The organism is Nonomuraea sp. NPDC048892, assembly GCF_040649735.1.
GTDB lineage: Bacteria > Actinomycetota > Actinomycetes > Streptosporangiales > Streptosporangiaceae > Nonomuraea > Nonomuraea maheshkhaliensis.
Map to the genome: position 1 here is coordinate 56,111 of NZ_JBEZFZ010000015.1, position 113,185 is coordinate 169,295.

Consider the following 113,185-nt stretch of genomic DNA (forward strand, 5'->3'; position numbering starts at 1 on the left):
TCGCCCGGCTGGAGAAGCTCTGTGAGGAGCAGAGCCACCGTCCCGCCTCGGGGCCGCTGATCGGCGCCGAGGGCGGGCTCACCGGCTTCCGCGCGGCCCACCAGCGCGAGCGGGTGCTGGGGGAGCTGGTCGCGCGCTACGCCTTCTGGCTGTGGCAGCCGCTGCGCTCCTGGGTGCTGTCGCTGCCGGGGCAGGGGCCCGCGGTCCAGCTTCGCGCCGCGGAGGGGGTGGCGCTGCTGGCCCGCCACTCGCCGAACGAGGTGCGGCAGGAGTTCCTGGAGGTGTGGGGGCAGGGGAGCGCGGCCGAGCGGGTGGCGGCGGCCAACGTGCTGTCGTACATGTGCGCCGACGACACCCTCGCTCCCGAGGCACTCGGGGTCGCGCTGCGCTGGGCGGCGGACCCCGCGGACATCAGGGCCACGACGGCGGCCCTGGCGCTGGGCGGCGGGCTGTCGGTCCGCTATCCGGCCGACTCCGACCTGCAGCTGCGGCGGCTGGAGTCGGCCGGTGGGCCCGCCGCGGCGGTGGCGCGCCAGACGCTGACCCGGTCACTCATGACCGCGTCGCACCGCTGACCCGGTAACCCGGCCTTCTCGTTCGCGGGCCTCGCGCCGTCGCAGGTCAGAGGCCCGACACGCCGGTGATGCGGTGGAGGGCGAAGCGGTGGACGGCGGCCCTGGTCTCGTCGTACGCGGTCAGGTAGCCGCCCTCCATCCTGGCCGGCTCCAGGATGCGCGAGGTGGCGTTGCCCTGCGAGTCGAGATAGCCGATCCACACCCGTACGCCCTGCTTGATCGCCTCCTGGAGGGCCGAGATCGTCGCGGTGGCGGGCCCGCGCGGCACCTGGCCGGCCGGCGCGTCCACGGGCTCACGCCGGGCCAGGTGGGCCGCGTCGCCGGCTCGCAGGGCGCGTACGGCCGCCGCCGCGACCTCAGGATCGAGGCCGTTCGGCGAGGCGACCGCGCGGACCGGGGCCAGCCCTTCGGTGCGCCGGCTCTCCAGCTGGGAGATGATCACGTCGCCGTCCAGCGACTCGGCCACCGGCGCGTACCCCATGGCCCGCAGCGAGTCGACCAGCGCCGCGCGCGGCGAGCGGGAGGCGATCACGGTCGGCGCGAGCCGGCGCAGGCGCAGCGCGGACGAGCGGCGGTCGGCGGTGATCTGGTCGAGCAGCGCGGGGTCGTCGCAGCGGATGTACGCGCTCGCGGTGCCCACCCTGATCCGCCCGTGCCGCCTGGCCACGTCGGTCACCAGGTAGGACAGCGCCTGTGGCACCGGCGTGGCCGAGTGTCTGGCCAGCATGGAGACCAGCTCCTCGCCGCCGTGTCCCGCGTCGAGGGCGCGCCTGATCGAGCTCTCGCTGAACCGGTAGACCGTGGCCCCGCCCTTCGACTCGATGTCGGCGGTGAGCGTCATCCAGCGGTTGAGCTCGCTCGTCAGCGGGCCTGGCGCGACGGCGGTCAGGTCGGCCTGGAGCAGCACGTGATCGACCGGCTCAGGCAGCAGCGGGGCGAGCACAGCGGCCGCGTCGCCGCCCTCGACGAGCACCCGCCCGTGCGTGGACAGCGCGCCCAGCCCGGTCACGCCCACCTGCTCGGCCTCCCGCAGCGCGAACTCGGTCAGCTGCTCGCGCAGCGGGCCCCTGCGGCGCGGCTGCTCCCACGCCAGCCGTTCGAGCACGGCGTCGCGCGCGGGCGCGAGGCCGGGAGCCGACGCGAGCACGCTCATTGTGGCCGCCCTGATGCCGGGCGCGGACGAGCGGCGCAGGTCGGCGTGCAGGGCGTTGAGCGGCCTGTCGCGCTCGTCGCGGTCGCCGACCAGGCCGGGCACGCGGTCCATGGCCAGCCAGGTGAGCGCCAGCGCCGTCCACCGGTCGGCCGTCCCCCTGACCCGCCACAGGTCGTAGCCGGAGGTCGGCAGCCACTCGCCGTCCACGCCACCGCCCGCGGCGATCAGCCCGGCCGCGTGCGCGACCTCGATCACCAGCGCGGTCACCCACTCGGGCAGGTCCAGCTCGCCCGCCGTGCGCTTCAGGTCGCGCACGCCCAGCCCTCCGGTACGCAGCACGCCCGGCGGCTCGACGCTCCACCGCTCGCACAGCTCCTCCACGGACCTGACGAACGAGAACGCCTGCCCGGCCGCCGTCCGGTCGGCCAGCTCGGCATCGCGCGCGGCCCCCTCCAGCGGCGGCGGCACGGCCAGCAGGTCGCGGTGCACCCGGCCGCCGCGCAGGTAGAGGCCCACCTCGCGGGGCAGCGCCACGATCTCCTCGCCCGTGGCCGCCAGCAGGCCGCGCGCCAGCAGTTCCTCGATGGGCGAACGGGCCGTGGCCACGCTCACCTCGCGCCTGGCGTTGGGCACGCGGCCGGTCGGCGGGCCCCAGACGAGCTGGTCGAGCGCGCCCCTGGCCTCCGGCGAGACCGACTCGATCAGCGCGGCGGGCCGGGCCAGCGCCGCCGCCAGCCGTTCCTTGCCCGAGCCGGTGGTGCCGGGGGCGACGTCGTCGGCCATCTCCTCAAGCTGCTCGGGCGCGTGGTGCCGGAACGCGTCCACGGCCCGCGGGCCCAGCCCCGCCGGGTCGTCGAGCAGCTTGCGTACGCCGGGTCCCAGGTCGAGCGCGTCGTCGGGGCCGTAGACGAGGGCCAGGTCGTACAGCCGGTCGAGGGCGGCCGACAGCGCCGGCTCAGGGTCGGCGCTGCCCGCCTCGCCGGTCGCCAGGGCGTTCTCCGGATCGGCGCCCGCCAGCGCCGCCCGGATGAGCTCGCGCAGCTCGTCCTTCGGCACCGGGCCGTCGCGTACGGCCAGCGTCTCCACGACCGCCAGCGTGAACCGGTCGAGCCGGTCGAGAACGCGGCCGATCGCCGACGGGCTGCCCGCTCGTGTGGCGAGGCCTTCCAGATGCGCGGGCACCGGAGTGATCAGCTCTGGCCGCGCGGAGACGAGCGCCCGCAGCTGTGCGTCGGTGCGTCCCCTGATCCACTCCGTGAACTCCATCGTTGCCATGGTATGTCCCCCCTGATTGGGGCAGCATTGCTAGGCGTGATAGAGCGCGCGGACCAATTGGTGCTGAACTACGTCTCTCAAGCCGCCGACGCGGCCCACGGCGTGCTCAGGGCCGATCAGCGGCTCGACTTCGCCAGACGGCTGCGGGCCAGGATCGAGGTCGAGCGGGGCGGCAGCCAGAACGCCCGCCAGGTGGCCAAGGTGCTGGCCAGGTTCGGCGATCCGGCCGCGCTCGTCGAGCGTGAGGCGCGCAGGCTGGCCGAGGCGGGCGTCGCCACCGCGCGGGATCCGGCGGGCGTGGGCGCCGGGGCCGTCGCGAGGCCGGTCAGTGGGCCGGCCAGTGGACCGGCCGGCGGGCCTTCCGGCGGGGGAGCCACGCGGCCCTTGCCGGCCGTGACCGACGAGGAGGCGCCGCCCGGCGTGCGGGCGTACCGCAGGATCGCCCAGGACAACCTCGGCCGGCGGCAGGGCATGGGGCTGCCGTTCGCCGGGCTGCGCAGGGCGGCCATGTCCAGCGCCAACCCGATGGCCACCGGCGGCAGGGACGCCAGGACCATCGTCAAGGAGCACCCGCGCGACACGGCCGCGCTCGCGATCCTGGTGGTGGCCGCGCTGCTGGTGCCGTTCGACCTGCCGGCGGTGGCCATCTTCCAGGTCCCCCTGGTGGTGTGGGCCGTGGGCGCGGCGATGGTGCTGTTCAGCGACGCCTGGAGCGTGCGCGACCGGTTCGTCGGCGCCGGCGCGCCGCTGCTCGGCTACGCCGTCGGCGGCGTGCTCATCGGCGGCCTGCGGGTGGGGATCGAGGCCGGGATGGCGGCGTTCGTCACGCAGTTCTTCGACGTCAGCGGCACCATGTTCATGATCGGTACGGGTGCGGGCGTCCTGTGGCTGGCCTACCGCCTGCTCGACGTCAGCTGACCGGCGCCGGGCTGGGCAGCAGGCCGACGGCCAGCCGTACCCAGGCGGCCACGAACTGGTCCTTCTCCGCGTGTCCCGGCAGTTCGCCCACGGTCTCCTGGAAGAGCCGGTAGTGCACCACGGCACCGCCGAGCACGGTCGAGATGCCCGACCAGTCGAGCTTGGCGTCGTGGTATTCGGGCTGGGCCTTGAACCAGGTGACGATGGCGTCGAACATGGGCTGGAGCAGCCCCTCGCGGACCACCGCGACCAGCTCGGGGAACTGGCTCAGGTCGCGGAAGAACACCCGGGTCAGCTCCGACTCCTCGCGCACCTTCGCCAGCCCGGCGCGGCACACGTGGGACAGGCGCACCTCCAGGTCGACCGAGGACTCCATGGCGCTCAGCTCGGCCAGGCTCTCGGCCACCTGGATCCGGGTGCGGCTGGCGTGCTCGTTGATGGCCGCGGCCAGCACCTCGTACTTGGACTTGAAATGCCGGTAGAGCCCTCCGGCGCCGGGCGAGAGCCCGGAGGCGGCTTCGATCTCGGCCACCGACGTGGCGGCGTAGCCCCGCTCGGCGAACAGCCGCAGGGACTCATCGATGATCCGCTCACGTGTCGATCTGGTCATGTCTGTGCTGATACCTCCGTAAGGAGAGTAGTCGTTATGGGGCGGCGCGCCGGACCAGGCTCGCCAGGGCGGAACCGATGATCAACCAGACCACCGCGGCCAGGCCGTAGTTGACCAGCGTGGTCAAGCGCGGATCGGCGAACTGGAACAGGTTGGCCAGCCCGAGGGAGAGCGTCGAGGCGAGGGTCTCGACGAACCGGTACCAGACGTTGGCCGGGTTGGCGCTGAACACCGTGAAGACCGCGTGGAGCACCAGGGCCAGCGCGGCGACCCTGCTGGCCAGCCGTACGAGGTAGACGAGGGCGCCCACGACGCGCTGCCACACCGTCAGCACGGGCCCGCCGGGGCGGGCCGGGCGATGCGGCCTGGGCTCAGGCCGCGTCAAGGGCGGCTGGGGTGGGGCCGAGGAGGCGACGAGCCGGTCTCCGCTGTGCGGCGGCTGGGGGGTGTCGGTCACGGCCACTCCTCTCCGATAAGTAATTCCTTTCTTCCCATTCCCATGCTCTCAGAACAAGGCCCGTTACGCGGGGTAGGGGGAGGTTTGGGATCCTGCTCTCTGTGATGACTTCGGTGGGATTCGACCTTGACATGACATTGGCGGACACGCGGTCGGGCATAGCGGCCGTTTTCGACGAGCTGGCCGTGCGTTTGGGCGTGCCATTCGACAGTGCGGCGATCGTACGGCGACTGGGGCCGCCGCTGGAGATGGAGCTGGCCAACTGGCTGCCCGCTGAGGAGGTCGAGGCAGCCGCCGACCTCTATCGAGAGATATATCCGGAAATGGGGGTGCCGAGCCATACCGCGATGGCGGGCGCGTACGAGGCGGTCGAAGCCGTGCGCGCCGCCGGCGGCCGGGTCATCGTGGTGACCGGCAAGAACGCCCGCGACGCCGTCGGCACCCTCAAGGTGCTGGGCCTGGACGTGGACGAAGTGGTCGGATCGGTTTTCGCGGCCGCCAAGGGATCGGCACTCGCGCGCTTCGGCGCGGCGGCTTATGTTGGTGACCATGTCGCCGACATCGAGGCCGCACGCGCCGGCGGCGCCGTGAGCGTGACAGTCGCGACCGGCCCTTACACGGTGGGAGAGCTGCGTGATCACGGAGCTGATGTGACGTTGGGCGACCTGACCGAATTCGCCGCCTGGTTCAGCACATGGCGCGAGCATCATGAAGTCCGGTAAATGCACCGCATTTACCCGGTCGCCCTGGCGCTTCGCGGGGCATAACCTACATCCATCCGTCCTCCTTTCGACTGTTTGAACGAGGTCCTCCTGTGCCGAGTGGCAAGGTCAAGTGGTACGACGCCGACAAGGGATTCGGCTTCCTCACCCGCGACGACGGCGGTGAGGTCTTCGTGCATTCATCCGCGCTGCCCACAGGTGCGGGCCCGCTGAAGCCCGGCCAGAAGGTCGAGTTCGGCGTGGCCGAGGGCCGTCGGGGCCAGCAGGCGCTCTCCGTCAGGATCCTGGAGCAGCCGCCGACGCTGGCCAAGACCAAGCCCAAGGGCAAGCGGAAGAAGCCGGACGAGATGGTGGTCATCGTCGAAGACCTCATCAAACTGCTCGACGATGTCTCCACCTCCTACCAGCGCGGCAAGCATCCCGACGCGGCGCACGCCAAGAAGATCGCGCAGGTGCTCAGGGCGGTCGCGGACGACCTCGACGCATGAGCCGCCGCCGTTCCCCGCTCAGCCGTGCGGGTTGGTGAGCGGCTTGGTGGGATCGACCCCACCACCCCGCTGCTCACCGGGACCGGGCTGGTGGCCGGGCTGCGGATCGGGCCGGACGTCCGGTCGGCGGTCGGGCCGGGGGCCGGGCTTGGCATCGGACTGAGGATCGGGCCAGGGATCGGGCCGGCCATCGGGCTGTGCGTCGGGCCGGAGGTCGGAGGCCACTTCGGCTTCGGCTTCCGCCCGTTGCCGGCGTAGTTTGCGTTCGGTCTCGCGTACGCGGCCTCTGCGCGAGACCAGCAACCAGCCGAGCGCCGCGATGAGCGCGACCGCCAGCGCCACCAGCCCGGCCGTGCTGCTCCGCGTGAGCGAGAGCACCAGGCCCACCAGCCCGCCGAACACCCAGGCGAGCTGCAGCACCGCCTCGACCACGCCGAACGTGGACGAGCGCACCTCCTCGCCGATCTCCCGCTGCACGATCGCGTCGAGCGCCAGCTTGCCCAGCTCCTGGGCGAACGCCGTGACCAGGGCGATGGCCAGCGCGGTCCACACCCCGAAGAAGACGGCCGTGACGCCGGCCGTCACCGCGGTCACCGCCAGCGTGACCAGCACGATGAGCTGCGGTGAGTTGTTGCGCGTCCAGTTCGCGACCGCGGCGCCCACCAGGCCGCCCAGCCCGGCCGCGCCCGCCAGCAGCGCGATCGTCTTGGGGATGTCGAAGAACGGGTCGCGCGCCCACGGCTCGGCGGCCGCCAGCCACGGCACCGCCTCGTCCTGCACCAGGAACAGCAGGAAGAACAGCAGGAAACCGGAGAAGACGCGCAACGCCAGGTTCGCCCAGACGGCCTCGGCCACCGCGGGGCCCACCTTGAGCAGGGTGCGCCAGCGCGGGGGCCCGCCCTCCTCCTCCAGGTCGGGCGAGTCGATATGGCGCGGCAGCCGTACGGCGGCGACGCCGAGCAGCAGGAAGGCCACCATCGCCACCCGCAGCACCACCGCGCTGCCGACGACGGCGGTCAGCCCCGCGCCGACCGGCACCGCCACCCCGGCCGCGACCAGCGTGAACAGCGCCACCCGCGCGTTCGCCGAGACGAGCCCGATGTCGGCGGGCAGCACGCTCGGCATGATCGCCGCCCGCGACACGTTGTACGACTTAGACAGAACCAGCACGCCCAGCGCCCCGATGAACAGCGTCGGCAGGTCGCCGGGCCCAACAGCCGCCGCCATGGCGAAGCACAGCAGCCCCCGACCGAACAGCGTGCCCGCCATCACGTAACGCCGCCCCGACCTGAACCGGTCGAGTATCGGCCCCACGAACGGCGCCAGCAGCGCGAACGGCAACATCGTGATGACCAGGTAGAGGGCCACGGAGCCGCGTGCCTCGCCGACGGGCACCCCGAAGAAGACCGTGCTGGCCAGCGCCACCGTGACGAGCGCGTCACTGGCGCTGTTGCCCGCCGACAGCTCGATCAGCCGGCCGAGCCCGGTGCGGCCGGCGCCGTTGGCGTAGGTGAGCCGGCGGGTGGCCTGGCCGACCTTCCTGGCGCCGCTCGCGGTGGCTTTGCCCGCCCGCGCGGTGCCGGTGGCCGTGGCCCTGCCCGCGCGCACGGTGGCGCGGCCCGCGTCGGCGGCGCCGCGCGCCATCCGCCGCGAGACCTCGCGTGCCCGGTCCCAGCCACCCTCCACGCCTACCAGTCTTACCCGATCCGCGGGCGATCTCTGAGCCGGATCCGCCGTTGTGGGCCCCCGCACGTCCCGGGATGGGTGAGAATGAAGAGTGTGAGCGAACAGCACCTTTCGGCGGAGCTGGCCCGATGAGCCGCACCCGGGCCCGCGTCTCCGCTCCCGACCAGGCCTGTGTCGCCGCGGTCGATCTGGCTCGCGCCGCGGCCGAGGAGCTGGCGCGGCCGGGCGAGCCCGGCGAGCACCTCGGCTACGAAAGCGAAGGCGACCGGATCGTCACCCACTATTTCGCCTGCCTCGACCGCGCTTATCGCGGCTGGCGCTGGGCGGTCACGGTGACCCGAGCCTCGCGGGCGAAGAAGGTCACCGTCAGCGAGGCCGTCCTGCTGCCCGGCACCGGCGCGCTGCTGGCGCCCGAGTGGCTGCCGTGGAGCGAGCGGCTGCGTCCCGGCGATCTCGGCGTGGGCGATCTGCTGCCGACCGCGGATGACGACGACCGGCTGGCGCCGGGCTTCACCGAAGTCGACGACGACACCGACAGACAGATGGTTTTCGAGTACGGCCTGGGCCGGGCCCGTGTGCTCTCGGCCATTGGCAGAGACCGGGCTGCCAGACGCTGGCACGCGGGCGAGCACGGGCCACACACACCGATCGCACACGCCGCTCCCGCGCAGTGCTCCACCTGCGGCTTTTACTGGTTGCTCTCGGGTGAGCTCCGGCTGTCGTTCGGGGTCTGCACCAACGAGTACGCGCCGGACGACGGCAAGGTCGTCGCCGCCGACCACGGCTGCGGTGCCCATTCCGAGGCCGCGGTGCTGCCGCCGCCGGTCGAGCAGGCCATCCCGATCCTCGACGACCTGGGCTACGACCTCATGGAGGAGGAGGCCGGCTCGGTCGACGAATCCGCATCGGAGGAGCTCGGGCATTCCTGAGCCTGAGTGTCGGTGCGGGCCGCTAACCTACGGTGGCCCCCTACCCTCGACCAGGATCGTGATCGATGAGCGACACCTACGGCACTGACCGGCTGCGCGCAGCCGTCCTGTCTGCGTGGACGGCCTCGCCCGCCCGGTTCCGCGAAGACGCCAACGCGGAGGAGGACTTCGCGCTCGGCGGCTACCGCGACCGGCTGATCGTCGAGCTGGCGCAGAATGCCGCCGACGCGGCGCTGCGGGCGGGCGTGCCGGGGGTGTTGCGGCTGACGTTGCGCGGTGACGTGCTGACGGCCGCCAACACCGGCGCCCCGCTCGACGCCACCGGCGTGGAGAGCCTGTCCACGCTGCGCGCCTCGGGCAAGCGTGACGAGGCCGGCGCGGCGGGCAGGTTCGGCGTCGGATTCGCGGCGGTCGTGTCGGTCTGCGACTCGCCCTCGATCGGCTCGCGCGGGGCTCCTGCCGTGCGCTGGTCCCGTACGGAGACCGCGGCCATCGTGGCCGAGCTGCCCGCGCTTTCGGGCGAGCTGGCCGACCGGGGCGGGCACGTGCCGCTGCTGCGGCTGCCCTTCGACGAGCCGCCCCTCATCGACATCCCCGACGGCTTCGACACCCTCGTCCGGCTGCCGCTGCGCGACCAGACGAGCGTGGAGGCGGTGCGGCGCATGCTGGCCGAGGCCGGTCCCGCGCTGCTGCTCGGCCTGCCCGCGCTGGAGAGCATCGAGATCGACGTCGACGGGTCCACCCGCGCGGTGGTCGCCGACGGCTGGCACGTGGTGTCCGACTCCGGGGTGTTCACCCCCGAGGAGGTCGCCAGGCTCTTCGCCGACCGGCCCACGGAAGAGCGCGCCCGCCCCTTCTGGTCGCTGCGCTGGGCCGTTCCCGTGACCGGCACCGGCGAGCCGGGCGCCCTGCCCGCCTCCGTGCCGCCCGTGGTGCACGCCCCGACGCCCAGCGACGAGCCCATCGACCTGCCCGCGCTGCTCATCGCCTCGTTCCCGATGGCCACCGACCGGCGCCACGTGGCCAAGGGGCCGCTGACCGACTTCCTGGTCGAGCGGGCCGCCGACGCCTACGTCCGCCTGCTGCGCGAGCTGCCCCGCACGTCCAAGCTGCTCGATCTGGTGCCCTCGCTGATGGGCAAGGGCGAGCTCGACGCCCGGGTGCGCAGGGCGGTGCTGCGGCGCCTGCCCGACACGCCGCTGCTGCCCGCCCTGTCCGCGCCCGCGCCCGTCGTGCAGACGCCTTCCTTCGCCGACGCGCGGGTCTACGAGCCCGACGCGGAGTGGCAGGTCGAGCAGCCCGCGCCCGAGCCCGAGGGCGACGGCTGGGTGGTGCCGGGCCGCGAGGCGGCCGTCGTGGCCTCCGCCTCGGCCGAGCTGCTCGACACGGTCGCCGGCTTCGTGCCGGGCCTGCTGCCCGCCGGCTGGCCCGCCCGCCATCCCGCCATGACCGCGCTCGGCGTGCGCAGGGTCGAGCTGGCCGACGTCGTCGACCTGCTGTCCGGCGAGGCCGCCGAGGCGCGCGAGCCGTCCTGGTGGCGCGCGCTCTACGAGGTCCTGCCCGCCGACGACCCCGAGTCGCTGGGCGCGCTGCCGGTGCCGCTGAGCGACGGCAGGCTCGTCCGCGGCCCGCGCGGCACGCTGATCCTGACCGACGGCGGGGCCGAGCTCGACCTGTCGCCGCTCGGGCTGCGCATCGTGCACCCCGAGGCGGCCCATCCCGCGCTGCTGCGGCTCGGCGCCGCCGAGGCCACGCCCAGGACCGTGCTCGACGACCCGCTGACCAAGGCCGCCGTCGCGCAGTCGCTCGACAGCCCCGATCCCGAGCCGGTGGCGCGGGCCGTGCTGTCGTTGGTGGAGGCGTCCGGGCTGGCGCCCGGCGAGGCGCCGTGGCTGGCCGAGCTGGCCCTGCGCGGCAGCGACGGCGAGCTCTACCCTGCCGGTGAGCTCATGCTGGCCGAGGGGGCGCTGGCCGGGCTGCTGGAGTCCGACACGCATCTCGGGGTGGCCGCGTCCGAGCTGGAGGAGACCTACGGCGCGCGGGTGCTGGCGGCGGCGGGGGTGCTCGACGGGTTCGCCGTCGTGCACGAGCCCGACGTGCTGCTCGACCCCGACGACTGCGACCACGACCTCGACGGTGAGGCCGACTGGCTCGACCACGTGCTCGACCTGCTGCCCGAGCTCGACGTGCCGCCGCTGGTGCCCGAGTTCCTGGCGGTGCGCGACCTGGAGCTGGTGGCCGACTGGCCGGCCGCGCTCCGGCTGCTCACCACGCCGCCGCTGCGGGCCGCGCTCCACCCGCTGCGCGTCGAGGGCGTGGAGGTGCCGTCCTACACGGCCTGGTGGCTGGCCAATCACGCCGTGCTGGACGGGCGCAAGCCGCTGGAGCTGCGCCTGCCCGGGGCCGACCCGCTGCTGCAGGGCCTCTACGCCGACGCGCCCACCGGGCTCGACGAGGCCGCGCTGTCGATGCTCGGGGTCCGTACGACGCTGGCCGAGCTGCTGGCCTCCCACGGCGGCCCGGAAGAGCTGCTCGACCTGATGGCCGACGAGTCCATCGAGGTCGACCGGGCCCAGTTGCGGGCCCTGTGGACCGCGCTGGCCGCCGTGGACCCGTCGCGGGTCGCGCCGCCGTCGCGGGTGCGGGCCGTGCTCGAAGGGGCCATCGTGGTCGCCTCGGCGGACGACGCCGTCGTGGTGGAGGCGCCCGACCTGCTGCAACTGGTCAGAGAGCGGCCGCTGGTGCTGGCCTCCTACGACCTGGCCGAGTCGCTGTCCGAGCTGCTCGACCTGCCGCTCGCCGGTGAGCTCACCTCGGGCGAGGTCACCTCCGAAGGGGTCAGGCGTGACGTGCCCGCCGAGGTCAGGTCCCTGCTGCCCACCACGCCGGCCACGTATGTGGAGCACGAGAAGCTGCTGGTCGACGGGGTGGAGTGCGCTTGGCGGTTCTTCGAGGGGGACGTGCACTGCACCGGGGTCGACGGGCTGGCCAGGGGGCTCGCCTGGGCCACCGGGCAGTGGAACGACCGGCTCGCGGTGGCGGCGCTGCTGCGCGACCCGGGCTCGGTGCCACTCCTGCTCGCGGAGGCCGACCTGTCCTGAGCGCCGACCTGAGCGCGAGGGTCCGGTGATTTGTGCTCTTTGACAGGCAAGAGCCGGGGAGGCGCCCCCATACGGCCTCCCCGGTGCGTCGTGCGGCGCCGGTCAGGCGGCGCAGGTGGTGCCGTTCGACGGGAGCTTGCCGTCCAGCAGATAGGCGTTCACCGTCTTCATGACACAGCCGTTGCCGGTCAGGTAGGCGCCGTGGCCCTCGCCCTCGTAGGTCACCAGGACGCCCGTCTTGAGCTGGTCCATCAGCTTGCCGGCCCACTGGTACGGCGTGGCGGGGTCGCCCTTGCCGCCGATGACCACGATGGGCGCCGAGCCGGTGGCATCGATGCGCTTGGCCGCGTCGTCCCCGAACACCTGCCAGTAGGCGCACGCTCCGGTGGCCCCGTCGAAGGAGAGGATCGGGAAGATCTTCTTCACCTTCTCGTTGACCCGGGCGGTCTCCGCGGCGTTCGGCCGCTCGGTGTTGTCCGCGCAGTTGATCGCCGCCAGACTCGCCATCATCGTCGAGTACGTCCCGTCCGCCCTGCGCCCGGTGTAGGAGTCGGCCAGGGCGAGCAGGATGGTGCCGTTGCCCTTGATCGCGGCGGCGGTCGCCTGCTCCAGCACCGGCCAGGTCTGCTGCGAGTACAGCGGCGTGATGATGGCCAGTTGGCCCAGGCCGTTGGTGAGCTCGCGGTCCCCGACCTTGAGCGGCTTGGTCTTGAGCCCCTCGACGAAGTCCGCGACCGTCTTCTCCACCGCCGCCGGATCGGCGCCCAGCTCGCAGCTCTTGGCCACGCAGTCCTTGGCGAACGCCGCGAACGCCTGGGCGAAGCCGGACGCCTGGATGACGGCCCGCTCCTCGAACGTCACGGTCGGGTCGAAGGCTCCGTCCAGGACGAAGCGGCCGACCTTCTTGGGGAACTGGGTGGCGTAGACGGCGCCGAGATGGGTGCCGTACGAGAAGCCGAAGTAGTTGAGCTGTTCGTCCCCGAGCGCGCCGCGCAGGAGGTCGAGGTCCTTGGCGGCGTTGACGGTGCCGACGTGCGGGAGGATCTTGCCGGATTCCTTCGCACAGGCGGCGGCGTACTCCTTCACCAGCGCGTCCTGGTCGGCGTCCGGGTTGGAGGTGAGCAGATCCTCGGTCTCGTCGCCGCACGTGACGCCCGAGCTGCGGTCCACGCCGCGCGGGTCGAAGCTGACCAGGTCGTAGCTCTTGCCCAGGCCGGCGAACGCCGTGGCGGCCATGGCCAGGGTGTCCACGCCCGAGCCGCCGGGGCCGCCGAAGTTGAAGACCAGCGAGCCGGCGCGGTCGCCGGTGGCCTTGATGCGGATGAGCGCGAGGTCGATCTTCTCGCCGTCCGGCTTGGCGTGGTCGAGGGGGACAGGGAGCTTGCCGCACTCGACGTTGGCGGCCGGGGTGGCCGGCTTGCCGTCGGGTCCGATGAGGTCGGTGCACGCGCCCCAGGCCACCGTGCCCGTGCCCGTGCCTGTGCTGGTGGCCGCCGGCTTGGTGCTGTCGCCCGCGGGTGCTGAAGTGCCGCCGGTGCCGCAGGCGGTGAGGACCGCGGCTCCCAGGAGAAGGGTCACTATGGGCTTCTTCATGCATCAAGGATGGGATGGCAGGCATACGCCGATGTAGTGGGTGGAAACACCACTTGCAGATGACTTCGGCGAACAGCCGGACATGACGAATGTCAGCTCCCGTAGGGAACGACCTGTCAGATCCGGGGCGCCGCGAGCTGGGCGGTCAGCCGTTTCTGGGGCGGCGGACGAACCAGAGGCCGAGCAGGCCGAAGGCGATGCCGGTCACGCAGGTCCAGATCCACCACGAGTTCTCCGGGGCGGGGCGGAAGATCAGCAGGGCGACCAGCGCGACGGCCCAGGCGGCCGTGCCGATGGCGACGGCGGCGGTGTCGTTGGTCTTGATGGGCTCCGGATCGGGATGCCACTGCTGCTTCACGTTGTCCAGCCTAGCTTCCAATCGGGTCTCGATCTCATCACTGGCTCTTTTCGCAGTTCACCACCTACTGTCACCCTTCGCGTCGTGAGCGACACACGTAATGCAATCGATCGTTTCTTCGCGATCTCCGCACGAGGTTCGACCGTCTCCCGTGAGGTACGGGGAGGCTTGGCCACGTTCTTCACGATGGCCTACATCGTGGTACTCAATCCCCTGATCCTGGCCAACGGCAAAGATGTGACCGGCGAGTTCATCGGTGACGGCACGACCCCGAACGTGCCGCTCGTCGCCGCGGGCACGGCCTTCGTGGCCGGTGTGCTGTCGATCCTCATGGGGGTCGTCGGCAAGGTGCCCTTCGCGATGGCGGCCGGGCTCGGCCTGAACGCCTTCGTCACCTTCAGCATCGCCTCCGTGATGACCTGGGAAGAGGCCATGGGCCTGGTCTTCCTCGAAGGCGTCCTCATCACGATCCTGGTGCTGACCGGGTTGCGGACGGCCGTGTTCCACGCCATCCCGGCCCAGCTCAAGACCGCCATCAGCGTGGGCATCGGGTTGTTCATCGCGTTGATCGGCTTCGTGGACGCCGGATTCGTCCGCAAGGGCGCCGGAACGCCGCTGGAGCTGGGCATCGGCGGCAACCTCACGTCGTGGCCGATCTTCGTGTTCATCGTCGGGTTGCTGGCCACGGCCGCGATGGTGGCGCGCAAGGTCAAGGGCGCCATCCTCATCGGCATCGTCGGCACCACGGTCCTGGCCGTCATCGTCGAACTGCTGGCCAAGGTGGGCCGCGCCTCGGCCGACAATCCGGGCGGCTTCCAGCTCAACCTGCCCGCCGTGCCCGACCAGATCCTCGGCTTCCACAACCCGCTCGTGCTCTTCACCGAGTTCGACCCGTTCGGCGGGTTCGTCCGTGTGGACGTGCTGCTCGCCGGGTTGTTTGTGTTCACGCTGTTGATCACGGACTTCTTCGACACCATGGGCACCATCGTGGGCGTCGGGCGGCAGGCGGACCTGGTGCAGGAGGACGGGACGCTGCCGCGTACCAAGCAGATCCTGCTCGTCGACTCGCTGGGCGCGGCGGTGGGCGGCGCGGGCTCGGTCTCCTCGAACACCACCTACATCGAGTCGGCCGCCGGCGTCGGCGAGGGCGCTCGCACTGGCCTCGCCAGCGTGGTCACGGGGCTGCTGTTCCTGGTGGCCATCTTCTTCGCGCCGCTGGTCCAGGTGGTGCCGTACGAGGCCGCCGCCCCCGCGCTGGTGCTGGTCGGGTTCATGATGATGACCGCGGTACGGGACATCGACTGGAACGACTTCGAGATCGCCATCCCGGCGTTCCTCACCGTGGTGCTCATGCCGTTCACGTACTCGATCTCCAACGGCATCGGCGCCGGCTTCATCACGTACGTGCTGATCAAGGTGGTGCGCGGCAAGGCGCGGGAGATCCACCCGCTGCTGTGGGGCGTGGCCTTCCTCTTCGCGCTCTACTTCGCGATCGGCCCGATCAGGGCGCTGCTCGGCATCTGACCACCCGCTCGATTCGGCCGGCACGTCGAGCACGTTGTGTACGTTGAGCACGTCACGGCGGGTCGAGCCGGGTCGAGCTGGCCGAAACCCCTAGAAACCCCTAGAAACCCCTCGAAACCGATCGAAGCCGCTCCGCGCAGGCGGGGCGGCTTCGAGGTATCAAGGGATCAGACGAACGTTCTGTACGGAAATATCCCACCATGCCGTATAGTTAGCAAAGGTAATGACTCATGCTAACCAAACCCCAGCCCAAGACGAACCTGCGCAGCGACGCGGGTCTCGCTTCAGCCCTGCGCGTTTCACTCGCAAGGCTGAACCGACGCCTACGACGACAGGCGGCAGTGCACACACTGACTCCCACCCAGTTCGCGACGCTCGCCGCGGTGGAACGGCATTCCGGGATAACCCCCGGCGAATTGGCCGAGCTCGAGAAGGTGCAGCCGCCCTCGATGACCCGCGTGATCGCCGCGCTAGAGGAGCGTGGCCTGGTCGCCCGCAGCCCGCATCCGACCGACCGGCGGCAGGTGACCGTCTCGGTGACCGAGGCCGCCGAGAAGCTGCTGAAGGAGGAACGACGCCGCAAGGAAGCGTGGCTGACGCAACGACTGAAGGAGCTGTCTCCGGAAGAGAGGGCGATCCTCAGGCAGGCGGCGCCGCTGCTGGAGAAGCTCAGCAGGATATAGAGCCTGAAGAACCCAAGACCGGGATGTTCCGGTCGCTCAGGATACGTAATTACCGCATGTTCAGCGCGGGCGGCGCGGTGTCCAACGTCGGCACCTGGCTGCAGCGCACCGCTCAGGACTGGCTGATCCTCGATCTCACCCACGGCAGCGCGAGCGCCCTCGGTACGGCGACCGCGCTGCAGTTCCTGCCGATGCTGCTCTTCGGGATGTTCGGCGGCGTGCTCGCCGACCGCTACCCCAAGCGCCCGATCCTCATCACCGCCCAGACGCTCATGGCCGGCCTCGCGCTCACCATCGGCGTGCTGACGATGACGGGCACCGCCCAGGTCTGGCACGTGTACGTCATGGCGTTCCTGCTCGGCATGATCTCCTGCGTGGAGGTGCCGACGCGGCAGGCGTTCGTGGTCGAGATGGTCGGCCGTGAGGACCTGCCCAACGCCATCGCCCTGAACAGCTCCATCTTCAACCTCGCCCGCGTGCTCGGCCCGGCGCTCGCCGGCGTGCTGATCTACGTGCTCGGCGGCACGGGGCCGCTGTTCCTGATCAACGCCCTGACCTTCGGCGGCGTGATCTCCAGCCTGGTCTTCATGCGCAAGGCCGAGCTGAACCTCTCCGAGCCGGTGCCCAGGGCCAAGGGACAACTGCGCGAAGGGCTCCGGTACGTGCTCCAGCACGAGGAGCTGCTGATGCCGGTGCTGCTGATCGCGTTCGTGTCGATGTTCTCGCAGTCGTTCTCGATGTCGATCGCGCTCATGGCCCGCGAGGTGTTCGCGGCCGGGGCATCCTCGTTCGGGCTGGCGTCCAGCATGTTCGCGGTGGGAGCGTTCGGCGGCGCGCTGCTCGCGGCGCGGCGGGCGCGGCTGTCGCGGAAGGTGCTCTTCGCGGGGGCGATCGGGTTCGGCCTGTTCCAGATCCTGACTGGGATCGCGCCGTTCTACCCCGTTTATCTGCTGCTGCTGGTCCCCACCGGGATCGCGCTGATCACCATCAACACGGCGGCCAACGCCAGCGTCCAGATCGCCACGTCCCCTGAGATGAGGGGCCGGGTCATGGGCATCTACATGCTGGTCTTCACCGGCGGAGCTCCTCTCGGGGCACCGCTGATCGGCTGGCTGTCCGAAATGGGCGGGCCACGCATGGGCGTGATCCTCTCCGGTGCGCTGGTGCTGGTGGGCACGGGTCTTGCCGTGGTGGTCACCCGGCTGATCAGCTCACGGGTTGGCCGGCCGGCGCTCGCGGTGGCATGAGTCATTCGTACGCCGCGAGCGAGAACCCTGGAAACTCGGCGACGCCTGTGAGCCTTTGACCGCAGGTCGGCGGCCCTGGGCCGGTGTGACGGGTGAGGCGAGGCCGGGGCAGAATCGCATGACATGAAGCTCTTCACGGCACTTCCCGCACCGCCGGCATGAGGCTGTTCGCGGCCCTGGTGCCGCCCGATGAGGTGCTGGACGAGATCTCCCGTGCCATCGCCCCGCACGTCGGTCAGGTGCCCGGCCTGCGCTGGCCTGATCGTGCCACCTGGCACATCACGCTGGGCTTCTTCGGCGAGGTGCCCGAGCGGGTGCTGCCCGAGCTGGAGACGCGCCTGGCCCGGGCCGTGGCTCGCCACCCCGTGCCGGAGCTTTCGTTCGACCGGTTCGGCGCCTTCTCCTCCGTACGCCGGGCGCGGGTCTTCTGGGCGGGCGTCACCGGCGACCCCATGACCAGGCTCGCCGACTCCGTCAAAGCGGGCGCCCGCCGGGCCGGGGCGTCCCAGACGGACGACAAGCGTTTCCACCCGCACCTCACCCTGGCCAGGGCCAAGACGGAGCTCGACCTCAGCGATCTGGTCGAGTCGCTGGCCGGCTTCAGCGGCACCGTGTGGCGGGCCGAGCGCGTCCACCTGGTCCAGAGCCATGGCGGAGCGCAGGTGAGGTACGAGTCACTCGCCGAATGGGCGCTGGCACCCGCCGAGCGGGGCTAGGCTCCAGGTCGTGGATCGTCCTCGCCCCTGGCTGCTGCCCATCGTGCTCGGCCTTCTTCTGCTGATCGTGATCATCGGCGCCTGGCTGAGCTGAGGCGCCCGGCTGACGTAAGGGTCCCCAGTCGTGGCCCCCCGGTTGCCGGTCCCAGTTGCGGGTCCCCGGTCCCGGCCGCCACCCGACCGCCCGCTCCACCTCTCCGCCTCACCGAACGGGCACGGCCGCGCCGTCACGCTCGCAGAACCGCACACACCGCTCCGCTACGGCCACGTCGCCCTTGTCGGGCCGCACGCGTCGCCCTGGCAAGCCGGAGCCCGGCGGAGCGTTGCGCCGCCGGGCCACGACCCATACGCGGTCCTACCAGGCGTAGTCCTCAGGCGCCGTGCGGTGCCCGGGGAAGATCTCGTCGATGCGGGCCAGGGCCGCCTCGTCGAGGTCGATCTCCAGGGCGCGCAGGCTGCCTTCGAGCTGTTCCATCGTGCGCGGCCCGATGATCGGCGCGGCGACGGCGCGCTGCTTGAGCAACCAGGCCAGAGCCACGTTGGCCGGGTCCTCGTTGAGCTCGTCGCAGAACTTCTCCCACTGCTCGATCTTGTCGCGGTGCCGTTCGAGCTGCTTGACCATGTTGTCGGCGGCCGAGCGGCCCTTGTCGATCTTGCGCAGCACGCCGCCGAGCAGGCCGCCGGCCAGCGGGCTCCACGGGATGACGCCGAGGCCGTAGTCCTCGCACGCGGGCAGCACTTCGAGCTCGGGGGCCCGGGTGAGCAGGTTGTAGTGGGACTGCTCGCTGATCAGGCCGGTGAAGTTGCGGCGGGCCGCCGTCTCCTGGGCCTTGGCGATGTGCCAGCCCGCGAAGTTGGACGAACCCACGTAAATGACCTTGCCCTGCTGGCGCAGGACCTCCATGGCCTCCCAGAACTCCTCGAACGGGGTGTCCCGGTCGACGTGATGTGCCTGGTAGATGTCGATGTAGTCGGTCTGCATCCGCTTCAGCGAAGCGTCGCAGGCCCGGCGGATGTTGAGGGCGGACAGCCGGCGTTCGTTGGGCCAGTCGCCCATGTCGCCGTACACCTTGGTCGCGAGGACCGTCTTCTCCCGGCGCCCGCCGCCCTGGGCGAACCACCGGCCGAGGATGTTCTCGGTGATCCCCGCGCCCTTCTGGCCCCCATAGACGTTCGCCGTGTCGAAGAAGTTCAGCCCCAGCTCGTGAGCCCGGTCCATGATCGCGAAGGAGTCTTCCTCCGTGGTACGCGGGCCGAAGTTCATGGTGCCGAGGCTGAGCGGGCTCACCAGGAGACCGCTGCGTCCGAGATTGACGTAGTCCATGACTTCACCCTAGATAGCTGGAGTGCACTCCAGGCCAGGGGGTGGATCCATGAACTCGGTCGACACGGGCGCCTGGCGGGCGCATCATCGTTCGCGATGATCGCCCTGCTTCGCGCCGCTGTGCCGCTCTTCCTCGCCATGATCACCGGTCAGCTCGGCTCGCTCGTGGTCACCTCGGTGCTCGGTAACCATGCCACGGTCACGCTGGCGGCCTTCGCGGTGGTGACCGCCGTGCTCAATCCTGCCAGCACGGCCGTGCAGGGCTCGCTGCGCGGTCTCGGGCCGTTCGTCGCGCCGTACCGGGACGATCCGGCGGCGGCGGTGCCCGTGATCAGGGACGCCCGCTGGCTGAGCATGACCACCGGGCTGGTCGGCGCCACGGCCGTCGCCTGCGTGCCGCTGCTCGCGGGGGCCACCGGGGTGCCCGGCGAGGTGGTGGCGGAGATGGGGGCGCTGCCGTATCTGCTGGCGGTGTATCTGCTCGTCTTCGCCTCCACCGGCGGCGCCACCACTATCCTGGTCGCGCTCGGGCGCAGCGGGAGCGTGATGTGGCCGACTCTGTCGTTCGCGGCGCTGCTGGGCGGGCTGAGCGCCGTGCTGGTGCCCGCGCTGGGGCTGACCGGGGTCGGGTGGCCTGGGTGATCGCGGGCGTGGTGTCGGCGGTGGTGGCCGACCTCAGCCTGCGCCGGGCGCTCGGCCGGGCGATCGGCCAGGCCAGGCCCAGGATCCGCGAGATCATCACCCTGGCGAAGGTCAGCATCCCGCTGGCCGGCACCGTGCTGATCAAGTTTGCCGTGCTGGGCGTGGTCACCCTCGCCGCGAGCACCACCGGCACCCGTGACACCGCCGCCCACGCGGTGCTGACCACGCTCACCGGCTTCATGATGGTGACCTCCCTGTCCATCGCCTCGGCCGCGTTGCCCGACGTGGCGCGCGCCACCGACGCCGCCGGAGCCCGGCGGGCCCATCGCGGCGCGGTTCTGCTCGCCATAGCAGGGACGCTTGTGGTGGCCGGTCTGCTGCTCGGGTTCGGGGAAAATCTGCTGGTGCTCTTCAGCGACGACGCCGCCGTCCGGGACCAGGTGCTCGGGCTGCTGCCGCTGATGCTGCTGGCGTCCGCGCTCGACGCGGCGCAGGCGGTGCAGGGCATGGGCCTCACCGCGCTCAAGCGCTCGTCGTTCAGCCTGATGTTCCTCGCGATCGGGTACGGCCTGCTGCTCCTGGCCGCCGTGCCCGTGGCCGGGACCTGGGGCATCACCGGCCTGTGGACGGCCATGGCGGTGGCCAACGGGCTCCTGGTCGTCATGCAGGGCACCGGTTTCCACCGCCACAGCGCCAAGCTGGGCGCGCCTGGAACCTCGGCAGAGACAGTTCACCCGCCCACGCCTGATACGTGTACGAAGCCACCTGCCGCACCCGGCCGCTCATGACGTTCACCGCGCACCCCGTCTCCAGCGAACGCCGACGGCCGCGGACGAACGCTCCGAAGCCCTCTTCGGTTACAGACGCGGGCGGGCGCCACGCCCTTGGAAGGCGGGCTCGCGGCGGTGCGTGGGGCATGATGGCGGCGTGGGGGACTTCGTGACCAGGGTGCTCGCCGCCGTCGCGGCTCTTCTTCTGCTGCCCGCCGCGCCCGCCTTCGCGGCGGACGACGACGGCACGGAGAAGCTGTTCGCGTTCAAGGATCCGCGGATCACGGAGTCGAGCGGGCTGGCGGTGTCGCCGACGTACGACGGCGTCTATTACACCCACAACGACAGCGCCGCCGCGCCCACCTTCTATGCCGTGGACGGCCGGGGGCGTACGCGGGCCACCTTCCAGGTACGCGGGGCCGAGGCGCGCGACTGGGAGGCGATGGCCGCCACCAAGGACGCGGAGACCGGCAGGGGCGTGCTCTGGTTCGCCGACATCGGCGACAATCTGGACGGCGCGTGGCCGAACGTCTCGGTCTACAAGGTGACGGAGCCGCGTACGCTCAGAGACGCCACGCTGCCCGCCGTCCGCTACCGCTTCAGGTACGCCGACGGCGCCCGCAACGCCGAAGGCATCATGATCAACCCGGTGACGGGGCGGCTCTACGTGGTCTCCAAGGAGTTCTCCGGCTCGGTCTATGCGGCGCCGAGGAAACTGCGCAGTGACAAGGTCAACGTGCTGCGCAAGATCAGCGGCGCGCCCATCATGGCCACGGACGCCGCCTACGCCCCCGACGGCTCGTCCTACGTCGTGCGCACCTACTTCTCCGCCACCCTGTTCAAGCCCACGGGCGAGACGATCACCAAGGTGACGATGCCGGAGCTGAAGCAGGCGGAGTCGATCGCGTACACGGCCGACGGGAAGGCGCTGCTCACCGGCACGGAGGGGCCCGGCAGCCCGGTCTACCGCGTGCCGCTCCCCGATACCGTGCGGCCCACCGCCACGCCCAGCCCGGCCAGGGCGGAGGAGCGCGACCCGCCGGTGACCGCGCAGGCGGACTCGTCCGGGGGCGGGCTGACCGCCACGGACGTCCTCATCTGGCTGGCCGCCGCCGCGGCCGCCATCGGAGTGATCACCTTCCTGGCCCGCAGGACCCGCTGACACCTGCACCGACGCGAGAGGGCACGCCGGTCAGGGGCGGCGCATGGTCGCGGTGAACAGGTCGCCTCTCAGCGCGCGCTCGACCACCTCGATCGACCGCGCCAGCCGCACCAGCCGCGGCCCCTCCTGCCGGTAGGTGTCGAGGACCGCCTCGATGGCGTGCGGCGGCAGGTGCCCCTTGAGGTCGACGGCCGCCGCCCGGTATCCGGCGCGCGCGGCCTCGACGGCGGAGTTGACGTGGTGGCGGGCCATCGCGGCCAGCGCCACGGGGTGCCGCCTGAGCACCTCGTACGCCCGGTAGTCGGGCGGGACCGCGTCGAGCAGCCACGCCACGGCCGTGCCCTCCCAGTCGGGCACGCTGGGCGGCCGAACCTCGGGCGGCCACTCCGGCGGCAGATACATGAGGCCATCGTACTCACGTTCGATTCCCGGCTGTGAGACTGCCGGGCCATGATGGAGTGATGCCGCGACCAAGGGTGATCGTCTTTGACGCGATGGGAGTTCTGTACCGGTACGGCGATGTGCAAGGCCGTGTCCTGATCCCGTACCTGCGTGCGCAGGGATGCGGGCGGAGCGAGGCCGAGATCCGTGCCGCCTACCGTTCCGTCACGCTCGGACGCATCACGACGGGCCGGTTCTGGGCGGTGGCCGGACTGCCTGAGGAAGGCCGTGACGCGGACTACTGCCAGGAGCATCGACTCGCCGAGGGTGCTCTGGAGGCGCTCGCCGAGCTGGCGGGCGACGGTCTGGAGCTCGCCTGCCTGAGCAACGACACGGCGGTCTGGTCCGCGCTCGTCCGCCGGCGTTTCGGCCTGGAAAGGCACATCCGGCGGTGGTTCATCAGCTCCGATCTGCGGGCCCGCAAGCCGGACGCGGCCGCCTACCGGGCGGCGCTCAGCGCGCTGGGCGCCGTTCCTGAGGAGGTGGTGTTCGTGGACGATCGGCCGGGCAATCTCGCTCCCGCGCGTTCACTGGGGATGCGGACGATCCTCTTCCACAGCGACGACACCGCCGCCCACCCCGAACCCGCCGCCGAACGAGACCCGTACCGCAGCGTCAGGACGATGCCGGAGCTGGTCGCCGCCATCCGTTCGGCGCCGATGGACGGGCGACGACTGTCCGGCGACGGCGGCTGAGTCCGCTTGTCCGGCTCGCCGGGATATGGCGGTCCTGCGTGGATGGTCGGAAAATCGGAGGTGTGAGGGAGAAGATCGGAGTCGTGGGCGCGGGCATCGTCGGCCTGGCCGTGGCGCGGGAGCTGGCCGCCGTCAGGGGTGCCGAGGTCACCGTGCTGGAGAAGGAGGGGCGCGTCGGCGCCCACCAGACCGGGCACAACAGCGGTGTCGTGCACGCGGGGATCTACTACCCGCCGGGCTCGCTGAAGGCCAGGTTGTGCCGGGAGGGTGTGGCGCTGCTGAAGGAGTACTGCGCCGCGCACAAGGTGGCCTACCAGGAGGTCGGCAAGCTGGTGATCGCGAGCACGCGGGCCGAGCGGCCCCGGTTGAGCGCGCTGGCCGAGCGGGCGCGGGCCAACGGCGTGCCGGGCATCGCCGAGCTGGACGCGCTGGCGTTGCGCGAGATCGAGCCGCACGCGGTCGGTGTCGGCGCCGTGCACTCGCCGTACACCGCGATCTGCGACTTTCCCGGCGTCGCGCGCCGGCTCGCGCTGGACGTGGCCGAGCTGGGCGGGTCGGTACGGCTGGGGCAGCCGGTCAGGGCGATCAGGGAGCGGGCGGGCCGGGTCGAGGTGCTGGCGGGCAGGCGCAGGCACGTCTTCGACCAGCTCGTGGTGTGTGGCGGGCTGGGTACCGACGCGGTGGCCAGGATGGCGGGGGCGCCGGGGGACGTGCGGATCGTCCCGTTCAGGGGGGAGTTCTACGCGCTCAAAGGGGCTGCGCGGGACCTCGTGCGGGGGCTGATCTATCCGGTGCCGGATCCGCGGTACCCGTTCCTCGGCGTGCATCTGACGCGGCAGGTCGACGGACGGGTGCTGGTGGGGCCGAACGCGGTGCTCGCGCTCGCGTACGAAGGCTACAGATGGCGAAATATCCGTAATTTCGGGCAAATTCTGAGCTGGCCGGGCACCCTGCGCATGGCCCGCGCCCACTGGCGCACGGGCCTGAGGGAGGTCCGCGGCTCGCTCCTCAAGAGCGCGTTCGTCGCCGACGCCCGCCGCTACGTCCCCGAGCTCACCGCGAATGACCTGGAACGGGCCCCGGGCGGCGTACGAGCGCAGGCCGTGGCCCGCGACGGCCGCCTGCTCGACGACTTCGTCGTGGACGTGCACGGCAGGGTCGTCCTCGTCCGCAACGCGCCCTCGCCCGCGGCGACCTCAAGCCTGGCTATTGCCCGGCATATCACCGGAATTGTCCCAGCACTCGTCCGATGAGGGCATCCTTGGAGGTGATGGAATCACGCCTGCTGATAGTCGAGGACGACCCGAACATCCTCGAACTCCTCGCCGCGAGCCTCAGGTTCGCGGGTTTCGACGTGTGCACGGCGAAGAGCGGCCTCGACGCCGTGGCCTCGGTGCAACGGCACCGCCCCGACCTCGTCGTGCTCGATGTCATGCTGCCCGACCTCGACGGTTTCGAGATCGTCAGACGGTTGCGCGGCGGCGGGGTGCACACCCCCGTGGTCTTCCTCACCGCCCGTGACGGGACCGAGGACAAGATCCGCGGGCTGACGCTCGGCGGCGACGACTACGTGACCAAGCCGTTCAGCCTGGAGGAGGTGGTCGCCAGGATCCACGCCGTGCTGCGCCGTACGAGCGGGGACTCACCGGCGGCGCCGCCCCGGCTCACGTTCGCCGACATCGAGCTGGACGAGGAGAGCCACGAGGTGTGGCGCGGCGGCAACGCCGTCGCGCTGTCGCCGACCGAGTTCAAGCTGCTGCGTTACTTCATGACGAACGCCGGCCGCGTCCTGTCCAAGCCGCAGATTCTCGACCACGTGTGGGACTACGACTTCCGCGGCGAGGTGGGCATCGTCGAGTCGTACGTGTCCGTGCTCCGCCGGAAGATCGACAACCGCAGCCCGCGGCTCATCCACACCCTGCGGGGTGTCGGCTACGTCCTGCGTCTGCCACCGAGTCCCTGATGCGCGGCCTGCCGCTGAGGATCAAGCTGATCGCGTCGATGCTGACCCTGCTCGGCTTCGGCATGTTCTTCATCGGTCTGGTGAGCGTGTCCGTACTGCACGGCTACCTGATCGACCGGGTGGACAGCCAGCTCCACCTGCTCAGCGCGCGCATGGAGAAGAAGGTCAGGAGCGACTGGAGGAAGGACAGGGAGACGGCCGAACGGCCGATCCTCATCGAGTCCGATGCCATCGCTCTGGTCAAGGAGCCGAACAGCGACTTCGTGCCGATGCTGACCGACCGGGACGTGGACGCCAAGCCCAAGCCCGTCCTGTCGGCGTCGCCCGGCCGCGAGCCCTACACCGCGCCCGCCCGGAACGGGCCCGGCGAGTGGCGGGTGCTGGAGACCGTGGACAGGTGGCGCACGCTGGTGGTCGCGGTGGACCTGGAGGAGGTCGACGCGATCACCCGGCGGCTGGTGCTCATCGAGCTGCTGGGCGGCGGCGGCATCCTGCTCATCCTGGCCGTGGCCGGCGTCACGATCGTCCGGCACAGCATGCGGCCGCTCGGCGAGATCGAGCGTACGGCCGAGGCCATCGCCGCCGGCGAGCTGGGCCGGCGGGTGCCGGACGGCGACCCGCGCACCGAGGTGGGCGGCCTGGCCAGGTCGCTGAACGGGATGCTGGCCCAGATCGAGGCCGCGTTCGTGGCCAGGTCGGACTCCGAGGAGGCGGCCCGGCGCTCCGAGGACCGCATGCGCCAGTTCGTCGGCGACGCCTCGCACGAGCTGCGCACCCCGCTGACCTCCATCCGCGGCTTCGCCGAGTACGCCAGGCAGAACCCGGGCGCCGACCCCGCCGAGCTGATGCAGCGCGTGGAGCAGGCCGCGGGCCGGATGAGCGTGCTGGTGGACGACCTGCTGCTGCTGGCCAGGGTGGACCAGCAGCGGCCGCTGCGGATGCAGCCGGTGGACATGCTGGCGCTGGCGGCGGACGCCGTACAGGATGCCCGGATCATCGCGCCCGACCGGGTGATCAAGCTGGACGTGGTCGGCGGCACGGCGCTGATCGTCTCCGGCGACGAGGTACGCCTGCGCCAGGTCGTCAGCAACCTCGTCACCAACGCCCTCGTGCACACCGACCCCGGCTCCCCGATCATCGTGCGTACGGGGACGAGCGGGGACAAACTGTTCATCGAGGTCGTCGACCAGGGCCCAGGACTCACTCCCGAGCAGATCGAGCACGTCTTCGAGCGCTTCTACCGGGCCGACTCCGCCCGCTCGCGCCGTCGCTCCGCCGAGGACCGGGGCAGCGGGCTCGGCCTGGCCATCGTGCAGGCCCTCGTCCAGGCCCACGACGGCACGGTCACCGTGGACAGCTCGCCGGAGGCCGGCTCGACCTTCCGGGTCGAACTCCCACTCGCCTTGGAGTGAGCTTTCAGCTAACCTTCAGGCTGCTGCGTCACTCTAAGTAGGTGACGAAACCCGAGGCGTTGATCATGGTGGTGGACGACGAGCCCAGCATCAGGGATCTGCTCTCCGCCAGCCTGCGCTTCTCCGGGTTCGAGGTCCTGACCGCCGCCGACGGCGAGGAGGCCGTCGAGGTGGCCGTGCGGGCCTCCCCCGACCTGGTGGTGCTCGACGTGATGCTGCCCGATCTGGACGGGTTCGAGGTGGCCAGGCGGATTGACGCGCCCGTGCTCTTCCTGACCGCCCGCGAGGCCACCGAGGACAAGATCACGGGGCTGCGGGTCGGGGACGACTACGTGACCAAGCCGTTCAGCCTGGAGGAGGTCCAGGCCAGGATCAGGGCGGTGCTGCGGCGTACGCGCGGTGAGTCCGCGCCCGCCAGCCGGCTCAAGGTGGCCGACCTGGAGCTGGACGAGGACGCCCGCGAGGTCTGGCGCGGCGGCCGTCAGGTGCGCCTGTCGCCGACCGAGTTCAAGCTGCTGCACTACTTCATGGTCAACGCCGGGCGCGTGCTGTCGAAGGCGCAGATCCTCGACCACGTGTGGAACTACGACTTCGGCGGCGACGCGGGCGTGGTCGAGTCGTACGTCTCCTACCTCAGACGCAAGGTGGACGACGTCGAGCCGCGGCTCATCCACACCCTGCGCAGCGTCGGTTACGTGCTTAGAGAGCCGCCGCCCGGTTAGTTTGACAGCATGGACCTGCTGGGCGCGCTGGAGTCGCTGCGGCGACCGCTGGATCGGGAGCTGTTCCCGCTGGCCGTCGGCGAGGCGGAGGCCGACAGGCGCGCGCTGCGCGAGCTGACCGGTCAGCTCGACGACTACCTGCTGCCCAGGCTGCGGGCGCTGGACGCGCCGCTGCTGGCCGTCGTCGGCGGTTCGACGGGGGCGGGCAAGTCCACCCTGGTCAACTCGCTGGTCGGGGCCGACGTGGCCGAGCCCGGCGTGCTGCGGCCCACCACGCTGGTGCCCACCCTCGTGGTCAGCCCCGCCGACCGCGCCTGGTTCCTGGGCCAGAACGTGCTGCCGGGCCTGTCCCGCGCCACCGGCGGCGGCCCCGGCGCGCTACGCGTGGTGGACTCACCGGCGCTGGGCGCGGGGCTCGCCCTGCTCGACGCGCCCGACATCGACTCCGTGGTGACCGCCAACCGGGAACTGGCCGCGCAACTGCTGGCCGCCGCCGATCTGTGGCTGTTCGTCACGACCGCCGCCCGTTACGCCGACGAGGTGCCATGGGGCTTCCTGCGCTCGGCCCGCGAACGCAGCACCGCGCTGGCCGTCGTCCTCGACCGTGCTCCGCCCGAGGCCGTCGAGCCCGTCTCGCGCGACCTGGCCAGGCTGCTCGCCGAGAACGGCCTCGAAGGCACCCGCCTGTTCACCGTGCCCGAGGCCGCACTGCCCGACGAGAAGGCCCGCCTGCCTGTTGCTTATGTCGAGCCCATCGCCACGTGGCTGACCGGGCTGGCCTCCGACGCCGCCGAGCGGTCGCGCGTCGTCCGCCAGACGCTCTCGGGGGCGCTCGACAGCCTGGCCGTCAGGGTGCCGTCGCTGGCCGGCGCCGTCGAACGCCAGCAGGCCGCGTTCGACGGGCTGCGCTCGATCGTGGCGGGCGCGTACGCGGGCGGGATGGCCGACTTCGACGAGGGCATGCGCGACGGCTCGCTGCTGCGCGGCGAGGTGCTGGCGCGCTGGCAGGACTTCATCGGCACCGGCGACCTCATGCGTTCCCTGGAGAGCCGCGTCGGATGGCTGCGTGACCGCATCGTCGGCTTCTTCACCGGGCGCGTGCCGGAGGTGCAGCTTCGGGACGCCTTGGAGAGCGGGGTCGAGGCGCTGATCAGGGGCGCCGCCGACGGGGCCGCCGAGCGTGCGCTGGAGGGCTGGTCGGCCGCGCCCGGCGGGCCCGGGCTGCTCGACCGGCTGGGCGCCGTCGAGTCCGCCCGCCTCGGCCGGGCCTCTGCCGACCTGGGCAAACGGGCCGAGGCGGCGGTGCGGGGGTGGCAGGAATACGTGCTCGACCTCGTACGTGAGGAGGGAGCCGAACGGCGCACCGCCGCCAGGGTGGCCTCCTTCGGGGTGAACGGGGCCGGGCTGCTGCTCATGCTGGCCGTCTTCGCGTCCACCGGCGGGCTGACCGGGATCGAGGTGGGGATCGCGGGCGGGACCAGCGTGCTGTCGCAGAAGCTCTTGGAGGCGGTCTTCGGTGACCAGGCCGTACGGACGCTGACGGCGCGGGCTCGGGAGGATCTGCGGGAACGGGTGCGGGGGTTGATGGAGGAGGAGTCCGGGCGGTTCCTGACCCAGTTGGAGAGTGTGGAGCCGCCCAGGGGGACGGCGGAGGGGCTGCGCGCGGCGGCCCAGCGCATCCGCGACCACCGCGCCGAACTGCCTGCTGCGGGTGCGGATCCGACGGCCGAACTGCCCGCACCGCACCCGGACGCTCTTGGAACGGACCCGTCCGGAACGGAGCCGCCCACCGTGCCCGGGTCGGACGTCCTGGGGCCTGATACGCGGGGGGAGAGGTCGTGAAGTTGCTGCGGCGGAAGGAGGGGCCGTCGCTCGATTCCCGGCTGGCCGCGTTGCGGGAGGCCGCCGCGCTGGCGGAGGGGCGGCTGCCCGAGCAGGTCGTGTCCGGCGCGCGAGCCGTCGCCGACCGGGCCGGCGTACGACGTGAGCTGTCCATCGACCACACCGTGGCCGCGCTGGCCGGTGCCACGGGCAGCGGCAAGTCCTCGCTCTACAACGCGCTGGCAGGACAGGACCTGGCCGACGTGGGCGTCACCAGACCCACGACCTCGACCGCCCAGGCAGCGCTGTGGGACGGCGACGGCGCGGGCCCACTGCTCGACTGGCTGGACGTACCGAAACGCCACGCGATCGGCACCGACGCCGGGGCCGATCTGGACGGGTTGGTGCTGCTCGATCTGCCCGACCACGACTCCATCCGCCTGTCGCACCGGCTGGAGGTGGATCGCCTGGTGGAGCAGGTCGATCTGCTGATCTGGGTGGTGGACCCGCAGAAGTATGCCGACGCCGCGCTGCACGAGCGCTACCTGCGCCCGCTGGCCGGGCATCGGGACGTGATGCTGGTCGTGCTCAACCAGGTGGATCGCCTGCCCGCCCAGGCCGTGGAGCGATGCCTGGCCGACCTGCGCCGCCTGCTGGACGAGGACGGGCTGGCGGGCGTCCCCGTCCTCGCCGTCTCGGCCCGTACGGGGCAGGGCTTGCGGGAGTTGCGCTCGCTGCTGCGGGAGCGGGTCGCGGAACGCGCGTCCTGGTCGGCCCGCCTGTCCGCCGACATCACCTCCGCTGCCGACCACCTCGCCTCGGCCGACGGGCAGGACGAGCCTGTCGTCTCCGCCAAACGGATGCAGGGCGCGGAACGGGCGCTCACCGGCGCACTCAGCACGGCGGCCGGGGTGCCGCTGGTGGTAGAGGCCGTCGCCAAGGGGCACCGGCACCGGGCCGTGGTCGCCACCGGATGGCCGCTCACCAGGTGGATCAGGAGACTGCGACCCGACCCACTGCGCAGACTGCGCATCGGCGGCATCCCGCGCGACCGGCTGGACAGAAAGTACGACGGGCAGGACAAGGGACGCGGGCGGCTGGACAGGGAGTCTGGGCGGCAGGGCAGGGAGATCGTCGGGCGTACCTCCGTACCGGCGGCTTCGGCCGTGCAGCGGGCGCAGGTCGAGACCGCGATCAGGGACGTCGGCGAGGTGGCCGCGGCCGGGCTGCCGGGGGCGTGGGCGGCGTCGGTGCGGGAGGCGGGCAGGTCGCGCTCCGGCGAGCTGACGGACGCGGTGGACCGGGCGGTGGCCACGACCTCGGCGGGAGCCACGAGGCGGCCCAGGTGGTGGCGGGCCGTGAACGTACTGCAATGGCTGGTGTTCGCGACCATGCTGGCCGGCGTTCTGTGGCTGGGCGGGCTGTTCGCGATGGACTACCTGCGCCTGCCCCAGCCGCCGCTGCCGACCTTGGGCGTGGTGCCGTGGCCGACGGCGCTGCTGGTGGGCGGGGCGCTGGCGGGCGTCGTGATCGCCCTGCTGTCGCGGCTGGCGGCCTGGGCGGGCGGTCGGCGCCGGGCCCGCCGTACTGCCAAGGCCCTACGCGCGGCCATCGGCCAGGTCGGGCGGGAGTACGTGCTGGAGCCTGTGGAGACGGAGCTGGCGGCGTACGACCGCTTCGTGGAGGCCGTGGACCTGGCCCGCGGAAAGACGTGAGGGCACTCAACGGCGTCTGAGGAGCTGGTCAGGGTCAGGGCCGCCCCGGTGAGGGCGTTCGTGGGCGTCTGAGGAGCGCCAGGGCCAGGGCGGCTCCGGCGAGGGCGAAGATGGCGGCGGTCAGGAAGGGGGCCGCGGGGCCGAACCGGTCACCTGCCACTCCGGCGACCGCCGCGCCGGCCGCGCCGCCCGTGCCGATGGCCGTCGAGACCCAGCCGAACGCCTCCGCCTGTGCGTGCGGCGCGTACTCGTCCACCAGCAGGGAGGACGTCGTCAGCGCCGGAGTCAGCGCCAGCCCGGCGAGAAACAGAGCCGCCCAGAACACCGCCATCCACCACAGCGACTCCGATGACGGCGGCTCAGGAGCGAGCGACGCCGATGCAAGCGGCCCAGGGATGGGCGGTCCGGAGGTGGATGGCGTTGATAAGGACGGGCCGGAGAAGGAGGGCAAGGCGTCGAAAAGGGCCAAGGGGGTCAGCGGGAGGCCGAGGGCGAGCATCAGGGCGGCGAGGCGCGCCGGGATCCCCGAGCGCCACCGACGGGAGCCGTAGGCGATGGCGCCCGCGATGCCGCCTACGGACAGCGCCGCCACCAGGGGTCCGGTCGCGGCGGGTACCTCGCGGGCGGTGGCCAGGGCGGGCACCCCCACCTGCACCGCTCCGATGAAGCCGCCCAGCAGCAGCACCACCGGTAGCAGGACGAACATCCGGCGGTCGGCGAACACCCGCCCCCGGCCTCGCGACCCGGCATAAGAGCCGGAGCGCAGTGCCAGGGAGAAGGCCAGCGTGCCCGCCCCGGCCGCCGCCGCGACCGTGCCCAGGGCCAGTGAGGCCGAGGCCACCGCGATCAGCAGGCCGAACAGCAGCGGCCCGGTCAGCATGGCCAGCTCCTGGACCAGGAAGACGAGGCTGTAGGCGGCGGTACGACCCTCGGCGGGCGTTCTGCGGCCCCATTCGAGCCGCATGCTGACGGAGATCGGCGGCAGCGCGACCCCGATGATCCAGGCCAGCGCCACCATCGGCCACTGCGGCCGGTCGGGCTGGGCGTAGCCGACCAGTGCGAGCAGCGCCGCCACGTGCAGGAGGGCCGTGGTGGCCAGCACCGGCCTGGGACCGTGGCGGTCCATGAGACGTCCGAGCACCGGCCGGCCCATGCCCGCCCCGAGGGAGAACGCCGCCGCCGTCAGGCCGGCGAGGGCGAGGGAGCCGGTCGCCCGCTGCGCGACGAGCACCAGGCCGACCGGCGCCACCTGCTGCGTGAGCTGCGCCAGGAACCCGAGCACGGCCTGCGCCGCCACCCCGGGCAGGCCGAGCAGCCTCCGATGGGGAAGACCGCCCGGCCCGTCGCTGGTCATGGCCGCAGGCTACCTCCGAAGATCGCAGGATCGGGCCCCCGGTAATGGCCGGAGGTTGCCTTCGAAGGTCACGCGTTCGGGTGGCGGGTCGTGGCCGGCGGCTGCCTTCGAAGGTCACGCGATCGGGCAGCTCCTTGGCCAGCGGCTTGCGGGTGCGGTGCGGGTCATCCAGGTGCGGGGGGAGTGTTTCAGCCCGTTCCGAGGGATCCGGCCACGTCGCGGAGGGCCGCGAGGAGCGGGCGCAGGAGGGGATGGGCGTCGGAGCCCCGTCGTACGGCGGCGAAGACGCGGCGTTCAGGACCCGGTGTGTGCCGCACCACGACCCCGGGCAGCGCCATGTCACGCAACGCCAGCCGTGGCACCAGCGCCACCCCGGCACCCGCCCCGACCAAGGCGACCACGGCGCGGAAGTCGTCGGAGCAGTGGACCAGGTCGGGCGTGAAACCGGCCTGCTGGCAGGCGAACGTGATCACGTCGTGCACCGGATTGCCCGGATAGGGGCCGATCCAGGTCTCGGTGGCCAGCGAGACGAGGGTCGCCGAGTCGGCCAGCGGATGCTCGCGGGGGAGCACCAGGTCGAACGGCTCGGCGTACAGGGGATGGCGGGACAGGCGGCGGTCGGCGGCATCGGGGGCGCCGCGGTATTCGACCGCGATGGTCAGATCGGCGCGCTCGTCCAGCAGCATGAGCAGACCGTGGTCGCCCTCCGCGTCGTGGACACGGACGCGCACGCCGGGCGCGGTGGTGCGCAGCGCGGCGATGGCGGGGGAGAGCACGGCGCTGATCGCGGTGGCGAAGCAGGCCACGGTCACCTCTCCCGCGGCGCCGGTCGTGTACGCGGCCACCTCGGCCTCGGCGCGTTCGAGCTGGGCCAGGACCTCGTTGGCGTGCGCCACCATGATCTTGCCCACCGCCGTGAGATGCACGCCGCGCCCGTCACGGGTGAGCAGCCGGTGGCCCACCTCGTGCTCCAGCGCGGCGAGCTGCTGGGACACGGCGGAGGGCGTCAGATGCAGCGCAGCGGCGGCGGCGGTGACCGTGCCGTGGTCGGCCACCGCGCGCAGCGTGCGCAGTCGCCGCGTGTCTATCACGCAGCGAGGATACTCAGCCCCGTGCTTGGACGAACGCCTGGAGCGCCCCCTCGACGTCCGCCTCGGAGTGTGCGGCCGACAGTTGCACCCTGATCCTGGCCTGGCCGTGCGGTACGACCGGATACGAGAAGCCGATCACGTAGATGCCCAGGTCGAGCAGGCGTTCGGCCATGGCCCCGGCCTCGGCGGCGTCGCCGATCATGACCGGCACGATCGGGTGGTCGCCGGGCAGGATGTCGAAGCCGGCCTCGGTCATCCCGGCGCGGAAGCGGGCGGTGTTGGCCCGCAGGCGCTCCCTGGCCTCGCTGGAGGTCTCCAGCAGGTCGAGGATGCGCAGCGACGCGGAGGCGATGACGGGGGCCAGCGAGTTGGAGAACAGGTAGGGGCGCGAGCGCTGGCGCAGCAGCTCGCAGATCTCCTTGCGGGCGGCGACGTAGCCGCCGCTGGCCCCGCCCAGCGCCTTGCCCAGCGTGCCGGTGATGATGTCGATCCGGTCGGTGACGCCGTGCAGCTCGGGCGTGCCGCGGCCGGTCGGGCCGACGAAGCCGACGGCGTGGGAGTCGTCGACCATGACCATGGCGTCGTACTGGTCGGCCAGGTCGCAGATCTCCCGCAACGGCGCCAGATATCCGTCCATGGAGAACACGCCGTCGGTCACGATCAGCCGCCGCCGCGCCTCCGACGCCTCCTTCAGCCTGGCCTCCAGCTCGGCCATGTCGCGGTTGGCGTACCGGAACCGCTGGGCCTTGGACAGGCGGATGCCGTCGATGATGCTGGCGTGGTTGAGCGCGTCGGAGATGACCGCGTCCTGGGAGTCGAGCAGGGTCTCGAACACGCCGCCGTTGGCGTCGAAGCAGGAGCTGTAGAGGACGGTGTCCTCCATGCCGAGGAAGTCCGACAGGCGCGACTCCAGCTCCTTGTGCACCTCCTGGGTGCCGCAGATGAAGCGGACGGAGGCCATGCCGAAGCCCCACCGGTCGAGCGCCTGCTTGGCCGCCTCGACCACCGTCGGGTCGTCGGCCAGGCCCAGGTAGTTGTTGGCGCAGAAGTTGAGCACCTCGCGGCCGGCCACGCTCACCTGGGAGCTCTGCGGGGTGGAGATGACGCGCTCGGGCTTGAGCAGCCCGGCCTCGGTGATCTCGTCGAGCGTCGTACGCAGCTGCTGGCGCACGTTCGTGAACATCAGGCGCTCCTGTTCGTGGTGGCTCCGGCCGGCTCGGCGCCGGTTTCCCCCGAGCTGGACGCGTCGCTCCAGTCGAGGATGACCTTGCCCGTCCTGCCGCCGGCCGCCGTGTCGAAGGCGGCGTCGAAGTCCTGGTACGAGAACCGGTCGGTGATCACGGGGGAGAGGTCGAGGCCCTTCTCCAGCAGGACGGACATGTTGTACCAGGTCTCGTACATCTCGCGGCCGTAGACCCCCTTGATGGTGAGCATGGAGGTGACCACGGTCGACCAGTCGACGGCGAACTCCTCGGCCGGCAGCCCCAGCATGGCGATCTTCCCGCCGTGGGTCATGCTGGCGATCATGTCGCGTACGGCCGTCGGGTTGCCGGACATCTCCAGCCCCACGTCGAAGCCCTCGCGCAGGTGGAGCCGGCGCATGCCGTCGGCGATCGAGGACCTGGAGACGTTGACGGCCAGGGAGACGCCGAGCTTGCCGGCCAGGTCGAGCCGTTCGTCGCTGACGTCGGTGATCATCACGTTGCGCGCGCCGACGTGGGTGGCCACGGCCGCCGCCATCAGGCCGATCGGGCCCGCGCCGGTGATCAGCACGTCCTCGCCGACCAGCGGGAACGACAGCGCGGTGTGCACGGCGTTGCCGAACGGGTCGAAGATGGCGGCGATGTCGGGGTGGACGGGCACGCGGTGCACCCAGACGTTGGAGGCGGGCAGCGTGACGTATTCGGCGAAGGCGCCGTTCCTGTTGACGCCGAGCCCGATCGTGTTGCGGCACAGGTGCCGGCGGCCGGCCATGCAGTTGCGGCACTTGCCGCACACGAGGTGGCCCTCGCCGCTGACGAGGTCGCCGACGGAGACGTCCTCGACGCCCGGTGCCACCTCGACCACGTGCCCGGAGAACTCGTGCCCGACGACGAGCGGCAGCTCCAGCGTGTGCCGGGCCCAGTCGTCGAACTTGCGGATGTGCAGGTCGGTGCCGCAGATGCCGGTGCGCAGCACCCGGATCTTCACCTCGCCGGGACCCAGCTCGGGCTCCGGCACGTCGACCAGCCACAACCCGGGTTCGGCCCGCTCCTTGACCAGCGCTTTCATGGCCTCACTTCCCCCTTAAGAACCTAACGCACCATGCCCGCAGGACCCGGGACGTGTCCATCGAGGAGTTCTTAAGTGCCCCCACAGCTCCGCTTCACGCGGCAGGCGACCGCGCCTCCGCGCGGCGGGAGAACCAGGCGGGAAGGCGGCGGGAAAACGTTCCGGCGGGTCCTGAGGGATCAGGACCCGCCGGAAACAGCCAGAGATGTCAGCGCTCGGCCTCCGTCGGCTCCCGGTCCAGGCCGGGGAACGGCGACGGCTCCTCGTTCTTCTGCGTGAGCTGCCGCGGCCCGTTAGGGCTCTCCGCCTCCTGGGCGTCGGCGACCGCCTCGGCCGCCGCCTCGGAGGCCCTGGCCACCTCCTCGTCCGCCGCGGACGTCTCGGGCATCTCGTCCCGCGTGGCCGCCGAGCGCGGCAGCGCCTCGGTGAACGCCTTCGAGACGCCCTGCAGCGCGGAGGTGACCTCGCTGGGGATCACCCAGAACGTGTTGCCGTCGCCCTGCGCGAGCTGCGGCAGCACCTGGAGGTACTGGTAGGCGAGCAGCTTCGGGTCGGGATCGTTGCGGTGGACCGCCTGGAAGACCTGGTCGATGGCCCGTGACTGGCCCTCGGCCTCCAGGATGGCGGCCGTGCGCTGGCCCTCGGCGCGCAGGATGCGGCTCTGCTTGTCACCTTCGGCGGTGAGGATCTGCGACTGCCGCTGGCCTTCGGCGTTCAGGATGGCCGCGCGCTTGTCACGCTCGGCCCTCATCTGCTTCTCCATGGCGTCTTTGATGGTCTTCGGGGGGTCGATGGCCTTGATCTCGACGCGGTTGACGCGCAGCCCCCACTTGCCGGTGGCCTCGTCGAGGACGCCGCGCAGCTGGCTGTTGATGGTGTCGCGGGAGGTCAGCGTCTTCTCCAGGTCCATGGAGCCCACCACGTTGCGCAGCGTGGTGACGGTCAGCTGCTCGACACCGGTGATGTAGTTGGCGATCTCGTACGCCGCCGCCCGCGGGTCGGTGACCTGGAAGTAGAGGACGGTGTCGATCTCGACGACCAGGTTGTCCTCGGTGATGACCGGCTGGGGACGGAAGGAGACGACCTGCTCACGCAGATCCATCATGGAGTGGACACGGTCGATGTAGGGGATGACGAAGTTGAGGCCCGGCTTGAGCGTGCGGTGGTAGCGGCCGAGGCGCTCGACGTTGCGGGCACGGGCCTGCGGCACGATCCGTACGGCCTTCAGCAGGGTCATGACGGCGAAAAGTATGACGAACAGTCCGACCAGCAACAGCGGATCCATGGGTCACTCCCGGGGATATACGAGGGCGGTAGCGCCCTCGATCTCGATGACGTCGACGGTCGCCCCTGTGGGGATCACGAGGGTCTCGTCGTAGGCGCGCGCCGACCATTCCTCTCCCCCGATGCGCACGCGGCCGTCGCGGCCCGTCACTTCCGCCACGACGTAAGCGGGTTTGCCCACAAGTGCTTCAACGCCGAACCGCTGCAGCTGCGGCTGTTTGATGTGGCGCATCGCGATCGGCCGCAACACCAGCAGCCCGGCCGCCGAGGAGGCGGCGAAGAAGATCAGTTGCAGGGGGACGGGCAATCCGATGGCCGCGGTCGCGGCGGTCAGCAGGGCCGCGGCCCCCAGGAGGCCGAGCGAGGCCGTCAGCGTGAATATCTCGGCCACGCCCAGGACGACTGCGAGGATTACCCAGATGATCCATTCATCCATATCCGGCCCTCCTATAAGGGATAACGGGCCTGAGCTCGCCAGAGGTTCCCCCCTCCTCTACCGTAATGCCGTTTTCAACGCTTCGGCACCCCGCCGGCCGCGGGCCTTGTTTGCGTCAGCGCGCTGCCCAGCCGCCATTTCTCCCACGGCAGTTGCCAGAAACCCCATCCGTTGTTCCATTCGAGCGGCCGGTCGGTGCCGGTGATGATGACGGGGTCGCCGCGCACTGACGAGGCGTAGAACCAGGCCGCCTGGTCGGGCCGGGAATTGATGCAGCCGTGGCTGACGTTGGCCCGCCCCTGGGCCCACACGTTGTCCTTGGCGTGCACGTATTCGCCGCTGTTGGAAATGCGCACCGCGTGGTCGATCATCATGTCGTAATAGCCGGGGTCGCCTTTCTCCCGGCCGGGGGAGACCATGCGGACCGGGTTTCCCTTGTCCATGGTCAGGTGGACGCCGCTGGTCGTGGTGTATTCGTGGGTGGTGGCCATGCCGGCGCTGATGGCCATGCGCTGCACGATCTGCCCGTCGCGGGTGACGGTCATCTGGTGGGACTTCGCGTCGATCAGGCTGGTCTGCCGGCGTCCGACGGTGAAGGTGAAGGTGGAGTCGGCGGCGCCGAAGAGCCCGTCGCCCGCGCGCACGCCGGCCAGGTGGGCGCTGACCGTGACCCGCTGCCTGGGCGGCCAGAACCGCCGGGTGCGGTAGACCACCTGCGTGTCGCTGATCCACCGCCAGGCGCCTTCGACCGGCGTCGGCGTGGTGACCTCCAGCGCGCGCTCGACGGCCGCGCGGTCCTCGACGGGCGTGTCGAAGTCGATCACGATCGGCATGCCGGCGCCGACGGTCTCGCCCGGCAGCGGCGCGGTCGCGGCCACCTGGAACGTCCTGACGGCGGCGCGGGTGCGGACCCGGCCCATGGCCACGGTGGCGGGCGCCCCTTCGCGCCCGGCGGTGGCGGTGATCGTGTATTCGGTGGCGGGCCTGAGCGTCCAGTCGGTACGCCACGTCGTACGCGACTCGTCGAGCCGCCCCGGCACCGGCTCGCCACCCTGGTAGACCAGGACCTGGCTGAGCGTGCCGCCCTCGGCCCTGACGAGCAGGCCCCGGTCGGGCCGCGCGTGCTTGCTGCCGAACGGCGGCCACACCCGCACGACGGGAGGCGCCGACGGGGTCGCGGCCGTGACAGAGCTACAACCGCTGCAAACCAGGACGAAGGCGACACAGAACATCACGGCGCGGCGCATGTGACTCCTGCTTTCCGAGGGAAGGGGAGGTCCCAGGGTAGCGGTGAGTCATCCAGCAAGCACGTCGAGTCACCTATCCGACGGTTCCCGACACCTCGCCCAATGTCAGGTCACCGGCGGTGGCGCGGATGACGACCGTGTCGCCGTCCTCCAGGAAGGCGCGGGTCTCGCCGCCCGCCAGCTTCACCGGCTCGGTCCCGTTCCAGGTCAGCTCCATGAGCGAGCCGCGCTCGCCCGGCTCGGAGCCGGAGATCGTGCCGCTCGCGAACAGGTCTCCCGTACGCAGCGAGGCCCCGTTCACCGTCAGGTGGGCGAGCATCTGGTCCGGCGTCCAGTACATGGCCGCGTACGGGGGCCGCGCCACCACCTCCCCGTTGAGCAGCACCTCCACCGAGATGTCCAGCCCCCAGTCCGCCCGCCTGCGCAGGTAGGCGGCCGGCGCGGGGTCCTGGGCCGGGCCGGGAACGCGCGGCAGCGCCTCCAGCGGCGTGATCCACGGCGAGATCGAGGTGGCGAACGACTTGCCGAGGAACGGCCCCAGCGGCACGTACTCGAACGCCTGGATGTCGCGCGCGCTCCAGTCGTTGAGCAGCGTCACCCCGAACACGTGGTCCTCGAACGCCCCCGCAGGCGACCCCATGGCGGACGGCACGCCCACCACGAACCCCAGCTCGGCCTCGATGTCGAGCTTCTGACTCGGCCCGAAGGAGCCAGGCCCGAGCTGCCCGTGCGGGCGCCTGACCGGCGTGCCCGACACCACGACCGTGCCCGCCCTGCCGTGGTAGCCGACGGGCAGGTGGCGCCAGTTCGGCTGCAGCGGCTCCGAGCCGGGGCGCAGGATCCGGCCGATGTTGCTCGCGTGATCGAGCGAGCAGTAGAAGTCGACGTAGTCGGCCACCTCGAACGGCAGGTGCAGGCTCACCTGGTCGAGCGGGATCAGGTGCCGCTCGGTGATCGGCAGGTCGCCGGTGAGCTTGTTCCTGATCAGGGTCCTGGTGTCGTGCCAGGCCGCCCGGCCCCGCGCCATGAACGGGTTGAGCGAGGGCGCGGCGAAGACCTCGTCGTGCAGCGCGGGTGCCAGGTCGAGCACCCTGTCGCCGTAGCGCACGCCGACCCTGGGGCGCTGCCCTGGGCGGGAGAAGACGCCGTAGGGCAGGTTGTCCACTCCCCAGCTCATGAGTCCTCCTCGACCAGTCCGAGCGCGCGCAGGTCGTCCAGGGGTGCGGTGGTGTTGCACGAGCCGTAGCTCACCAGCAGCCGCCTGGCCCGCCCGGCCGTCTCCTCCCGGACGGACGCGCACAGCCGGACGAGGTTGCCGACGTCGGTGGTGCGCAGGACGGGCGCGGGATCGCGGCCCTCGACGGCCTCGCAGACGGCCAGCAGCAGGTTGAGGAAGCCGTGCCGGTCCACGCCGAGCGAGGGGTCGAAGTGGCGTACGGCGTGGTGCAGCCCGGCCGAGGCCTTGAACGGGACGCCGTTCTCGGCGCAGGACCTGATGAACTGCCCGAGGTGTTCCACCGGCGGGAACTCCTCGCCCGTCGCGCCGCCGCAGCGCACCTTCAGCCCGGCGCCCTCGGGCACCTCCATGGACGTCTTGCGCGCGGGCACCTCGGCCCAGAGCCGCACGCCGTCCGGCAGGTCCAGCCGCGCGGCCAGTTCCTCGACCGACATGTCGGGTGGCAGCTTCGTCTCGACGTAGTCCACGGGCAGGTCGCTGAAGTCGGGCAGCTCGTCCATGTCGCAGATCAGCCCGATGCGCCGCGGCCGGTAGTCCATGCCGCGCAGCCGGTCGAGCCGGCTGGCCGGGCAGAGGAAGCGATGCGTGAGCACGTGGTGGCCCTGCTCCAGGTCGCGCTGGTTGCGGGTCAGGGCCTCGTCCATGTGCAGGGACGTCGGCGGGAACAGGCCCGCGTCGTCCACCAGAGCGGCGAAGAGCGTCATGACCGCGCCCACGTCCACGCGTAGCCGGCGTCCTCGCAGGCCAGCGCGCTGCTGCCGAGGTCGAGCGGGCGGAACGTGTCGACCATGACGGCCACCTCGCTCGTCGTCGTGACGCCGCGCGCGACCGCCTCGATCACCGCCTCCACCGCCCCCGGCTGCGGCCCGTGCGTGAACCCGGCCGGATGCAGCGAGATCGAGCCGACGCCGATGCCGGAGCCCTGGCGGGCCGAGTAGTCGCCGCCCACGTAGAACATGAACTCGTCGGAGTCGACGTTGTGATGGTTGTACGGGATCGGAACGGCCTCCGGATGGTAGTCGAGCGGCCGGGGGCAGAAGGAGCACACCACGAACCCGGGCCCCTCGAACGTCTGGTGCACCGGCGGCGGCGCGTGCGTGCGCTTCACGATCGGTTCGAAGTCGTCGATGTTGAACGCGAACGGATAGAGGTAGCCGTCCCAGCCCACCACGTCGAACGGATGGTGACGGTAGACGAGCCTGGTCAGGCCGCCGCGCGTGCGGACCAGGACCGGCACCTCCTCGCCCTCGGCCGTGAACGGCTCGGCCGGCGCCCGCAGGTCGCGCTCGCAGTAGGGGGCGTGCTCCAGGAACTGCCCGTGCTGCGACAGGTAGCGCTTGGGCGGCCTGATGTGCCCGGCCGCCTCGATGGCCAGCACGTTGACGGTCCCGTCGGGCACCCACCGGTGGATGGTGCCGGTCGGGACGACGACGTAGTCGCCCTCACCGGCCTCGATCACGCCGTAGGTGGACTCGAAGCGCACCCGCCCGCGCTGGACGTAGACGCATTCGTCGCCCATGGAGTTGCGGTAGAGCTCGCTCGGCCGATCGCTCGTGGCGTACGACAACCGGACGTCGGCGTTGCCCGCCAGCGGCATGCGGCCGGAGACCAGGTCGCCGGCGCTGGAGAGCTCCTGGGTGCGGAAGTGGCGGGGGGAGAGCGGCAGGTTGGGCTCCAGGCGGGTCTCCCCGGCAGGGGTCACCGCTTCGGCCTTGACGATCGCCGTGGGCAGGTGCCGGTGGTAGAGCAGCGAGGAGTCGGAGGAGAAGCCCTCCTCGCCCATCAGCTCCTCGGCGTAGAGACCGCCGTCCGGCCGTCTGAACTGCACGTGCCGCTTGCGCGGCACCTCTCCCACGACCCGGTAGTACGGCATCCGGCCCCTCCACATCTGTCCGGTTATCGGACGGAAGTGTCCTCTATATGTGAGCCACCGTCCGCCATCCGCCAGGAGATGTCAACCCAGCACGGCGGCCAGCTCGGCGGCGGCGGCCACCACCGCCGGGCCTGTGGACTCCTCCAGCGGCCCGAACGTCACCACCCCCACCGACGCCTCCAGCCACGGCAGCCCGGTGACCGGCGCGGCGACGCCACGCGCACCCTCCTGCAACTGCCCCTCCGTGGCGAAGTAATCGTGCCTGCCCTCGCGCAGGGCCAGGATCGCCCGCCCCGCCGCGCCTCTGGCCAGCGGATGGCGCGAGCCCTCCCGGTAGGCCACGTGCATGTCGGTCCACGACGGCTCCACCACCGCCACGGCCAGCCCGTCGTCGCCCTCGGCCACGGTCAGGTGCGCGGTCGCCCCCACCCGCTCGGCCAGCCGCCGCAGCGTCGGCACCGCCGCCGCCCGCAGCAGCGGCTGCACGGCCTGGGCCAGTGCCAGCACGCCGAAACCGAGGTGCACCCGGCCCTCGGCGTCCCTGCGTACGAAGCCGGCGGCGAGCAGCGTCGTCAGCAGCCGGTACACGACGGGCCGGCTCAGCGACAGCTCGGCGCTCAGCTCCGTCGGTGTGCGGCCGCCCTTGCCGTCGGCGAGCAGGCGGAGCAGGCGGAGCCCGCGTTCGAGGGTCTGAGCGGATTCGGCGGCCATGCGACCGATTATGGAGTGACGCCGCGCGGTTAGGGGGGTACGTATGGGCGTAGAACCGCCGGGGGGTGACGATGCGGCATTGGTGGGTACTCCTGCTGGCCGGAGTGGCAATATGTGCCTTTTCTCCGGCCATGTCGTCCATCACCACGCCCATGGCGTACCAGACGCCGCTCGCGCGGGCCGAGCGCAGCCTGGTCGAGGACACCTTCTACTTCACCCAGGGCATCGAGGTGCGGCAGCAGTTGCTGCCGATCGCCAAGGGCATCACCTTCCGCGCCGGCTACCTCGCGGTCGGGGTCAGGGTCGATGCCGGCGGCCGCCTCTCCGGCAGGCCGCAGCGTCCAGGCACGTTCGTCGCGCCGGTCCAGCTCTGCTCGGGCCGGTCGTGCCAGGCGCAGGAGCTGACGCTCGTGGTGCTGGCCAACGAGCCGTGGGAGCCGCGCGAGCTGACCTTCCCCGGCAAGGTGGGCACGCCGCTCGGCGGCGAGATCGGCATCGACGGCGGGCCGTCCGGCGTGGTGCCCACCTTCACGGTGACCGACGTCGAGAAGGTGCCGGGCGGCGTGAGCATCGGCCCCGACGGCCACGTGGGCGGCGTCCCGGTGGCGGCGGGCATCAGCGAGGTGCCGGTACGGATCTGCGTGGCGGGCAACTGCGCGGGCGTCGTCGTCCGCCTCATCATCGTGTGACCGCCGGTAGTGCCTGCCCCACCTGAACCGGGGGGACGGCGGGCATGATCCGGACCAGGTCCCCGGCGGAGACTTGTCCCATGAAGCACCCCATGACCACCGTCACCGAAGCCCCCGCAACCGACACTGCGCCCGAGACCAAGACCGCGCCGCCACCTGTCGTGTACGCCGCCGCCATACTCTGGCTCTCGGCGGTCGCGTTCGGCGCGTTCGAGGCCGCGCTGATGATCGGCGGGCGGCTGTACGAGGGCGCGGCGGTGGCGGAGCTGCTGCCGGAGGCCGGGTTCCGGCTGGCCGTGTTCGCCGGGGCGATCTTCCTGGCGCTGCGGCTGAAGGCGGGGGCGAACTGGGCCCGCTGGGCCCTGGCTGGCACGCTCGGCGTGTTCGGCACGCTCTCGCTGGTGATCGAGCCCGTGCAGTGGCTGCTGGACGGCGGCTCTATCGCCGCGGCTGTGGCTGGGGCCGACGCGATGGGCTGGATCTTCGCGACGAGCAGGATCCTGCACGTCCTGGCCGTGCTGGGGGCGCTGACCCTGATGTTCCAGCCCAGGGCCGGCGCCTACTTCAGGTCGGCCTGAGCGGGTGCTCCTGGCTGGGGCGCGCGCAGGTTCCGCACCCCAGGGGAGAGCAGCGCGGCCAGCGTGGACACCACGACGATGACGGCGCAGCCGAGCAGCGCCTCCTCGGTGCCGAACAGCGTCGCGGCCGGCCCGGCCAGCAGCAGCCCGATCGGGCCGAACATCATCGAGCCCAGCACGTCGTACGAGCTGACCCGCGACAGCGCCTCCGCCGGGATCTCCCGCTGCATCGTGGTCTGCCACAGCACGCCGAACACGTCGAAGCAGACACCGAGCACGAACGCCCCGCCGACGATCGCCCAGAGCGGCGCGTCCACCCCGAGCAGCACGTACGGGATCGCGGCCGGCAGGCAGAGCAGCACCGCCACCAGGATCGGCCGGCGCGGCCGCACCCGCAGCGACACCAGCACGCCGACGATCGTGCCGACGGCCTCGCCGGTCAGGAACGCCGACCAGGCCGCGGGGCCGCCCAGGCTCTCCTTCGCCATCAGCGGCCCGAGCACGCCGTGCCCGGCCTGGATGGCCATGACCATCACCGAGAACTGCGCGACCACCACCCAGATCCACTGCCGCGAGCTGAACTCGCGCCAGCCGTCACGCAGGTCGGCCAGCACGGAGTGGGACTCGGCGCGGGGCTGCTCGCCCGGCTGGAGCCGCAGCAGCGCGATCAGCACGCCCGCCACCGCGAACAACGCGCCGCTGATCATCAGCGCCCAGCCGCCGCCGAACAGCACCACCGTGGCGCCGCCCAGCACCGCGCCGGCCACCCGTGAGGCGTTCGCGCCCAGGCCGAGCAGCGCGTTGCCGGTCTGCAGCCGGTCGCGCGGGACGACCTCGGGGATGATCCCGGTCAGCGCGGGGAACGTGACCGCCGTGGCCACACCCGTGATCGCCGCCGCCGTGGCCAGCGCGGGCAGCGGGGTCCAGCCGGTGAGCAGCATCACGGCCAGCGCGAAGAAGCCCGCCGCCATGATGAACTCGCCGGCCGTCATCACCCGCTGGCGCGGCAGCCGGTCCGCGATCACACCGCCGACCAGCATGAACGCGATCATCGGCACCGCCTCGGCGGTGAGCACCACGGACAGGGTCGAGGCGGTGGCTCCGGGCAGGTCGAGGATGCCGAAGGCGAGCGCCACCGGGGCGAAGGCCGACCCGAGTACGGAGATCGTCCGCGCCGTCAGCAGCAGGGCGAACCGCCGGTCCCGGAGCAGTCCGAGATCGCCGATAATGTCATGCATCTGCGCAAACCCCCTGAAAGTGGCCAAACTCCGCCATCTTGCCGCATAGTCCGGCCCTTTGTCGTGCGCATATTTATTGTCACCCGGGCAACAAGACCGATCGCGGAATGTGCGCGGGGTTTCGCAAGAATCGAACCTGCATCTCCCGTAATTTGCTAGGTCCCTGCTGACGGCGAGGGGACCAGGCATGCGCGAGATGCTGATCGCTCAGGTGGCCCGGTGGGCCCGCGAGATCCCGCAGGCGCCCGCGTACACGTTCATCGACCACCTGGGACAGGAGGGCCGGCGCGAGACGCTCGGCTGGGGTCGGGTGGACCTGCGGGCGAGGGCGCTGGCGGTGCGCCTGCGTGAGCTGGCCGGGCCGGGCGACCGGGCGGCCGTGCTCGCGCCGCAGGGGCTGGACTACGTGGTCGCGATGCTGGGCACGATGTACGCCAGGCTCGTCGCGGTGCCGCTGTTCGCCCCCGGGCTGCCGGGGCACGCCGAACGGCTGGCCGGGGCGTACGCCGACGCCGATCCCGCCGTCGTGCTGACCACCACGGCCGCGCTGCGCGCCGTCACCGGCTTCCTGGCCACCGCCCAGACGCCCAAGCACGTGCTCGCCGTGGACACCGTCTCCGACCTGCTGGCCGACGAGTGGGACCAGGAGCCGCCCGGCCCCGACGATCTCGCCTACCTGCAGTACACCTCGGGCTCCACCCGCGCGCCGACCGGCGTCGAGATCACCCACGCCAACCTCACCGCCAACGCCGCCCAGCTCTGGGAGGTCTTCCGGGCCGAGCCCAGGACCTCGGTGGCGGCGCTGTGGCTGCCGCTCTTCCACGACATGGGGCTGGTCGCCACGGTCGCGATGCCGATGGTGGGCGGCAACCGGGCGGTGTTCATGGACCCGGTGGCGTTCGTCATGCGGCCGGTGCGCTGGCTGCGGCTGCTGTCGGAGTTCGGCGACGTGTTCACCGGCGGGCCCAACTTCGCCTACGAGTACACCGCCGCCCGCGTCACAGCCCGGGAGAAGGAAGGGCTGGACCTGTCCGGGGTGCGGGTCATGCTGAACGGGGCCGAGCCGGTGCGGCCCGGCGCGATCGAGGCGTTCGACGCCGCGTTCGGCGGCTGCGGGCTGCGGCCGGAGGCGCACACGCCCGCCTACGGGCTGGCCGAGGCGACCGTCTTCGTCACCGCGACCGGGCGGGACGAGCGGCCGGTCGTGACCGCCTTCGACCGCGACGCCCTACGGCACGGACACGCGAAGCCCCTGGCCGAGCGGGGTGCCGGCAGCCCGCTCGTCTCCTGTGGACGGCCGCACGGCCAGCAGGTGCGCGTGGTCGGCCCCGACCGGCGGGAACGTTCTGCCGGGGAGGTGGGCGAGGTCTGGGTGCAGGGCCCGAACGTGGCCCGCGCCTACTGGCGCGACCCCGGCCGCAGCGCGGAGGTGTTCGGCGCGGTGCTGGAGGGCGCGGACGGCACCTGGCTGCGCACCGGCGACCTCGGCGTGCTGCACGACGGCCGGCTCTACCTCACCGGCCGGGTCAAGGACCTGATCATCGTGGACGGGCGCAACCACTACCCGCAGGACATCGAGGCGACCACGCAGGAGGCGCACCCGGCGGTGCGCCGCGACCGGGTGGCCGCCTTCGCCCTGCCCGCCGAGGACCTGGGAGAGACCGCCGAGCGGCTGGTGGCGGGCGAGGGGCCGCTGCAGGCGGACGGGTGGCACGCGCCGGCGGGTGAGCGGCTCGTGGTGGTGGCCGAGCGGTCGCGGCACGCGCCGGCCGCCGACCCCGTGGAGGTGGCGCGGGCCGTACGTGCCGCCGTCCAGGAGCAGCACGGGCTGGCCGTGCACGACTTCGTGCTGACCGGGCCCGGCGGAGTGCCGCGGACGTCCAGCGGGAAGATCGCCCGCCGGTCGTGCCTGCGGGCCTACCTGGAGGGCGCGCTTGTTTGAGTCGGCGGGCCACTTCGTCTACCGGGGCCGCTGGACGCTGCTCGCGCTCACCCTGGCGCTGACCGTGCTCGTCGTGCCGCTGGGGCTGGAGCTGTTCGGGCGGATGGCGGACGGCGGGTTCGAGGACCCGCGCGCCGACTCCACCACCTCCGCCCGCTGGAACGACGACTGGTACGGCGGCCACGCCCCCGACGTGGTGGTCCTCTACCGGCACCCCACCGTCAAGGTGCGCGACCCCCGGTACAAGCGGGCGGTGCACGACTCGCTGCGGGCGCTGCCCGGCCGGCACGTGCGCGCGATGGTCACGTACTGGACGAGCCGGTCGAAGAAGATGGTCTCCGAGGACGGGCACGCCACGTACGCGGTGATCACCCTCAGAGGAGACGAGCAGCGCGCCTACGCCGCCGTCGCCGCCCGGCTCAGGGACGTCGACAACCTGCGCGTCTCCGTCGGCGGCGCGGTGCCGCTGCTGAAGGAGCTCAACGACCAGACCGCCGCCGACCTCGCCCGCGCCGAGGCCATCTCCATGCCGGTGCTGCTGGTGCTGCTCGTGGTCGTGTTCGGCAGCCTGGTGGCGGCCGGGCTGCCGCTGGTCGTGGGGCTGCTCGCGGTGCTCGGCGCCCTGGTGCTGCTCCGGCTGCTCACCGAGGTCACCGAGGTCTCCGTCTTCTCGCTGAACGTCGTCACCATGCTCGGGCTCGGCCTGGCCGTCGACTACTCGCTGTTCGTGCTCAAGGCGTTCAGGGAGGCCGTCGCGGACGGCGCGAGCACCGAGCAGGCCGTCGTGCGCACGATGGCCACGGCCGGGCGCACCGTCGCGTTCTCCGGGCTGACGGTGGCCACGGCGCTGCTCGGGCTGCTGGTGTTCCCGCAGATGTTCCTGCGTTCGATCGGGCTCGGGGCGGCGGCCGTGGTGCTGGTCGCCATGGCGGCGGCGCTGGTCGTGCTGCCGGCCCTGCTGGGCGTGCTCGGGCCACGGGTGAACGCGCTGCGCCTGACCCCCGACCTCGGCAGGCGCGAGGGCGGGCTGTGGCACGCCGTGGCGTCGAGCGTGTTGCGGCGGCCGGTGGTCTACCTGGTGGCGGTGAGCGTCGTGCTGGTCGCGCTGGCGCTGCCGTTCCTGCACGTCAGGTTCGGGAACGTGGACCATCGCGTGCTGCCCGCCGGCTCCGAGGGACGCCGGGTCGCCGAGACCCTCGACCGGGACTTCGCCAGGAACGCGATGGCGCCGATCGACGTGCACGTCCTGGTCGAACGCTCCTTCACCGGCGAGCCCGCCCTGCCGGGGCCGCTCGGGCAGGGGCACACGCCGATCAGCGCCGTCACGCCGGTCAGCCCCGTGGACGCGCGGCCCCTCGCCGCCCGGCTGAAGCGGCTGCCGCACGTCACGGCGGTCGAGGTGGCCGGGATGTCGCAGGCGAACGGCGCGGTGCGGCTGGCCGTACGGCACGACCTGGATCCCATGTCGGAGGAGGCCAGGGCCCTCGTCCGGACGATCAGGGCCTTGTCGCCTGAGCCGAACACCCGGCGGGTGGTGGTCGGCGGCGCCACGGCGGCGCAACTCGACCTCCAGGACAGCCTGCTGGCCCGGCTGCCGTGGATGGCGCTGGTGGTCGGGTCGGTCACGATGGTGCTGCTGTTCGCCGCGTTCGGGTCGCTGGTGCTGCCGGTCAAGGCGCTGCTGATGAACGTGCTGTCCATCGGGGCCTCGTTCGGGGTGATCGTGTGGGCCTTCCAGGACGGGAACCTGGCCTCGGCGCTCGGGTTCACCGCCACCGGGTCCATCGAGGCGACCGTGACCGTGCTCATCCTGGCCGTGGTGTTCGGGCTGTCGATGGACTACGAGCTGTTCCTGCTGTCCCGGGTGCGGGCCGAGTGGCTGCGTACCGGGGACAACACGGCGGCCGTGGCGGCCGGGCTGCAGCAGACCGGCGGCGTCATCACCAGCGCGGCGCTGCTGCTGCTCGTCGTGATCGGGGCCTTCTCCACCGCCGGGATCACGATCGTGAAGCTGCTCGGGGTGGGCATGTTCGTGGCCATCGTGGTGGACGCCACCCTGGTCAGGGCGCTGCTCGTGCCCGCGTCGATGCGGCTGCTCGGCGGGGCGAACTGGTGGTTGCCGCGGTCGTGGCGCCGCTTCCACCGGCGGGTCGAGCTCCGCGAGCCCACCCCGCCACCCGCACTCCCGAAACCCGCGCGCCCACCCGTGCGTCGGCCCGCACGTCCGCCGGCCCCGCCCGCGATCGAGTCCGCGCCCGCGTCCCGGCCCGCGCGTCCGCCGACTGTGCCGTCGGCCGGGGTGACGGTGAACGGGCGGCCGGCCGTGTTCGGGGCGGACACCGATCCCGTGCCGCTGCCCGCCGAGCCCGACCGTCCCGGATGGGTGCGGATCAGGGCGAGCCCGGCACGCGTGGTACGGGCCGATCCGCACGGCGGATGGACGTGGGCGGAGGTCGACGAGTGAGCCTGACCGCGACCCTGGCCCAGCGGCGCGCCTGGCCGCTGTTCCTCGTCACCGGCCTGGCCGGGTTCATGACCACGCTGGACAACACGGTCGTCACCGTCGCGCTCCCCAGCATTCAGCGCGACCTCGGCGCCCGCCTGAGCGCCCTGGAATGGGTGGCCACCGGCTACATCCTCACCTTCGCCGGCCTCATGCTCGCCGGCGGCCGGCTGGCCGACGTGCACGGGCACCGGCGGGTGCTGCTGGCGGGGCTGGGCGTCTTCACGGCCGCCTCGCTCGGGGCGGGGCTGGCCGGATCCGTGCCGGTCCTGGTCGCCGCCCGCCTGGTCCAGGGGGCGGGGGCCGCGCTGATCCTGCCCGCGACGCTGGCCGTACTGGCCGGGCGGGAGGAGCGGGAGCGGTCGATGGGGGTGGCCGTCTGGATGGCCTCGGGAGCGGCGGCGCTGGCGCTCGGGCCGGTCGCCGGCGGCTATCTCAGCCAGCACGCGCACTGGAGCTGGGTGTTCCTGGTCAACGTGCCGATGGGCGTGGCGATTATGGGGCTGGCCGCGATAGCTGTTCCCGCCGGTGGTCCCGCCGCTACTGCGAGTCGTGCGGGCGGGCGGGATCTGGATCTGCCTGGGGTGGCGGCGTCGGTGGCGTTCCTGGCGGCGGGGACGTTCGCGCTGACCCACGGCGGTGAGTACGGGTGGTCGTCGCCGGTCGTGGTGGCGGCGCTGGTCGTGTGCGCGATCGGGGGGATCGCGTTCGTGCTCGCCGAGCGGCGGGCCCGCGCGCCGATGGTGGATCAGGGCCTGTTCAAGGTGCGCAGTTTCGCGGGCGGGGTGGTCGCGCAGGTGCTCTGGGGGCTCGGCGTGAACGGCGTCTTCTTCTACACGGCGATCTTCCTGCAAGGGGTGCTCGGGTTCACCCCGACGGCGTCGGGGCTGGCGTTCGTGCCGCTGGCGCTGCTGGTGGTGCTGGTCACGCCGCTGGCGCCGGCGGTGGAGCGGCGGCTGGGCGCCGGACGGACGGTGGCCGCCGGGCTGGTGCTGGTGGCCGGGGGGATGGCTTTGGCGGCGATGCTGGAGGCGGGGGACGGGTGGGGGCGGCTGCTGCCCGCCGTGTGCGCGATCGGGGTGGGGTCGGCGCTGACCATGCCGCTGGGGTCGGCGGTGCTGGGGGCCGTGCCGGAGTCGAGGGCGGGCGTGGCCGGCGGCATCTTCTCGGTGAGTCGTGAAATTTCGGGGCTTTTCGGGATCGCTGTGGTCGGCCTCGTCGTGCACGCCGCCGGCGACTTCGCCCTCGGCTACGCGACCGGTCTCCTGGTCGCCGCCGCCCTGGTCCTGACCGGCGCCCTGGTCAGCCTGGCGACCATCCCGTGAGCCGGAGCGCCGGCCGGCCTGGCCGGGGGACTGGCGAGGAATGGGCGGGACCAGGGTGAGGTGGGCCGGGCGTGGCGGGGGACAGATGACGGTGCTCGGGATCGGGTCGAGGGGGGACGTGCAGCCCTGTGCGGCGCTGGCCGAGGGGCTGGCCGGGCGTGGGTACGGCGTCACGCTGGTGGCCGCCCGGCGGTACGCGGCGCTGGCCGGGCCGGGGGTGACGTTCGCGCCGCTGAGCGTGGACCCCCTCGCCGTGGCCGGGAGCGAGGAGGGGCAGCGCTGGCTGGCGAGCGGGCCGCTGGGGTTGGTCCGCGGGTTCAGGACCGTGGTGGAGCCCCTGGCCGCCACGCTGGTCGGCGAGGTGGACGCCGCCTGCGCCGGCGCGGACCTGGTGCTCGCCCCCGCCCTGGGCGCACTCGGCCGGCACCTGTACGACCGCTACGGCACCCCGTACCGGCTCCTGCACTTCCAGCCCGGCGAGCCGACCCGCGCCTTCCCCAACCCGCTGATCCCCATGACGACCCTGGGCCCACCGGCGAACCGGGCCAGCTACGCCCTGGTCGAGCGGCTCGGCTGGCTGGTGCTGGCACGCATGGTGAACCGGCTGCGGTCCCGGGTGCTGGGGCTGGGGCCGCTGCGCGGGAGCCCGTTCGCGGCCGATCGGCGGGCGCGGGTGCCGGTGTTGTGCGGGTTCAGCCCGCTGGTGGTGCCCAGGCCCGCGGACTGGCCGGCGCACGTGCACGTGACCGGCTACTGGCGCCTCCCCTCCGGCCGGAGCGCCGCCCGTCCAGAGCATGCGGAAGATCTCAGCGGGCTCAGGGACTTCCTGGCGGCGGGGCCGCGGCCCGTGTTCGTCGGGTTCGGCAGCATGGTGCCGTCCGAGCCCGAACGGGTGGCCGCCGAGGTGGTCGCCGCCCTGCGCCGGGCGCGGGTGCGCGGCGTCGTGCAGGGGCTGCCCGTGCCGCCGGACGACGACGTACGGGTGGTGGGCGAGGTGGCGCACGATCTGTTGTTCGCCGAAATGGCGGCAGTTGTTCATCATGGCGGCGCGGGAACCACAGGAACGGCGCTGACGGCGGGGATTCCGAATGTCGTGTGTTCCTATTTCTCCGACCAGCCGTTCTGGGGCCGCCGGGTGGCGGCGCTGGACGCGGGGCCGCCGCCGTTGCCGATCAGGGCGCTGAGCAGCGACGTTCTGGCCGCGCGGCTGCGTTCCGTACCGAAATATCAAGAAAAAGCAGCGCAACTGGGGCGGCTACTCCGCGTCGAGGACGGCGTGAAGAATGCGGTGGATCTCATTGAACGTTGTTGATCGTGCGGATAGTGTGCATATGCCCACGATCACCCCCTGGAAGTAAGGTGCCATGAGACGGCGGCTACGGCAGGTCTTCATCATCGGACTCACCCTCTCGCTCCTCGGCATCGGCGTTCCCGCGTGGTCGGAGGACGACGACAGGAGCTGCAACGACCTCATGGCGGCCGACACCCCGGCCTACGTCGTCTGCACCTGGATGGCCACTCCTGAAGAGGCCCTGGAGATCGCCCACTTCTGGCTCGACAACGACGGTGAGAACCTGAAGGGCGCCGGCCCGCAGGACCCGATCACGATCGACTGCAGCGCTCCGGGCAACGAGTGCCCGACCGAGGGTATGGAGGGCGACGGCGAGGCCCACGAGGTCGGCGACCCCGACGTGCCCGGCGCCGAGGACGGTGGCACGCCCGAGTGCCAGAACGGCGAGCAGTGCTTCGTCGACCCCAACGGCCTCAGCGCCGCCGAGAGGGAGTCGGCCCTGGAGACGCCGGCCGGCAAGGCCGCGAAGACCGCGAAGACGGTCGCGCCGGCGGGTATGCGGATCTGGATCGAGACCGAGCTGGCCGACGACTACAAGGCCGGCAAGCTCGACGAGGCCGCCAGGAAGGTCGCCGCGCTGGCCGTCGCGCAGCCGGGCGTCGTGGGGGTCAGGTTCACCTCCCAGCTCGGCTACAACCAGACGTTCGCCACCGCCGACGAGCTGGACACGTTCGTCGCCGAGGCCACGGCCGCGCTGCGCACGCTGCTGCCGGGCAAGAAGCTGAGCGCGCACACGGTGGTGCCGGTGCTCGGCTGCGGCTCGAACGACGCCTGCAAGGCCGAGCTGACCAAGAAGTACCCGCTGCTCGACCCCGAGCGCATCGGCGCCTGGCTGAGCAAGGGCTCCATCGACCAGCTCGCCCTGGACAACGGCCACCTGGCCACCGAGTACGCCACCTGGAAGATCGACGCCGCCGAGGCCCAGCGCAACCAGTGGATCCAGGTCCGGGCCCGCGCCTGGGACGCCTACGCTCAGATCGCCGCCGAGGACGCCGCCTTCACCGCCGGGCAGCTCACCGAGGAGCAGGCGACCAAGACCATCACCGAGCGGATCGCCGCCCCGCTGCAGGACGACGCGGCCGAGACGGTCACCCTGTGGAGCCGCTGGCAGAACGACCAGGGCCAGGTCAACCGGGTGTACGGCGAGAAGTGGGCCGCCACCCCCACCTGGGACCAGCTCAAGAAGCTCGGCTCGATCCGCGCCCGCCTGGCCACCGTCTACGACCCGGCCAACCCCGAGGTGGACCTGGCCACCGACCTGAAGAACCTCTCGGAGGTCTTCGGCCAGGTGTACCTGCACGCCGCCTGATCCGACCTACGGCAAGGGGCCGGGAACCGCTCGAAGAGCGGCGCCCGGCCCCTTTCGCATGAGACGAAGGTCAGCCGAACAGGCCGTTGACGGTTTCGTTGGCCTGGTCGAGAGCGTTGACGTCGCTCTTGAAGGAGAAGATCGCCTCCATGGTCTCGGTCATGGTGGCGGTGATGTCGGCCCAGTGCTCGGCGATCGGCGCCAGGTGGGTGGTTCCCTCGTCCACGTGCACGGTGAACGCCTTGACGTCGATGCCGGCGTCGGCGAAGGCCTGCTCCGCCTTGGCGGTCGCGGTCTTGATGGCCGGGAAGACGGTGGCCTGCTTGGCCACGATCTCCTCCTGGCAGGCGGGCGAGGCGAGGAACTTCACCCACGCCCAGGACGCCTCCGGGTTGTCGGTGCTCGCCGTGATGTTGTCGGCCAGGCCGTTGAACAGGCTGGCCCGCTTACCCGTCGGCCCGATCGGCGTGGGCGCGATGCCCGACTTGACGTCCTTGAGGGAGAAGAAGGTCTTGGTGTTCCAGCTGCCCTCGGTGACCATGGCGTACTTGCCGGCCCCGTACGAGTCGATCATCCCGACGCCCGAGTTCACGATGTCCAGGCTCGGCATGTAGCCCTTCTCGATGAGCCCGGTGAACCACTTGATGGTCTCCTTGAACTTCGGGTCGGCGTAGTTGAACTTGGTCGGCCACGGGTTCTGGTCCCCGTACTGCCAGCCGTTGCTCATCGTGTACATGCTCCACTCGGTCTGCCCGAAGCCGCCGCCGCTGCCGTTCGAGCCGATGCCGTAGGTGGCGACCTTCGTCTTGTCGAAGCCGGGCTCGTCGCCGCGCTTGCCGTTCTTGTCCACGGTGAGGCGGGCGATGACCTTCTCGTACGTGCCGCCGTCCTGCGGGTTCCAGGAGAGCTTGGACATCTCCTCCGGCTTGATGCCGGCGTCCTTGAGCATTTTCGTGTTGTAGATGACGGCCACGGTGTCGAAGTCCTTCGGCAGCCCGTAGCGCTTGCCCTCCTTGGTGACCCACAGGTCGGCCAGGCCGTCCTGGTAGATCGACAGGTCCACCTTGTCCTTGGCGACGAAGTCGTCGATGGGCATGAGCTGGCCCTGGGCGGCGAACTCCGGGTAGCGCGACAGGTGGCCGGTGAAGACGTCGGGGGCGGTGCCGGAGACGAACGCGGTGGTCAGCGTGCTCCAGTAGTCGTCCCAGCCGTACTGGGTGATCTTGACGTTGTACTGCGGGTTGGCCTTGTGGAAGGCGTCGGCGCAGGCCTGGTACTGGGGCTGCTGGGCGGTGTCCCAGAGCCAGTAGTCGATCGTTGCGGAGCCGCCGCCGGCGGCCTCCGGCTCCGACGATCCCGAGGTGCCGCAGCCGGCCAGCAGCAGCACCGCCGCTCCGGCGACGGCGAGAGAACGCTTCATCACAACAACAACCTTCCGTGGAGTGGGGGGACGGCGCTCACTTGACGCCGGTGTAGCCGATGGAGTCGATGACCCGGCGGCCGAGCAGGGCGAACATCACCATGATCGGCAGCGCGGCGAAGAGGGTGGCGGCCATGAGCCCGGCCCAGTCGGGGCTGCCCTGCGGCGTCTGGGAGCGGAAGATGCCCAGCGCGACGGTGAGCACCCGGACGTTGTCCGCCTTGCCCACCAGCAGCGGCCAGAAGTAGTCGTTCCAGCTGGTGATGTAGGTGAGGATGGCCAGCGTGGCGATGGGCCCCTGGCTCATGGGCAGCACGATGCGGAAGAACGTGCGCACGTGCCCGGCCCCGTCGATGCGGGCGGCCTCCTCGACGCTGGCGTTGATCCCGAGGAAGAACTGGCGCAGGAAGAACACCGCGAACGGCGTCATGAGCAGGTGCGGCAGGACGATGCCGAGATAGGTGTTGAGCAGCCCCAGCTCTTTGATCAGGATGAAGTTGGGCAGCGTGGTGAAGATCGGCGGCACCATGAGCGCGGTGACGAAGACGGAGAACAGGACGTTCCTGCCGGGCCAGCGCAGCCGGGCGAAGGCGTAGGCGGCCATCGAGCTGAAGAAGACCTGGCCGAACGTGGTCAGGGTGGAGACGACGAGCGAGTTGCGCAGGTAGAGCCAGAAGTTGACCGTGCCGCTCGACCCGCCCTCGGCGATGGCCTCGGCCGTGCTCGACAGGCCCAGCACCCGGCGGTAGGCGCCGAGCGTGAAGTCCACGGGCAGCAGGTCGGAGGCGCCGCCGGCCAGCGCGCGGGTGTTGGAGAAGGACGTACGCAACATCCAGTAGAACGGGAACAGCGTCACCAGCATGGTCACGACGAGCACGGCCCAACCGGCCACTCGCCCCCAGCGGATCGAGCCCATCACGACCCCCTCAGATCCGACTCGCCCGCCCGCGACAGACGCATCTGGAGATAGGCGATCCCGGCGAGCAGCACGAACAGCACGGACGACAGAGCGGCGGCGTAACCGAAGTTGAACCGGGTGAACGCCATGTCGTAGATGTAGAAGTAGATGACGCGGGTGGCGTTGATCGGCCCGCCCGCCGTGGTGACGGCGATGGTGTCGAAGACCTGGAACGAGCCGATGACGCTGAGCACCATGACCAGCGCCATGACCGGGCGCAGCAGCGGCAGCGTGACCCGCCAGAACGTCTTCCACTCCGAGGCCCCGTCGATGGCGGCGGCCTCGTACACGCTGGGCGGGATCGTCTGCAGGCCGGCGAAGATGAGCAGCGCCGTGTAGCCGGTGTGCCGCCAGGTGTTGATCCCGGCGATGGTCGGGATCGCCCAGTCGGAGCCGAAGAAGGCCACCCGGTCGAGCCCGAACCACTCGATCACGTTGTTGACCACGCCGATCTGGAAGTCGAGCATCCAGTACCAGACGAGGGCGACGACCACGTTGGCGACCAGGTACGGCAGCAGCACGACACCGCGGACGATCATCGACTTGGTCAGCCGGTACATCAGCACGGCCAGCACCATCGCGGCCACGGTCTGGCCGGCGATGTTGAGCACCACGTACTCGGCGGTGACCTTCAGCGCGTTCCAGAACAGGCGGTCGCCGAAGAGCCGCTCGTAGTTGTCCAGCCCGATGAAGGTCGGCGGGGTGAGGACGTTGAACTTGGTCAGGCTCAGGTACGCGCCGCGGAGCGCGGGCCAGAGGTAGAACAGGGCGAAACCGATGGTCGCGGGCAGGACGAACATGAGCGCGACGGGCAGATCGCCCAGGCGTTGTCGGAATGAGGAAGGCGGAGGGTGGAGCACTGTCCCGGGCGTGGTGCGGGGGGCGGCGCGGACGGTATCACTGGTCATCAGACCTCCAGGTGCCCGCCGGCGGTAGATCAGCGGTGCAGCAGCAGATGCTGGAGAGCGGTGACGGCCGCTCCCCTGGCCCATTCGTTGAAGGCGAAGGGCTTGACGGCCACCCGTACGGGGGTGGCCGTCCAGTGGGTGTGCTGGGCCAGCGCGGAGTGGAACGCGCCGGCGCAGACGTCGTACATGTGGACGGATTCGCCGGACAGGACGACCAGCTCGGGGCCCGTGAGGTTGGCGACGGTGGCGACGACCTGGCCCAGGGCGGCCCCGGCCTCGTCGAGCACGCGGCGTGCGACGGGGTGGCCGTCGGCGGCCAGGCTCAGGCAGTCGTCGAAGGTGAGCTCGGGCCGGTCGAGGGTGGTGGCGATCGAGCGGCGGATGGAGTGGGAGGTGGCGTACGCGCGGGCGCAGCCCCGGTGGCCGCGCTCGCACATGGGCCCGCGGTCGTCGATCTGGAGGTGGCCGACCAGCCCGGTGGCGCCGGACTGCCCGGTGACCAGCCGGTCGCCGACCACGAGCCCGCAGCCGATCCCGGCGCCGACCGTGACCAGCGCGAACGACGAGTGGCCCACGCCCTCGCCGAACCACTGCTGCACGGCCGTCAGCGCCCTGACATCGTTGTCGAGCACCGTGGGCACGGACACGGCCTCCTCCACCAGCGTGGCCAGCGGTAGCTTGCTCCAGCCGAGGAAGGGGGAGGTGTGCACGACGGGGTCGCTGGGGGCGGCGATACCGGCCAGGCTTATCCCGACGGCCGACAGGGGCCGGCCGGGCTCGGCCAGCTCCTCGACCACCTCGACGATCTGGCCGAGCACGTGGTCGCTCTCATGGTCCGCGAGCGGCCTCGACGTCTCCGCCTGGACGGTGGCGGCCAGATCGGTGCGTACGGCGAACAACTCGTCGGAGGTCAGCTTGACGCCGACGAACGACATGCGCGAGGCGTCCACCTGCAGCGGCTGGGAGGGCCGCCCGACGGTCGCCGGACCTTCGCCGGTCGCCTCCAGCAGGTAGCCCGCCTCGAGTAACGGCTTGGTCAGCTTGGTGAGCGCGGACGGCGACAGGGCGAGCCGCCGTGCCGCCTCCGCCCTCGACAGGGGGCCGTGCACGAGCAGCTCGACGAACACCGATCGCATGGCGTCGGTGAGCCGCACAGACTCGGTCTCGGTGTGTGAGAACACGGGCCCCATGGTTGGGCTTATATGTTCATGCTGTCAAGTAAATGGGTGGCACAGATCACTAACAAGAGGTATGGACCGGCGGCTCCTCCAGGCTTTCATTGACCTCGTGCACTAATGCGAGTTAGTCTCCAGCGGCCTGATCGATCCAGCAGTCCCGGGGGACGCCGATGCCTGTAATCCCGCTCGACGACCAACACTGGGCGCTCACCACGCCCGGCTCCACGTACGTCATAGGCGTGGTGATCGACCCGGAAACCGGTGAGGCCGCGCCGCGGCAGACCTATTGGGGGCCGCGGCTCGGACCTGAGGCCGCCCGCCAGGTGACCGACCTGCCGCGGCGGCACGTCTCCAGCTTCTCCACGCCGTCGGAGGTCGAGGAACTGCTGCCGGTGGACGGTGGCAAGCGCTGGGGGGCGCCGTCCCTCCAGGTCGCCTTCGGTCACGTGCGCTCGGTGGAGCTGCGCTTCGTCGGGTCCGAGGTGCGCGACGAGGGCGACGGGGCCGAGCGGCTGGACCTGGTGCTGGCCGACGCCCACCATCCGTTCGAGGTCGTGCTGTCCGTACGGGTGCGCAGCGACACCGACGTCATCGAACGCTGGACCACCGTGCGGACCGGCACCGACGCCGCCGTCACCCGGCTCGACTCGGGCAGCTGGTTCATCCCGGACGCCGACGCCTACCGTTACAGCGGCGTCTTCGGCGCGTGGGCCGAGGAGTCGCAGCTCCAGCGCGGCCCGCTGCCGGTCGGCGAGCTGGTCTTCACCAGCCGCCAGGGCATCACCAGCCACATCGCGAACCCGTGGATCATGATCGACGCGGGCGAGACGACCGAGGAGCACGGCGAGGTCTGGGGCCTGGCCCTGGCCTGGAGCGGAAGCTGGCGGCTGACCACCACGCACCGCCCCGAGGGCGGGGTGAGCGTCACGGGCGGCTTCGGCCACGACGGCGTGCGCTGGACGCTCGCGCCGGGCGAGGAGCTGGTCACGCCGCCCGTCCTGGGCCTCTACAGCGACGGCGGATTCGGCGCGGCCAGCAGGGCCTGGCACGAGTACGCCCGCCGGCACGTGCTGCCCACCCCCGCCGAGGAACGGCCGGTGCTCTACAACTCGTGGGAGGCGACCACGTTCGCCGTCACCGAGGCGCACCAGCTCGCGCTGGCCAAGACGGCCGCCTCGATCGGCGTCGAGCTGTTCGTGATGGACGACGGCTGGTTCGGCCGGCGCGACGACGACACCACCTCGCTGGGGGACTGGTTCCCGCACCGCGAGCGCTTCCCCGAGGGGCTGCGCTCCATGTTCGACGGCATCCGCGACCTGGGCATGAGCACCGGGCTGTGGGTCGAGCCCGAGGGGCTCAGCAAGGAGAGCGAGCTCTATCGCGCCCACCCCGACTGGGCCCTGCACCTGGAGCACCGCCGCCGGGACGAGAAGCGCCAGCAGCTCGTGCTCAACTTCGCCCGCGAGGACGTACGCGAGTGGGCGGTCGGCTGGCTCGACGGGCTCGTCACCGAACTCGATCTCGACTACCTCAAGTGGGACATGAACCGCCCGTTCACCCAGGCGGGCTGGCCGGAGAAGGAGCAGTCGCAGGACCGGATCTGGATCGAGCACACGCGCGGCGTCTACGAGGTCATGGCCCGGTTGCGCGAACGCCACCCCGGCCTGCGGATCGAGTCCTGCTCGGGTGGCGGCGGCCGGGTCGACCTCGGGATCCTGCGCTACACCGACGAGGTGTGGCCGTCCGACAACACCGACGCCCGCGACCGGCAGAACATCCAGCACGGCTTCTCCCAGCTCTACCCGGCCAGCGCCATGTCCGCCTGGGTCACCGACACGCCCAACCCGACCACCCGGCGCTCGATGCCGCTGCGCTACCGCTTCCACGTGGCCATGGCGGGCGTGCTCGGCATCGGCGGCAACCTGGACGAGTGGACCTCCGGCGAGCTGGAGGCGGCCGCCGAGCTGATCGCCCAGTACAAGCACGTGCGCGCGACCGTGCAGCACGGCCGGCAGTACCGCCTGGCCGGCACGCCGGGAGCGGAGCGCTCGGCCGTCCAGTACGTGCACGACGACCAGGTCGCGGTGCTCGTCTACAACCCGCTCGGCAACGCCAAGCGCGGCCCGCGCCGGCTGCGGCTGACCGGGCTCGACCCGGACGCCCAGTACGAGCTGGAGCGGGACGGCTCCCGCTGGTACGGCTCCACCCTCATGGCCTCCGGCATCAGGCCCGCCGCGTGGGAGCCGATCGGACCTGACTATCGCAGCGAACTGGTGGTGTTCAGGAGGGTGTAACCCACCCTGGCCTGGCCTTACGGTCAGGGTCCCGTAACCGTCCGGAGTGGTCGTTGCCCGCCCCCACGGTGCGTGAGAGTTTCGAACCCGCGAGGCCACGGACGGGAGCGGGGAGCTGCCGGCCGTGACCTTCGGGGGTACATGTCCATCTCACGAAGGGGGATCCACCATGACCGAGACCGAGAGCTTCATCGAGAACCCGCAGGCGGCGTCCGTGCGGCTGGTCGACTTCGAGGAGGCGAGGGTCGTGCCGGGCATCGTGCCCAGGACGTTCATCCTGATCGTCAGCGGCACCAAGCCCTACCTCAACATGAAGGTCTCGCTCTCTCCGCTGATCTACATCAAGCAGCCGGAGTACTGGGGGATCGAGGTCGTCGGCTCGCTGTCGGGCATCGGCCTGCCCGCTACGGCTCCCTACACGGTGTCGCTGCCGCTCGACGGCATCCTCGGCACCAAGGGGATCGAGGTCATCGGGGCGAACAACCGCAAGACGTTCGACGTCCCGTAGGAGACGTCTTCTTCGCTTTGCCGAACGGAATGACGCGGGCCGGGGTCGCTGTGCGGCGCCGGCCCGTCCGCTCATGCGCCGAGCGCCGTGCGGATCATCGGGTACGAGGTCTTGAACTCCCTGATCCAGTACGGCCAGGTGTGCGTGCCGTTGCCGTACAGGTGCAGGGTGTGCGGGATGCCGAGCCGCTTGAGCCGCTCGCTCAGAGCCTTGCCCGTGTACGCCGACACCGGCTCGCCCAGGTGCGCCGGATGCCAGGGTGAGCCCGGCTTGTCCAGCGGGCCGTTGAAGCTGTTGGTGCCGCTGGACAGGTAGAGGCGCACGCCTCTCAGGTTGCCGGCCAGGGCCATGGGGTCGTTCGCGGCCCAGACCCGCTTGTCGCGCCTCGGGTCGCCCCACAGGGCCAGCGGGTCCTGCTTCTCGCTGGCCTGGGCGTTCATGATGAGTGCGGGAATGCCTGGCAGGCGGGTGGCCAGGATGCCGCTGTAGGCGCCGGCGAAGCGGAACATGCCGGGGTGGCGGGCGGCGTACTTGACGGCTCCGTACGCGCCCATCGACAGACCCGCGACGGCGCGGCGGGTCCCGGCCCGGTAGCCGAGCTCCAGCAGCCGGCGCACCTCGTCGGTGTGGAACGTCTCCCACGCCGGCGCGCCGCCTCTGCCGCCGTTGTGCCAGTCGCTGTAGTTGCCGGCCCGGCCCGCCTCCGGCATGACGACGATGGCGTCCAGGGTGGCCGTGAGCTTGGCGACGTCGGTCATTCGCGTCCATGAGGTGTAGTCGTCGGCTCCGCCGTGCAGCAGGTAGAGGACGGGCCACGTCCGTTTCGCGCTCCTCGACCAGCCGCGGGGCAGGAGGAGGCGGACGGGGAGCATGCGGCCGACCGCTCGGGAGGAGATGAGGACGTCCAGGGTGCGGGGGTCGAGACGGCGCTCGCGGACGACGCGGGCGGGGCCTGGGAGTGCCGGCTGCCAGGGGAGGGGGCCTGCGGCCTTTGTCGGTTTCGCGGTGGGTCGCGGGTCTGCGGGGTGGTCGGGAACGAGCGACCAGTCGGGGTCGGCGTGTGCGGTTCCGGCGTGTGCCGCGGTGAGGGTGGGGCCGGCGTGGGCCGGGGTGAGAGCGGGTGCGGCGTGGGCCGGGGCGGTTCCGGATGCGAGGAGGAGCAGCGTCGTCGTCGCCAGAGCCAGCATGCCGCGCATGGTCGGAGCCCCTTCACCGGTGGGTGCAGGCGAGGCTAGGCGGTGGGCGGCGAGCGTTCTATGACCCCTGGTAACGAAATTACCGCCCTCGTTACGCCGTACCGGATAAATCATCACTCGCGTGATAAATCACGACCGAGGATTGTTCCGCGCGGACCTGACCCTCGCCCCGGACAGGTGGGTATCTTGGCCGATCCCCCCTGAGGCATGGGAGTGGTCCATGGACGTACCCGGCGAGGGCGAGCTCCGCCGCTTCCTCGTGTCGCGGCTCGGCGAGCACGTGGATCCCGATCGGCCGCTGGGCGAGTACGGGCTGTCGTCGCGCGAGGCGGTGGCGGTGACGGGGGAGTTGGGTGAGCTGGTGGGCCGGGACCTGAGCCCGACCCTCCTGTGGGACCACCCGACGATCAACCGCTTGATCCCCGCCCTCACCGCCACCAACCCTCCCACCCCCGGCACTGCCGCTGTCGCCGTACCGGTCTCCACCACTCCCGCCGAGCCGGTTGCCGTGATTGGGGTTGGCTGTCGCTTTCCCGGTGCGCACGGGCCGGCCGCGTACTGGGAACTGCTGATCGGCGGGCTGGACGCGGTCGGTGAGGTGCCGGACGGGCGATGGGAGGCGTTCGACGACGGTACGGCCCGTACCGGGGCGGCTCTGGACGGCGTCACCAGGCACGGCGGGTTTCTCGACGACGTGGCCGGGTTCGACGCCGAGTTCTTCGGCATCGCACCGGGTGAGGCGGCGGCCATGGACCCGCAGCAGCGGCTGCTCCTGGAGACCGCCTGGGAGGCCCTCCAGCACGCGGGCATCGCCCCCGGATCGCTGGCCGGCACGCGCACCGGGGTGTTCACCGGGATCTCCGGCAACGAGTACGCACACCTGACCGCCTCCGACCTGGCCTCCGTGGACGCCTGGACGGCCACGGGAGCCTCACCCGGCATCGCCCCCAACCGTCTGTCCTACCTCCTCGACCTGCGCGGGCCCTCCCTGGCCGTGGACACCGCCTGCTCCTCCTCCCTCGTCGCGACCCACCTGGCCGTGTCCGGACTGCGCTCGGGCGAATGCGACCTGGCGCTCGCGTCAGGCGTGAACCTGCTGCTGTCCCCCGTGATCACCGTCGCCTTCGACCGGGGCGGCGGCACCGCTCCGGACGGCCGGTGCAAGGCGTTCGACGCCTCGGCGGACGGGATGGTCAGGGCCGAGGGGTGCGGGGTGGTGGTGCTCAAACGGCTGGCGGACGCCGTACGGGACGGAGACCGCGTGCTGGCCCTCGTCGGGGCCACCGCCGTCAACCAGGACGGCCGCTCCAACGGCCTGGTCGCCCCCAACCCCGAGGCGCAGGAGACGCTGTTACGGCAGGTGTACGCGGACCGCGGCCCCGACTACATCGAGGCCCACGGCACCGGCACGTACCTCGGGGACCCGATCGAGGCCCGCGCCATCGCCGCCGCCGTCCGGACGCCGGTGCTGCTCGGCTCGGCGAAGACGAACCTCGGCCACCTGGAGGCCGCCGCCGGGATCGCCGGCCTCATCAAGACCGTCCTCGCCCTGCACCACGGCCTGATCCCGCCCAGCCTGCACTTCCACCGCCCCAACCCGCACATCCCCTGGGACACGCTCCGGGTGGTCACCGAGCCCACCCCCTGGCCCAGACGGGACGCCCGGGCGGGGGTGTCGGCGTTCGGCTTCGGCGGTACGAACGCCCACGTGGTCGTACACGCGTACGTCGAAAGGGAGCCGGAAACCGAGACTTCCACCACCGAGACTCCGGACACCGGGACGACCGCCACCGAGACAGCCGCCGCTTCACATGTCTTCCTGCTCACCGGCCCCACCGAGGACAGGGTCCGCGAGCACGCCCGCACCCTCGCCACCTGGCGGCCCTCAGCCCCCCTCGGGGACGTCGCCCACACCCTGGCCAGGCGGGCGGACCCGGGCCGATTCCGCGCGGCCGTGGTGGCCGCGAACACGGCAGAACTGGCCGAACGGCTGCGTGACGTGCACCCCGTCCCGACAGCGAGGGCCAAGGGACCGGTGTGGGTCTTCGGCGGCTACCACCCCCGCCCTCCCGCCCTCGACCTGTACGACACCGAGCCCGCCTACCGCCACACGATCGACACCCTCGCCCCGCTCCTCGCCGAAGCCGGGGTGGACGTATACGACCAAAACCCCCAAGGCGTCGCCACGATCCAGCCGATCACCTTCGCCGCCCAGATCGCCCTCGCGCGGCTGTGGCGGGCCTACGGGTTCGAGCCCGACGCCGTGATCGGTCACTCCATGGGCGAGGTGGCGGCGGCCGTGGTGGCCGGCGGGCTTCCGGTGCGGGACGCGGTCAGGGTCATCTGTACGCGGGCCCGCCTCCTCGGCGGCCTGGCCGGCGGCGGGGCCATGGCCGTCGTGGGCGTGAGCGCGGCCGAGGTGCCGGACGACCTGCACGTCGCCGTGTACACCGCGCCCGGCCAGAGCGTGGTGACAGGGGAACGGGACCGGGTGGCGGAGTTCGCGGCCGAGGTGGTGGCGCGGGGCGGGTTCGCCAGGACGCTCACGGCCGAGGGAGCCGGGCACTCGCCGCAGGTCAAGCCGCTGCTTCCGGTGCTCAGGGAGGAGCTGGCGGGCATCGCCGGGGGCAAACCGGTGCTTCCGTACTATTCGGTGGTCTTCGCCGATCCGAGGGAGACGCCCACGTTCGAGGCCGCGTACTGGGCTGCCGGGGTGCGCCGCCCCGTCCGCCTCATGCAGGCCGTACGCGCCGCGGCCGAGGACGGTCACACCCTCTTCACCGAGCTCAGCCCCCGCCCGTTGCTGACCGACGCGCTCCGCGACACCCTCCCGGCGGACGCGCTGATCACCACGGGCGACTTCCGGACCCAGGTGGCCCATGCCGCCACCGCCATCACCCCACGCACCCGCGGCCGCGTAGTGGACGTACCGCCCCCACCCTGGCACCACACCCGCCACTGGACCCCCGGCCGCCGCCAGCACCTCGAAACCCCCGACGGCCACGTGTGGACCCTCCACGCGGACGGCACCGGCGTACTCCGCGTCGAGGCCATGGCGGCCCTGCTCCACACCGCCGCCCTGGAGGCGTACGGGGAGGCGGAACTGCACGACGTCGTCCTGCACGCCGTGCTGCCCCTGCCCGCGCGGGTCACGATCACGCTGACGGGCGACGCGATCGAACTCTCCACCAAGAACGCCGCCGGCTCCTGGCACCTCCACGCCACCGCCCACCTCACCCCCGGTACGGCGGAGGACACCCCTGGTACGGCGGAGCGGACGCCCGGGTTGGCGAGGATCGCACATGTGGCGGCAAACGGCACCTTGTCGGGCATCGAGACCACAACCCCATCCCCTGCGCCCACCAAACTCGCCACCAAGCTGACCACGCGCACCTGGACCCCCGCACCCCTGAACCCGGTCGGTTCGGTTGGTCGCTCTGAGGTCGGCTCGGTCGGTGGGTGGATCGTCGCGGCCGATGAGGGGGACGCACGGGCGGACCGGCTCCGCTCGCTGCTCGGCGGCGAGTCCGGGGATCTCAGTCGGTCCGCTGACCCCCTCCAGGCGTTCGGCGGGGCTGAGGGGTTGCGTGGTCGGGCGGTGGTCGTGTTGACGTCGCGCGAACTGGACCCGGCAGGGGTGCGACGGGTCATGCTTCGGGTCGCCGCCCTGGTCGACGCGGGAGCCCGGGTGGTGATCGCGACCGAACGGGCGCAGGCGGTGCGGGAGGGCGAGCAGCCCGACCCGGGACCGGCGGCGCTGCGCGGCCTGATCAGAGTGCTCGCCCTGGAACGCCCTGAAGCCCGCGCCCGACTCGTGGACTTCGACGACCTCACCGACCTCGCCGCCGACCTTCGTGGCCGTGCGGTCGTCGAGCTGGGTACTGAGTCGGATGCCGAGCCGGTCCTGCGTGGGCCGGCGCTCCGGGCCGATGACGAAGTGGCATGGCGTGGTGGGGTTCGTTACGTGGCTCGGTTGTGCCGTGTTCCGTTGCCGGCCGGCCGGGTGACGCGCGTCGCCGGGCCGGGTGCGTACATCATCACCGGCGGCACCGGACGGCTCGGACGGCTCGTCGCTCGGTGGCTGGCCGGGCGCGGTGCCACCCGGATCGTGTTGAACGGCCGTTCCGAGGCGTTCTGCGAACACCTTGTGGTGACGGGCGACCTGGCCGCGCCGGGGACGGCGGAGCGGCTGGTGGCGGCGGCCACGGCAAATGGGGTACGGCTGCGCGGGGTGATCCACGCGGCCGGGGTCCTGGACGACCGCCTGGTGTCCGACCTCGACCCGGAGAGCCTGGAACGGGTATGGGCCGCCAAGGTCGACGGCGCCCTGCGGCTGCACGAGGCGACGGCGGCGCTGGACCTGGACTGGTGGGTGGCGTTCTCGTCGGCGGCCGGGCTGCTCGGGTCTCCTGGGCAGGCGGCGTACGCGACCGCGAACGCCTGGCTGGACGGGCTTTGCGAGCTGCGCAGGGCGCAGGGGTTGCCGGGGATCAGCATCGCGTGGGGGCCGTGGGCGGGCACGGCTGCCGGTGCGCTGCCCGCCGTGGACTCGCTGACGGCGGAGGAGGGCATCGAGGCGCTGGAGGCGTTGATCCAGCGGGGGTTGTCGGCCGGGGTGGTCAAGATCGATGTTGAACGGGCAACCGAGTTGTTCCCCGCCATAACCCACATGCCGTATTTCTCGCAGTTCTCCCAGTTCCCGCAGTTCTCGCACTCTTCGGCATCACGCGGGCCGGCCCTCATCGCCCAAGACCCAGCCCGCGAGCCCGCCCATCACTCTGCTCGGCACCTCACCCATGACTCTGCTCGGCACCTGGCCCAGCACCCCGCTCGGCTCCTCACCCAGCGTCCTGCTCTGGACCCCGCCGGGCTCACACCGGCCGAGGTTCTGGACGCGCTCGGGAAACGGGTGGCGACGGTGCTGGGAGTGGAGACGGGGCGGCTGGGCGCGGACGTGGTGCTGACCGACCTGGGCCTGGACTCGCTGTCGGCCACCCGGCTTCGCGGCATCATCGAGCACGACTTCGGCGTCACAGTCGCCACCGCCCCGCTGCTCACGGGCGCCACCCTCGGAACGCTGGCCCGCATGCTCACCACCGACCGGGAATCGGTACCAAAGGCAGCCGGTCACCCAGTGTCGTTCGGGGTCGGGAGTGGGGCGCGGGATGCGGCGGAGCGGCAGGTGGTGCGGGTGCTGGGTAGCCTGCTTGGGCGAGAGCCGGCTCTGGCGGAGGTCGTCACGTCCGGTGTCCTGCCTCAGGTGCTCGACGCTCTCGGTCGGGAGCTCGGCAGGCCGCTCCCTCTGCCGGCCGAGCGGCCCGCCACCGCGCCCACGCTGAGTGTGGAGGCGCTGGCCGACGTCGTACGGGAGATGGACGAGGCCGTGGCGGGCCGCGAGCTGATCCGCCCGCTGAACGGCCCCGCCCGCACGGGACGGCCGCTCTTTCTGGCTCACCCCGCCGGAGGCACCACCGGCGTGTACGCGTTGCTGGCCGACCGTCTCCCCGCCCCGGTCCTGGGTCTGGAACGCCTGGAACGCCCGGAGGGTCCAGAAGGGCTGGAACGAATGGACGGCGGCGGCGTCATGGGCATCCCCGAGCGCGCCGCCCACTACGCCCAAGCGATCAAGGACACCTGCCAGGGCCCGTACCGGCTGGGTGGATGGTCGTTCGGCGGGATCCTGGCGTTCGAGATCGCGCACCGGCTCGGCGGTGAGGCGGAGCTGGTGGTCATGATCGATTCGGGGCTGCCCGAGCCGGTGCCTGAGGCGGTGCGGCGGGAGGCGGAGGCGCGGCGGTACGTGGACTTCGCGGCCTACCTGCGACGGACCTACAACGTGCACGTCCGCCTCGAAGCGGCCGAGCTGCTGCGCCTGGCGACGGAGGAGGAGCGCATGGAGCTGGTCAGGACCAGGATGGCCGAGTCGGGGGCGCCGGCGGCGCTGCCCCCGTCGATCCTGCGTCACCAGCTCGCCTCGCACCAGGACACGAGGGCCATCGAGCGCTACCGCCCGGCCCCGTACCACGGCAGGGTCGTCCTCTATCGGTCCACGGAGCCCGCGCCCTGGGCGGTGCGTGACTTCCGGTACGCGCACGAGGCGGATCCGGCCAGGGGCTTCGGCCCGTACGCGACCGACCTGGAGATCGTCGAGATCCCCGGGTCGCACCACCTCAACCTGCTCGACCCGCCGCACGTCGAGATCGTGGCCAAGCACCTGGGAGGACTGCTGTGACGCGAGCACAAGCACAGGTAACAGGGCAAGAGCTGGCGCAGGCGGCGGTGGCCGGGGCGGAGAGCGCTGAGCTGGAGCGCCTGGAGGTGCCCACGGTCTACCGGGCCGCGCACCTGCGCAAGGACGACGTGGGCACGTTCGACCAGCACGACCAGGACAAGGACGTGCGCAGGACGCTGCACGTCGGCGAGGTGCCCATGCCGGAGCCGGCCGAGGACGAGGTCCTGATCGCGGTGATGGCCAGCGCGATCAACTACAACACCGTGTGGTCGGCGACGTTCGAGCCGGTCCCGACGTTCGCGTTCCTTGAGCGCTTCGGGCGTACGGATCCGAGGCACGACCTGCCGACCCACGTGCTCGGCTCGGACGCGGCGGGGGTGATCGTCAGGACCGGCCGGGCGGTACGCCGCTGGCGGGCCGGCGACCGCGTGGTCACCAGCCCCGCGTACGTGGACGGCGAGGACCCGGCCGGCCAGCAGGACGGCATGCTCGCGGCCGACCTGCGGGCCTGGGGCTTCGAGACGAACTTCGGCGGCCTGGCCGACTTCGCCGTGGTCAAGGCGACCCAGCTGCTCCCGAAGCCGCGCCACCTGACCTGGGAGGAGGCGGCCTGCAACATGTTGTGCGCCTCGACCGCGTACCGGATGCTGGTCGGCGAGCGCGGCGCGCGGATGAAGCAGGGGGACGTGGTGCTGCTGTGGGGCGCGACGGGCGGCCTCGGCGGGTACGGCGTGCAGCTCGTACGCAACGGCGGCGGCATCCCCGTCGGCGTTGTTAGCTCGCGGGAGAAGGCGGACCTGCTGCGCCGCATGGGCTGCCCGTACGTGATCGACCGCTCGCAGTTCGAGGACCTGTCGGACGAGAAGGGGTGGCGGCGGCTGGGCGCGGAGGTGCGGCGGCTGGTGGGGGAGGATCCGGCGATCGTGTTCGAGCACACGGGCAGGGAGACGTTCGGCGCCTCCGTGTACGTGGCCAGGCGCGGCGGCTCGGTGGTGACGTGCGGGTCGTCCAGTGGGTACGACCACACGTACGACAACCGGCACCTGTGGATGAAGCTCAAGCGGATCATCGGCTCCCACGGCGCGAACTACCAGGAATGCCACGAGGTCAACCGGCTGATCTCGCTCGGCCTGATCCATCCCACGCTCTCGGCCGTCTACCCGCTGGAGCGGACGGGCGAGGCGGCCCGCGCGGTGCAGCTCAACCGGCACGTGGGGAAGGTGGGCGTGCTCGCTCTGGCGCCCGGGGAGGGGCTCGGCGTGGAGGATCACGCACTGCGCGAGCGGATCGGCGAGGACCGCCTCCGCCTCTTCCGCACGGCGCCGTGAAGCGACTCGCACATTCGCCGCTCTTCCGTACGTCGCGAAGCGGCTCGCACGGTCTGCCGCTGTTCCGCACGTCGTGATTCGGAAGAACGGCAGGTAGGGCGATATTTCGGTATCTTGCGTAACTCGACAAGACCGAAACCGCGACAGAAGGGAACGGCACGTGTCGGACGATGCCGGCCTTCAGGCCCTCCGCGAGGCGGCGCGCCTTTCTCCGGACAACCTCCCCCTGCGCCAGCACCTCGCCGGGCAACTCCTGGCCAAGGGGTACCTCGCCGAGGCCGAGGCCGAATTCCGCGCCGCGCTCGTGCTCGCGCCCAAGAACCCTGACATCATCGCCGGCCTGGCCGAGGCGTTCGTCCGGCAGAGCGCGTACGGACCCGCGCTGGCCGCGCTCGAACCCCTGCTGGCCGAGCCCGGCTACCCGCCCAGGCTGGGCATCCTCGCGGCCAGGGCCCTCATGGGCGAGGGCGACATGGGCCGGGCCGCCTACCGGTACTTCGAGGCGATCAACAGGGACGCCTCCCTGGCCGATCCCGACCTGGCCGGCCGCCTGACCCCGGGCGGCCCCGGCAGCCCGTGGCCGCCCCCGGCCGCCGCGCCGCCCCCCATGCCGGCGACCCCGTCCGGCTCCCCGCCCCCTCCGCATGCATATCCGAGCGGCCCCGGACCCGCCACGCCGCATGTCGCACCCGCGAACAGCGCCACCGCCGAGGTCGAGCGCTCCGGCGTGACGTTCGCCGACGTCGCCGGCATGGAGACGGTCAAGGAGGCGCTGCGGATCAAGCTCCTGCTCCCGCTCCAGCAGCCCGAGCTCTACGCCGCGTACGGCAAGCGCGCCGGCGGCGGCGTCCTGCTCTACGGCCCGCCGGGAGCGGGAAAGACGCACCTGGCCAGAGCGGCCGCCGGTGAGCTGGGCGCGGCGTTCGTCAACGTCGGCCTGTCGGACATTCTCGACATGTACGTCGGCTCCAGCGAGCGCAACCTGCACGCCACATTCGACCTGGCCCGCCGCAACCGCCCCTGCGTGCTGTTCTTCGACGAGGTGGACGCGCTGGCCGGCCGCCGCTCCGACATGCGTCACGCGCAGACCAGGCAGCTGGTCAACCAGTTCCTGTCGGAGCTCGACGGCGTGGACCAGAGCGCCAACGAGGGCGTCCTGGTGCTGGCCGCCACGAACGTCCCCTGGTACGTGGACGCCGCCTTCCGCCGCCCCGGCCGCCTCGACCAGCCGGTGTTCGTGCCGCCACCGGACGCCGCCGCCCGCGCGGCCATCCTGCGCATCCTGTGCCGGGACAAGCCGCTGGCCGAGATGGACTTCGACGCCGTGGCGCGGGTGACCGAGCACTTCGTCGGCGCCGACCTCAAAGGCCTGGTGGACCGGGCGGTGGAGGCCAAGCTGCAGCAGTCGATCAGCGCGGGCCGGCCGATCCCGCTGTCCACGCAGGACCTGCTGGCCGCGGCCCAGACGCTGCGCCCGACGGCGGTGCGCGAGTGGATGGCGACCGCCCGCAACTACGTGCTGCACGCCAACGACTCGGGCGCCTGGGACGAGCTGATGCCCTGGGTGAAGGGCAAGTGGTGACGGTCGCCGGCCCGGTCGAGTGGAGCACGTGGTGAAGGCCGCCGATCCGGTCGAGCGGGCGCGTACGCTGATCCAGCTGCGCCGCCCCGCCGACGCCGAGCGCGAGCTGCGCGGCCTGCTCGCCCAGGAGCCCGAGCGCGTCTCCGGGCACGCCCTCCTGGGGCTCGCCCTGATCCTCCAGGGGCAGGAGGGCGAGGCCGTCGAGGAGGCCCAGGAGGCGGTACGGCTCGCGCCCGACCAGTGGTTCCCCCAGTACGCCGCCGCCCAGGTGTACTACCGCGCCCGGCGGCCCGAGCAGGCGATGACCGCCGTCCGCGAGGCCCTGCGGCTCGAACCCCAGCACGTCCCGAACTGGGAGGTGCTGGCCCGCGTGCACATGCTGCGGGGCGAGTGGGCGCTGATGGCCGGCGCGGCCAGGCAAGGGCTCGCCATCGATCCCGAGGACCGCGACCTGGTCAGCCTGCTCTCGCTGGCCTGCACGAACCTGGGCGACGGCGGTCAGGCGATGGCCGCCGCCGCGCACGCCGTACAGCTCGACCCGGAGAACCCCACCGCGCACTTCGTGCGGGGACGCGCGGCGCTCAGGTTCGGCGAGCCCCGGCGGGCGGCGGAGTCGTTCCGTGAGGTGCTCAGGCTCGACCCCGGCTTCGGGGCCGCCAGGGACTACCTGGTGGCGGCGCTGAAGCAGCGCAACCCGCTTTATCGGGTGCTCTCGCGGCTGCGCGGCCGGTTCACCGGCGGCTGGCGGCTGATCTTCCTGCTGCCCGCTGTCCCGCCCGTCATCGTGGTCTTCGTTCTCGTCGCCGTGCTGCACTGGGTGGCCTGGATAGCCGAGGCGTGGACCACGTTGCGGCTGGCCCGCGCCAAGGCGACCAGGCTGCTGTTCGAGGGCGCCGAGGCCCGGGTGGCGCTGGCGTGCTGGGGCCTGCTGGCGGCCGGTGGGCTGCTGCTCGGGCTGGGCATCGGGCTCGGCGCCGAGCCGGTCGGCACGGCGGGCGTGACGGTGATGGCCCTGGTCACGCCGCTGCAGGAGGCCGCGCACACCGGCTCGCCGCGCGGGCGGACGATCCTGTACGGCTGGACGGGCCTGCTCGCCCTGGCCGCCGCCGTGGCCGTGATCGTCACCCAGCCGGTGGTGGCCCTGCTCGCCGTGTACGCCGCCCTCGCCACGGTCTGGCTCGCCACCCTCGTCCGCGGCCGCCCGGCCGGCAGCCTCTGACCACGCACAACGGGTGTCAGAGCAGCGTCCCGCCGCTCACCTCGAACCCGTTCAGTGCCTTGTCGATCCTGGCGAGCGTGTCCGGGTGCAGGGTCAGGTCGGCGGCGGCCAGGTTCTCCTCGATGTGCGCGGGAGTGCGGCTGCCCGGGATGGCCACCACGTGCTCGTCCTGGTGCAGCAGCCAGGAAAGGGCGAGCTGGGCCGGGGTGAGCCCGAGATGCGTGGCCAGGGTCCGGATCGGGGCGTAACGGTCGTTGTTGCCCGCCAGGTTCTCGGCCGAGAAGCGGGGCGCGTTGTGCCGGAAGTCGCCCTCGCCGAGCGCCCGCACCGTACCGGTGAGGAAGCCGTTGCCGAGCGGGCTCCAGGCCACGATCCCGACACCCAGTTCGCGTGCCGTGGCCAGCAGGTCGGCGTCCACGGGCCGCCACATCGACCACTCGTTCTGCACGGCCGCCACGGGGTGCACGGCGTGCGCCGCCCGCAGTTGCGCGGCGGTGACGTTGGACAGGCCCAGGTGCCTGACCAGCCCGTCGCGGACCAGCTCCGCCATCGCACCGGCCGTCTCCTCGATGGGGACGCCGGGGTCGGGGTAGTGAGCGTAGTAGAGGTCGATCACGTCGGTGTCCAGGTTGCGCAGGCTGCGCTCGGCGTAGCGGCGGACCAGGCGGGGCTCGGCGTTCACCCGCAGCTCGCCGAAGGCGTAACCGACGGGATACGACCGGCTCGGCTCGCCCTCCGGGATCGCCAGGCCGAACTTGGTCGCCACGACCACCTCGTCCCTGCGGCCCTTGATCGCCCGGCCGACCAGGCGTTCGTTGTGACCGTCCGAGCCGTAGGCGTCGCTGGTGTCCACGAGGGTGGCGCCGGCGTCCAGCGCCGACTTGAGCGCGGCCTCGGCGCGGGTGTCGTCGATCTCGCCGTACACACCGGGCGAGAGCACCATCGCGCCGTAGCCGATGGCGGGGACCTGGAGGTTTCCGAGTACGCGGGTCTTCATGCGCTCGATCCTGCGGCCGGGACCGCCGGAGCGTCCAAGACCTTTTGCTATAACCGATGGCTATGGACGTGCACCTGCGGGAGTTGCGGTACTTCGTGGCGGTGGCCGACGAGCTGAACGTGACACGGGCCGCCGAGCGGCTGTTCGTCTCCCAGCCCGCGCTGTCCAAGCAGCTCAGGGTGCTGGAGCGGCAGCTGGGCTTCCGGCTGTTCGACCGGGTGCCGAGCGGGGTGGTGCTCACCAGGCAGGGTGCGGCCCTGCTGCCGGCCGCCCGCGACCTGCTGGAACGCTGGGGCGCTGGGGTGGAGCGGGCGCGGGCGGCGGCGCCGGCCGGCACGCTGGTGATCGGGATGCAGACCGCCGTGGGCAGAGGGCTGCAGCAGGAGGCGCTGCGGCGCTTCCGTACGGCGATGCCGGGGTGGGAGGTGTCGCTGCGGCTGGTCGGCTGGGACGACCCCAGTGGCGGGCTGGCCGACGGGTCCTCCGACGTGGCCTTCATCTGGCTGCCGGTGCCGGCGGGGCTGCGGACGTACGTGCTGGCCAGGGAGGAGCGAGGCGTGGCGATGCCGGCCGATCACCGGCTGGCCGGGCTGGCGGAGATCCCGTTCGCGGAGCTGCGGGACGAGCCGTTCATCGCGCTGCCCCCGGCCGCGGGGGCGCTGCGGGACTTCTGGCTCGGGCTCGACGTGCGGGAGGACGAACCGGTGATCGGGGTGACCGCCAACACGGCGGAGGAGGTCTTCGAGGCTGTGACCAGCGGACTCGGCGTCGTTCTGGTGGCGGAGGGGAACGCGAGGCTGTACGACCGGCCGGGAATGACGTACCGGCCCGTTAAGGGGCTGCCTCCTGGGGAACTCGCCATTGCCTGGCGCGAAGGGAATGCCACCCCACAAGTCCTGGCATTCATCGACGCGCTACGACAAGTCACGACTAAGGTCTGACGCGATATCGGACCAAGCGGGAAGGGTGACCATGAGCGACTACGCGACCACCTTCGAACTGATCGACGCCGACAAGGACGGCCGCATCTCGGCCGTCGAGCTCGTCCGGCTGATGGAGGTGATGGGCCAGCCCGTGACGCTGGAGGCGGCGCAGGCGGGTGTGCAGCGGCTCGACAAGGACGGTGACGGGCTGATCGACGTCGAGGAGTTCGGCGCCTTCCTCCAGAATTGACAATAAACAAGCACTTGCTTCACATTCTTCTGTTGCCTGGGTCACAATGGCGACAGGAGGGACGATGGCCATCAGGAGTGACGTCAGCGAAAGCCGCATCCCCGCGGAGATCGTCAGAACGCTCAGGTCGGGCATCGGCCGGGTCTCGGAAGAGGTGATCGAGGAGATCCAGACCCGCATCCCCGAATACGCCCGGCCCTCGGACGAGATCTACATCAAAGTCGTACGAATGGCGGTCGAGCAGGCCATCGAAGGTTTCCTCGACCGCGTCGAAGACCCCGGCGCCCCCTGGGACCCCGAGCCGTTCCGCATGATCGGCAAGGGGGAGGCGGCGGAAGGACGCAACCTGGAGCCGCTCCAGGCGGCGATGCGGCTCGGCGCCCGGGTCGGCTGGCGGCGGCTCACCGAGATCGCCGGCCCGCTCGGGCTGTCGCCGCAGTGCCTGTACGGCCTGGGCGACGCCATCTTCGTCTACCTCGACGAGCTGGCCGACGCCGCCGCCGAGGGCTTCGAGTACGCCAGGGCGCACGAGGCGGGCGAGATGGACCGCCGCCGTAACCGCCTGCTCGACCTGCTGCTCAGCCGGCCGCCCGCCGGCCAGGAGGCCATCGCCGACCTGGCCAAGGCCGCCGGCTGGCGGCTGCCGAGGACCGTCGCCTGCGTGGCGCTCGACGAGCAGCACGGCGCCCGCCGCGTGCCCCCGCTGCCGCCCGACGTGCTGACCGGCCACGAGCGGCCCGCGCCGTGCCTGCTGGTGCCCGACCCGGCCGGCCCCGGCCAGGCCCAGACACTGGAGCACGCGCTGCGCGGCCACCGCGCGGCCATCGGCCCCGCCGTCCCCCTGACCTCGGCCGCGACCTCGCTGCGGTGGGCGGGCGAGGCGCTGGAGCTGTCGCGGCGCGGCGTGCTGCCCAGGGGGCTGCTGCGGTGCGAGGACCACATGGCCACGCTGGTCGTGTTCAAGGACGAGGAGCTGGTCAGCGCCCTGGCCGAGGTACGGCTGGCGCCCCTCGCCCACCTGCGGCCCACGCAGCAGGACCGGCTGGCGGAGACACTGCTGGCCTGGCTGCGGCACGGCAGGGGCGCGGGCGAGGTGGCGGCCAAGCTGCACGTGCATCCGCAGACCGTGCGTTACCGGCTGCGTCAGCTTGAGGAGCTGTACGGCGACCAGCTCGCCGACCCCGACATCCGGTTCGAGCTGGAGATCGCCCTGCGCGCCAGACAGGCGGTCATGACCCGCTGACCGGGCTCGGCCCCACGCCGCCGACCGGCCGCGTTCCACCGCAGTCCGGTCTATACCATGGGCGGATGCCGAAACCGGTCATATTGGACTGCGACCCCGGACACGACGACGTCTTCGCGATCTGGCTGGCGGCCGGCGACCCGGAGATCGACCTGCGCGCCATCACCACCGTCGGCGGCAACGGCCTGCTCACCCACACCACCTACAACGCCAGGGTGGTGACCGGCCTGGCCGGGATCACGGGCGTGCCGATCTCGCCAGGAGCCGCCAGCCCCCTGGTGCGGGTGCTGACCCCGGCCGAGTCGATCCACGGCGCCAACGCGCTCGGCGGCCCCGAACTGCCCGAGCCGGTCGTGACCGCCGACCCGCGCACCGCGATCGAGCTGATCGGGGACGTCCTCGACACGGCCGGCGAACCGGTGACGATCGTGGCCACCGGCCCGCTGACGAACATCGCCCTGTTCGTCCGGGCCCACCCGGAACGGCTGCCCCTGATCAGGGAGGTGGTCTGGATGGGCGGGTCGACCGGGCGCGGCAACATCACCCCGTACGCGGAGTTCAACTCCTGGACCGACCCCGAGGCGGTCGCCGTCGTGCTCGGCTCGGGAGTGCCGTTCACCATGATCGGCCTGAACGTCACCCACCAGGTGCTCGTCACGCCCGAGGTGATGGCGAGGATCGGCGCGATCGGCAACAGGACGGCCGCCTTCGGCGTCGAGCTGCTCGCCTTCTTCAACGCCACGTACGAGCGCGACCAGGGCATGCCGGCCGGCCCGCTGCACGACCCCGTCGCGATGGCCCTGGTCGCCCGCCCGGGCCTGGTGACCACGGTCGGCACCAGGATCGACGTCGAGCTGCACGGCACCGAGACGGCCGGCGCGACCAGCGTCGACCTGCTCGGCAAGCTCGGCCGCGAGCCCAACGCGCGCGTGGCCACCGGCGTGGACGTCGAGGAGTTCTGGGAACTGGTCGAAGCGGCGATCCGTACGCTGTCATGACCTGCCCCGCCGGGGGTAGCGGGAACGGATGCGACTGACGTACACCTCCGACGTCTGGTGGAAGAACGCCGTCGTCTACTGCCTGGATGTGGAGACGTTCAAGGACGGCAACGACGACGGCGTGGGCGACTTCCGCGGCCTGACGCAGCAGATCGACTATCTCGCCGGGCTCGGCGTGACCTGCCTGTGGCTCATGCCGTTCTTCCCCACCCCCAACAAGGACGACGGCTACGACATCACCGACTTCTACACCGTCGATCCGAGGCTCGGCACGCTGGGCGACTTCGTGGAGTTCATGCGCACCGCCCACGACCGCGGCCTACGGGTCATCGCCGACCTCGTGGTCAACCACACGTCCGACCGGCATCCGTGGTTCAAGGAGGCCCGGTCGAGCAAGGACTCGCCGCTCCGCGACTGGTACGTCTGGTCCGACACCCCGGAACCGGACAACCCCGACCAGGTCGTCTTCCCCGACAAGGAGAACAGCGTCTGGGAGTACGACGAGGGCTCGGGCCAGTACTACCTGCACAGCTTCTACCGGCACCAGCCGGACCTGAACGTGGCCAACCCCGAGGTCAGGGACGAGATCGCCCGCGTGCTGGGCTTCTGGATGGAGCTGGGGCTGTCCGGCTTCCGGGTGGACGCGGTGCCGTACCTGATCGAGAACGTCGATCCGAAGCTGGCCGAGCCGCACGAGTTCCTGGCCGACCTGCGGGCGTTCATGACCCGGCGGATGGGCGGATCGATCCTGCTCGGCGAGGTGAACGTCGCCTACAAGGACCTGGTCTCCTACTTCGGCGACGGGCTCGGCGACCAGATCACGATGTGCTTCGACTTCATCGGGATGCAGAAGGCGTGGCTGTCGCTGGCCCGCTGCGACGCGGGGCCGCTGTCGGAGGCGCTGCGCGAGCGGCCGAAGCCGCCCAAGGACTCCCAGTGGGCCGTGTTCCTGCGTAACCACGACGAGCTGACGCTGGACAAGCTGACCGAGGACGAGCGGCAGGAGGTCTTCGCGGCGTTCGGGCCGAGCGAGGACATGCAGATCTTCGGGCGCGGGCTGCGCCGCCGCCTGCCGCCCATGCTCGGAGGCGACCCGCGGCGCGTCAAGATGGCCTACAGCCTGCTGTTCTCGTTGCCCGGCACGCCGGTGATCTTCTACGGCGAGGAGATCGGGCTGGGGGAGAATCTGAAGGCGGAGGGCCGGATGGCGGTCCGCGTCCCCATGCAGTGGTCGCGCGACGGCGGGTTCAGCCGGGTGGAGCCGGTCCGGGCCGTGCCCGAGGGCGCGTTCGGCCCCGAGCGGGTGAACGTGGCCGACCAGAAGCGCGACACCGACTCGCTGCTGCGCTGGTTCCAGTTGCTGATCGAGCGCTACCGCGAGTGCCCCGAGCTGGCGTGGGGCGAGTCCACGGTGCTGGACACGGGCGAGCCGGCCGTCTTCGCGCACCGCTGCGACGCCGACGGGGCCACGGTGGTGGTCGCGCACAATCTCAGCGACACGGCGCGGGAGGCGGAGCTGCGGCTGGACGGGCTCGGCGGCTGCCGGCTCACGGATCTGCTGGTGGACGGGACTACCGAGGTGCCGGACGGAGGCGTGGTGCGGCTCACGATGGAGCCGCACGGCTGCCGCTGGTTGCGCGCCTCACGTCCGGACGTCGCGCCCGAGGACGCCTCGGTGAAGTCACGGTGAATCGTGGTCGCGGAGAGCTCCGGGCCGCTGAAAGCTCCAGGGCGAGCTTGATCGGCATTTTCGTAATCAATGAGTAATTTGTCGAGATTAATCTCCAGCAGCATGCAGACCAAGAAGCTCGCCCTCACCGGAGCCGCCGCGCTGTGCGCGCTGGCCCTGGTGGCGCCCCCCGCGCAGGCCGGCAAACCGGCCAGAACGGTCATGGTCACGGTCATGGGCACGTCCGACCTCCACGCCAACGTGCTCAACTGGGACTACTTCAAGGACGGCGCCTACACCGACAGCCAGGGCAACGCCGTCGGCCTGGCCAAGGTGTCCTCGCTGGTCAACCGGATCAGGGCCGAGCGCGGAGCGGATCGTACGCTGCTGTTCGACTCGGGTGACACCATCCAGGGCACCCCGCTGGCGTACTACTACGCCAAGGTCGAGCCGATCACCGAGACCGGTAAGACCCACCCGATGGCCAAGGCCATGAACGCCATCGGCTACGACGCCGTGACGCTGGGCAACCACGAGTTCAACTACGGGCTGCCGCTGCTGGCCACCTGGATCAAGCAGATGAAGGCCCCCGTGCTCGGCGCGAACGCCGTCCGCGACCGGTCGGGGCTGCCGGCGTACCAGCCGTTCGTCATCAAGGCGATGAAGGTCAAGGGCGACAAGCCGGTCAAGGTGGGCGTGCTCGGTCTGACCAACCCGGGCGTGGCCATCTGGGACAAGGCCAACGTCGAGGGCAAGCTGCGCTTCACCGACCTGGTCGAGACGGCCAGGAAGTGGGTGCCGGTCATCCGCGGCCTCGGCGCGGACGTGGTCGTCGTGACCGCGCACGCGGGCGACAACGGCCTGTCCTCCTACGGCGGCGACCTGCCCGTCGAGAACGCCTCCGCGCTGGTGGCCGAGCAGGTGCCGGGCATCGACGCGGTGCTGTTCGGGCACGCCCACAACGAGGTCGCGCAGCGGTTCGTGACCAACAAGGCGACCGGCAAGCAGGTGCTGCTGACCGAGCCGGGCAGGTGGGGCCAGCGCCTGTCGGTGCTCGACTTCCAGCTCGCCAAGCAGCGCGGCAAGTGGACGGTCACCGGCAAGTCCTCCACCACGCTGAACACGAACACGGTCGAGGAGGACCCGAAGATCGTCCGGCTGCTCAAGCCGCAGCACGACACCACGATCGGCTACGTCAACAAGGTCGTCGCCCAGTCGGCCCAGGAGCTGGTGGCCACGGAGTCGCCGTACAAGGACACGCCGATCCTCGACTACATCCAGCACGTCCAGGTCGAGACGGTCAAGAAGGCGCTGCCGGACAACACGCTGCCGGTGCTCTCGATCGCCGCGCCGTTCAGCCGCAGCGCCGTCTTCCCCGCCGGCGACATCCGGGTCAGGGACGTGGCCGGTCTGTACGTCTACGACAACACGCTGCTGGCGGTGAAGCTGACCGGCGCGCAGATCAAGGACTACCTGGAGTACTCCGCCAAGTACTTCAACCAGCTCGCCCCCGGCGCCCCCGTGGACCCGGCCACGCTGACGAACGCCGGCAACACCCCCGACTACAACTACGACCAGCTCTCCGGAGTGTCGTACGACATCGACGTGGCCAAGCCGGTCGGGCAGCGCATCGCCAACCTGAGCTACGACGGCGCGCCGCTCCCGGCCGACAAGGAGTTCGTCGTCGCGATCAACAACTACCGCCAGTCGGGCGGCGGCGGCTTCCCGCACGTGACCACGGCCCCGGTCCTCTACAACGCCCAGGTGGAGATCAGGCAGGCGCTGATCGAGTACGCCACCGCGCAGGGCACCATCGACCCGGCCGACTTCGCCGCCCCCAACTGGAAGCTCACCAGGGACGGCCAGCCGCTGTTCTAGAGATAGGAGGGCCCGCTCACCCGGCGCCGGAACGTCCACCACACCCACGCCTGGGAGGCCACCAGGAACGGGATCAGCGTGAGGACGACCGGCACCAGCAGCGGCCCCGACGTGCCGGGCTCCAGCGGCAGCCGGAGCCCGGCCAGCACCCCCACCACCACGAGCGCCGCCGCCGTCAGCGCGTACGCGCGCCACTCCCCGGCCCCGCCCGACAGCACGGCGGCCCGCTCGCGCAGGGTTCCGCGCAGCCGCAGCGCCGCGAACGTCAGCCCGTGCGTGCCGAACAGAGCGGTCAGCACCAGCGCGGGCAGCGCCGCCGCCGGCCCCTCGATGCCGAGCAGCACGTGGGACAGCAGCGTGCCCCAGCTCAGCGCCAGCCCCCAGCTCCCGGCCACGATCGCGCCGTCCCAGAACGCCTGCCAGCGCGCCCCCGGCACCCGCCCGCGCAGCCAGAGCCCCATGTCGCGCACCACCCACGCCACCAGCAGCGTCACCACGACGGTGTAGTTGCCGTGCAGCAGCTCGCCCTCCGACTGGGGGAACAGCCCGGCCAGCACTCCGGCCGCGGCGACCAGCCAGACCTCGTTGCCCAGGAAGAACGGCGCGATGGCGGCGATCACCTCGCGCCGCTCGGCGGACGAACGCCCGAGGTACGGCAGCGCCATGCCCACCCCGATGTCCGCCCCGGCCAGCACCAGGTAACCCAGGACGAAGAAGGCCAGGATGAGGATCTCCACGATCGGCTCCTTTTCAGAACGAGGGGGCGGGGACGGGGGCGTCGATCGGCCGGTCGCCCAGCGCCACCGCAGCGGGTCCGCGCCGGGCGTGCCTGGCCAGCAGCCAGGTGTTGACCGCGATGAGCACGCCGAACACCGTGCAGAACGCGATCAGGGAGAACCGCAGCTGCCCCGCGGTGACCGGGGACATGGCCTCCGAGGTGCGCAGCAGCCCGTACACGGCCCATGGCTGGCGCCCCATCTCCCTGAAGATCCAGCCGCTCAGCATGGTCACGAACGGCACCGGGATCATCAGCACGAGCAGCCCGTGCCACAGCCGGAACCCGCGCACCACCGGCCGGAACAGCATGAGCAGAAAACTCAGCCCGGCCACACCCAGCATGACCGCGAACAACGTCAGCATCGTGATCCCGCCCGCCTGCACCCACGCCACGGGCGGCAGATAGTCACCCGGCCCGAATGCGGCCACCATCTCGGCCTGCGCCTCGGCCAGCCGGCCGGCGTCGTTCGTCCAGGCGGCAGCCTTGGCGGGCTGCAGGGTTTGGAACGAGATCCCGCCGAACACCGCGTTCATGAAGACGGCGGGCAGCGCCACGCCGACCCCGATCCGCAGCGACTTGCGGAAGACGTCCTGCTCGGGCGTGCGCCTGAACAGGTGGTACGCGCTCACCCCGGCCACGAAGAACGCCCCCGTGATCAGCCCGCCGACCAGCACGTGCCAGAACGCGAGCTGGGCCGCCGGGTTGGCCACCATCGCGCCGAAGTCCGTCAGCCGCAGCCGCTCGCCGTCCAGCACATGGCCCACGGGATTCTGCAGGAAGCCGTTGGCGGTCATGATGAAGAACGCCGACGCGTACGCCGTCAGCGTCACCACCCAGATCACCGCCAGGTGCGCCCACCGGTTCAGCCGGTTCCAGCCGAAGATCCACAGGCCCAGGAACGTGGACTCGACGAAGAACGCCGCCAGCGTCTCGATCGCCAGCGCCGAGCCGAACACGTCGCCGGCGTAGTTCGTCAGCCCGCTCCACGACAGCCCGAGCTGGAACTCCATCACGAGCCCGGTGACGATGCCCATCGCGTAGTTGATCAGGTAGAGCTGGCCCCAGAACCGCGTCATCCGCAGGTGCACGGGGTTGCCGCCGACGGTGGCCCAGGTCTGGATGACCGCCACGATCGTGGCCAGGCCGAGCGTGAGCGCCACGAACAGGAAGTGCGCGCCCGCGGTGAGGGCGAACTGCAGGCGGGCGAGGTCCACGGTGTCCATGCCCCGAGCCTCCGGGCAGGACACCGCGCGCCGCGTCATGCCCGGGCGGGCACCCGGCGTACACCCCAGGTGGCATGGGCCGGGCCGGCGTACGACTCAGGGGGTAAGCCAGCCCGGGGTGATCATGCCGGCCTCGTACGCGATGACCACGAGCTGCGCCCGATCGCGCACGGCCAGCTTGGTCATGATCCGGCTGACGTGCGTCTTCGCGGTGGCCGGGCTGAGCACCAGCCTGGCCGCGATCTCGTCGTTGGACAGGCCCGCGGCCACCAGCGTCATGACCTCGCGCTCCCGCTCGGTGAGCGCGTTCAGCCGCGGTCCCGGCTCGGGGCGCTTGACCCGGCCGGCGAACTCGGCGATCAGGCGGCGCGTGATCGAGGGGGCGATCAGCGCGTCGCCCCTGGCCACGACCCTGACCGCGTGGATCAGCTCGGCCGGCTCGGTGTCCTTGACCAGGAACCCGGCCGCGCCCGCGCGCAGCGCCCCGTACACGTAGTCGTCCAGGTCGAACGTGGTCAGGATGATCACCCTGACGCCGTCGAGCGCGGGGTCCCCGGCGATGCGGCGGGTGGCCTCCAGGCCGTCGAGCTCGGGCATGCGGATGTCCATGAGGACCACGTCGGGCCGGTGCTCGCGGGCCCCGGCGACGGCCTGCGCGCCGTTGGCGGCCTCGGCCACCACCTCGACGTCCTCCTCGTCGCTGAGGATGGAGCGGAAGCCGGCCCGGACCAGAGTCTGGTCGTCGGCGAGGAGTACGCGGATCATCGAGTCCCGTTCGTCGGCTGGTTCAGTGGCAGGCGGGCGGCGACGCGCCAGCCGCCCTCGGGTCGCGGGCCCGCGTCCAGGATGCCGCCGAGCGCGGCGGCCCGCTCGCGCATGCCCTGCACGCCGAAGCCGCTGCCCTCGTCGTAGACGGCGCCGGGGCCTTCGTCATCGACTTCGATCTCGACGTGCCCGGACGCGCTGGTGAGGCGGAGCGTGGCCCGGTCGGTGCCGGAGTGGCGGGAGACGTTCGTCAGCGCCTCCCTGACGATGCGGGCGGCGGCCAGGTCCACCTCGGTGGGCAGCGCGTCGAGCGGCCCGGACAGCTCGGTACGCACGTCCAGGCCGGAGGCCCGCACCAGCGCCTCCACCCGGGCCAGGCTGTCGTGGGGAGCGGTCGGCGCGTCCTCGTCCACCTGGCGCAGCACTCCCAGCGTGGTACGCAGCTCGCGCAGTGTCTCCTTGCTGGTGTCCTTGATCGTCCGCAGCGCCGTCTCGGCCTCCTCGGGCCGTTTCTTGAGTCCGTGCAGCGCCGCGGCGGCCTGCACGTTGATCATGGAGATGTTGTGCCCCAGGACGTCGTGCAGCTCCCTGGCGATCCGCAGCCGCTCCTCGCCGGCCCGCCGCCTGGCCTCCTCCTCCTTGCTGCGTACGGCGTCCAGCGCGTGCTGCCTGGCCTCCTCCAGGTACGCGCGGCGGTTGCGGGTGACGCCGCCGAACGCGATGGCGGCCACCACCCACCCGGCGATCATCACGAACAGGCTGTCGTCCACGTGCCGCACGCCGCCGCTCTCGCCGATCCCCATGGCCAGCAGCGAGGCGCCGCCGGTGGCGATGGCCGCGGTCAGGTGCCCCAGGTCGGCAGCGGAGTACAGGCAGACGAACAGCAGCACGATGATCGGCCCGTCGACCGTGGCCCACGGGTAGTAGACGGCCACCGACACCGCCACGACGATCAGCGCCGCGACGGGAAAGCGCTCCCGCACCAGCAGCCCGCAGGCGGCGGTCAGCGGCAGGACGAGGTCGAGCGCGTTCACCGGGTTGACGCGCGGGAGGAAGGCGTAGGACGCCAGGGTGCCGATCAGCGCGACGGCAATCGTCACGGATGTCACGATCGTGCTGGTCGACGGCCTGCTCATGACTCCTATTGTCTACATATCCGCATATGGCGGGGTAATTGGCGGCGCGCATCCTGGGTAGAGCCGGTGCATGAGCACCAAGGACGAACTCCGGCAGGTCGAAGAGGATCTGGCCCGGCTGCGTGCCGAGAACCAGGAAGTCCGCGACCAGATCCGCGACATCGGCGCCACCGACCAGGTGGAGATCGCGACGATGATCAGCCAGGCGGACGAGCAGGTCGAGCTGATCGCCGGGCTCGAACGCCGCCGCGACGCCCTGATCCAGCGCCTGGAGGAAGAGGGCGCCCGGTAGGGGCGCCCCGCGTGGTTCGGCCTCGCCGGAGTTCCGGCGTTCAGCGTCGCCGGAGCTCGGCGCCGACCTCGTGCAGATGGCTCAACGCCTGACCGTACGACGTGAGCAGCCGGGTCTGGAGGTAGTCGACGCCGATCTCGGCGCAGTAGCGCTCGACGATCGGCTGGGCCCGGCGCAGGTTCGGCGCCGGCATGTGCGGGAACAGATGGTGCTCGATCTGGTAGTTGAGCTGGCCGAGCGCCACGTCCGTGAACAGGTTGCCGCGCACGTTGCGGGAGGTCAGCACCTGCTTGCGGAGGAAGTCGAGCTTGTCCTCCTTGGTCAGCACCGGCATGCCCTTGTGGTTGGGGGCGAACGTGCAGCCGAGGTAGAGCCCGAAGAGCCCCTGGTGCACGAGCAGGAAGAGCAGCGCCTTGCCGACCGGCAGGATGGTGAAGATCAGGCCGAAGTAGAGGACGAAGTGGGTGACCAGGAGCGTCAGCTCCAGGCGGCGCCGCTTGGCGGCCGGGTTGAGCAGTGCCTTGAAGCTGGCGATGTGCAGGTGCCAGGCTTCGAGCGTGAGCAGCGGAAAGAACCAGAAAGCCTGATATTTTGCGATAAATCGTGGCAGGCCATTGCTGTTCGCCGCCTGCTCCTGGGACCAGACGATCACGGCGGGGGAGACGTCGGGATCGTGGTCCTCGTGGTTGGGATTGGCGTGGTGGCGGTTGTGCTTGGTGTTCCACCAGCCCCAGCCGAGCCCCACGCCGAAGTTCCCGATGATCAGGCCGGCGATGTCGCTCGGCCGCCTGGTCCTGAAGACCTGCCGGTGCCCCAGGTCGTGGGCGAGGAAGCCGAGTTGCGTGAACACCACGGCCATCACGACCGCGACGAGAAGTTGCAGCCAGGAGTCGCCCACCCAGGCGAACAACGCCCAGCAGCCGAGGTAGACGAGGGCCGCGATGCTCATGCGTACGGCGTAGTAGACGGGACGCCGGTCGAGCAGACCGGCCTCCGTGATGCGATGGGCTAGTCGGGCGAAGTCACTGCCTCGAGTGTCGATCGTGCCTGGACTGGCCACTGCTCTCCTTACCTCGCGGTGCAAGTTGCCCTAACCATGGCGTATCAACCGCCAAACGGGAAGAACATCGGGTGACGGCGTGAGCTACCCCAGCGTTTCGATCGGGAACGTGGCGCGGGGCCGCCGGGGTCGCAAGTGCGTGCGGCGCGGGGCCGGGTGTGCTCAGGGCGGGGCCGCCGGGGGCCCGAGTGCGCTGAGAGCGTATTTCTCCGGCTCGGGAAGCGCCGCGCCCTCCCGCAGCGCCGCCCGGCAGCCGTCGGGACCCAGTGCCCGTTCGCACGCTCCGGTCAGCCGGGCGACGTACGGATCGGCGGACGCGCCGATCCCGCGCAGCGCCCGAGCGGAGCCCAGCAGCATGGCCGCCGGCCGGGGCTCCAGGTGCTCGGCCACGCCCTCCAGCACGGTCGCCCGCGCCGTCCGGTCGGAGCAGCCGGCCATCAGCTCCAGCGCCCGCCGCAGCGGCCCGGCCGGCCCACGGCTCACCTTGGCCAGCTCGACGTGCATGAACGCCCTGCACTGCGTGGACACCTCCGCCTCCATCGCCAGCGCCGCCTCCAGCAGCCGCGCCGCTTCAGCGAGGTCACCGGTGCGCCGGGCCAGCTCGCCCCTGGCGTGCCTGACCCGGGCCACGACGCCCTGGTCCTCCGAGCGCACGGCCGCCGCCCAGGCCCGCTCCAGCGCCTCGGCCGCCCCCTCGTGGTCGCCCGCCCTGGCCTTGAGCTGCCCGAGCCGCAGCAGGAACGTCATCGGCCCCAGCGGCGTCTCCAGCCCCGACAGCTCGGTCGCCAGCCGCTCGGGCTCCTCGCCCAGGGCGACGGCCGCGGCGAAGTCGCCCCGGTTCTCCGCCACCAGCGACAGCCAGTAGAGCGCCGCCCACTGCCCCCACCGGTCGCCGGTGCTCCTGAACCCGGCCAGCGCCGGCTCCAGCAGGTCCTCCGCCCCGGCCACCGTCCCGTACTCGAACCTGACGATGCCCCCGACCAGCAGCGCCGCCGACCGCGTCCACGGGTCGGGATGCCCGCGCAGCTCGGCCACGCCGCGTTCGGCCAGCTCCACCACGTCCTCCGGCGGCTCCATCACGGTGGCCAGCGCCCACGCGTTCAGCGCGGCCGGATGATCGGACGCGCGCACCGCCTCGTTCAGCCCGCCGCCCGTCGCCGCCAGGCACAGCCCGTACGCCAGCTCCCGCCCCGGCGGCACTATGTCGCCTGCCCGCTCCAGCACCTCGGCACTCCGCTCGGTGATCTCGCGGCGCCGGCCCCGCATGATCCACGGCCAGAAGCACGGCAGGACGGCCCGCAGCGGGTCGTCGGTGTGGCGCAGTGCCGCGTCCAGGTTGCCGCGCTCCGCGTCCAGCACGGCCAGCCAGGTGAGCTGCTCGCCGGTCCGCAGGTACGGCTCTGCGGTCTCGGCCAGCTCGGTGTAGTAGCGGGCGTGGGCCCGGCGCAGGCCGGGGAGGTCGGCGGCGGCGTACTGCCTGATCGTCTCCAGCATCGTGTAGCGGTCGCCGTCGAACGCGATGAGCGACTTGTCCACCAGCGAGGAGAGCAGGTCGAGGTCGCCGCCGCAGATCTTGGCGATGGCCTCGTACGTGGCGCCGCCGGAGAAGACCGTCAGGCCCCGCAGCAGCTCGCGTTCGCGCTCCGAGAGCAGGTTCCAGCTCCAGTCGATGACCGCGCGCAGCGTGCGGTGACGCGGCTCCGACGTGCGCCCGCCACGGAAGGTCAGCCGGTCGCCGAGCTGCGCCACCAGCACCGGCACCGGCATCGTGCGCAGCCGGGCGGCGGCCAGCTCGATGGCCAGCGGGATGCCGTCCAGCTCGCGGCAGATCCGCGCCGCGTCCGCGTCGTCCACGCGCAGATCGGGCCTGGCGGCGGCGGCCCGATCCCTGAGCAGCTCCCGCGCCGGCCCGTCGGGCAGCGGAAGGACCTGGTGCAGGCGTTCGCCGGGGACGTCCAGCGGCTCCCTGCTGGTGGCCAGGATCCGCAGCCCCGCCACCTGGGACAGCAGCCACCGGGCCACCCGTGCGGCCTCGTCGATCAGGTGCTCGCAGTTGTCCAGCACGATCAGGGGCGCGCGCCCGCGCAGCGTCGTCACCAGGTCGGTGGTCCAGAACACGGCCTCCAGCGCCGCCCGCACCCCGGTGACAGCGGCCAACTCGACCAGCCACACACCACCGGCCACGCCCAGCCCCGCACCCGTTCCCAGCCCTGCGCCCGTCTCCAACCCTGCGCCCGTCTCCAACCCTGCGGCCACCTCCACGGCCAGCCGTGTCTTTCCGGCTCCGCCGGGACCCACCAGCGTGACCAGCCTGGACTCGCCGAGCTGCCGGGTCACCAGATCGATGTCCTCCGAGCGGCCGACGAAGCTTGTGAGCCTGGCGGGCAGGTTGCCCCCGGCGGCCGGCTCGTCGTCGCGCAGTGCCGCCAGGTGCGCCTCCCGCAGCTCGGGCCCGGGATCGACGCCCAGCTCCGTCGCCAGCGCCGTCCTGATCCGCTCGAAGACGGTCAGCGCCCCGGCCCGCCTCCCGCCGGCGGTCAGGGCCCGCATGAGCAGGGCATGGAACGGCTCCCGCAACGGATGCGCTACCACCAGCCCCTCCAACTCGGCCACCAGCCCATCGAGCCCGCTCACCGGCCCACTCACCGGCCCGCCCACACCCCGACCACCGACAGGGCCGAAGCCGGCGATCGGGTCGGCGTTCGGGAGGGCGTTCGGGAGGGCGTCGAGGTCAGCGGAGATGCGGGCGGCCAGGGTCGTCAGCCGCAATTCCTCCAGCCGCGCCGCAGGACCCGCCGCGAACGGCAGCTCCGCCGCGTCGGCCAGCGCGGGGCCCCGCCACAGCGCCAGCGCCCGCCCAGCATCGCCGTCGCGGGCCAGTCGTTCGAACGCCCACGCGTCTACCTCGCCGGCCGGCACGTCGAGCAGGTAACCGGCCGGATGAGAGGCGATCAGCCCAGGAGCCTCCCTGCGCGCCCTGGACACCAGCGACTGCAGCGCCGCCGTCGGATGCGCGGGCTCGTCGTCCGGCCACAGGTCGTCGATCAGGCGGTCGGCGGTCACCACCCGGCCGGGGTCGAGCGCGAGCCGTACCAGCAGCGCCCGTACCCGGGCGCCGCCGATCTCGCCGCCCGCCACCCGCAGGGGCCCCAGGATCCCGACCCGCATCCGCCCTCCACGACCGCACGCCGAGTCCACACTAACCGCCACCCCACCGCCCCGACCCCGACCGACCCGGCGAGCGCGGGCGGTCACAGCCCGAGCCGCTCCCGCAGCAGCTCGACCGGCAGGTGCGGCACCGTGGCCTCGTGGAACACGGGCAGCCCCACGATCAGCTCCCCGTCCACCACCCGCAGCCCGTCGGGCGCGGAGTACCCCCTGGTCTGCCGTGGCTCGATGGCGTAGTAGCCGCCGGTGCCGTAGTCGATCCGCACGCTCTCCAGCGACGGCCGCGCGCTGGCCAGGCAGGCCCCCATCGGCAGGCCCAGCTCCGTCGGCGAGGTGAGCGCGTGGGCGTGACCGGCCACGACCAGCGCCGGTTCCACGCGCGCCGTCAGCACCCGTTCGGCCATCAGGGCGTCCCGCTGGGACCAGTCGCCGGTGAACATGCCCCCGTCGAACAGCGTGACCGTCAACCCGGGAACGGCCTTGAGCATCGCGAGGTGCCCGGCCGTGACGCGCCCGTCGCCGAGCCACCACAGCGGGTGGTCCAGCCCCGTCCCCTCGCTCAGATAGACGTCGAGCTGGTGCTTGAGGTCTCCCGGCCATTCGAGGGCCAGGTGGGTCAGCCCGAGCGCGCGCATGAGCCCGTGGATGATCAGCGGGTTCTCCCTGACGCCGTGCACCTCGCCGAGCAGCAGCAGCCCCGACTCCTCGATCGAGCGCCTGGCGCGGTCGAGCGCGCCCTGCTCGGCCCGCAGTTCGTAGTCGTCCGTACGGAATTCGGCGACGGCCTTGAGCAGACCGTCCAGCGTGTCGACGCCTGGCATGCCTCCACATTCTTCGCCAGGCCCCCTCCGCGCAACAGGTGAGTCAGGAGAACACCTTGGCCTTGAGCGCGGGAACGTGCCCCACCACCCGCAGGAACGTCTTGAACCCGATCCGCGCCGTCCGGTTGTCCCCGACGAACTGCTCGGCCGCGCGCCGCGAGTCGCGTACGGCGGCGAAGCCGTACTCCCGCATCTCCGTCTCGTAGCGAGCGATGGCCGCGACCGGGTCGCCGCCGGCGGTGAGTCCGGTGGTGAGTGCGGTGCGGAGCAGACGCGCGTCGCGCAGCGCGGTGTTGGCGCCGATGCCGCGCATCGGCGTCATGCTGTGGATGGCGTCGCCGAGCAGGGTGACCGTGCTGGCCGGCCAGGGGTCGATCGGGATCGAGGTACGGATCGGCAGCAGCGAGACCGTGCCCGGATGCGACAGCTCGACCAGCCTGCGCAGGTCGGGATGCCAGGACGCGATCATGCTCGCCACGGTCTCCTTGAGCTGCTCTCCCGTCATCCCGGAGAGGCCGGCGGGAAAGCGCTTGGACGTCGCGCCGAACACCCACAGGATGTAGCTGCCGGTGTTGTCCATCAGCGCGCCCTCCTGCTCGGTCCCGCCGATCCCGTCCTCGCGCACGGGGCCCGCGCCCAGGTCGTGCGGAGCGGTGAAGAACCCCATCCCCTGGGGCGGGATCACGCTGTTGGGGCCCTCGACCAGCCGGGGCGCGAGCAGCTTCCTGCTCGCCTCCGTCAGCGGGAACTTGCCCGCCAGGGTGGTGATCCCGGTGTCCACTCGCTCGGCGTGCGGCAGGTACTGCTTGCGCACCCGGGAGTTGCCGCCGTCCGCGCCGACCACGATGTCGGCCGTCTCGTTCGTGCCGTCGGCGAAGAAGAGCCGCACCCGCCCGCCGGACAGCCGCTCGTAGCGCTCGAACGTCTTCCCGAACCGTACGACGTCGTCCAGGCCGGACAGCAGCACCTGCCTGAGCGTGATGCGGCTGACGGAGTGGTGGTCGTCGGCCGGGTCGGCGGCGGCGGGGGTCTCGATCAGCGCCAGCGTGCGCAGCCGCTCGGTGAGGAAGCCGAAGTCCTGGCCGCCTCGTCCGGTCGTGTCGAGGAAGGCCTGCCACAGAGGGGCGGGCAGGCAGTCGTGCAGGGCGCGGGCGCCGTGGGGGTCGATGTGCACGCGGTAGCCCTGCAGCCGGTCGGCCGGGGTCCGGTCGCGCTCGTAGACGGTCACGTCGAGCCCGGCCTTGAGCAGCCCCTGGGCCAGGCAGAGCCCGCCGACCCCGCCGCCGATGATCGCGATGCGCTTCTTCTGCGTCGTCATGTCTCCGACTATCAACCAATCGGATGAAACTGTCAACCAAACGTATGGATGATAAGCTGTCGCATATGAGGCGAGCACCGGAGGAGAGGCAGCGCGATCCCGAGCGCACGAAGGCGCGGATTCTTCAGGCGGCGTTGGAGGAGTTCGCGGCGAAGGGGTTCGCGGGGGCGCGGGTCAGCGAGATCGCGACCAGGGCCGGGGTGAACAAGCAGCTTATTTCGTACTATTTCGGCGGCAAGGAGGGCCTCTACCAGGCGCTGAACACCCGCTGGCAGGCCGAGGAGAGCGCCTTCGCCGACCCCTCGGCCTCGCTCGGCGAGCTGGCCGCCTCCTACGTCCGCGCCAACGCCGAGCGCCGCGACTACGGCAGGCTGATGCTCTGGCAGGGCCTCACCGACGACACGGCTTCCGACCCGGCGTTCGTGGCCGACGTGCGGCGCGACCTGGAGCAGCTACGCCGCCGCCAGGAGGCCGGCGAGTTCCCCGCCGACCTCGACCCGGGCGCGCTCCTGGTGGCGCTCTTCGCGATGGCGGCGGCGGGCATCTCCTTCCCCCAGCTCGTCCGGGCGGTGTGGGACCAGGACCCGGCCTCGCCCGAGCTCACCGAGCACTACGCCCAGCAGATCGAGAAACTGGTCGGCCATCTGGGGCAGGCACGCCCGCCGGCCTGAGCCGGTGGTCAGGGGCAGCGGACGACCATCCCCGCGTACGACAGATTCCCGCCGAAGCCGAACAGCAACATCGGCGCACCCTCCGCCACCTCGCCCCGCTCCAGCAGCTTGGCCAGCGCCAGCGGCACGCTCGCGGCCGAGGTGTTGCCCGACTCGACCACGTCACGGGCGACGATCGCGTTCACCGCGCCGAGCTTCTGGGCGATGGGCTCGATGATGCGCAGGTTCGCCTGGTGCAGCACCACCGCCGCCAGATCCTCCGGCCGTACGCCGCCGCGCTCGCACGCCAGCCGGGCGAGCGCGGGCAGCCGCGTGGTGGCCCAGCGGTAGACCGACTGGCCGTCCTGGGAGAAGCGCGTGGGCGTCCCCTCGATCCGTACGGCGGAGCCCAGCTCCGGCGCCGAACCCCACACGACGGGCCCGATCCCCGGCTCCTCGGCCGCGCTCACCGCGCTTACCACGGCCGCTCCGGCGCCGTCACCCGTCAGCACGCACGTCGTCCGGTCGGTCCAGTCGGTCACGGCGGTCATCTTGTCCGCCCCCACGACCAGCGCGTTCGTCGCCGCCCCCGCCCGGATGGCGTGGTCGGCCTGGGCCAGGGCGTGGGTGAAGCCCGAGCAGGAGACGCCGAGGTCCATCAGCGCGGCCTCCGGCACGCCGAGCCGGCCCGCGACGTGGGAGGCGACGTTGGGGGCGCGCTCGGTCTGGGTGCAGGTGGCGATCAGCACGAGATCGATGTCGGACGGCTCCAACCCGCTGCCGGCCAGCGCTTTGGCGGCGGCATGCGTGGCCAGGTCCGCCACGCTCTCGCCGTCCGCGGCCACATGCCTGGTACGGATCCCGACCCGTCTGGTGATCCACTCGTCGCTGGTGTCCACCATCGCCGCCAGATCATCATTCGTCAGGACTTTTGCGGGTTGATAGTGGCCTGTCGCGACAAGTCGTGATCCATTCATGCGGCGGACTATAGCAAGCGAACGTTCGGACGCTATTTCCCGAACGGCCCGCTACCCTGAGCCCATGACCCCACCCACCCACCGGCACACCAGCCGCAGGGAACCGCTGCCCGGAAGGGGGATCGGATGAGCCCGCGCAGGTCCGTGGCCGAGGCGCTCGGCACGCGTGCGGCCATCCTCGACCGTTCGGTGGCCATCGCCTCCAGGGACGGGCTCGAAGGGCTGACCATCGGCCGCCTCGCCGCCGAACTGGCCATGAGCAAGTCAGGCGTACTCGGCCACTTCGGCTCCAAAGAGGCGCTCCAGCTCGCGGTCCTGGGCCGCGCCGACGAGATCTTCCGCGCCGAGGTCTGGGAGCCCGCCCGCTCCGCCGCGCCAGGACTGACCCGGCTACGGGTGCTCTGCGAGGCGTGGATCTCCTACCTGGAACGTCAGGTCTTCCCCGGCGGTTGCTTCTTCACGGCCGCCGCGCACGAGTTCGACGGCCGCCCGGGGCCGGTGCGGGACGCGGTCGAGTCACGGTTCGACGCCTGGCGCGACCGTCTCGGCAAGGAGATCCGCAGAGCGGTGGCCACGGGAGAACTCCCCCAGGACACGGACCCCGGCCTCCTCGCCTTCGAACTCCTGGGCCTGGCCATGGGACTCAACCACGCCGTCCAACTCCACCGCGACCCCCAAGCCGCCACGTACGCCCGCCACGCCATGCGAGCCCGCCTCGGCAGCGCACGCGCGCACTGAGCGCCCCGCCACCACGCCGTGCTCATCCGACAGCGGCTCCGCTACGGCCGGTCTCCGGGCTTGCCGACGATCCCGGCCGTCAGCCGTGCGCTCCACTCCAGAGGAGTGCCCGCCTTGACCGTGTGTGTCGCACCGCCGGGACGGTCGAAGGTGCGGTCGGCGACGCTTTCCTCGTACGTTCCCAGAAACCGATAGTCCTGTGCGCTGACGATGATCTCGTAGCGCGCCGAGGATCCCGTGTAGCCGAACGCGGTCCCGTGGCGGCCGGCCGCGTCGATCGCGCCCTGCCTGACCACGACGCCCTGAATCGTGGGCAGCGCCCGGAACAGCGCGGCCCGCACCTCGGCGATCAGCGGCTGGTCGCGCAGCAACTGGGAGATCGTGCGGAAGATGCGCTCCTGCCTGGTCGCGTCGGCGTCGTCGAACTCCGAGACGGGAGTGGCGTCGATGCTCGCCCCGATTCTGGCGATCATCTGCTCGGGGGTGACCGGCGCTTCGGCCAGGTCCGCGCCGGTGATGCCGGGGCCGACCTTATGGATGGCGAGTCTGCCCCGTCCGTCGTCCAACGCGGTCTGCTTGCCGTCCAGGCTGTGCCAGGTCTCAAGAGTCATGCGCTTGTCGCGATCCACCTCCGGATCCGGCTCCTCGCGGAGTGGAGCGATCGTCTGCCGCACGTACAGCCAGCGGCCCGGTGACGGCGTGGTCCCGTACGGGTCGCTCGCGGCGCGCCTGGCCGCCTTGTCGCCGAGCTCATGAACGGAGGCGACCGAGGTGGTGGCAGGCTGTTCGTCCCCGCGCACCGCGAGGGCGCTCGCGCCGATGGCGAGCGCGACCGACGCGGCGAGTGCCAGCCGCCAGGCCAGGCGCGGCCTGCGCCTCATCGGCGCGGGCGTCGTCGGCTTGGGGACCGGCGGCACGGGGGCCGGCTCTCGGACGGCCTGCAGCAACCGAGTGCGCGCCGCCTCCTTCACCCCGCTGGTGATCGCCGGGGTGGCGTCGAGGAACTGTCCGAACTCATCCATCATGCGTCCTCTCTCGTCTGATAGCCGGTGCCGAGGGTGGCCCGCGCTCGTCTGCGAGCCCGGTGCAGGCGTGAGCGCACGGTCCCGATCGGGATCTCCAGCGCCTGTGCCACCTCGTCGTAGGCCAGTCCTCCCAGCGCCACCAGCAGCAGCACGTCGCGATCACCGCTGGCCAGGCCCGTCAGCGCTGCTGCCAGCCGGCGGTCCTCGGCCTGCGCGGCGACGCGCCCGACCACCGCGTCGGCCATCGGCTCCGGCGGCGGCTCCGCACCGGTACGCGCCAGCGCCCGCAGGAACCGCTCCTCGTCGCGCCGCTGCCTGGCGATGAGGTTGGTCGCGATGCCGTACAGCCACGGCCTGGCCAGCGGCTGCGCGTGGTCGTAGGAAACGCGGCAGCGGAAGGCGGCCAGGAACGTCTCCGCCACGATGTCGTCGGCGGCTTGCACGCCCAGCCGCCGCGCGACATAGCGGTGGATCTGCTCGACATAGCGGTCGAATACGCCGGCGAACTGCTCCGGGTCGTCGATTGACCGGCGGATGAGCTCGGCGTCGTCCGCCTCGACTCTTTCTTCCGGTGGGGTCCGTGTCATGCCTGCTGTTGCCCGATGGGACGAAACGAGTTCTCGATGACCACGAGCGCGGTCACCTGGCTATCCTGCTGGCGTGGGTTATCAAGATCACGACGGCCGGGCCGGGCCGCCTGGCGTGCTCGTCCGCTGCTCGCAGGACCCCGGCCTGGTGATCCGGCTCAGCGGACGGCGCTTCGACGACTACGAGACCGTCTTCTCCGTTCAGGCCACGGCCGATGGACTGCATGCCACGATCCCCGAGGTGACCGTCTCCATCTACGACCCCGCCGGTGACCTGGCCGCCTTCCTGTGTGGGCTCGCCGACGACTTCCGCGGCTGGTCAGGAAGGCGTACCCGGCACACCGACCAGCTCACGCTCGAAGCCGGCTTCCACTCCGGCGGTCACATCGAGCTGACCTGGAAGATGCGCCCCGATTTCTACCGGGGAGCGACGTGGGAGGTCTCCGCGACAACCTGGATCGAGGCCGGGCAGCAACTGACCACCTTGGCCTCCGATGTCCGGACCTTCCTGGCCCGGCCCTGAAAGACGTACAGGAACGCGAAAAATGGGCAGCATCGAGCGCCCGGCCGGCCCGAGAACCCATCTGTGCCGGTGGTGCCGGTCCGAGGAGAAGCGGTCGGGCGGGTCAGTCCGAGGAGAGCCGGTCGAACAGTTGCAGCGCCGCCTGCCTGACCTCCTCGGGCGAGAGCCCGTCCAGGGTCTTCCTGGCGTCGGAGATGTCACGGGTGGTGGCGAGCGTGATCGCCACCGACGAAGCGGCGGCGCGGTCGATCGATCCCGTCGGGGCGGCGTCGGCCAGTTCCTGGGCGCTCGCGGCGAGGTCGAGGTTGTCTCTCAACGGATCTCCTCGGGTGAAGACGGTTCGGCCCATTGCATCACTTGGCATCGTGCCGCATCCACCATTCGGTGAATTCCCGGCATCGCCCATCGGAAGCGAAGCGGATCACCCAGAGGTTGCTGTACGTTTTGTCCGGATATGTCGTGACTCCTTGGATGACGCTCAGGTCGTCCGTCACGCACACCGGATGCCACTCGAAAGTGGCCTCGCCAGGTTTGTCCTGCCGTCCCAGCCACTGCGCGACGATCTCGTCACGCCCCTGCCAGGGCGAACTGTACGGCTCGGTGTAATAGACCGCATTCTCGGTGAACAGGGCGGAGATGTCGTCGGGATGGTTGGAGTTCCACGCCCGCACGTATCCCTCGATCCACGAATGAGGCTCGACCATCGGTCTAACCTCTCAGCGGATCGTGTCCGACGGACATCGGCTCGCGTCGCGAGTCGTCGTCCGTACGTCCGCCCATGGTCTCGACGAGCTCCACGACCTGCCGCATCACGTCGAGGTCGACCTTGCTCAGGTCGCCCTTCCGCCTGCGCAGGACATGCGGAACCGCGCGCCCCGGCTCGTCGATGCCCGGATCCGGGTCAGGAGGGAACCCCTCCTCGTCGGACGCGTCGGCGAGCAGGTGGGTACGAAGTTCCTCGGAGTTCATGTCGACCACACGATGGAACTCGTCCCACAACATGTCGGTGTCGAAACCCTCCAACCCTGCACTCATACCCGGCCGCCTACCCCTCTGGCCGGGCCTTACGCACCTGAAACCCGCCCCAGCCGCGGGTCTCAGCGGATGCCGGCGGTCAATTTGGCGACCGTGTCGGCTATGCGCCGCTGCCTGGTCTCCGGCTTCTTGGCGGCCTCGACGGCCAGCACGTAACGCCGCTTCCCCGAGTACGACAGGCTCTCGAAGAACGCCCTGGCCTCCGGCGCCCGGTCGAGCGCGTCCGCCAGGTCGGCGGGCACCTCGACCTGTCGCGGCGCGGTGTCGGCGGCCAGCTCCACCTCGACCTCGTCGCCCGCCGCCACCCCGGCGGCCTGCCGGTTCTCCGCGCTGAGCGGAAGCATGAACCGGCCGCCCATCGTGGCCACCGTGCTGCGGTAGGTGTGATCGTTGATCGTGACGGTCACGGCCGGCCGCTTGCCCGCGCCGAACTGCTCGACGACGGCGGCCGGCACCTCCATCCCCGTGGCGGTCTTGCCGTTCAGCTCGATCGTGGCGCGGAATCTCATCGGAAGAACCCCTCCAGTACGGGCGCCAGCGCCGCCGGCTTGACGATGTGGGTCTGCCCTTCGAGCGTGCGATACGTGGCCTCGGGCAGGTGCTCCGCCAGCGCCGCGGCCGCGTTCCTGATCCAGGACGGGCTCTTGCCGCCGTCCATGACCAGCGTGGGCGCCTTGACCGAGGCCCAGCTCGACGCGGGGTAGGGCGTGCCGAGCTCGTACGGCGCCACGAACGCCGCGTCGTAGGGCAGCGTGTGCGCCAGCGCCTTGAGCGAGGACCAGGCGGGCATGAAGCGCATCATGGCCACGACGATCCCGGGCAGCCCGACGCCGACGCGCATGAAGTAACGCACCGCCTCGGCGCGCCGGTCGGCGGCCACCAGGTCGCCCAGCGTGCGCAGGTAGTCGCCGGGGACGGGCGGCCGGGTGGCGTCCACGATGAACGGCGGCTCGTACAGCGCCAGCCGCTCGACCGGGACCCCGCTGTGGGCGGCGACCAGGGCGACGGCGGCGCCGGACGACGTGCCGTAGAGGCGCACGGGGCCACCGGCCTCGGCGACGACCGCGGCCAGATCCTCGACCTCGCGGTCCGGCGAGAAGGGTGCGATGTCGCCGCTCTCGCCCCGGCCGCGCCGGTCGTAGGTGTAGACCGTGAAGCGCGAGGCCAGCGCGCTGGCCAGGCCGGCGTTGATGCTCCGCGCGCGGTGGCTGAGCGCGCCGTCCACGAGGACGACCGGTGGGCCGGAGCCGGCGCGGGTGCAGGCGATGCGGGTGCCGTCCGCGGACGTGACGTTGCTCATGGGGATGACGATAAGCTCCGACAAAAAAATTTGTCAACACCTGGCCGCCAGGTCACGATTCGTCGGATTTCCCATCTCATTTAGGTACGGGCGTACGCAGAACGGGTGTGCCGCACTCGGGTACATCTGGAGCCGTCTCGCGCGGGGGAAGCCGGGACGGCTCCCGAGGCTTCACGCCGCGAAGGAGGGGGCGGCGCGTGTCCGGGACCGGAACCGGCGGTCTGCCAGCCGCGGCTCCCGCCCCGGGCACGCGCCGCGGGTTCCCGTGCAAAGGGCGGGCGGCGCGCCCGCCGTTCGAAGGGCGGGCTACGCGCCCGTGTGGGCGGGGCCGGTGCTGCCGCGTGGGGTGAGGATGGCGGCCTGGTCCTCGAACGGCGGCACGCTCTCCCCGGCGATCAGCGCCAGCAGGCGCTGCGCCGCATGCGCCCCGTACGCCGGAATGTCACGGGTGAGCGCGGTCAGCGGCGGCCGGACGACCTGGGCCAGCGGCGAGTCGTCCCAGGCCACGATGGACAGGTCACGCGGCACGTCCACCCGCATCTCCTGGGCCACGGAAAGGCCCGCCACGGCCATGATGTCGTTGTCGTAGACGATGGCCGTGGGCCGGTCGGGCGAGCTGAGCAGCCGCCTGGTGGCCCGCGCGCCCTCCTCGCCGGTGTAGTCGGTGTGCACGATGACGTGCTCGACCGCGTGCTCGCCGGCGTCCTGGCACGCCCGCTCGAACGCCTGGTCGCGGACGGTCGTGTGGACCAGCTCGGGTAGCCCGGCCACTCGGGCGATGCGCCGGTGGCCGAGCGCCACCAGGTAGCCGACGGTCTCGCGGACGGCCTCGCCGTCGTCGGACCAGACGGCCGACAGCGAGCCCGACTCCGATGGATGGCCGATGACCACGACCGGCATGCCGAGCCGCTCCAGCTCGCTCACCCGGGAGTCGGAGTAGTGCAGGTCCACGAGGAAGACTCCGTCGATGCGGCTCTCGCCCCACCAGTGCCGGTAGACCTCGCTCTCCTGCTGGTGGCTGGTGACCACCTGGAGCAGCAGCGCGTAGGAGCGGTCGGCGAGCACGCCCTCGATGCCGCTGATCAGCTCCATGAAGAACGGCTCGACGCCCAGGATGCGGGCGGGCCGGCACAGCGCGAGGCCGACGCAGTTGGCGCGGGCGCCGTTGAGCGCCCTGGCCGCGCTGTTGGGACGCCAGCCGATCTCGTCGGCGATGGCGACGATCCTGGCCCGCGTCGCCTCCGACACACCGGGCTGCCCGTTGAGCGCGTAGGAGACCGCGACCTTGGACACTCCCGCCCTGCTGGCGATGTCGGCGATGGTGGGGCGTTTCACCGTTTGATATTAACCGGTCAAGCCGCGTGCCAGGGTTTCGATTCCCGCGTCTCCTTGGCGGCCTCCGCCACGCGCAGGGCGTACGTGGCCCGTTCCGCCCCTTCGACGGGCCCGAGATAGGTGTGCCCGGTCAGGTGGCACCACGCGGGCAGGTCCACGGGCGCGGCCGGATCGGCGGCGATCAGGTGGATCACCGCGCCGGGACCGGCCGCGCGCACGTGGGCGCGGAGTTCGAGGAGCAGCTGCACGCAGAGCTTGTCGCCGCCGTCGACTACGAGATCAGGCATGCTTCTAGGAAATCACCCCTTAAGTCCCGTATGTGCCAAACCTTCGACGAACTGCTTCTGCGCCACCACGAACACCACCAGCACCGGCAGCGCGGTCAGCGAGGCCGCGGCCAGCTGCACGTTCCACATGGGCCCGCCGTAGGCGTCCACGAACTGGGTCAGCGCCTGCGGCAGCGTGAACCGTTCCGGCGTGGACAGGAACACGATCGGCTCCAGGTAGAGGTTCCAGCTGTGCAGGAACGTGAAGATGGCCACCGCGCCGACCGCCGGCCTGGCCAGCGGCAGCCCGATCCGCCAGAACGTGGCCAGCCGCCCCAGCCCGTCGACCGCCGCCGCCTCGTCCAGCTCCTTCGGCAGCGCCAGGAAGAACTGCCGCATGATGAACGTGGCCAGCACGCTCGGCGCGCCCAGGATCGGGATGAGGATCAGCGGCCAGTGCGTGTCGGTCAGCCCGGCCGAGTGGAACAGCCGGAACAGCGGCACGATCGTCACCTCGCTGGGGATCAGCAGGCCGACCAGGATGACCAGGAACAGCGCGTTCGAGCCGCGGAAGCGGATGCGCGCGAACGCCCACCCGGCCAGCGACGACACCGCCAGCGTGCCGACGGTGACGACCGCGGCGATGTAGAGGCTGTTCCAGTACTGCTGGGCGAACGGCTGCAGCTCGAACACCTGCCGGTACGCCTCCAGCTGCGGCCGGCCTGGCAGCAGCGAGGGCGGGAACGCGAAGATCTCGCTCACCGGCTTCAGCGACGAGGTGACCATCCACCAGGTCGGAAAGACGAACGGCACACAAAGGACGCACAGCACGCCGTACAGGAGGGTCTTACGCCTCAAGGAACACCCACCTCCTGCGCATCCGCCACTGCAGCACGGTGAGGGCGAGCACGATCACGAAGAGCAGCACCGACAGCGTGGCGCCGTAGCCGAAGTGGTGGAACTGGAAGGCCTGCTGGTAGAGGTAGTAGACCAGCACGGTCGTGGAGGTGCCGGGGCCGCCCTGGGTGAGCACCGCGATCTGGGCGAACACCTGCAGCGACCCGGCCACCGTGATGATCGAGGTGAGCAGCACGGTCGGGCTGATCATGGGCAGCGTGATCCGGGCGAACCTGGTCCACGCCCCGGCGCCGTCCATCCTGGCGGCCTCGTACAGCTCCTTGGGCACGCCCTGCAGCGCGGCCAGGAACAGCACCATGTTGAGCCCGACGTTCTTGAACACCTGCACGCCGATCACCGACACCATCGCGCCCGTCCCCGTACGCAGCCAGTTGGGCCCCTCGACGCCCACGGTCTGGAGCAGGGCGTTGACGCCGCCGTTCGACTGGAGCAGGAAGCCCCACACGATCGTCCAGGCGACCAGCGAGACCACCACCGGCGAGAAGAACAGCGTCCTGAACACCACCGTGCCGCGCAGCCGCTGGTTGAGCAGCACCGCCAGCAGCATGGCCAGCGACAGGTTGAACACCACCAGGCCGACGGAGAACAGCGCGGTGGCGCTCAGCACCTTGGGCACGTTGGGGTCGGCGAGCAGTTGCCGGTAGTTGTCGCCGCCGACGAACTCGAACGTGTCGGCCAGCACGTTCCACTCGTGCAGGCTGTAGTAGAGCACCAGGCCGAGCGGGAGGAAGACGAACAGCAGGCTCCCGAGCAGCTGGGGGGCCACGAAGGCGTACCCCACCAGGTGGTCCCTGCGGCTCGCCGTCCACCACGTCGTACGAGCGGGCATCACTTGGCCAGCATCGGCTGGATGGCGGTGCACACCCCGGCCAGCGTCTTCGCCACGTCGGCGCCCGGCTGCCAGAGCTGGTCGAGCTGGGCGCGCACGGTCTGCGCCAGCTCGGCCTGCCCGGCGTGGCTGGGCTTGACCCGGCCGGTGGAGATGCCGTCGATGACGACCTGCTGGAGCTGCTCGGGCTTGAGCAGCGGGTTGCTCTTGGCCAGGCTCTCGGCGGTGAGCAGCTGGGTGCGCGGCGGCGGGAAGTACTGGCCGAGCTTGGCGGAGTTGTCGGGGTTGGAGAGGAACGACAGGAAGTCGGCGGCCTTGGCGGCGTTCGGGCTCTTCTTGATGACGCCGATGCCGGCCTGGCCGATGACGCTGTAGGCGCCCTTCGGGCCGGTGGGCAGCGGGATCAGGTCCCACTTGAAGGTGGCGTCCTTGAGCAGCGAGGCGCGGGAGATCTGGGTGATCGTCATCCCCGCCTCACCGGCGAAGAAGTCGGCCGTGGTGCCGGGGGCGGGCAGCGCCTTGTCGGTGAAGATCGCCTTGTGCAGGAAGGTCATCGCCTCGACCATCTCCGGCTTGGCGAAGCCGCAGGTCTTGCCGTCCTCGCTCCACGCCTCGGCGCCCCAGCCGCCCCACACGGTGGCCAGGTTGTCCCAGCCCTTGTAGTCGAAGTCGCGCACCACCAGGCCGGCCTTGCCGCTCTCCTTGTTCACGGCGGCGGCCGCCTCGACGGCCTGATCCCACGTCCAGCCCGCCTTGGGCGGCTTCTGCCCGGCCTGCTTGAGCAGGTCGAGGTTGACGAACACGCCGAAGGGCGAGGTGGAGAACGGGTAGGCGTACAGCTTGCCCTCCTGCTGCCACAGCTTCGTCGTCGCGGGCGCGAGCTGCTCCGGCTGGACCAGGTTGTCCAGCGGCGCGAGCGCGCCTGAGCCGACGAAGTCGGGCGCGGAGTTCTCCAGGATCCAGGCCAGGTCGGGAGCGTTCCCGCCGGCGATCTGCGTGGTCAGGGTCGTCGTGTAGTTCTCGATCGGCAGCGTGTCGAACTTGATCGCCGCCACGTCCTGGTGGGTCTTCCGGTATTCGTCGGCGATCGAGTTGAGCAGGGAGAGGTGTTCGGCGTTGCCGGTCCAGATCGTCATCCGCAGCGTGGCGGGGCCGGTGGCGGCGGGCTCGGAACCCGAGCCACAGGCGGTCAGGACGAGCAGTCCAGTCAGCCCGGCGGCGGCCATGGTGATGCGCATCGGCGCTCCTAACAATGGGGGGATCAGTAGCCGGACACGTCCGGCCAGTGGAGTTCGACGCCCTGCTCATCCAGGCGCTCCTGGAAGGCGGCGAGCAGGGCGGGGTCGGCCCGCACGGCGTGCGGGGCCGTGGACCGGTCGAGGCAGAACGCGGCCAGCGCGCCCGCGGCCTCCCCGATGTTCCACTCGACCGGGTGCAGGCGGTAGCAGCCGTTGGTGATGTGGGTGGTGGCCAGGTTCTTGCCGGCGGGCAGCAGGTTGTGCACGCGGCGGGGGAGCAGCGCGCCGAGCGGCAGCTCGAACGGGCTGCTCGGCACGTCCAGGTAGTTGTCGCCGCCGGTCGAGGGGTGCAGGTCGATCCGGTACATGCCGACGCCGACCGAGTCGGGGTAGCGCGCGGCGCCCTTGTCGCCGCGCACGGCCATGGACAGGTCCTGCTCGACGATCGTGTACTCGCCCAGGATGCGGCGCGACTCCCGTACGTACGGCGCCTGGGCCAGGCCGTCGGCCGAGCCCGTCACGTCGCCGCGCAGCCGCAGCCCCGGCCATCCGGTGCCCCCGTCGGGGCGGGGCGCCTCGGTCTGCAGCCAGTAGAGCACCGACCTGGACAGCTCGCGCGCCGCCGCGAGGTGCTCGGCGGCGTCGGGCACGTCGATGACCGGGCCCTCCATGTAGTCGATCATCGGCCAGTTGACCAGGGTGATGTCGCTGGCGTACGCGCCCGGCGCGAACAGGTCGCGGGCGGCGATCCTGCGGAAGGTCCACAGGTTCCCGTCGCCGGGATTGCGCCGCTGGTCGGCCCGGACCCGCAGCGCGTCGTCGCCGGGGTTGGGGGTGAAGGAACGCTCGGAGATCTCCAGCGTGCGCGGGTTGGGGCTGCGCCAGCCGAGCAGCGGCCCGCCCCAGAACTCCGGCTCGTACGCCCGCCAGAAGTCGTAGCGCTCCGGCCGGTCGATCGTGTGGTCGCCGTCCACGTGGTCGATGGCGAAGCAGACGGACACGGCCTGCATGTTCATCGGCTGGGCGGCGGAGGGGGCGCTGGGCTCGCCGGTGTCGGCCTGCGACTCGAAGCCGGTGACGTACTCGGTGCCGGTGAGCGGCAGCAGCTCGCCGGTCTCGGTGGCGTCCAGCACGTACGGCGCGGCGACCCAGATCTCGTCGCCGGGATCGTCGCGGTGCGCGAGCCGCACGGCCGTCACCCGGTCGCCGTCCACCTCCGCCCCGACCGGCCGGTACGGCTGCAGCACGGTCAGCCGACCGCCGCCCCGGTAGGGGGCCAGCATGGCCTCGATCACCGCCACCGCCACCCGCGGCTCGTGACAGAGCGGGCTCACGTGGCCCGCGCCGGGATTGAGCTCCTTCCAGGCGCGGGCGGTCTCGGTCAGCGGGTAGTGACGGCGGTAGTAGTCGCGGATGCCGTCGCGCAGCGCCCGGTAGCTCGCGGTCACGCCGAAGCGCTCGACCCACGTGTGCTCGTCGGGCGGGACGGCCTGGCTGGTCAGCTGGCCGCCGAGCCAGTCGTACTCCTCGGTCAGCACCACCTTCCGCCCGGCCCGCAGGGCGGCCAGCGCCGCGGCGACCCCTCCGAGGCCACCCCCGACGATCAGCACCTCGGTGCTCGACTCGCGCAAATCCGGTCCTTTCCTCTGTGTACGGGCATTCATTTGGGTACGGGGTTTCACTCGCGTACGGGCTTTCACTTGCGTACGGGCGCCAGCGTGACGCCCTCGGTGTACTGGCACGGCAGCAGCCGCTGGGCGGGCGAACCGCCCTCGACCAACTCGGTCAGGTCCTCCACCGCCTGGCGCCCCATCTCCCTGCGGGGGATGCGGAAGCCGGTGAAGTCGACGTCGGTGGGCGCGGGCCGCGTCGGATCGCCCAGCGTGATCACCGACAGGTCGCCGGGGACGGAGACGCCGCGCCTGGCCAGCACGTCGGTCAGCGCGACGCCGTCGGCGTACTCCTCGGCCAGCACCGCCGTCGCCCCCGCGGCCAGCACCCGCTCGGCCATCTCCGCGGGCTCGCCCGGGTCGAGCCGCAGCGGCTCGGGCACGGACCCGGCGTAGCCGCGGTAGCGGTCGACGTAGGACTCGGGGCCGCGGCCGTGGCCGAGATAGGCGATGCGCTCGTGGCCCATCGCCCGCGTCCGCGCGACCAGCTCACCGACGGCGGCCGGATAGTCGGCGCCGACGTACGGAACCGTGCCGCCCGCGTCGTCGCGGCGGCCGACCGACACGAACGGGTAGCCCTCGGCCACCAGCCTGGCCAGGTCCTCGCGGTCCAGCTCGCGGCCCAGCAGCACGCACCCGTCGGCCAGCCGGAGCCGGTGGTCCTGGTGGTAGACCCGCTTGCGCCCGTCGACCGTGGGGGCGCTGGTGAACAGCAGCAGGTCGCAGCCGCGCTGCTCGGCGCACTCCTCGATGCCGATCAGGAACGGGTGGAAGAAGTCGCCGGTCGCACTGGGGAAGACGGGTTCGTAGGTGAAGACGCCGAGGATGCGGTTGCGCCCGGCCGCCAGCCTGCGGGCCGCCGGGTCGGCGACGTAGCCGGTCTCCTTGATCACCCGCAGCACGCGGTCGCGGGTCTCGGCGGGAATCCGGGACTCGGCGTCGGCGCGGTTGTTGAGCACCAGGGAGACGGTGGTCTGGCTGACGCCGGCCAGCCGGGCGATGTCGCGCTGGGTCAGGCGGCGTGAAGGGGCAGGGGGAGGCATGCGGCGATCCTAGCTAATGCGCATTAGCGCGGGGTGATGCCTGGAATTGTTCGCCGCGCGGCATCGTGGTGTCAAGAGTTGCCGCAGTGCTAATTCGGATTAGCGAATTTCCGCCGGATTTCGGGGCCCGGTCGTCGGCGTCGTCGTGAGGGGGAGCGCGACCTCGACCCGGGTGCCCGTGCCCGGCTCGCCGGTCACCACGCAGCTGCCGCCGAGCTCGGCCGCCCGCTCGCGCATCGAGCCGAGCCCCACGCCCGCCCGGTGCGACTCGGGCAGCCCCCGGCCGTCGTCGGCGATCAGCATCCGCAGCACTCCCTCCTCCCGGTGCACGGCGATCCTGGCCCGCGACGCGCCCGCGTGCCTGCGGACGTTGGTCAGGGCCTCCTGGACGATGCGGTAGACCGCCACCTCCACCGCCGCCGGCAGGTCGGACAGGTCGCCGCCGATCTCCACCTCCACCTCGACATCGGGCACCTCGACATCGGCCACCTCGACATCGGCTCCGGCACCGGAGGACGACCGGCCGGCCAGGTCCCGCACCGCGCCGGCCAGGCCCAGGTCGTCGAGCGCGGGCGGGCGCAGGCCGTACACGAGCTCGCGGATGTCGCTCGTCACGGCGCCCATGCCGGCGTGCAGCTCGCGCAGCAGCTCGTCGGCGGCGTCGGGGGAGCGCTTGAGGCTGAGCCGGGCCATGGTGATGGTCATGGCCATCGCCGACAGGGTCTGGCCGAGTCCGTCGTGCAGGTCGCGGCGCAGGCGGCGGCGCTCCTCCTCCCTGGCCGTCAGGATGCGTTCTCGCGAACGTTGCAGGTCGGCGGCCATGCGTACGGCGTGCGCCACGTCGGCCGCGTACGGGGTGAGCGTGGCCAGGACGCGCTCGTTGTGCGCGGCGGGGAAGCGGCGCGGCCCCGGCGGCCCGACGAGCAGGCGGCCGACGCGGGTGCCGTGCCAGACCAGCGGCACCTCGCGCGCGGCGGGCCCGACGCGCCCGCTCTCGACGTAGCGGGGCTCGCCGTCGGCCACCTCCACGGCCACCCCCTCGACCGCGAGCCCGTCACGCAGCACGCTGACCACCGAGGTCAGCGCCTCGGCCGGGTCGCCGCGGCGCACGGCCTGGGTCAGCCGCCCGGCGAGCACGCCCGGGTCGCCCACCGCGCCGTACAGGAGCAGGTCCACGGCCCGTTGCAGGGCGCGGCGCAGCGGCTGGAAGAACGCGCCGGCGAACAGCGCGGCGGTGATCCCGGCCACCTGGTCGTAGCCGGAGACCACCAGCCCGGACAGGGCGCCGGCGCCGAAGTAGACGGCGCTGACCACGACCACCAGGCCCGCCGCGACGAGGGCCCGGCTGACGACGGTGTCGATCCCGTAGAGCCGGTAACGCATGACCGAGAACGCCACCGCGAACGGGATCGCCGCCGCCCACATGATCGACGGCCACATGAACACCGGCCAGATCGCGGCCAGGACCAGGAAGACGATGTAACCGGCGAAGGCGAACAGCGGCCAGCCGATCTGCCGGCGCGTGACCGGGTCGGCCCGCCGGATCCTGGCCAGCAGCGACAGCGCCGCCAGCGCCATCGCCGTGTAGATGCCCGCCCAGCCGACGACGTCCACGACCTCCAGGTACGGCGCCAGCGCGGGAATCCCCAGCGGGCTGGGGATGACCTCCGGGTACGGGTACCCCGCGCGGGGGGCCGTCATCCGGAACAGGTTGTGCACCGTCGCGGCCGTGATCGACAGGCAGCCCAGCCAGAGCGCGGGCCGCCAGTGCCGGGAGGGCAGCCGGCCGTCCGGCGAGTACAGCGGCAGCACCATCGTCAGCGCCAGCCCGCACACCGCCCAGCCGAGCTGCATCGGCACCCGGAACCAGCCGGCCAGGGCGAGCTCACCGCCGGCGGCGGCGCGGAACATCAGCGCGCCGGACACGTCGCTGATCCCGGCGGCCAGGCCGCCCGCGCACATGAGCCAGGCCATGTTCAGCCGGGGCCTGTGATGGATGAGGAACGCGCCGACCGCCGGGAAGGTGAAGACGACGGCGGACTGCGGGCTGACCGTCTTGGCCGGGGTCCACTCGGCGGGCAGGCCGAGCCAGATCAGGATCGTGGCCAGCCCCAGGAGCGGCGAGGCCACGGCCATCGCGGTGGCCACGACGGCCGCACCACTCATCCGCCGCGCACGCCCGGCCTCGACGCCGGTGTCCGTTTCGGCTTTCGGGTCGGTGTCCGGGTCGGTCCCCGGGCCGGGTCCGGGGTCGTCTGTCGTGTCGGCGAGTTCGGCCATCGTGCTGTACTCCGCCTTCCCCGCCCGAGCTCCGGTCATTCGGGCAGGTTGGCCTCGGCCCAAGCGGACAGTTCACGCAGAGCGGGCAGCAATGCCTGGCCCTTCTTCGTGAGCTGGTAGCTGACCGTGACCGGCGGCCCGGGGTCGACCGTTCGCTCGACGAGTTCCGCCGAGGACAGTTCGGCCAGCCGTTCGGAGAGCACCGAGTCATGAATCTTGCCGACGGCGCGGCGCAGCTCGGCGAAGCCGGCCGGGCCGTCGAGCAAGGTGGCCAGGATCATGCCGTTCCAGCGCTTGCCCAGGAACGAGAAGGCGCGGACGAGTGCGGCGCTGCACGCGCGCTCCTGATGCTGGGAATCACTCACCTCGATCACTCCTCAAGCCTACCCGGGTGTGCTACCTTTCCAAGGAGCTAGTAAAAAACAAGTGACTACGAAAAAATGAAAGGACACGTGGTCATGGCTTTCGTCACGGGTATCGCCTCCGTTCTGCTCGCGCTCGTGCTGCTCGTCTCGGCGTACGGCAAGCTGCGCCATGCGCCCAATCAGGTGCAGACCTTGACCCGAGTCGGCGTGGCACAGCAGCTCATCCCGGTGCTGGCGGCGCTGGAGATCGCGGGGGCGCTCGGCCTGCTGGCCGGACTGTTCTGGACACCGATCGGCATCGCCGCGGCGGCCGGCGTCGTCGCCTACTTCATCGGCGCGGTCGGTTCCCACCTGCGCGTCAAGGACTTCAACGTCACCGCGCCCGCCGTTCTGCTGCTCGCCGGCGGCGCCATCCTCACTCTGTCCATCGCCACCCTCTGAGCAGGCGACTCATCTTCCTCACACCGAAGGAGCAACCATGACCGCGACCATCGCTCGCCCGCCGTACGACCCGGAGCTGGCTCAAACACTCGACGCGCTCAAAGAAATGCTGCCCGTGACGGTCACCGCGGACATGATTCCAGCGCTACGCACGATGACCGCCGGCCGTTCCACGGCCGAGCTGGCCATCGGTGATCGACCCATCGAGCACCAGACCATGGTCATCGACGGCTACGACGGCGCCGAGATCGAGGTCTCGGTACTGCGGCGCCGCGACCACACCACCGCCACAGCCGGTGTCTACTACGTGCACGGCGGCGGCATGATCCTCGGTAACCGTTTCACCGACCTGGGCCAGCTGGCCGGCTGGGTCGAGGAGTTCGACGTCGTCGGGGTGAGCGTCGAATACCGGCTCGCGCCCGAGTTCCCCGATCCCTACCCGGTGGAAGACTCCTATGCCGGACTGACCTGGATGGCCGCACACGCCGACGAGCTGGGCATCGACCCGGATCGCATCATCGTCGCCGGAGCCAGCGCCGGCGGAGGCATCGCGGCCGGCACGGTCCTGCTCGCCCGAGACCGGCAGGGGCCGTCGGTGCTCGGCCAGATGCTGTTCTACCCCATGCTCGACGACCGCGACGCCACGACCTCAACCCATCAGTACGAGGGCATCGGCATCTGGGATCGCGGCAGCAACCTCACCGGATGGACCGCACTGCTCGGCGAGCGCCGCGGCACCGACGACGTCTCCATCTACGCCGCCCCGGCCCGCGCCGAGCACCTGGGCGGCCTGCCGGTCACCTATCTCGACTGCGGCTCGGCCGAAGTCTTCCGAGACGAGGACGTCGCGTATGCCTCCGCACTGTGGGCAGCCGGCGTCCAAGCCGAACTGCACGTCTGGCCGGGTGGTTTCCACACCTTCGACACCATGGCGCCCGATGCGGCGCTCACCGCCCGCATGCTCGACGCACGCCTCACCTGGCTACGCCGGCTGCTCGACACCACCGAGGAGATGGCATGACGTTCACCCCGCTTCCCATTCCCGACCAGGACGACCCGCGCTGGACCCGTAAAGACGCCATCTTCGTCCCCCGCGGCGGCGGCGTCACCACATGGGTGATCGGAGACACGACCACCGTCAAGATCAGCGGAAAGCAGACGGGGGGCGCACTAGGCGTACTCGAAAGCTCTGTTCCGCCCGGCGGAGGCGCGATCGCTCACGCCCACGGACGCGAGGAGGAGGCGTTCTACGTCCTCGACGGCGACTTCTCCTTCATCAACGGCGACGAAGCCATCGCCGCCGGCCCCGGAGACTTCCTCTTCGTCCCACGCGGCAACCGCCACGGCTTCACCAACACAGGAAGGCTGCCCGGCCGACTGCTCACCTTCATGCTCCCCGCCGGTCACGAACAATTCTGGCTCGACAACGGCGTCGATCCCGTACCCGGCGAGCCCGCACCGATCTGGGGCCCCGAGGAACTGGCCGCCCTCATCCCCGAACTCGCCAAACACCAGGTCACCCTGATGCCCGACCCTCGCCCATAAGCTTCGCGGCGATCCGCCGGGACTCGCGCGCGGGGATGTCGGTGCGCGCGAAGGCTGGCCGCGGACCGGTCGGCATCAGCCCCGTGCCGGCCGGATCTCCGCGCACGTGCTCCTCCTATTTCGCCGGGGGGATCGTCGGAAGCCAGACCCGCATGGTCGCGGGCCCCCGGTTCCCCCACCGGTGGTAGGGAACCAGCCGCAACCGCACGTCGGCGCCGTCCTCGGGAGCACCCGCAGCCCCGTACGGCCAGCCACCGCCATCGCCGGAGCCGCCGGAGCCGCCCGAGACTCCCGAGCCGCCGCCGATCGAGGCGGTCACCTCCAGCTCGACCACACCCTCGGCCCCGTCACCCGCAGGCCGCTCCACCGGCGGCTCGGTGCGTACGGTCAGATCGCCCAGCGGCGGCTCGTCGGCCACCGACTCCGCGCAGTACACCAGCGGCCCCCGCTCGACCGCCGCACTGCCCCGCAGCGCGTCGATCCGCCGGTCGGGGAACGTCCACCTCGGCCGCATCGGCAGTTCGAGCCGGAGCTCGTCGCCGGCTCGCCACGGCCCCTCGACGTGCACGTACCCGGGACTCACCGGCCGTACGACCGGCCCGTCGGGCAGCGGCGCGTCCTGCGCGGAGACGGGCACGCGGGCCAGCGTCGCGTCCGCCGCCCAGGCGGGCACCCGCAGGCCGATATGGCCCGCGCCGTCCTCCAGCACCCGCACCCGCACCGAGCCGGTCCACGGGTAGCCGGTCTCCACCCGCACCGCCAGCCGCCCGTGCCGGATCTCCGACGGAGTGAAGTGGTGCAGCACGATCCCGTCGCCGGTCCCGGCGGCCAGGTAGGCGGGCAGGGAGGCCAGCGTGCGGGCGATGTTGTTCGGGCAGCAGGACACGTCGAACCAGGGCGAGCGCAGCCCGCCCTCCGCCGCGTGGTTGACACCGTCGTGCGGCACCGCCGGCACCCGTACCTGCAGCGGGTTGGCGTAGAAGAACGAGCGGCCGTCCAGCGCCACGCCGGTCGCGAGCATGTTGTAGAGCGTGCGCTCGGTCAGGTCGGCGTAGCGGACGTCGCCGGTGGCCAGCAGCAGCCGGTGCGCCAGCATGACCGAGGCGATGCTCGCGCAGGTCTCGTTGTAGGCCCGGTCGGGCGGCAGCTCGTAGTCCTCGCCGTACGACTCGTCGGCATGCCTCGAGCCCATGCCGCCGGTCAGATGGGTACGCCGCGCGACCGTCCGCTCCCACTGGGCCTCGACCGCCTTCAGCAGCTCCTGGTCCCCGGTCTCGACCGCCACGTCCACCACGCCGGAGGCCAGGTAGAGCGCGCGGACGACGTGCCCGCGGAACACCTGCGCCTGCCTGACCGGCACGTCGTCCTGGTAGTAGCCGCGGCCGAAGGGGATGTCGGCCAGCGCGGGCAGCCCGCGCCGCTCGACGAAACGGCGGGCCATCTCCAGGTAGCGCTCGGTGCCGGTGGCCCGGTAGAGCTCGACCAGCGCCATCTCGATCACGGGGTGGCCGCAGGTCTCGGTGCCGTTCATGAAGCGGCGGCACACGTGGTCGGCGGCCTTGACGACGACCTCCGTCAGCAGGTCCTGGCCGTGCGTGCGCAGCCTGGCCACGCCGGCCTGGATGAGGTGGCCGTAGCAGTAGAGCTCGTGGCCCCACTCGAAGTCGGTGTAGCGGCTGCCGGACCAGCGCGTGTTGAGGTAGCCGTCGCCCTCCTGGGCCTGCGCCACCGTCTCGGCCAGCGCGGGCAGCCCCGGATGGCCGGCCCAGGCCATGGCTTCGAGCAGCTTGTAGATCTCCGAGTCGCTGAACTCCCGCCCCCTGCGGGGCCGCTCGCCTCTGAAGTTGCCGATCCAGCCTTCTCGTTCCTCCCACTCCCGGCAGTGGTCGATCGTGACCTCGCGGTTCAGCGCGGCCCGGTCGCCCCAGAAGCCGGGCGAGAGGCGTACCGCGTCGAGGCCGAGGGGGGACAGGACGCCCGATGAGGGCAGGACGGGATTAGCCACGCAGAGCTCCTGACATGAATCCGCGCACGTAGTGGCGCTGCAGCACGATGAAGAGGATGAGGCAGGGGAGGGCCATGACCATGACGCCGGCCTGGAGCATGCCGTAGTCGACGGCTCCGAACGTGTGCTGCGTCATGCTGACCACGGCCACCGGCAGCGTGAACGACGAGCCGTCGTTGAGCAGGATGAGCGGGGCGAAGAAGTCGTTCCACGAGGCGAGGAAGGCGAACAGCCCCACCGTGATCAGCGCCGGCCGCACGGCGTGCAGCAGCACCCTGGAGAAGGCCCGGAACGTGCCGCACCCGTCCACCAGCGCCGCCTCCTCCAGCTCGCGCGGCAGCGCCCCGAACGCGTTGCGCATCATGAACAGCGCGAACGGGAGCTGGAACATCACGAACACCAGCGACAGCCCGACCAGGGAGTTCTGCAGGCCGAGATAACCGAGCAGGACGTAGAGCGGGATCAGGATCGTCGCGTACGGCACCATGAGGATCGCCAGCGTGGCCAGGAACAGCAGGTTCTTGCCCGGGAAGTCGAAGCGGGCGAACCCGTAGCCGCCGAGCGCCGAGACGACGAGCGTGCCGGCCACCGTCATGCCGGACACCAGCACGCTGTTGGTCGCGTACGTGTCCAGGCCCTCGCCGAACCCGGCCATCTCCAGGTAGTTGGACGGCTCCTCCAGCGAGGCGTAGCCGCTCCACACCAGCGGGAACAGGAACAGCACCGCCAGCGCGGACAGCGTGAGGTAGCGGCTCACCGCAGCCTCCTCATCATCAGCGTGTTGAGCCCGACCAGGGCCGCGAGCAGCACGACCGACAGGGCCGCCGCGCCGCCGAGGTCGAAGCGGAAGAAGGCGTCGCGATAGACGACCATGACCATCGAGACCGTGCTGTTGTCCGGGCCGCCGTTGGTGAAGACGAAGAACTGGTCGAAGGCCAGCAGCGAGCCGGTGACGCTGAGGATCAGCATCAGCGCCAGCGTCGGGCGCAGCAGCGGCAGCGTGATCTTGGTGAGGATCTGCCACCGGTTGGCGCCGTCGCTCCTCGCGGCCTCGTACACCTCGGTGGGGATCGCCTGGAGGCCGGTCAGCAGGATGAGCATGTTGAACCCGGCGAAACGCCACAACACCAGCGTGATCGTGGAGAACAGCGCCATGTTCGGGGTGCCGATCCACTTCACCGGCTCGCTCGTGATGCCGAGCGCCTGGAGCATGGGGTCGATGGGGCCGAAGTCGTTGTTCAGCATCCCGTAGAAGAGCAGGCCGGCCGCGGCGAAGCCGACCGCGCCGGGCAGGAAGAACGCGGTCCTGAAGAAGGCGATGCCGGGCCTGCGCTCCTGCACCAGCAGCGCCAGCCCGAGCGCCACGCCCGACAGCAGGACCGTGGTGATCACCGTGTACTTCAGCGTGAACACGACCGCGTCGATGAACAGCGGGTTGTCGGCGATCTTGAGGTAGTTGTCCGGGGCGTTGAAGGTGGCCGGGCCGAGCAGTGGCCAGCGGTTGAGCGACATCCAGACGACCAGCACGAGCGGCGCGATGAACAGCACGCCCACGATGACCGCCGTCGGGGCCGCGTACAGCCAGCCCTGCACCTTCCTGCCGCGCCACCGGGCGGGCGGCGCCGCGTGTGCCGCCCGCCCGGATCTCGTGACCGTCAGCGTCATTGCTGCAGGGACTTCGTGATCTCGGCGTTCAGCTGCGCGACCTTCGAGGCGTCGCCGAACACCGCCTCACGGGCCAGGCGCAGCCACGGGCCCTGCGGGTCGTTGTAGGTCTGGCCGAAGCGCAGCGCGAAGGGGGTCTGGCCCTTGGCCACCAGCGAGTTGATCAGCACCACCCGCGGGTCCTCCGAGGAGTACTTGTTGTCGGCCAGGTCGGTGCGCGCGAGCACGTCCTTGTTCTTGGCCATGACCTCGACCTGGGCGTCGTCG

Annotated in this window: 101 protein-coding genes (2 of these 101 cut by a window edge); 46 read left to right on the forward strand and 55 right to left on the reverse strand. The window is 71.5% G+C overall.

Annotated features, from left to right (window positions below; translation table 11 throughout):
- Positions 1 to 575, forward strand: partial view of a hypothetical protein gene (locus tag AB0C28_RS36865; RefSeq protein ID WP_358080204.1) — the 3' end only. 790 nt of this gene lie to the left of the window's left edge; 575 of the gene's 1,365 nt are visible here — the last part of the coding sequence; its start codon lies off the left edge, out of view; its stop codon occupies positions 573 to 575.
- Positions 576 to 621: 46 nt separating this feature from the next.
- Here the strand turns inward: AB0C28_RS36865 and AB0C28_RS36870 are convergent, their stop codons facing one another.
- Entirely contained in the window at positions 622 to 2,994 is a 2,373-nt protein-coding gene (locus AB0C28_RS36870; RefSeq protein ID WP_358080205.1) for a helicase C-terminal domain-containing protein, read from the reverse strand.
- Positions 2,995 to 3,039: 45 nt separating this feature from the next.
- On the opposite strand from AB0C28_RS36870, the gene AB0C28_RS36875 reads away from it, so the two are divergent.
- Positions 3,040 to 3,921 (forward strand): hypothetical protein, encoded by an 882-nt coding sequence (locus AB0C28_RS36875; protein ID WP_358080206.1) that lies wholly within the window; start codon positions 3,040 to 3,042, stop codon positions 3,919 to 3,921.
- Here AB0C28_RS36875 and AB0C28_RS36880 read toward each other — a convergent pair.
- Together AB0C28_RS36880 and AB0C28_RS36885 are read right to left on the reverse strand one after the other, a co-directional pair.
- Complete coding sequence (locus AB0C28_RS36880) at positions 3,914 to 4,531, reverse strand: helix-turn-helix domain-containing protein (protein WP_357853342.1); 618 nt, start codon at positions 4,529 to 4,531, stop codon at positions 3,914 to 3,916. The genes AB0C28_RS36875 and AB0C28_RS36880 overlap by 8 nt on opposite strands.
- A gap of 34 nt (positions 4,532 to 4,565) precedes the next feature.
- Positions 4,566 to 4,988, reverse strand: coding sequence for a hypothetical protein (locus AB0C28_RS36885; RefSeq protein WP_358080207.1), 423 nt, complete (start codon positions 4,986 to 4,988; stop codon positions 4,566 to 4,568).
- 104 nt (positions 4,989 to 5,092) lie between these two features.
- Between AB0C28_RS36885 and AB0C28_RS36890 the strand changes: the two genes are divergently transcribed.
- Complete coding sequence (locus tag AB0C28_RS36890; RefSeq protein WP_357853500.1) at positions 5,093 to 5,710, forward strand: HAD family hydrolase; 618 nt, start codon at positions 5,093 to 5,095, stop codon at positions 5,708 to 5,710.
- Positions 5,711 to 5,802: 92 nt separating this feature from the next.
- The gene (locus AB0C28_RS36895; protein ID WP_326634559.1) at positions 5,803 to 6,198 is read left to right on the forward strand and encodes a cold-shock protein; all 396 of its coding nucleotides are present in this window, start codon (positions 5,803 to 5,805) and stop codon (positions 6,196 to 6,198) included.
- Between the two features lie 18 nt (positions 6,199 to 6,216).
- Here AB0C28_RS36895 and AB0C28_RS36900 read toward each other — a convergent pair whose 3' ends face one another.
- Entirely contained in the window at positions 6,217 to 7,884 is a 1,668-nt protein-coding gene (locus tag AB0C28_RS36900; protein ID WP_358080208.1) for an MFS transporter, read from the reverse strand.
- 128 nt (positions 7,885 to 8,012) lie between these two features.
- Here AB0C28_RS36900 and AB0C28_RS36905 point away from each other — a divergent pair, with 128 nt between their 5' ends.
- On the forward strand, positions 8,013 to 8,813 hold the full coding sequence (locus tag AB0C28_RS36905) for a DUF3027 domain-containing protein (protein ID WP_357853336.1): 801 nt from the start codon (positions 8,013 to 8,015) through the stop codon (positions 8,811 to 8,813).
- A gap of 65 nt (positions 8,814 to 8,878) precedes the next feature.
- Complete coding sequence (locus AB0C28_RS36910) at positions 8,879 to 11,914, forward strand: hypothetical protein (protein ID WP_357853333.1); 3,036 nt, start codon at positions 8,879 to 8,881, stop codon at positions 11,912 to 11,914.
- A gap of 102 nt (positions 11,915 to 12,016) precedes the next feature.
- Here the strand turns inward: AB0C28_RS36910 and AB0C28_RS36915 are convergent, their stop codons facing one another.
- Together AB0C28_RS36915 and AB0C28_RS36920 are read right to left on the reverse strand one after the other, a co-directional pair.
- Positions 12,017 to 13,507 carry an alpha/beta hydrolase gene (locus tag AB0C28_RS36915; protein ID WP_358080209.1) on the reverse strand — a complete coding sequence of 497 codons (1,491 nt, stop codon included), beginning with the start codon at positions 13,505 to 13,507 and terminating at the stop codon, positions 12,017 to 12,019.
- A 145-nt stretch (positions 13,508 to 13,652) separates the two neighbouring features.
- On the reverse strand, positions 13,653 to 13,865 hold the full coding sequence (locus AB0C28_RS36920) for a DUF2530 domain-containing protein (protein ID WP_346110691.1): 213 nt from the start codon (positions 13,863 to 13,865) through the stop codon (positions 13,653 to 13,655).
- An 84-nt stretch (positions 13,866 to 13,949) separates the two neighbouring features.
- Here AB0C28_RS36920 and AB0C28_RS36925 point away from each other — a divergent pair, with 84 nt between their 5' ends.
- The 4 genes from AB0C28_RS36925 to thpR all read left to right on the forward strand — a co-directional run bounded on the left by AB0C28_RS36925 (position 13,950) and on the right by thpR (position 18,035).
- Positions 13,950 to 15,389 (forward strand): NCS2 family permease, encoded by a 1,440-nt coding sequence (locus AB0C28_RS36925; protein ID WP_346110692.1) that lies wholly within the window; start codon positions 13,950 to 13,952, stop codon positions 15,387 to 15,389.
- A 230-nt stretch (positions 15,390 to 15,619) separates the two neighbouring features.
- A complete protein-coding gene (locus AB0C28_RS36930) occupies positions 15,620 to 16,072 on the forward strand; it encodes a MarR family transcriptional regulator (protein ID WP_357853326.1) in 453 nt (150 codons plus the stop codon).
- 23 nt (positions 16,073 to 16,095) lie between these two features.
- Complete coding sequence (locus tag AB0C28_RS36935; protein WP_357853323.1) at positions 16,096 to 17,319, forward strand: MFS transporter; 1,224 nt, start codon at positions 16,096 to 16,098, stop codon at positions 17,317 to 17,319.
- Positions 17,320 to 17,477: 158 nt separating this feature from the next.
- Positions 17,478 to 18,035 (forward strand): RNA 2',3'-cyclic phosphodiesterase, encoded by a 558-nt coding sequence (thpR, locus tag AB0C28_RS36940; RefSeq protein WP_357853320.1) that lies wholly within the window; start codon positions 17,478 to 17,480, stop codon positions 18,033 to 18,035.
- Between the two features lie 355 nt (positions 18,036 to 18,390).
- Here thpR and AB0C28_RS36945 read toward each other — a convergent pair whose 3' ends face one another.
- Entirely contained in the window at positions 18,391 to 19,359 is a 969-nt protein-coding gene (locus AB0C28_RS36945) for an aldo/keto reductase (protein ID WP_358080210.1), read from the reverse strand.
- A gap of 96 nt (positions 19,360 to 19,455) precedes the next feature.
- On the opposite strand from AB0C28_RS36945, the gene AB0C28_RS36950 reads away from it, so the two are divergent.
- The 3 genes from AB0C28_RS36950 to AB0C28_RS36960 all read left to right on the forward strand — a co-directional run bounded on the left by AB0C28_RS36950 (position 19,456) and on the right by AB0C28_RS36960 (position 21,933).
- Complete coding sequence (locus tag AB0C28_RS36950) at positions 19,456 to 20,001, forward strand: hypothetical protein (protein WP_358080211.1); 546 nt, start codon at positions 19,456 to 19,458, stop codon at positions 19,999 to 20,001.
- The gene (locus tag AB0C28_RS36955; protein ID WP_358080212.1) at positions 19,989 to 20,789 is read left to right on the forward strand and encodes an MATE family efflux transporter; all 801 of its coding nucleotides are present in this window, start codon (positions 19,989 to 19,991) and stop codon (positions 20,787 to 20,789) included. The genes AB0C28_RS36950 and AB0C28_RS36955 overlap by 13 nt, the downstream gene beginning before the upstream one ends.
- 139 nt (positions 20,790 to 20,928) lie before the next feature.
- A complete protein-coding gene (locus AB0C28_RS36960; RefSeq protein ID WP_358080213.1) occupies positions 20,929 to 21,933 on the forward strand; it encodes a hypothetical protein in 1,005 nt (334 codons plus the stop codon).
- Positions 21,934 to 21,963: 30 nt separating this feature from the next.
- Here the strand turns inward: AB0C28_RS36960 and AB0C28_RS36965 are convergent, their stop codons facing one another.
- On the reverse strand, positions 21,964 to 22,335 hold the full coding sequence (locus AB0C28_RS36965; RefSeq protein ID WP_346110704.1) for a hypothetical protein: 372 nt from the start codon (positions 22,333 to 22,335) through the stop codon (positions 21,964 to 21,966).
- A 59-nt stretch (positions 22,336 to 22,394) separates the two neighbouring features.
- Here AB0C28_RS36965 and AB0C28_RS36970 point away from each other — a divergent pair, with 59 nt between their 5' ends.
- The 7 genes from AB0C28_RS36970 (at position 22,395) to AB0C28_RS37000 (ending at position 30,702) form a co-directional block, all read left to right on the forward strand.
- Positions 22,395 to 23,069 carry an HAD-IA family hydrolase gene (locus tag AB0C28_RS36970; RefSeq protein WP_358080214.1) on the forward strand — a complete coding sequence of 225 codons (675 nt, stop codon included), beginning with the start codon at positions 22,395 to 22,397 and terminating at the stop codon, positions 23,067 to 23,069.
- A 62-nt stretch (positions 23,070 to 23,131) separates the two neighbouring features.
- Positions 23,132 to 24,322, forward strand: coding sequence for an L-2-hydroxyglutarate oxidase (gene lhgO, locus AB0C28_RS36975; RefSeq protein WP_358080215.1), 1,191 nt, complete (start codon positions 23,132 to 23,134; stop codon positions 24,320 to 24,322).
- 17 nt (positions 24,323 to 24,339) lie between these two features.
- Positions 24,340 to 25,032 carry a response regulator transcription factor gene (locus AB0C28_RS36980; RefSeq protein WP_357853305.1) on the forward strand — a complete coding sequence of 231 codons (693 nt, stop codon included), beginning with the start codon at positions 24,340 to 24,342 and terminating at the stop codon, positions 25,030 to 25,032.
- Positions 25,032 to 26,444 (forward strand): HAMP domain-containing sensor histidine kinase, encoded by a 1,413-nt coding sequence (locus AB0C28_RS36985; protein WP_357853302.1) that lies wholly within the window; start codon positions 25,032 to 25,034, stop codon positions 26,442 to 26,444. The genes AB0C28_RS36980 and AB0C28_RS36985 overlap by 1 nt, the downstream gene beginning before the upstream one ends.
- Positions 26,445 to 26,509: 65 nt before the next feature.
- On the forward strand, positions 26,510 to 27,166 hold the full coding sequence (locus AB0C28_RS36990) for a response regulator transcription factor (protein ID WP_357853497.1): 657 nt from the start codon (positions 26,510 to 26,512) through the stop codon (positions 27,164 to 27,166).
- Between the two features lie 9 nt (positions 27,167 to 27,175).
- Positions 27,176 to 29,008, forward strand: coding sequence for a GTPase domain-containing protein (locus AB0C28_RS36995; RefSeq protein ID WP_358080216.1), 1,833 nt, complete (start codon positions 27,176 to 27,178; stop codon positions 29,006 to 29,008).
- Positions 29,005 to 30,702 carry a GTPase gene (locus tag AB0C28_RS37000; RefSeq protein ID WP_358080217.1) on the forward strand — a complete coding sequence of 566 codons (1,698 nt, stop codon included), beginning with the start codon at positions 29,005 to 29,007 and terminating at the stop codon, positions 30,700 to 30,702. Before AB0C28_RS36995 ends, AB0C28_RS37000 begins: the two co-directional genes overlap by 4 nt.
- A 34-nt stretch (positions 30,703 to 30,736) precedes the next feature.
- Here AB0C28_RS37000 and AB0C28_RS37005 read toward each other — a convergent pair whose 3' ends face one another.
- From AB0C28_RS37005 to AB0C28_RS37055, 11 genes are all read right to left on the reverse strand, one after another.
- Complete coding sequence (locus AB0C28_RS37005) at positions 30,737 to 32,056, reverse strand: MFS transporter (protein ID WP_358080218.1); 1,320 nt, start codon at positions 32,054 to 32,056, stop codon at positions 30,737 to 30,739.
- Between the two features lie 188 nt (positions 32,057 to 32,244).
- Positions 32,245 to 33,147 carry a LysR family transcriptional regulator gene (locus AB0C28_RS37010; protein ID WP_357853290.1) on the reverse strand — a complete coding sequence of 301 codons (903 nt, stop codon included), beginning with the start codon at positions 33,145 to 33,147 and terminating at the stop codon, positions 32,245 to 32,247.
- 13 nt (positions 33,148 to 33,160) lie between these two features.
- Complete coding sequence (locus AB0C28_RS37015; protein WP_357853288.1) at positions 33,161 to 34,330, reverse strand: glycine C-acetyltransferase; 1,170 nt, start codon at positions 34,328 to 34,330, stop codon at positions 33,161 to 33,163.
- The gene (gene tdh, locus AB0C28_RS37020) at positions 34,330 to 35,418 is read right to left on the reverse strand and encodes an L-threonine 3-dehydrogenase (RefSeq protein WP_358080219.1); all 1,089 of its coding nucleotides are present in this window, start codon (positions 35,416 to 35,418) and stop codon (positions 34,330 to 34,332) included. The genes AB0C28_RS37015 and tdh overlap by 1 nt, the downstream gene beginning before the upstream one ends.
- 208 nt (positions 35,419 to 35,626) lie before the next feature.
- Complete coding sequence (locus AB0C28_RS37025) at positions 35,627 to 36,703, reverse strand: SPFH domain-containing protein (RefSeq protein ID WP_357853283.1); 1,077 nt, start codon at positions 36,701 to 36,703, stop codon at positions 35,627 to 35,629.
- A 3-nt stretch (positions 36,704 to 36,706) separates the two neighbouring features.
- The gene (locus AB0C28_RS37030) at positions 36,707 to 37,138 is read right to left on the reverse strand and encodes an NfeD family protein (RefSeq protein ID WP_357853281.1); all 432 of its coding nucleotides are present in this window, start codon (positions 37,136 to 37,138) and stop codon (positions 36,707 to 36,709) included.
- 74 nt (positions 37,139 to 37,212) lie between these two features.
- Complete coding sequence (locus tag AB0C28_RS37035) at positions 37,213 to 38,292, reverse strand: Ig-like domain-containing protein (RefSeq protein ID WP_358080220.1); 1,080 nt, start codon at positions 38,290 to 38,292, stop codon at positions 37,213 to 37,215.
- Positions 38,293 to 38,458: 166 nt separating this feature from the next.
- The gene (gene fahA, locus AB0C28_RS37040; RefSeq protein WP_357853275.1) at positions 38,459 to 39,562 is read right to left on the reverse strand and encodes a fumarylacetoacetase; all 1,104 of its coding nucleotides are present in this window, start codon (positions 39,560 to 39,562) and stop codon (positions 38,459 to 38,461) included.
- Complete coding sequence (locus AB0C28_RS37045) at positions 39,559 to 40,344, reverse strand: hypothetical protein (RefSeq protein ID WP_357853272.1); 786 nt, start codon at positions 40,342 to 40,344, stop codon at positions 39,559 to 39,561. Before AB0C28_RS37045 ends, fahA begins: the two co-directional genes overlap by 4 nt.
- Positions 40,323 to 41,495 (reverse strand): homogentisate 1,2-dioxygenase domain-containing protein, encoded by a 1,173-nt coding sequence (locus tag AB0C28_RS37050; RefSeq protein ID WP_357853270.1) that lies wholly within the window; start codon positions 41,493 to 41,495, stop codon positions 40,323 to 40,325. Before AB0C28_RS37050 ends, AB0C28_RS37045 begins: the two co-directional genes overlap by 22 nt.
- Before the next feature lie 81 nt (positions 41,496 to 41,576).
- Positions 41,577 to 42,206 (reverse strand): helix-turn-helix domain-containing protein, encoded by a 630-nt coding sequence (locus tag AB0C28_RS37055; protein WP_357853267.1) that lies wholly within the window; start codon positions 42,204 to 42,206, stop codon positions 41,577 to 41,579.
- Positions 42,207 to 42,337: 131 nt separating this feature from the next.
- Here AB0C28_RS37055 and AB0C28_RS37060 point away from each other — a divergent pair, with 131 nt between their 5' ends.
- Both AB0C28_RS37060 and AB0C28_RS37065 read left to right on the forward strand, forming a co-directional pair.
- Complete coding sequence (locus AB0C28_RS37060) at positions 42,338 to 42,895, forward strand: hypothetical protein (RefSeq protein ID WP_357853264.1); 558 nt, start codon at positions 42,338 to 42,340, stop codon at positions 42,893 to 42,895.
- Between the two features lie 80 nt (positions 42,896 to 42,975).
- The gene (locus tag AB0C28_RS37065; RefSeq protein WP_357853261.1) at positions 42,976 to 43,473 is read left to right on the forward strand and encodes a hypothetical protein; all 498 of its coding nucleotides are present in this window, start codon (positions 42,976 to 42,978) and stop codon (positions 43,471 to 43,473) included.
- Here the strand turns inward: AB0C28_RS37065 and AB0C28_RS37070 are convergent.
- Positions 43,455 to 44,711 (reverse strand): MFS transporter, encoded by a 1,257-nt coding sequence (locus AB0C28_RS37070; protein ID WP_357853258.1) that lies wholly within the window; start codon positions 44,709 to 44,711, stop codon positions 43,455 to 43,457. The genes AB0C28_RS37065 and AB0C28_RS37070 overlap by 19 nt on opposite strands.
- 187 nt (positions 44,712 to 44,898) lie before the next feature.
- Here AB0C28_RS37070 and AB0C28_RS37075 point away from each other — a divergent pair, with 187 nt between their 5' ends.
- The 5 genes from AB0C28_RS37075 (at position 44,899) to AB0C28_RS37095 (ending at position 53,141) form a co-directional block, all read left to right on the forward strand.
- Complete coding sequence (locus AB0C28_RS37075) at positions 44,899 to 46,653, forward strand: fatty acyl-AMP ligase (protein ID WP_358080221.1); 1,755 nt, start codon at positions 44,899 to 44,901, stop codon at positions 46,651 to 46,653.
- On the forward strand, positions 46,646 to 49,117 hold the full coding sequence (locus tag AB0C28_RS37080; RefSeq protein ID WP_358080222.1) for an MMPL family transporter: 2,472 nt from the start codon (positions 46,646 to 46,648) through the stop codon (positions 49,115 to 49,117). The genes AB0C28_RS37075 and AB0C28_RS37080 overlap by 8 nt, the downstream gene beginning before the upstream one ends.
- Positions 49,114 to 50,481, forward strand: coding sequence for an MFS transporter (locus tag AB0C28_RS37085; RefSeq protein WP_358080223.1), 1,368 nt, complete (start codon positions 49,114 to 49,116; stop codon positions 50,479 to 50,481). Before AB0C28_RS37080 ends, AB0C28_RS37085 begins: the two co-directional genes overlap by 4 nt.
- 85 nt (positions 50,482 to 50,566) lie before the next feature.
- Positions 50,567 to 51,793, forward strand: coding sequence for a glycosyltransferase (locus tag AB0C28_RS37090; protein ID WP_358080224.1), 1,227 nt, complete (start codon positions 50,567 to 50,569; stop codon positions 51,791 to 51,793).
- Positions 51,794 to 51,845: 52 nt separating this feature from the next.
- On the forward strand, positions 51,846 to 53,141 hold the full coding sequence (locus tag AB0C28_RS37095) for a hypothetical protein (protein WP_357853246.1): 1,296 nt from the start codon (positions 51,846 to 51,848) through the stop codon (positions 53,139 to 53,141).
- Between the two features lie 70 nt (positions 53,142 to 53,211).
- Here the strand turns inward: AB0C28_RS37095 and AB0C28_RS37100 are convergent, their stop codons facing one another.
- From AB0C28_RS37100 to AB0C28_RS37115, 4 genes are read right to left on the reverse strand one after another with little or no spacing between them, the layout of a single operon-like run.
- On the reverse strand, positions 53,212 to 54,561 hold the full coding sequence (locus AB0C28_RS37100) for a sugar ABC transporter substrate-binding protein (protein ID WP_358080225.1): 1,350 nt from the start codon (positions 54,559 to 54,561) through the stop codon (positions 53,212 to 53,214).
- 37 nt (positions 54,562 to 54,598) lie between these two features.
- The gene (locus tag AB0C28_RS37105; RefSeq protein WP_357853240.1) at positions 54,599 to 55,477 is read right to left on the reverse strand and encodes a carbohydrate ABC transporter permease; all 879 of its coding nucleotides are present in this window, start codon (positions 55,475 to 55,477) and stop codon (positions 54,599 to 54,601) included.
- On the reverse strand, positions 55,477 to 56,427 hold the full coding sequence (locus AB0C28_RS37110; RefSeq protein WP_357853237.1) for a sugar ABC transporter permease: 951 nt from the start codon (positions 56,425 to 56,427) through the stop codon (positions 55,477 to 55,479). The genes AB0C28_RS37105 and AB0C28_RS37110 overlap by 1 nt, the downstream gene beginning before the upstream one ends.
- A 29-nt stretch (positions 56,428 to 56,456) precedes the next feature.
- The gene (locus AB0C28_RS37115) at positions 56,457 to 57,608 is read right to left on the reverse strand and encodes an ROK family transcriptional regulator (protein WP_357853234.1); all 1,152 of its coding nucleotides are present in this window, start codon (positions 57,606 to 57,608) and stop codon (positions 56,457 to 56,459) included.
- A gap of 167 nt (positions 57,609 to 57,775) precedes the next feature.
- Between AB0C28_RS37115 and AB0C28_RS37120 the strand changes: the two genes are divergently transcribed.
- Complete coding sequence (locus tag AB0C28_RS37120; protein ID WP_358080226.1) at positions 57,776 to 59,899, forward strand: alpha-galactosidase; 2,124 nt, start codon at positions 57,776 to 57,778, stop codon at positions 59,897 to 59,899.
- A gap of 169 nt (positions 59,900 to 60,068) precedes the next feature.
- Positions 60,069 to 60,407, forward strand: coding sequence for a hypothetical protein (locus AB0C28_RS37125; RefSeq protein WP_358080227.1), 339 nt, complete (start codon positions 60,069 to 60,071; stop codon positions 60,405 to 60,407).
- 71 nt (positions 60,408 to 60,478) lie between these two features.
- Here AB0C28_RS37125 and AB0C28_RS37130 read toward each other — a convergent pair whose 3' ends face one another.
- Positions 60,479 to 61,594, reverse strand: a complete 1,116-nt coding sequence (locus AB0C28_RS37130) for an alpha/beta hydrolase family protein (protein WP_358080228.1) — start codon at positions 61,592 to 61,594, stop codon at positions 60,479 to 60,481.
- Between the two features lie 229 nt (positions 61,595 to 61,823).
- Between AB0C28_RS37130 and AB0C28_RS37135 the strand changes: the two genes are divergently transcribed.
- The 4 genes from AB0C28_RS37135 (at position 61,824) to AB0C28_RS37150 (ending at position 71,964) form a co-directional block, all read left to right on the forward strand.
- Complete coding sequence (locus tag AB0C28_RS37135) at positions 61,824 to 67,835, forward strand: SDR family NAD(P)-dependent oxidoreductase (protein WP_358080229.1); 6,012 nt, start codon at positions 61,824 to 61,826, stop codon at positions 67,833 to 67,835.
- Entirely contained in the window at positions 67,832 to 69,163 is a 1,332-nt protein-coding gene (gene ccrA / locus AB0C28_RS37140; RefSeq protein WP_358080230.1) for a crotonyl-CoA carboxylase/reductase, read from the forward strand. The genes AB0C28_RS37135 and ccrA overlap by 4 nt, the downstream gene beginning before the upstream one ends.
- 160 nt (positions 69,164 to 69,323) lie before the next feature.
- The gene (locus AB0C28_RS37145; protein WP_358080231.1) at positions 69,324 to 70,745 is read left to right on the forward strand and encodes an ATP-binding protein; all 1,422 of its coding nucleotides are present in this window, start codon (positions 69,324 to 69,326) and stop codon (positions 70,743 to 70,745) included.
- A 31-nt stretch (positions 70,746 to 70,776) separates the two neighbouring features.
- Complete coding sequence (locus AB0C28_RS37150; RefSeq protein ID WP_358080232.1) at positions 70,777 to 71,964, forward strand: tetratricopeptide repeat protein; 1,188 nt, start codon at positions 70,777 to 70,779, stop codon at positions 71,962 to 71,964.
- Between the two features lie 16 nt (positions 71,965 to 71,980).
- Here AB0C28_RS37150 and AB0C28_RS37155 read toward each other — a convergent pair whose 3' ends face one another.
- Positions 71,981 to 72,961: an aldo/keto reductase gene (locus AB0C28_RS37155; protein ID WP_357853210.1), complete on the reverse strand. Its 981-nt coding sequence runs from the start codon at positions 72,959 to 72,961 to the stop codon at positions 71,981 to 71,983.
- A gap of 56 nt (positions 72,962 to 73,017) precedes the next feature.
- Between AB0C28_RS37155 and AB0C28_RS37160 the strand changes: the two genes are divergently transcribed.
- The 6 genes from AB0C28_RS37160 (at position 73,018) to AB0C28_RS37185 (ending at position 79,922) form a co-directional block, all read left to right on the forward strand.
- Positions 73,018 to 73,902, forward strand: a complete 885-nt coding sequence (locus AB0C28_RS37160; protein ID WP_358080233.1) for a LysR substrate-binding domain-containing protein — start codon at positions 73,018 to 73,020, stop codon at positions 73,900 to 73,902.
- Between the two features lie 31 nt (positions 73,903 to 73,933).
- Complete coding sequence (locus AB0C28_RS37165; protein WP_346114678.1) at positions 73,934 to 74,134, forward strand: EF-hand domain-containing protein; 201 nt, start codon at positions 73,934 to 73,936, stop codon at positions 74,132 to 74,134.
- A gap of 64 nt (positions 74,135 to 74,198) precedes the next feature.
- Positions 74,199 to 75,377: a helix-turn-helix domain-containing protein gene (locus AB0C28_RS37170; protein WP_357853203.1), complete on the forward strand. Its 1,179-nt coding sequence runs from the start codon at positions 74,199 to 74,201 to the stop codon at positions 75,375 to 75,377.
- A 65-nt stretch (positions 75,378 to 75,442) separates the two neighbouring features.
- On the forward strand, positions 75,443 to 76,375 hold the full coding sequence (locus tag AB0C28_RS37175) for a nucleoside hydrolase (protein WP_358080234.1): 933 nt from the start codon (positions 75,443 to 75,445) through the stop codon (positions 76,373 to 76,375).
- A gap of 28 nt (positions 76,376 to 76,403) precedes the next feature.
- On the forward strand, positions 76,404 to 78,065 hold the full coding sequence (locus tag AB0C28_RS37180) for an alpha-amylase family protein (RefSeq protein WP_358080235.1): 1,662 nt from the start codon (positions 76,404 to 76,406) through the stop codon (positions 78,063 to 78,065).
- Between the two features lie 102 nt (positions 78,066 to 78,167).
- On the forward strand, positions 78,168 to 79,922 hold the full coding sequence (locus AB0C28_RS37185; protein ID WP_358080236.1) for a 5'-nucleotidase C-terminal domain-containing protein: 1,755 nt from the start codon (positions 78,168 to 78,170) through the stop codon (positions 79,920 to 79,922).
- Here AB0C28_RS37185 and AB0C28_RS37190 read toward each other — a convergent pair.
- From AB0C28_RS37190 to AB0C28_RS37205, 4 genes are all read right to left on the reverse strand, one after another.
- On the reverse strand, positions 79,919 to 80,659 hold the full coding sequence (locus tag AB0C28_RS37190; protein ID WP_358080237.1) for a cytochrome d ubiquinol oxidase subunit II: 741 nt from the start codon (positions 80,657 to 80,659) through the stop codon (positions 79,919 to 79,921). The genes AB0C28_RS37185 and AB0C28_RS37190 overlap by 4 nt on opposite strands.
- A gap of 13 nt (positions 80,660 to 80,672) precedes the next feature.
- Complete coding sequence (locus AB0C28_RS37195) at positions 80,673 to 81,923, reverse strand: cytochrome ubiquinol oxidase subunit I (RefSeq protein WP_358080238.1); 1,251 nt, start codon at positions 81,921 to 81,923, stop codon at positions 80,673 to 80,675.
- Positions 81,924 to 82,019: 96 nt separating this feature from the next.
- On the reverse strand, positions 82,020 to 82,688 hold the full coding sequence (locus AB0C28_RS37200) for a response regulator transcription factor (RefSeq protein WP_358080239.1): 669 nt from the start codon (positions 82,686 to 82,688) through the stop codon (positions 82,020 to 82,022).
- Positions 82,685 to 83,824, reverse strand: coding sequence for a sensor histidine kinase (locus AB0C28_RS37205; protein ID WP_358080240.1), 1,140 nt, complete (start codon positions 83,822 to 83,824; stop codon positions 82,685 to 82,687). The genes AB0C28_RS37200 and AB0C28_RS37205 overlap by 4 nt, the downstream gene beginning before the upstream one ends.
- 70 nt (positions 83,825 to 83,894) lie before the next feature.
- Between AB0C28_RS37205 and AB0C28_RS37210 the strand changes: the two genes are divergently transcribed.
- On the forward strand, positions 83,895 to 84,116 hold the full coding sequence (locus tag AB0C28_RS37210) for a hypothetical protein (RefSeq protein ID WP_346114688.1): 222 nt from the start codon (positions 83,895 to 83,897) through the stop codon (positions 84,114 to 84,116).
- A gap of 40 nt (positions 84,117 to 84,156) precedes the next feature.
- On the opposite strand, the gene AB0C28_RS37215 is transcribed toward AB0C28_RS37210, so the two are convergent.
- The 4 genes from AB0C28_RS37215 to AB0C28_RS37230 form a co-directional block, all read right to left on the reverse strand.
- Positions 84,157 to 85,065, reverse strand: a complete 909-nt coding sequence (locus AB0C28_RS37215; RefSeq protein WP_357853494.1) for an acyl-CoA desaturase — start codon at positions 85,063 to 85,065, stop codon at positions 84,157 to 84,159.
- A 273-nt stretch (positions 85,066 to 85,338) separates the two neighbouring features.
- Positions 85,339 to 88,344, reverse strand: a complete 3,006-nt coding sequence (locus tag AB0C28_RS37220; RefSeq protein ID WP_358080241.1) for a BTAD domain-containing putative transcriptional regulator — start codon at positions 88,342 to 88,344, stop codon at positions 85,339 to 85,341.
- An 83-nt stretch (positions 88,345 to 88,427) separates the two neighbouring features.
- Positions 88,428 to 89,165, reverse strand: coding sequence for a hypothetical protein (locus AB0C28_RS37225; protein ID WP_357853176.1), 738 nt, complete (start codon positions 89,163 to 89,165; stop codon positions 88,428 to 88,430).
- 43 nt (positions 89,166 to 89,208) lie between these two features.
- On the reverse strand, positions 89,209 to 90,483 hold the full coding sequence (locus tag AB0C28_RS37230) for an NAD(P)/FAD-dependent oxidoreductase (protein ID WP_358080242.1): 1,275 nt from the start codon (positions 90,481 to 90,483) through the stop codon (positions 89,209 to 89,211).
- A 65-nt stretch (positions 90,484 to 90,548) separates the two neighbouring features.
- Here AB0C28_RS37230 and AB0C28_RS37235 point away from each other — a divergent pair, with 65 nt between their 5' ends.
- Positions 90,549 to 91,154: a TetR family transcriptional regulator gene (locus tag AB0C28_RS37235; protein ID WP_358080243.1), complete on the forward strand. Its 606-nt coding sequence runs from the start codon at positions 90,549 to 90,551 to the stop codon at positions 91,152 to 91,154.
- An 8-nt stretch (positions 91,155 to 91,162) separates the two neighbouring features.
- Here AB0C28_RS37235 and AB0C28_RS37240 read toward each other — a convergent pair whose 3' ends face one another.
- Positions 91,163 to 92,110, reverse strand: coding sequence for a beta-ketoacyl-ACP synthase III (locus AB0C28_RS37240; RefSeq protein ID WP_358080244.1), 948 nt, complete (start codon positions 92,108 to 92,110; stop codon positions 91,163 to 91,165).
- Between the two features lie 126 nt (positions 92,111 to 92,236).
- On the opposite strand from AB0C28_RS37240, the gene AB0C28_RS37245 reads away from it, so the two are divergent.
- Positions 92,237 to 92,848 (forward strand): TetR/AcrR family transcriptional regulator, encoded by a 612-nt coding sequence (locus AB0C28_RS37245; protein WP_358080245.1) that lies wholly within the window; start codon positions 92,237 to 92,239, stop codon positions 92,846 to 92,848.
- 41 nt (positions 92,849 to 92,889) lie between these two features.
- On the opposite strand, the gene AB0C28_RS37250 is transcribed toward AB0C28_RS37245, so the two are convergent.
- Together AB0C28_RS37250 and AB0C28_RS37255 are read right to left on the reverse strand one after the other, a co-directional pair.
- Positions 92,890 to 93,873 carry a CU044_5270 family protein gene (locus tag AB0C28_RS37250; protein ID WP_358080246.1) on the reverse strand — a complete coding sequence of 328 codons (984 nt, stop codon included), beginning with the start codon at positions 93,871 to 93,873 and terminating at the stop codon, positions 92,890 to 92,892.
- A complete protein-coding gene (locus AB0C28_RS37255) occupies positions 93,870 to 94,460 on the reverse strand; it encodes an RNA polymerase sigma factor (protein WP_358080247.1) in 591 nt (196 codons plus the stop codon). The genes AB0C28_RS37250 and AB0C28_RS37255 overlap by 4 nt, the downstream gene beginning before the upstream one ends.
- Positions 94,461 to 94,533: 73 nt before the next feature.
- Between AB0C28_RS37255 and AB0C28_RS37260 the strand changes: the two genes are divergently transcribed.
- Positions 94,534 to 94,983: a DUF6228 family protein gene (locus AB0C28_RS37260; protein ID WP_358080248.1), complete on the forward strand. Its 450-nt coding sequence runs from the start codon at positions 94,534 to 94,536 to the stop codon at positions 94,981 to 94,983.
- A gap of 103 nt (positions 94,984 to 95,086) precedes the next feature.
- Here AB0C28_RS37260 and AB0C28_RS37265 read toward each other — a convergent pair whose 3' ends face one another.
- The 14 genes from AB0C28_RS37265 to AB0C28_RS37330 all read right to left on the reverse strand — a co-directional run bounded on the left by AB0C28_RS37265 (position 95,087) and on the right by AB0C28_RS37330 (position 107,262).
- Positions 95,087 to 95,299: a hypothetical protein gene (locus AB0C28_RS37265; RefSeq protein ID WP_346106636.1), complete on the reverse strand. Its 213-nt coding sequence runs from the start codon at positions 95,297 to 95,299 to the stop codon at positions 95,087 to 95,089.
- A gap of 37 nt (positions 95,300 to 95,336) precedes the next feature.
- Positions 95,337 to 95,687 carry a nuclear transport factor 2 family protein gene (locus AB0C28_RS37270; RefSeq protein ID WP_357853157.1) on the reverse strand — a complete coding sequence of 117 codons (351 nt, stop codon included), beginning with the start codon at positions 95,685 to 95,687 and terminating at the stop codon, positions 95,337 to 95,339.
- A 4-nt stretch (positions 95,688 to 95,691) separates the two neighbouring features.
- On the reverse strand, positions 95,692 to 96,018 hold the full coding sequence (locus AB0C28_RS37275) for a DUF3140 domain-containing protein (protein WP_357853154.1): 327 nt from the start codon (positions 96,016 to 96,018) through the stop codon (positions 95,692 to 95,694).
- Between the two features lie 62 nt (positions 96,019 to 96,080).
- Positions 96,081 to 96,527: a YdeI/OmpD-associated family protein gene (locus tag AB0C28_RS37280; protein WP_358080249.1), complete on the reverse strand. Its 447-nt coding sequence runs from the start codon at positions 96,525 to 96,527 to the stop codon at positions 96,081 to 96,083.
- Complete coding sequence (locus AB0C28_RS37285; RefSeq protein ID WP_358080250.1) at positions 96,524 to 97,318, reverse strand: alpha/beta hydrolase; 795 nt, start codon at positions 97,316 to 97,318, stop codon at positions 96,524 to 96,526. Before AB0C28_RS37285 ends, AB0C28_RS37280 begins: the two co-directional genes overlap by 4 nt.
- A gap of 306 nt (positions 97,319 to 97,624) precedes the next feature.
- Complete coding sequence (locus tag AB0C28_RS37290; RefSeq protein ID WP_358080251.1) at positions 97,625 to 98,653, reverse strand: LacI family DNA-binding transcriptional regulator; 1,029 nt, start codon at positions 98,651 to 98,653, stop codon at positions 97,625 to 97,627.
- A gap of 17 nt (positions 98,654 to 98,670) precedes the next feature.
- Positions 98,671 to 98,940: a sulfurtransferase TusA family protein gene (locus tag AB0C28_RS37295; RefSeq protein WP_346106626.1), complete on the reverse strand. Its 270-nt coding sequence runs from the start codon at positions 98,938 to 98,940 to the stop codon at positions 98,671 to 98,673.
- Positions 98,941 to 98,952: 12 nt separating this feature from the next.
- Positions 98,953 to 99,777, reverse strand: a complete 825-nt coding sequence (locus AB0C28_RS37300) for a carbohydrate ABC transporter permease (RefSeq protein WP_357853142.1) — start codon at positions 99,775 to 99,777, stop codon at positions 98,953 to 98,955.
- Entirely contained in the window at positions 99,767 to 100,666 is a 900-nt protein-coding gene (locus tag AB0C28_RS37305) for a sugar ABC transporter permease (RefSeq protein WP_357853491.1), read from the reverse strand. The genes AB0C28_RS37300 and AB0C28_RS37305 overlap by 11 nt, the downstream gene beginning before the upstream one ends.
- Positions 100,666 to 101,904, reverse strand: coding sequence for a sugar ABC transporter substrate-binding protein (locus AB0C28_RS37310; RefSeq protein WP_358080252.1), 1,239 nt, complete (start codon positions 101,902 to 101,904; stop codon positions 100,666 to 100,668). Before AB0C28_RS37310 ends, AB0C28_RS37305 begins: the two co-directional genes overlap by 1 nt.
- A 23-nt stretch (positions 101,905 to 101,927) precedes the next feature.
- The gene (locus AB0C28_RS37315) at positions 101,928 to 103,535 is read right to left on the reverse strand and encodes an FAD-dependent oxidoreductase (protein ID WP_358080253.1); all 1,608 of its coding nucleotides are present in this window, start codon (positions 103,533 to 103,535) and stop codon (positions 101,928 to 101,930) included.
- Positions 103,536 to 103,600: 65 nt separating this feature from the next.
- Positions 103,601 to 104,617 carry a LacI family DNA-binding transcriptional regulator gene (locus AB0C28_RS37320; RefSeq protein ID WP_357853134.1) on the reverse strand — a complete coding sequence of 339 codons (1,017 nt, stop codon included), beginning with the start codon at positions 104,615 to 104,617 and terminating at the stop codon, positions 103,601 to 103,603.
- 99 nt (positions 104,618 to 104,716) lie between these two features.
- Positions 104,717 to 106,936, reverse strand: coding sequence for a sensor histidine kinase (locus tag AB0C28_RS37325; protein WP_358080254.1), 2,220 nt, complete (start codon positions 106,934 to 106,936; stop codon positions 104,717 to 104,719).
- Positions 106,933 to 107,262 (reverse strand): helix-turn-helix domain-containing protein, encoded by a 330-nt coding sequence (locus AB0C28_RS37330; protein ID WP_357853128.1) that lies wholly within the window; start codon positions 107,260 to 107,262, stop codon positions 106,933 to 106,935. The genes AB0C28_RS37325 and AB0C28_RS37330 overlap by 4 nt, the downstream gene beginning before the upstream one ends.
- A gap of 93 nt (positions 107,263 to 107,355) precedes the next feature.
- On the opposite strand from AB0C28_RS37330, the gene AB0C28_RS37335 reads away from it, so the two are divergent.
- From AB0C28_RS37335 to AB0C28_RS37345, 3 genes are read left to right on the forward strand one after another with little or no spacing between them, the layout of a single operon-like run.
- Complete coding sequence (locus AB0C28_RS37335; protein WP_357853125.1) at positions 107,356 to 107,703, forward strand: DoxX family protein; 348 nt, start codon at positions 107,356 to 107,358, stop codon at positions 107,701 to 107,703.
- Between the two features lie 37 nt (positions 107,704 to 107,740).
- Positions 107,741 to 108,724 carry an alpha/beta hydrolase gene (locus AB0C28_RS37340; RefSeq protein ID WP_358080255.1) on the forward strand — a complete coding sequence of 328 codons (984 nt, stop codon included), beginning with the start codon at positions 107,741 to 107,743 and terminating at the stop codon, positions 108,722 to 108,724.
- Complete coding sequence (locus AB0C28_RS37345; RefSeq protein ID WP_357853120.1) at positions 108,721 to 109,248, forward strand: cupin domain-containing protein; 528 nt, start codon at positions 108,721 to 108,723, stop codon at positions 109,246 to 109,248. The genes AB0C28_RS37340 and AB0C28_RS37345 overlap by 4 nt, the downstream gene beginning before the upstream one ends.
- A gap of 115 nt (positions 109,249 to 109,363) precedes the next feature.
- Here the strand turns inward: AB0C28_RS37345 and AB0C28_RS37350 are convergent, their stop codons facing one another.
- The 4 genes in view from AB0C28_RS37350 to AB0C28_RS37365 are tightly spaced (each overlapping or abutting the next) and all read right to left on the reverse strand, a layout consistent with a single transcriptional unit that may run on beyond the window.
- The gene (locus tag AB0C28_RS37350; RefSeq protein WP_358080256.1) at positions 109,364 to 111,253 is read right to left on the reverse strand and encodes a beta-L-arabinofuranosidase domain-containing protein; all 1,890 of its coding nucleotides are present in this window, start codon (positions 111,251 to 111,253) and stop codon (positions 109,364 to 109,366) included.
- Positions 111,246 to 112,010 carry a carbohydrate ABC transporter permease gene (locus tag AB0C28_RS37355; protein ID WP_358080257.1) on the reverse strand — a complete coding sequence of 255 codons (765 nt, stop codon included), beginning with the start codon at positions 112,008 to 112,010 and terminating at the stop codon, positions 111,246 to 111,248. Before AB0C28_RS37355 ends, AB0C28_RS37350 begins: the two co-directional genes overlap by 8 nt.
- Positions 112,007 to 112,918: a sugar ABC transporter permease gene (locus tag AB0C28_RS37360; RefSeq protein ID WP_357853111.1), complete on the reverse strand. Its 912-nt coding sequence runs from the start codon at positions 112,916 to 112,918 to the stop codon at positions 112,007 to 112,009. Before AB0C28_RS37360 ends, AB0C28_RS37355 begins: the two co-directional genes overlap by 4 nt.
- Positions 112,915 to 113,185: the 3' portion of a sugar ABC transporter substrate-binding protein gene (locus AB0C28_RS37365; protein ID WP_357853108.1), read on the reverse strand. The gene runs 1,004 nt beyond the window's last position; 271 of the gene's 1,275 nt are visible here — the last part of the coding sequence; the start codon falls outside the window, past its right edge; the stop codon is at positions 112,915 to 112,917. The genes AB0C28_RS37360 and AB0C28_RS37365 overlap by 4 nt, the downstream gene beginning before the upstream one ends.

Coding starts and splice junctions, on each gene's coding strand:
- AB0C28_RS37250 (WP_358080246.1), bottom strand. CDS start 93,873: ATGATGGATGAGTTCGGACAGTTCCTCGACGCCACCCCGGCGATCACC.
- AB0C28_RS36965 (WP_346110704.1), bottom strand. CDS start 22,335: ATGTATCTGCCGCCGGAGTGGCCGCCCGAGGTTCGGCCGCCCAGCGTG.
- AB0C28_RS37235 (WP_358080243.1), top strand. CDS start 90,549: ATGAGGCGAGCACCGGAGGAGAGGCAGCGCGATCCCGAGCGCACGAAG.
- AB0C28_RS37165 (WP_346114678.1), top strand. CDS start 73,934: ATGAGCGACTACGCGACCACCTTCGAACTGATCGACGCCGACAAGGAC.
- AB0C28_RS37195 (WP_358080238.1), bottom strand. CDS start 81,923: ATGGACACCGTGGACCTCGCCCGCCTGCAGTTCGCCCTCACCGCGGGC.
- AB0C28_RS36995 (WP_358080216.1), top strand. CDS start 27,176: ATGGACCTGCTGGGCGCGCTGGAGTCGCTGCGGCGACCGCTGGATCGG.
- AB0C28_RS37245 (WP_358080245.1), top strand. CDS start 92,237: ATGAGCCCGCGCAGGTCCGTGGCCGAGGCGCTCGGCACGCGTGCGGCC.
- AB0C28_RS37100 (WP_358080225.1), bottom strand. CDS start 54,561: ATGAAGCGTTCTCTCGCCGTCGCCGGAGCGGCGGTGCTGCTGCTGGCC.
- AB0C28_RS37255 (WP_358080247.1), bottom strand. CDS start 94,460: ATGACACGGACCCCACCGGAAGAAAGAGTCGAGGCGGACGACGCCGAG.
- AB0C28_RS37025 (WP_357853283.1), bottom strand. CDS start 36,703: ATGGATCCGCTGTTGCTGGTCGGACTGTTCGTCATACTTTTCGCCGTC.
- AB0C28_RS36880 (WP_357853342.1), bottom strand. CDS start 4,531: ATGACCAGATCGACACGTGAGCGGATCATCGATGAGTCCCTGCGGCTG.
- AB0C28_RS36970 (WP_358080214.1), top strand. CDS start 22,395: ATGCCGCGACCAAGGGTGATCGTCTTTGACGCGATGGGAGTTCTGTAC.
- AB0C28_RS37005 (WP_358080218.1), bottom strand. CDS start 32,056: ATGACCAGCGACGGGCCGGGCGGTCTTCCCCATCGGAGGCTGCTCGGC.
- AB0C28_RS37280 (WP_358080249.1), bottom strand. CDS start 96,527: ATGAGATTCCGCGCCACGATCGAGCTGAACGGCAAGACCGCCACGGGG.
- AB0C28_RS37275 (WP_357853154.1), bottom strand. CDS start 96,018: ATGAGTGCAGGGTTGGAGGGTTTCGACACCGACATGTTGTGGGACGAG.
- AB0C28_RS36990 (WP_357853497.1), top strand. CDS start 26,510: ATGGTGGTGGACGACGAGCCCAGCATCAGGGATCTGCTCTCCGCCAGC.
- AB0C28_RS37030 (WP_357853281.1), bottom strand. CDS start 37,138: ATGGATGAATGGATCATCTGGGTAATCCTCGCAGTCGTCCTGGGCGTG.
- AB0C28_RS37230 (WP_358080242.1), bottom strand. CDS start 90,483: ATGACGACGCAGAAGAAGCGCATCGCGATCATCGGCGGCGGGGTCGGC.
- AB0C28_RS37295 (WP_346106626.1), bottom strand. CDS start 98,940: ATGCCTGATCTCGTAGTCGACGGCGGCGACAAGCTCTGCGTGCAGCTG.
- AB0C28_RS36985 (WP_357853302.1), top strand. CDS start 25,032: ATGCGCGGCCTGCCGCTGAGGATCAAGCTGATCGCGTCGATGCTGACC.
- tdh (WP_358080219.1), bottom strand. CDS start 35,418: ATGAAAGCGCTGGTCAAGGAGCGGGCCGAACCCGGGTTGTGGCTGGTC.
- AB0C28_RS37220 (WP_358080241.1), bottom strand. CDS start 88,344: ATGCGGGTCGGGATCCTGGGGCCCCTGCGGGTGGCGGGCGGCGAGATC.
- AB0C28_RS37340 (WP_358080255.1), top strand. CDS start 107,741: ATGACCGCGACCATCGCTCGCCCGCCGTACGACCCGGAGCTGGCTCAA.
- AB0C28_RS37060 (WP_357853264.1), top strand. CDS start 42,338: ATGTCGTCCATCACCACGCCCATGGCGTACCAGACGCCGCTCGCGCGG.
- AB0C28_RS37070 (WP_357853258.1), bottom strand. CDS start 44,711: ATGCATGACATTATCGGCGATCTCGGACTGCTCCGGGACCGGCGGTTC.
- AB0C28_RS37205 (WP_358080240.1), bottom strand. CDS start 83,824: ATGAGCAGGCCGTCGACCAGCACGATCGTGACATCCGTGACGATTGCC.
- AB0C28_RS37335 (WP_357853125.1), top strand. CDS start 107,356: ATGGCTTTCGTCACGGGTATCGCCTCCGTTCTGCTCGCGCTCGTGCTG.
- AB0C28_RS37110 (WP_357853237.1), bottom strand. CDS start 56,427: ATGACCAGTGATACCGTCCGCGCCGCCCCCCGCACCACGCCCGGGACA.
- AB0C28_RS37120 (WP_358080226.1), top strand. CDS start 57,776: ATGCCTGTAATCCCGCTCGACGACCAACACTGGGCGCTCACCACGCCC.
- AB0C28_RS37175 (WP_358080234.1), top strand. CDS start 75,443: ATGCCGAAACCGGTCATATTGGACTGCGACCCCGGACACGACGACGTC.
- AB0C28_RS36890 (WP_357853500.1), top strand. CDS start 5,093: ATGACTTCGGTGGGATTCGACCTTGACATGACATTGGCGGACACGCGG.
- AB0C28_RS37135 (WP_358080229.1), top strand. CDS start 61,824: ATGGACGTACCCGGCGAGGGCGAGCTCCGCCGCTTCCTCGTGTCGCGG.
- AB0C28_RS37200 (WP_358080239.1), bottom strand. CDS start 82,688: ATGATCCGCGTACTCCTCGCCGACGACCAGACTCTGGTCCGGGCCGGC.
- AB0C28_RS37345 (WP_357853120.1), top strand. CDS start 108,721: ATGACGTTCACCCCGCTTCCCATTCCCGACCAGGACGACCCGCGCTGG.
- AB0C28_RS36910 (WP_357853333.1), top strand. CDS start 8,879: ATGAGCGACACCTACGGCACTGACCGGCTGCGCGCAGCCGTCCTGTCT.
- AB0C28_RS37320 (WP_357853134.1), bottom strand. CDS start 104,617: ATGCCTCCCCCTGCCCCTTCACGCCGCCTGACCCAGCGCGACATCGCC.
- AB0C28_RS36930 (WP_357853326.1), top strand. CDS start 15,620: ATGCTAACCAAACCCCAGCCCAAGACGAACCTGCGCAGCGACGCGGGT.
- AB0C28_RS36945 (WP_358080210.1), bottom strand. CDS start 19,359: ATGGACTACGTCAATCTCGGACGCAGCGGTCTCCTGGTGAGCCCGCTC.
- AB0C28_RS36915 (WP_358080209.1), bottom strand. CDS start 13,507: ATGAAGAAGCCCATAGTGACCCTTCTCCTGGGAGCCGCGGTCCTCACC.
- AB0C28_RS37185 (WP_358080236.1), top strand. CDS start 78,168: ATGCAGACCAAGAAGCTCGCCCTCACCGGAGCCGCCGCGCTGTGCGCG.
- AB0C28_RS37075 (WP_358080221.1), top strand. CDS start 44,899: ATGCGCGAGATGCTGATCGCTCAGGTGGCCCGGTGGGCCCGCGAGATC.
- AB0C28_RS37170 (WP_357853203.1), top strand. CDS start 74,199: ATGGCCATCAGGAGTGACGTCAGCGAAAGCCGCATCCCCGCGGAGATC.
- AB0C28_RS37225 (WP_357853176.1), bottom strand. CDS start 89,165: ATGCCAGGCGTCGACACGCTGGACGGTCTGCTCAAGGCCGTCGCCGAA.
- AB0C28_RS36905 (WP_357853336.1), top strand. CDS start 8,013: ATGAGCCGCACCCGGGCCCGCGTCTCCGCTCCCGACCAGGCCTGTGTC.
- AB0C28_RS37130 (WP_358080228.1), bottom strand. CDS start 61,594: ATGCTGGCTCTGGCGACGACGACGCTGCTCCTCCTCGCATCCGGAACC.
- AB0C28_RS37015 (WP_357853288.1), bottom strand. CDS start 34,330: ATGTTCACGAACGTGCGCCAGCAGCTGCGTACGACGCTCGACGAGATC.
- AB0C28_RS37305 (WP_357853491.1), bottom strand. CDS start 100,666: ATGCCCGCTCGTACGACGTGGTGGACGGCGAGCCGCAGGGACCACCTG.
- AB0C28_RS36870 (WP_358080205.1), bottom strand. CDS start 2,994: ATGGAGTTCACGGAGTGGATCAGGGGACGCACCGACGCACAGCTGCGG.
- AB0C28_RS37325 (WP_358080254.1), bottom strand. CDS start 106,936: ATGACCGGAGCTCGGGCGGGGAAGGCGGAGTACAGCACGATGGCCGAA.
- AB0C28_RS37050 (WP_357853270.1), bottom strand. CDS start 41,495: ATGCCGTACTACCGGGTCGTGGGAGAGGTGCCGCGCAAGCGGCACGTG.
- AB0C28_RS37105 (WP_357853240.1), bottom strand. CDS start 55,477: ATGGGCTCGATCCGCTGGGGGCGAGTGGCCGGTTGGGCCGTGCTCGTC.
- AB0C28_RS37210 (WP_346114688.1), top strand. CDS start 83,895: ATGAGCACCAAGGACGAACTCCGGCAGGTCGAAGAGGATCTGGCCCGG.
- AB0C28_RS37065 (WP_357853261.1), top strand. CDS start 42,976: ATGAAGCACCCCATGACCACCGTCACCGAAGCCCCCGCAACCGACACT.
- AB0C28_RS37270 (WP_357853157.1), bottom strand. CDS start 95,687: ATGGTCGAGCCTCATTCGTGGATCGAGGGATACGTGCGGGCGTGGAAC.
- AB0C28_RS37090 (WP_358080224.1), top strand. CDS start 50,567: ATGACGGTGCTCGGGATCGGGTCGAGGGGGGACGTGCAGCCCTGTGCG.
- AB0C28_RS36950 (WP_358080211.1), top strand. CDS start 19,456: ATGATCGCCCTGCTTCGCGCCGCTGTGCCGCTCTTCCTCGCCATGATC.
- AB0C28_RS37360 (WP_357853111.1), bottom strand. CDS start 112,918: ATGACGCTGACGGTCACGAGATCCGGGCGGGCGGCACACGCGGCGCCG.
- AB0C28_RS37240 (WP_358080244.1), bottom strand. CDS start 92,110: ATGAATGGATCACGACTTGTCGCGACAGGCCACTATCAACCCGCAAAA.
- fahA (WP_357853275.1), bottom strand. CDS start 39,562: ATGAGCTGGGGAGTGGACAACCTGCCCTACGGCGTCTTCTCCCGCCCA.
- AB0C28_RS37310 (WP_358080252.1), bottom strand. CDS start 101,904: ATGCGCATCACCATGGCCGCCGCCGGGCTGACTGGACTGCTCGTCCTG.
- AB0C28_RS37055 (WP_357853267.1), bottom strand. CDS start 42,206: ATGGCCGCCGAATCCGCTCAGACCCTCGAACGCGGGCTCCGCCTGCTC.
- AB0C28_RS37095 (WP_357853246.1), top strand. CDS start 51,846: ATGAGACGGCGGCTACGGCAGGTCTTCATCATCGGACTCACCCTCTCG.
- AB0C28_RS37155 (WP_357853210.1), bottom strand. CDS start 72,961: ATGAAGACCCGCGTACTCGGAAACCTCCAGGTCCCCGCCATCGGCTAC.
- AB0C28_RS37125 (WP_358080227.1), top strand. CDS start 60,069: ATGACCGAGACCGAGAGCTTCATCGAGAACCCGCAGGCGGCGTCCGTG.
- AB0C28_RS36935 (WP_357853323.1), top strand. CDS start 16,096: ATGTTCCGGTCGCTCAGGATACGTAATTACCGCATGTTCAGCGCGGGC.
- thpR (WP_357853320.1), top strand. CDS start 17,478: ATGAGGCTGTTCGCGGCCCTGGTGCCGCCCGATGAGGTGCTGGACGAG.
- AB0C28_RS37215 (WP_357853494.1), bottom strand. CDS start 85,065: ATGAGCATCGCGGCCCTCGTCTACCTCGGCTGCTGGGCGTTGTTCGCC.
- AB0C28_RS36980 (WP_357853305.1), top strand. CDS start 24,340: ATGGAATCACGCCTGCTGATAGTCGAGGACGACCCGAACATCCTCGAA.
- AB0C28_RS37180 (WP_358080235.1), top strand. CDS start 76,404: ATGCGACTGACGTACACCTCCGACGTCTGGTGGAAGAACGCCGTCGTC.
- AB0C28_RS37285 (WP_358080250.1), bottom strand. CDS start 97,318: ATGAGCAACGTCACGTCCGCGGACGGCACCCGCATCGCCTGCACCCGC.
- AB0C28_RS37160 (WP_358080233.1), top strand. CDS start 73,018: ATGGCTATGGACGTGCACCTGCGGGAGTTGCGGTACTTCGTGGCGGTG.